Genomic DNA, 114081 nt, shown 5'->3' on the forward strand with positions numbered 1-114081 from the left:
ACAGGTGGTCACGGTTCGCCGCCCGTACGACGGTGCCGGCCGCCTGCAGCAGCTCGGCCTTGGTCCCCTGGGCGACGATCCGGCCGTTGCCGATCACGACCAGGTCGTCGGCGATGACCTCGATCTCGTGCAGGAGGTGCGAGGACAGCAGGACGGTCGCGCCGCGGTCGGCGTACCCCCGGAGCAGGTCGCGCATCCACCGGATGCCGGCCGGGTCGAGGCCGTTGGCGGGCTCGTCGAGGATCAGCACCTCCGGCTCGCCGAGCAGCGCCGTGGCGATGCCGAGCCGCTGCCGCATGCCGAGGGAGTAGTGCCGGACGCGCCGGCCGGCCTCCTCGGGCGTCAGGCTGACGAGGTCGAGGATCTCGTCGACCCGGCTGGTCGGCAGGCCCATGGTGCGGGCGGCGACCGTGAGGATCTCCCGGCCGGTGCGGCCGGCGTGCTGCGCCGAGGCGTCGAGCAGCACGCCGACCTCGAGGCCGGGGTTGGGCAGGTCGGCGAAGCGCCGACCGCAGACCGTGGCGGTTCCCGAGGTGGCGGGCGTGAGCCCGACCAGGACGCGCATCGTCGTGGACTTGCCGGCACCGTTGGGGCCGAGGAACCCGGTGACGCGGCCCGGACGGGCCGTGAACGTCACGTCGTCGACGGCCGTGAAGCTGCCGTAGGTCCGGGTGAGGGAGTCGATGGAGATCATGTCGAGAAGACTCGCCCTCACCGTGCCGATCGCACATCGGGGAAGCCGCTGAACCCGACCCCGGTCGCACCCCCGAGACGCCCTCGGGGTCGACCCCGATCCGGCGACCACCGCCCCGGCCGGGCTTCTTGGCATGATGCCTCCGTGTCCATGCCCTCCCGCCTCGGTCGCTACGCCGTGCGCCGGCGCATCGGAGCGGGCGGCTTCGCCACGGTCTGGCTCGCCTACGACGAGCAGCTCGACTCCCCGGTGGCGATCAAGGTGCTCGCGGACAACTGGACCGAGGACCACCACGTGCGCGGCCGCTTCCTCGAGGAGGGCCGCTACCTGCGCAAGGTCGAGTCGCCCCACGTCGTGTCCGTCTACGACGCCGGCGAGCTCGAGGACGGCCGCCCCTACCTCGTGATGTCGTACGCCGACCAGGGCACCCTCGCGGACCGGCTCGACGTCGAGGGGCTCACCCCCGAGCAGGCGCTCGAGGTGATCCGCCAGGTCGGCGCCGGCCTCCAGGCCCTGCACGAGCGCAACATCCTGCACCGCGACGTCAAGCCGGCCAACGTCCTCTTCCGCACCGTCGAGGCCGGGTCCGGCACCGAGGTCCGGGCGATGATGGGCGACCTCGGGCTCGGCAAGGCGCTCGACATGTCCTCGCGGCTCACGATGATCGCCGGCACGCCGTCCTTCGTCGCGCCCGAGCAGGCGCAGGGCGAGAGCCTCGACGCCCGCGCCGACCAGTACTCCCTCGCCGCGCTCACCCACCTGCTCCTCGCCGGCCGGGCGCCCTACTCCCACGCGACGCTGGCCGCGGCCGCCGAGCCCGGCCCGCCCCCGTCGCTCTCGACGCCGGAGCGGCCCTTCCCGGCCGAGGTCGACGCCGTCGTACGCCGTGGCCTGGCCCCCGACCGCGAGGACCGTTGGCCCGACGTCCGGTCCTACGTCGAGGCGCTGACCGCCGCGCTCGGCCGGGAGGCCGCGGGCACGGCGCCGGCCCCGTGGCTGCCCGTCGACCCCGCGCTGACCCAGCCCGGTGCCCGGCCCTCGCCGCGCCCGGTCGCCGGCACGGTCCTGCCCGAGCCGCAGCCACCCGCGGAGCCCCGGCGCCGCGGCCGCACGGTCGCCGCGGCGCTCGTCGGCGCCGTCGCGCTGGCGGCCGGCGCCGCCGGTGGGTACGCCGCGGAGCAGCGTCGGGCCGACCGCGACGTGACGCTGGGCGACGACGGCGGCTCGCTGTTCGTGACCGTCCCGTCGACCTGGCACCGGGCGGTCGCCGACACCGGGTGGCGCTCGCCCCTCGACAAGACCCGGTACGCCGCCCTCTCGGTCGGGACGAGCCCCGACTGGACCGCCACGGCGTCGACCGCGCAGGGCGTCTTCCTCGGGATCCTCGCCGGCACCGAGCTGCCGAGCCAGGTGCCGCAGCATCCCGAGTGCCGGACCGCCCAGTCGCCGTACACCGACGAGGGCGATCTGGGCTCCTCGGTGACCGTCGTCTACACCGACTGCCCCGGCGGGGTCACCGTCGAGCGGGTCGTGCAGGTCGCGGACAACCGGCTGCTGTGGATCCAGGTGCGCAGCGCGACCCGGGCGACTGCCAACGCCGTGCTCGACTCCGTCGAGACCCGCGGCATCTGACGCCCGCTACTGCACGGGCGAGATGCTCCTGGACACCGTCGCCAGCAGGTCGTCGAGACCGGCCCGGTCGACGGACCGACCGACGACGGACATCTCGAACTTCGCCTCGGTCTCGCCGGGGATCGAGAACCACATGAACGTGTTGAAGCGCTGCGTGTTGCGGACGGCGTCGCGGTAGCTGAAGGACAGCAGGTCGGTCGTCTGGCCGATGATCTCGACGTCCTGGTAGCCGGCCTGCATCGCGGCCAGCTTCTGCGCGACCATCTGCTCCCGGGTCTTGTGCTCGCTGGCGATCTTGACGCGCAGGCTGTAGCCGCCGATCTCGGGCTCGCCGCGCGGCCGCCACCGGTACTCGTTGTCGTACTCCTCCGTGCGCACCCAGCCGCGCGGCGCCCGGTAGGTCCACTGGAAGCCCGGGCTGCCGATGACGTGCCGCTTGTAGGTCAGGCTCGGCAGCAGCGGCGGGTAGGGGATGTCGGCGGCAAACGGCCGCACCGGGTCGACCGGCAGCGAGGGGCTGCTCGCGGGCACCGGGCCGGCGTCGCGGAAGGTCACCGCCGTCGGCTCGCGGTGCTCTGCCCAGGCGTAGCCGCCGCCCACCCCGAGCAGGGCGAGGAGCAGCACCACCCCGAGTCCCCGTGCGCCCATGGCCGTCACCCTAAGGTCTGGCCCCTCCGTGAGTTGCGTCACCGCCCGCCGAGAGGATTGGGTGGCGCCATGACAACGTCGTCGGACCTCTTCGCCCAGCACCGTGACCGCCTCGACGCCGCCGTGGCGGCCTGCGCCACCCGTGGCTACTTCTCCGCCTTCGACGAGTCCCCCTCGCCGCGCGTGTACGGCGAGAACGCCGCCGCCGACGGTGTCGCGGCGTGGAAGTCCTGGCTCGACGGCGCCTTCCCGCTGAGCACGCCGGGCGCGGAGGGCACTGTGGCGACCGAGCGCTCGCCGTACGGCTTCGACCTGGGTGTCACCTACCCCCGCGTGACCCCGGCCGGCGTCGACGCGCTGCTGGTCGCCGCCGAGGCGGGCAAGAAGGCCTGGCGCGACGCCGGCCCCGAGGCCCGCACCGGGGTCTGCCTGGAGATCCTGGCGCGCCTGCACGGCCGGATCTTCGAGCTGGCCAACGCCGTCCAGCACACCAGCGGCCAGGCCTTCGTGATGGCCTTCCAGGCCGGCGGCGCGCACGCGCTCGACCGCGCGCTCGAGGCGATCGCCTACGCCTGGACCGAGATGACCCGCACCCCCGCCACCGCGCTGTGGGAGAAGCCCGGCCGTGGCGAGCCGCTGCGGATGGAGAAGACCTTCACCGTGGTGCCGCGCGGCGTCGCGCTGGTCATCGGCTGCAACACCTTCCCGACGTGGAACTCGTGGCCCGGCCTGTTCGCCTCGCTGGTCACCGGCAACCCGGTCGTCGTGAAGCCGCACGCCTCGGCCGTGCTGCCGCTCGCGATCACGGTGCAGGCCTGCCAGGAGGTGCTGGCGGAGGCCGGCTTCGACCCCAACCTGGTGACGCTGGCCGCCGAGGACCCCGCCGACAAGCTCGCGGCCGTCCTCGCCGTGCGGCCCGAGGTCAAGCTGATCGACTTCACCGGCGGCAACGCCTTCGGCGACTGGCTCGAGGCCAATGCCCGCCAGGCCACGGTCTTCACCGAGAAGGCCGGCGTCAACACCGTCGTCATCGACTCCACGTCCGACTTCCGGGCGATGTGCCAGAACCTCGCGTTCTCGTTCTCCCTCTACTCCGGCCAGATGTGCACGGCCCCGCAGAACGTCTACCTCCCCGAGTCCGGCATCGCGACCGACGACGGCGTGAAGACGCCCGCCGAGGTCGGCGCCGGCATCGAGGCGGCCCTCGGCAAGCTGCTCGGCGACGACGCCCGGGCGGTCGAGCTGCTCGGCGGCGTGGTCAACGCCGGCGTGCTCGAGCGGCTCGAGCAGGTGGGCGCCCGCGGCGACGTGCTGGTCGCCTCGCGCACGGTCACCCACCCGGCGTACGCCGACGCGACGGTGCGCACCCCCACGCTCGTGCAGCTGTCGGCCAAGGATGCGGACGTCTACGAGTCCGAGTGCTTCGGCCCGGTGGCCTACCTGATCACCACGTCCTCCACCGAGGAGTCGATCGACCTCTTCCGCGACACCGTGCAGCGCCACGGCGCGATGACGGCGGCGGTCTACGCGACCTCCGAGCCGGTCATCGCATCGATGCGCGACGCGGCCCTCGACGCGGGGGTGGCCCTCTCGGAGAACCTCCTCGGCGGCGTCTTCGTCAACCAGTCCGCGGCCTACTCCGACTTCCACGGCACCGGCGCCAACCCGGCGGCCAACGCGTCCTACACCGACGGCGCGTACGTCGCCTCCCGCTTCCGGGTGGTGCAGTCCCGCCGCCACGTCTGACGGACGATGAGTATTTCTCCTCGGGCGGGTCTGTCGTATCCGTAGCCCCGTGTTCGTGGAGGGGGTGAGACCCCGACACCGAGGAGACCTGCGATGACCGACCTGAAGAGCCGCTGGCTGGCGCTCTACGTGCTCTGCCTGGGCGACCTGATGATCGTGCTGGACTCCAGCATCGTCAACGTCGCGCTGCCCTCCATCCAGACCGACCTCGGCTTCTCGCCGTCGGCGCTGGCGTGGGTGGTCAACGCCTACCTGCTGACCTTCGGCGGCTTCCTGCTGCTGTCGGGCCGGCTGGGCGACCTGTTCGGCAACAAGAGGGTCTTCACCCTCGGCGTCGTGTCGTTCACGGTCGCCTCGATCGCTTGCGGCCTCGCGCCGTCGTCGGGGCTGCTGGTCGCCGGCCGGGCGATCCAGGGGCTCGGCGGCGCCGCGGTGTCCGCGGTCGCGCTGAGCCTGATCATGGGCCTGTTCTCCGACCCGGGCGAGCGGGCCAAGGCAATGGGCTTCTTCGGGTTCGTGATGTCGGGCGGCGGCGCGGTCGGCGTGCTGCTGGGCGGCGTGCTCACCGGCCTCTTCTCGTGGCACTGGATCTTCCTGGTCAACGTCCCGGTCGGCGTCGCGGTCTGGTTCGCCGCCCAGCGGGTGCTGCCCGGCGACGACGTCGCCGAGGGCCAGGGCCGGCTCGACGTGGCCGGTGCCGTGCTGGTGACGGCCGCGCTGATGCTGTCGGTCTACGGCATCGTCGGCGGCAACGAGGCCGGCTGGACCTCCGGCCGCACGCTCGGGGTGCTCGGCGCCAGCGCCGCCCTGCTCGCCGCGTTCGTCGGGTGGGAGGCGCGCGCCGCGAGCCCGCTCGTCCCGCTGCGGCTGTTCGCGCTCCGCAACGTCTCGATCTCCCAGGTCGTCGGCGTGCTCTGGGCGGCCGCGATGTTCGCGTGGTTCTTCCTCGCGGCCCTCTACCTCCAGCGCGTGCTGGGCTACGAAGCCCTCGAGGTCGGCCTGGCCTTCCTGCCGACCAGCGTGGTGATGGCGTTCTGCTCGCTCAAGGTCTCCGACCGCGCCGTCATGCGGTTCGGCATCCGCCGCCCGCTCACCGTCGGCCTCGGCCTGGCCGCCGCCAGCCTCGCGCTGTTCTCCCGGGCGCCCGTCGACGGCTCGTACGCCGTGGACGTGCTGCCCTCGATGATCCTGCTCGGCATCGGCGCCGGCATCGCCTTCAACCCGGTGCTCCTGGCCGCGATGGGTGACGTCGAGCCGCATGAGTCCGGCCTGGCGTCGGGGGTCGTCAACACCAGCTTCATGATGGGCGGCGCGCTCGGCCTCGCGATCCTGGTGAGCCTCTCCGACCACCGCACGGGCTCGCTGCTGGCCGGTGGGGCGGACCCGGTCGAGGCGCTCAACGGCGGCTACCACTGGGCGTTCGCGGCCGGTGCCGTCTTCGCGCTGCTGGCCGCCGCGATCGGCGGCGGGCTGCTGCGGCCGCGCCCGATGCAGATGCCCCACGAGGTGGAGACCGTCCCCGCTCACGAGGACCCCCTCCCCGACCCGGTCTGACCTCTCGCCGGGCGTTAGCGTGCGGGACGTGACGATGATCCGGAACGCCCGCCTCGTCCCGCTCGCGCCGGGAGAGGTCGCCCCCGACCAGCCCCTCGACGTCCTCGTCGAGGGCGGCTCGGTGACCGCCGTCGGGACCGCGCTCGACAGACCTGCCGGCGTCGAGGAGATCGACGCCGCCGGCCGCTGGATCGCTCCCGGCCTCTGGGACCAGCACGTCCACCTCGCCCAGTGGACCCTGGCCTCGCAGCGGCTCGACCTGGCCTTCGCGCGCTCGCCCGAGGACGCCACCCGGATGGTCGCCGAGCGGGTCGCTGAGTACCCCGAGCTCCCCGTCATCGGCTGGGGCCACCGCAGCGGCGGTTGGGAGCGCGACGTCACCGTCTCCGAGCTCGACGCGGTCTCCGGCGACACCCCCGTCGTGCTGATCAGCGGCGACGGCCACCACGCCTGGCTCAACACGATCGCGCTGATGCACCTGGCGATGCCGGTGCGCGACAGCGTGGTCCGGGAGGCCGAGTGGTTCGCGGCGTACGCCCGTCTGTCCACGCTCGTCGGCGACGACGGCACCTCGCCCGAGGCCTACCGCCGCACGCTCGACCACGCCGCGACGATGGGCGTCGTCGGCATCGTCGACTTCGAGTTCAGCGGTGGCGTGCCGGAGTGGCAGCACCGCTGGGCCAACGGCTGCGACCTGCTGAGCATCCGGATGGCGACCTACGCCGACACCCTCGAGGACATCATCGGGCGGGGCCTGCGCACCGGCGACGCGCTGCCCGGCTGCGACGACCGGCTCACCATGGGGCCGCTCAAGATCATCAGCGACGGCTCCCTCAACACCCGCACGGCGTGGTGCTGTCAGCCCTACGCCGACGCCCACCGCCTGGAGTACCCCTGCGGCCAGCCCAACCTGTCGGGCGCCGAGCTGCGGACTCTGCTCGCCCGCGCGCACGCGTCGGGCCTCGAGATCGCCACCCACGCGATCGGTGACGCGGCTGTCGCCGAGGCGCTCGCGTCGTATGCCGACACGGGTGCCCGTGGCTCCATCGAGCACGCCCAGCTCGTCGGCCGCGACGACGTGCGCGAGATGGCTCGGCTCGGCATCCGCGCCAGCATCCAGCCCGCCCACCTGCTCGATGACCGCGACCTCACCGAGAAGATCTGGGGCGACCGGTCGGCGCGCTCGTTCGCCTTCCGCTGGATGCTCGACGACGGGGTGGAGCTCGCGATGGGCTCCGACGCGCCCGTCTCGCCGCTCGACCCGTGGCTGGCCGTCTCCTCGGCCGTCCACCGCAGCGCCGACGAGCGCGTCGCCTGGCACCCCGAGCACGCCCTCACCCCCCGCGAGGCCCTGGCCGCCTCGGTCGACGGCCAGCCCATGGTCCGCGTCGGCTCCCGCGGTGACCTGGTCCTCCTCGACGCCGACCCGCTGGCCGACCTCGGTGACTCGGCGAAGACCGGCGCCGCCCTCCGTGACATGTCCGTCGCCCTCACCCTCGTCGCCGGCGCGACGGTCCACTCCGCCCTCTAGCGCGAGAGGGCACTCAGGGGCAGTCTCATCGCGCCGAGCGGGCACTCAGGGGCAGTCTCATCGCGCCGAGAGGGCACTCAGGGGCAGTCTCATCGCGCCGAGAGGGCACTGAGAGTGCCCCCAACTGCCCTCTCGCGCCGTTGGGAGTGCCCCCAACTGCCCTCTCGCGCCGTTGGGAGTGCCCCCAACTGCCCTCTCGCGCTACTTGAGCGCTGCCAGCACCAGCTCGGCGGCCTTCTGCTGCTCGGCCTCGAACGGGTGGAAGGCCAGGGCGGCCTGCGGATCCGTCTGCGCACCGTTGATCCAGGGATCCTTCGCGCAGATGTCGTGGCCGGCGGTGGCGGCGAACAGGTCGACGTACTCCGCGTCACCGGCGGCCGCGGTGGCCTTCCTGATCGTGGTGACGAGGTCCTCGAGGACGCCGCGCGCGTAGGCCACGTCGCCGTCGGCGAGCGGCAGCAGGTCGGGGCAGGTGCCGTGGGCCGGCAGGATCTGCGGGTAGCCGACGACCAGCACCTTCGCCTGGGGCGAGCGGTCGTGGATGCCCTTGACGATCGCGGTCACGTGCCCGCCGATCTGCTGCACGGCCGCGCGCAGCTGGTCCTTCCCGCCTGCGGTGAGCTTGTCCCGGCACGGTGAGCCGTGCGGGTCCTTGCTGGTGACCTGGGAGCACGCGCCCACCATCGTGGCGAACAGGTTGGCGTCGTTGCCGCCGATGCCGATCGTCACGAGGTCGGTGTCCTCGGTCAGGGCGTCGAACTGCGCCGGCACCAGCCCGGTGTTGGTCTTCTGCACGCCGATCATCGACTCGCTCGACGCCCCGCTGCAGCTCACGTCCGTGAGTGAGGTGCCCGGGAGGGCCGCAGCGACCAGCGCCGGGTAGTTGTTGGTCGAGCGCAGGCAGCCGTTGGAGGTGTCGGTGTCCGGCACGAGCGGCGCGGCCGTGTAGGAGTCGCCGAGGGCGACGTACGTCGGGAACTGCGCGTCGACCTGCGTGGTGACCGAGGCGCTGGGCGTGGCCGAGGTCGAGTCGGCGGAGGGCGATCCGGTGGTGGCGTCCGACGAGCAGCCGGCCAGGGCGAGGGTCGCGAGCGCGGCCACGAGGACGGTGCGGAGGGGGGACGTCATGTCCAGCACGCTACGGCCCACGACCATGCCGGACCGCCACGCCCCGCCTCCCGTGTGACCGAGACGTCGTTCGTGGGGTACGACTGTGCTGTGACCGACCACCACCTGCCCCCCGACGCCCCGCCTCCGGGCGACTCCGAGCTCAGGAGCGACGAGGCGGTGGACGAGGCCATGCCCACCGAGCCGGGGCAGAAGAAGGATTCGACCTTCACGGTCCTGGTCGCGCTGGTCGCCAACGGACTGCTGGCCCTGGCCAAGACGGTCGCGGCCTTCCTCACCGGCTCGGCGTCGATGGGGGCGGAGGCCGCGCACTCGTGGGCCGACACCGGCAACGAGGTCTTCCTGCTGATCGCCGAGAAGCGCGGCGAGCGGCCCCGCGACGACAAGCACCCGCGCGGCTACGGCCGGGCGACCTACGTGTGGTCGCTGGTCGCGGCGTTCGGGCTGTTCTCGGCCGGCGCGGTCGTCTCGATCTGGCACGGCGTGAGCGAGCTGTTCGCCGAGCCGAGCGAGGTGAGCTACACCGTCAACTACGTCGTCCTGGGGCTCGCATTCCTGCTCGAGGGCTCGTCGTTCATCCAGGCCAGCCGCCAGCTCAAGGGCGAGGCCAGCAGCTGGGGGCTGCACCCGCTCAGCTACATCGACCGGACCTCCAACCCCACCCTGCGGGCGGTCTTCTTCGAGGACTTCGCAGCCCTGCTCGGGCTGGTCCTGGCCGGTGCCGGCATCGCGCTGCACCAGCTGACCGGCCAGGCGGCGTACGACGCGGTGGGCTCGATCGCGGTCGGCCTGCTGCTGGCGTTCGTGGCGGTCTACCTGATGCGCCGCAACATGCAGTACCTCCTCGGCCAGACCCTCGGCTCGGAGATGTGGTCGCGGGTCCTCGCGGCCCTGCTGGCCCACGACGCGATCGAGCGGATCACCTACCTGCACGTGGAGTACGTCGGTCCCCAGAAGGTGTTCGTCGTGGCGGCCGTCGACCTTACCGGCGACGACCGCGAGCCCACGCTCGCGCAGCGGCTCCGGCAGGTCGAGCTCGACATCGAGCGCAACGACCTGATCGAGGACGCCGTGCTGACCCTCTCGCTCCCCGAGGACCCCTCGCTCAGCCCTGACCCGCCGCCGGCCGGCTGACCCGGTCCGCACCGAGCACCAGCACGAGCTGCAGCACGGTGTCCGGGTCGTCGAGGCGGTCGCCGTACAGGTCGCGGAGCTGGCCCATGCGGTAGCGGACCGTCTGCGCGTGCACGAACAGCTCCTCGGCGACCTCCTCCCGGCGACCCTGGTGCAGCAGCCAGGACCGCAGGGTGTCCGCGAGCTTCTCGGCCGTGCCGGGGCGCAGCCCCTCGAGGGGGGCCAGCACCTGGGCACGGAGGTCGGCGAGCGCGGCCGGGTCGGCACCGAGCACGAGCCGGGGGAGGTGAGCCTCGGTGTCGTCGGGGAGCCCGAGCGCGTGCGCACGCAGCGCCCGGTCGTACGACGCCCGCACCTCCAGCCAGGGCCGGGGAGGACCCGCGATGCCGCCGCGGCCCCGCAGCGTGCGCAGCAGCACGCCCCGCGCGCGGCCGTGCGCGTCGGGGACCAGCAGCAGCGCGAGCTCCTCGAGCCCGGGCAGGTCGCCGGCCCGCAGGGTCGCGGGGGAGAGGGAGGCGAGGACCGAGCGGACCTGCGACTCCGGCAGCAGCACCGCGGTCAGCGTGGTCGGTGGGACCCAGTCGGCGCGCTCGGCGGCGTCGACCACGGTCTCGGTGGCGGAGTCGTTCAGCAGGTGGTGGGCGACCCGCTCGAGCAGCCGCTGCCGCACCCGGCCCGTGGTCGCGAGCTCGTCGGTGTGCCCGGCGACGCTGGCCGCGGACAGCTCGTCGATGTAGGCGAAGACCAGCTCGGCGAAGTCGACCAGCGTCTCCGGCTGGACCCCGTTGGCCACCGCCGCCGTCGACATCTCGCGCCACGACACCCGGGCGCCGATCCGGTAGGCCGCCAGCAGCGCCTCGGTCGTCCGGCCGCTGCGGGCCTCGCCCCGGCCGAGCTGGTAGGCGCCCTCGACGGCCGGCGCGGCCGGCGTGCGGGGGTCCGAGCCGCGGCGGCCCGAGGCCAACGAGAGGAAGCCGCCGAGCGCGAGCTGCACCGCGTTCCGGATGTTCTCGCCCATCGGCCCGGACAGGGCACCCTCGTAGCTGGGGACCTCCTCGATGATGGCCGCGACGGTGGCCTCGGCGACCGCCGGCAGGCGGGAGCGCATGTCGGCCACCGCCTCGGGGGACAGGGTCAGCCCGTGACCGGCGGTGCGGCGGGGAGTCGCTCGGGGCATTTTTGTCTCCTGCGAACAAATGTGACGCGGACTTTCACGTTCCTCGCACATGAGTTTACGCCCGAGGTGCAGGAGACTGATCCCATGAGCACCGTTCTCCCCCGCGCCGCGGCTCCCGTCCCGTTCGGACGCAGCCTGCGCGACGGCGTACGCCGGCTCGCCGAGGCCGCGGTGACCCCGCTCGAGCTCGGCGACGTGCTGGACGTCTTCCACCCGCTCCGCAAGGGCGCCGACCTGCGCGGCCGGATCGTGTCCGTGACCGCCGAGACCGCCGACGCCGCCACCCTGGTGATCAAGCCGGGCAAGGACTGGGCCGGCCACGTGCCCGGCCAGTACGTCCGCATCGGCATCGACGTTGACGGCGTCCGCCTCTGGCGCACCTACTCGCTGACCCACGGCCCCCGTGCCGACCGCTGCATCAGCATCACGGTCAAGGGCATCCCCGACGGCGTGGTCTCCAACCACCTCGTGCGGAAGGTCCGCCCCGGCCAGATGATCCAGCTGGGCCAGGCTGCCGGCGACTTCGTGCTCGCCGACCCGATGCCCGCCAAGCTCCTGATGGTCACCGCGGGATCGGGCATCACCCCGGTCATCGGCATGCTGCGCGGCCTCTTCGCCCGCTCCGAGCGGATCACTGCCGACATCGTGGTCCTGCACTCCGCGCTCTCGCGGGCCGAGGTGATCTTCGGCGACGAGCTCCGCCAGTACGCCGCCGAGGGCCGCCTGCGCCTCGTCGAGCTGCACACCGACACCCACGGGATGCTCGACGTCGACGACCTCGACACGATCGTCCCCGACCTCGCCGAGCGGGTGACCTACGCCTGCGGCCCGGTCGGGTTGCTCGACGCGCTCGAGGCGCACCACGAGCCCAAGGGCCTGCCGCTGCACATCGAGCGCTTCCGGGCGCCGATGGTCGCCAACGCCAACGATGGGCAGAGCGGCGGCACGCTCTCGTTCACGAAGTCCGGCACCGTCGTCGAGGCCGACGGCGCCACCCCGATCCTCGACGCGGCCGAGTCGGCCGGCGTCCTGATGCCCAGCGGTTGCCGGATGGGCGTCTGCTTCGGCTGCGTCCTGCCGCTCCGCGAGGGCGCCGTACGCGACCTGCGCAACGGCCAGCTCACGATCGCCGCCCCGGGCGACGGCGTGATCATCCAGACCTGCATCAGCGCGGCCGCCGGCCCCTGCCACATCGACAACTGACTCCTCGACCCCCCCCGAGAGGAACCACCATGACCGCCCTGCAGAAGAAGTCCGACAACCCGATCGCCCACCTCACCCCCGAGGACATCGAGCAGCTCGGCGTCGAGCTCGACGCGATCCGCCAGGACGTGCTCGACGCGCGCGGCGCCAGCGACGCGGCGTACATCCGCAAGGTGATCAGCGTCCAGCGCAAGCTGGAGCTCGGCAGCCGCGCCGTCCTCCTGGCGAGCGTCTTCCCGCCGGCCTGGGTCGTCGGCACCGCCGGCCTCTCGGTCGCGAAGATCCTCGAGAACATGGAGATCGGCCACAACATCCTCCACGGCCAGTGGGACTGGATGCGCGACCCCAAGATCCACTCCACGACGTGGGAGTGGGACATGGCGACGCCGGCCAAGCAGTGGCAGCACTCGCACAACGAGCTGCACCACACCTACACGAACGTCATCGGCAAGGACAACGACCTCGGCTACGGCATCATGCGCGTCGACGAGGACCAGCCCTGGCACCCGTTCTTCCTCGTCCAGCCGTTCTGGAACTTCGTCAACGCCTGCTTCTTCGAGTACGGCATCGCGGCCTACGACCTCGAGCTCGGCGCCAACATCAAGCGCAAGAAGACCAAGGACCCCGAGTTCAAGGCCCGGGTCAGCCAGGTGCTGAGGAAGATCCGCAACCAGGCGACCAAGGACTACGTCGTCCACCCGGCGCTGTCGTTGCCGACCGGCTCGTTCCTGCCCACCCTGGCCGCCAACTTCACCGCCAACGTGGTCCGCAACCTGTGGAGCCACTCGATCATCATGTGCGGCCACTTCCCCGAGGGCGTCGAGACGTTCGAGAAGCGCTCGATCGAGGGCGAGACCCGCGGCGAGTGGTACGTCCGCCAGATGCTCGGCTCGGCCAACATCTCCGGCTCCAAGGCCATGCACCTCATGAGCGGCAACCTGTCCCACCAGATCGAGCACCACCTGTTCCCGGACCTGCCGTCCAACCGGTACGCCGAGATCGCGCCGAAGGTGAAGGACCTCTTCGACAAGTACGGCCTGAACTACCACGCCGCGCCGTTCCCGAAGCAGGTCGCGTCCGCCTGGCACAAGGTGATCCGCCTGTCGCTGCCCAACGGCTGGCTGGCCACGACCAACGCCAAGAACGTCGTGCCGCAGACCAAGCTGCTCTACAAGATGACCACCGGTGGCGCCAAGGTCCGTCGGGCCGCGCAGGCCCGCCTCAACCAGCAGGCGCGCCGGGCCGCGGAGGCCAAGGCCGCCTGACACCCTGCGTTTGGAGGAGCCATCGACTGGGCACGAACTGTCCTGCGACTGCTCGCTCGGACTCCGACCGGCAGCGCACGACCCATCAACCCAACGGACGGAGTCTCACCATGCTGTGGACCATCTTGATCGTGCTGGCCATCATCGCCCTCGTGCTCTTCATCCTCGGCCGCGTCCGGCGCTGACCTCTGGCCTGCCGGGATAGTCCCCAACGCAGTTGTCGTGGAATGACCCCGCGGACAGCAATTGCGTTGGGGACTATCCCGACGAGTCCGGGTCGATGAGGGCGTCCGGGTCGAGCCGCGGCGGCACGGCGGCGAGCGCCGCCTGCACCAGTGCGACGCGGGCCCGCAGCAGCACCGCCCGGCGTACGCGCCCCAGGTCGTCGGTCGCCACCGACTCGACCGTGGCCAGCACCTCCCGGTCTGTGTACGACGGCCGCGTGCCGGGAGCGACCTTCACGTCGGGGAGCGCGACCAGCACCGGGAGCACCTGGTCGCCCAGCCCGCTCAGCAGCTGGTAGCGCTGGGCGCGGTCCATCGACTCCCACAGCTCGTCGACGTCCCGCTTGCCGCGGCGCACGTCCCGCCGGGTTGCGAGGACCGACTTCGCCGCGCCGGCCATCGCCTGGGTCATCTCGTTCTCGGTGAAGCGCACGCGCCCAGCATCCCAGCCGCTCAGCCGAGGGCGGCGGACACCACCTCGCGGGCCTCGGCCTGCACCTCGGCGAGGTGGTCGGCCCCGCGGAACGACTCGGCGTAGATCTTGTAGACGTCCTCGGTGCCCGACGGCCGGGCGGCGAACCACGCCGACTCCGTGGTCACCTTGAGGCCGCCGATCTTCGCGCCGTTGCCGGGCGCCTCGGTGAGCTTGGCGGTGATCTCCTCGCCGGCCAGCGACGTAGCGGTCACGTCGGAGGGCGACAGCGCGCCGAGCTTGGCCTTCTGCTCCCGGTTGGCGGGTGCGTCGATGCGGGCGTACGCCGGGTCGCCGTGCTCGGCGACCAGGTCGGCGTAGTGCTGCGAGGGGGACTTGCCCGTGGTGGCGAGTATCTCCGAGGCCAGCAACGCCAGGATGATCCCGTCCTTGTCGGTGGTCCAGGTCGAGCCGTCGCGGCGCAGGAAGGAGGCGCCCGCCGACTCCTCGCCCCCGAAGCCGAACGAGCCGTCGATCAGGCCGGGCACGAACCACTTGAAGCCGACCGGCACCTCCACCAGCGGCTTGCCGAGCCCGGCCGCGACCCGGTCGATCATCGAGGACGACACCAGCGTCTTGCCGATCCGCGCCGTGTCCGGCCAGTCGGGGCGGGCACCGCCGAAGAGGTAGCCGATCGCGACGGCGAGGAAGTGGTTGGGGTTCATCAGCCCGGCGTCCGGGGTGACGATGCCGTGGCGGTCGGAGTCGGCGTCGTTGCCGGTCGCGATGTCGTACTCGTCCTTGCGCCGGATCAGCGAGGCCATGGCGCTGGGCGAGGAGCAGTCCATCCGGATCTTGCCGTCCCAGTCGAGCGTCATGAAGCGCCACGTCGGGTCGACCAGCGGGTTGACCACGGTCAGGTCGAGGCCGTGCCGCTCGGCGATCTCGCCCCAGTAGTCCACCGCCGCGCCACCGAGGGGGTCGGCGCCGATCCGGACGCCGGCGTTCTTGATCGCCCCGATGTCGAGCACGTTCGGCAGGTCGTCGACGTACGTCCCCAGGAAGTCGTACGGCGCCGCCGCGGCCCGGGCGCGCCCGAACGGGATCCGGCGCACCCCGGCCAGCCCGCCGGCGATCAGCTCGTTGGCGCGCCGGGCGATCACCGACGTCGCGTCGGTGTCGGCGGGGCCGCCGTGCGGCGGGTTGTACTTGAAGCCGCCGTCGGTCGGCGGGTTGTGCGAGGGGGTGACGACGATGCCGTCGGCGAGCCCGGTGGTCCGGCCGGCGTTGGCGCGCAGGATGGCGTGGGAGACAGCCGGAGTCGGCGTCCAGCCGTCGCGGTCGTCGACGAGCACGGTCACGTCGTTGGCGGCCAGGACCTCCAGGGCGGTCGCCCACGCGGGCTCCGACAGCCCGTGGGTGTCGCGGCCGATGAACAGCGGGCCGTCGTACCCCTGCTCGCGCCGGTAGTCGCAGATCGCCTGCGTGGTGGCGAGGATGTGCGTCTCGTTGAAGGACGTCTTCAGCGACGTGCCACGGTGCCCGCTGGTGCCGAAGGCGACCTGCTGGTCGACGTCCTCGGGGTCGGGCACGCCGGTGTAGTAGGCCGTCACCAGGTGCGCGACGTCGACGAGGTCGGAGGGTTCGGCGAGCTGTCCAGCGCGTGAGTCGGCCATGGCCGACATCATGCCGCGAACCGGGGGCCACGTCTCCGCGACGGTGAGTGGAACCTGTGACGCGGTCGACAGGCGCTCGGGCGGGCTTCCCGACGTACAGTGGAAAGACCCCCGGAACCCCCTGACGCGGATCAGTCCGTGTCGTTCCGGGGCGATCGCCCCCCATCACCCGACCCGGTCCCGGTCGGCAGGAGACACCTCCACGATGCCTGCTTCCGCCATGCCTGACACCCTCGAACGTCCCACCGCCCCGCACGCCGAGCCCGCGGGCCACCACCGCCCGCGCCTGGGCGCCGTGATCAAGCGGGTCTCCCTGAGCCTGCTCATCGCCTGTGTGATCCCGGCCGCACTGTTCTACGCGGTGTTCGCGACCTTCGGCGTGTGGACCGCGATCATCGTCTCGCTGCTGTGGTCCTACGGCGCCATCGCGTGGCGCAAGCTCACCGGGCGGCGGACCTCCGGGCTGCTGTTCCTGACCGCGGCCCTGATCACCAGCCGCACGGTGATCAGCCTGATGGCGCACAGCACCTTCTTCTACTTCCTCCAGCCGATCATCAGCGACGGCGTCGTCGCCACGGCGTTCCTGCTCTCCCTGGTCACGGCCCGCCCGATGGTCGCGCGGCTCGCCGGCGATTTCTACCCGCTGGACCACGAGCTGTCGATGCGCCCGCGCATCCAGCGACTGTTCCGGGACCTGACCCTCCTGTGGGCGCTGCTCGCGCTGGGCAAGGCGCTGATGACGCTGTGGCTGCTGCAGTCGCAGTCGCTGGAGACCTTCATCCTGGTCAAGAGCGTCACGGTGCTCCTGATCAACATGTCCGCCGCCGCCGCGACCATCGCGCTGGCCGTGGTGGTCGCCCGCAAGGAGGGCCTGCTCGGCCACCACGCCGAGCCCGCGCTGGCCCGCGCCTGAGCCGTACCTGAGGCCCGCCGGGGCACAATGCGGGCGTGACCGGCACCGCGCACTACCTCGCGTTCGGCGCCGGGCTGGCCGCGATGACGGCCCTCACCCTCGGCATCGGCCGGTGGGCGCGCACCGGGCTGGGCTGGTTCCCCCTGTGGGCGCTGCTGCGCGCCGTGGTCCAGCTCACCGTGATCGCCCTGCTGCTGCGCGGGATCCTCGCGGTGCCGTGGACGGTCGCCGGCTTCGTGGTCCTGATGCTCAGCACCGCCTCGTGGACCTCGATGGGGCGGCTCCGCGAGCTGCACCGCGGTCGTCGTACGGCGGTCGCGGGCGTGCTCACCGGAGCGCTGCTCACCCTCGTCACGATCTTCGCCCTGCACCTCGTCGACCTCGAGGTGCGCTACGTCGTGGCCGTCGGCGGCATCATCATCGGCAACTCCATGAGCGCGGCCACCCTGGCGGGCCGCAACTTCCTGCGCGGCTCCCGCGCCCGCAAGGACGAGATCGAGGCCTGGCTCTCGCTGGGGGCGACCCCCAGCCGGGCGCACGAGGAGATCGGTCAGGAGGCGGTCCGCGAGTCGCTGCTCCCGACCCTCGACCAGACCAAGTCCACCGGCCTGGTCACCCTGCCCGGCGCCTTCGTCGGCGCCCTCTTCGGCGGCGCCAGCCCCGCGGAGGCGGCGCAGTTCCAGCTCGTCGTGCTGGCCGGCATCGCGCTGACGATGACCGTCACGGGCGTCGTCGTGACCCGCCTGGCCGGCCGCACGCCGTACGTCCCTCTCGTCGTCGACGGCCGCACCGCGTGAGCCCCGCCACGCGTCACCGTCGGTTCACCTGAGCCACCCCGCTCCGTCACCGCGCCTCGCTTGGGTCGGGGCCATGACACCTCGGATCATCAGCGCCAGCCTCGTCGCCCTCGTCGGCGCGACCCTGCCCTTCGTCGGCACCTCGACCGCCACGGCGACCGACAAGCCGCCGGTCCAGCAGGTCGCGACGCCCCAGGTCATCGGCCACCGCGGCGCGCCCGGCTACCGCCCCGAGCACACCCTCGCCGGCTACCGCCTCGCGATCTCGATGGGCGCCGACTACATCGAGCCCGACCTCGTCTCGACCAAGGACGGCGTCCTCGTCGCCCGCCACGAGAACGACATCACCGGCACCACCGACGTCGCGGACCACCCGGAGTTCGCCGACCGCAAGACGACCAAGACGATCGACGGCCAGAAGATCACCGGCTGGTTCACCGAGGACTTCACCTTCGCCGAGCTCGAGACGCTGCGCGCCAAGGAGCGGCTGCCGCAGGTGCGGCCGGCCAACACGGCCTACGACGGCCTCTACAAGATCCCGTCCTTCGCGCAGGTGCTGCGCCTCGTCCGTGCCGAGGAGCGCAAGACCGGCCGCACGATCGGCGTGGCGCCCGAGACCAAGCACCCGACGTACTTCGACTCGATCGGCCTCTCGCCCGAGGAGCCGATGGTGCGGACGCTGACGAAGTTCGGCTACGACAGCCCGCGCGACAAGGTGCTGATCCAGTCCTTCGAGATCGGCAACCTCCAGCAGCTCGACCACATGACCGACCTGCCGCTCGAGCAGCTCATCGACTCCTCCGGCGCACCGGCGGACAAGGTCGCCGCGGGCGACCCCACGACGTACGCCGACATGACGACGCCCGAGGGCATGCGCAGGATCGCGCGGTACGCCGACTGGGCCGGCCCGAGCAAGGACCTGGTCCTGCCGCGGGACCCGGCCACCGGCGCTACGACGACGCCGAGCGACCTGGTCGACAACGCCCACCGGGCGGGCCTGCACGTGGTGATCTACACGCTGCGCGAGGAGAACCAGTTCATGGCCACCAACTTCCGCCGCGGCACCGACCCCAACGCCCACGGTGACATGCACGCCGAGATCGCGGCGTTCCTCGACGCCGGGGTCGACGCGCTGTTCTCCGATTTCCCCGACGACGCGGTCGCAGCCCGCAACGACTGGCTCCAGAACTGACCCGCACACCCCATCGGGTCGTGCTGCCCACGGAGCGCCCGGGCGCACTCTGGGCAGCACGACCCAGCGGGAGCAGGGAAAAGTAGGCTGGCCCCATGGCTTCCCTCGTCACGTGCACGGTCCAGGACGGCATCGCGCGGGTCACGCTCGACCGACCCGACAAGCTCAACGCCCTCACCCTGCAGACGCTCGACGAGCTGGTGGCCACCGCCCACCGGCTGCGCCGGGACCGGACGCTGCGGGCGGTGGTCATCGACGGAGCGGGTGACGCGTTCTGCGCCGGCCTCGACTTCGGGTCGGTCCTGCGGCAGCCCGCCAAGATCCTGACCAGCTTCGTCCCGCGGCCGTGGCGCGGCACCAACACCTTCCAGGAGGCCTGCTGGGCCTGGCGCCGGATCCCGGTGCCGGTGATCGCGGCCGTCCACGGGCACTGCCTCGGCGGCGGCCTGCAGATCGCCCTGGCCGCGGACTTCCGGTTCGCCACGCCCGACTCGCAGTGGTCGGTGCTCGAGGGCAAGTGGGGGATCATCCCCGACATGACGGGCATCCGGACGCTCGCCGAGCTGGTCGGCATCGACACCGCCAAGAGGCTGACCATGACCGCCGAGGTCGTCTCCGGCAAGGAGGCCGAGGCCCTGGGCCTGGTCACCGGCGTCGACGCCGACCCGGTCGCCGCCGCCCTCGAGCTGGCCGAGCGCCTCAAGGTCCGCTCGCCCGACCAGCTCGCCGCGGCCAAGCGCCTCTTCAACGCCACCTGGACCTCCGGCCCGCGCCGCACGTTCGCGCGCGAGCGCATCGAGCAGGCCTGGCTGCTGGGGATCCGCAACACCAAGGTCGCCCGCGAGGCGGCCGCTGCGAAGGTCACGCCGCAGTTCGGTCCGCGCTCGCGGTGACGTGAGGTTCCAGCGCACGGCGGCGCTCGTCGTCGCCCTCCTGCTGTACGTCGCCCTCGGGCCGTGGGTCGTCCTGGCCGCCGCGGGCGCCCTGGCGGTGCCGCGCGTCCGCGACTGGCTGCGCCCGACGTGGCGGGTCGTCGCCGGCTGGGCGGCCGGCGTGCTCGTGGTCGCCGGGCTGGTCCTCGTGATCCCGGACGGCTGGCTGCCGATCCCGCCCGGCCCCGGTGCGCTCGTCACGCCGCGCTACCTCGGCCGGCCCGCGGCGGCCCACCCGATCCGGATGGACGTGCCGCAGCACCCCGGGCTGTCCCGCAACGGCACCAGCTCCATGCACGACGACGCGTGGGCCAGCGACACCTACCCGTGGAGCGGGCCGCTGGGGGAGTCGCCGGACGTCGACACCGCGTGGTTCGGCCTCCAGGAGTGCGCGACCCTGGCGTTCGACTCCCACGGCCGGCTCGTCGGGCTCTGCGGCGACCGCCGCGGCCCGACGCTCGAGGTGATCGACCAGGGCTCGCTGCACCCGCTGGCCACCAAGCGGCTGCCCGACCGTCCCGACGGGCACGGCACGCCCCCGTGGGAGGACCTCTGCGGCGCCGCCTACTTCTACCTCGACGACGGCGACCGCGCGGTCGTGGGCACCACCGACCGGCACGTCCTGGTCGTGAGCACCGACGACGCCGAGGGCAACGCCGACCTGACGACCCGGGCCAGCCACGACCTGTCCGGGGAGATCCCCGAGGACGACTGCCTGGTCGCGCTCGTCCCCGACTGGCAGGGCCGCATCTGGTGGGCCACCCGCGGTGGCCGGGTCGGCACCGTGGACACCTCGGGTCGCGTCCGCGCGGTCGACCTCGGCGAGCAGGTCGCCAACTCGATGGCGGTGGACCGCACCGGCGTCTACGTCGTCACGACCGAGGCGGTCCACAAGCTGCGGGCCGATGCCGCCGGCGGCCCGGCCGAGGTGTGGCGATCGACGTACGACCGGGGGAGCGGGCGGAAGTCCGGCCAGCTCAGCCAGGGCTCGGGCACCACCCCGACGATCCTGCCGGGCAACCTGGTCGCCACCACGGACAACGCCGACCCGCGGATGCACGTGGAGTTCCGCGACACCAGGACCGGCCGGCTGGTGTGCAGCCAGGAGGTGTTCGGCGACGACGAGAGCGCCACCGAGAACTCCCTGGTCTCCGTCGGCACCGGCGTCATCGTGGAGAACAACCACGGCTACAACAGCCCGCTCAGCACGATCCTGGGCCGCACCACCGATGCGGGCCTGGCCCGTGTCGACGTCCACGACGGCACCTGCTCGGTGCGCTGGACCTCCGACCTGGCCGCCCCGACGTCGGTCCCCAAGGTCTCGCTGGCCAACGGGCTGCTCTACGCCTACACCAAGCCGCACAGCTGGTGGGGCGCCAACGCCTGGTACGTCACCGCCCTCGACGTCCGCACCGGCCGTCGCGTCTTCGCGGTCCGCACCGGCCTCGGCACGCTCTTCAACAACCACTACTCCGCGATCACCATCGCCCCGGACGGGTCGCTCTACGTCGCCACGCTCGCGGGCCTGGTCCGCGTCCGCGACCGGGGAGTCGGGGACTAGGGGTAGGCGATCCCCGTCGTCTGCTCGCTGATCTCCCACAGCCGCCGCTGCGCGGACTCGTCGTGCGACAGCTTGTTGCTGGTCACCACGATCGGCGCGCCGCGCTGCTCGGCGAGACCGCCCGGCCCGCAGTACGTCGATCCCGGCAGGTCGGCCGTGGCCGCCATCAGGGTCGGCCAGGCGCCCATGTGGGCGGGCTGCGCCACGGCCCGGACCGCGGCGTCGAGGATCGAGGCCAGACCGCCGGACGAGCGGCCGTACTGCCCGTTGGCCGCGAGGTGGGTCGCGGCGAAGCCCGGGTGCGCGGCCAGCGCCTTGACCGGCAGCCTGGCGTGGCGGGCCCGCCGGTCCAGCTCGTAGGTGAAGAGCAGGTTGGCCAGCTTGGACTGCCCGTAGACCGGCCACCGGGAGTAGCGCCGGTCCCGGTCGCGGGGATCGTGCAGGGGCGCGTGGCGGGCCACGCGGTGCATGAGCGAGGAGACCGTGACGACGGTGGCGGCCTCGCTGGCGACCAGCTGCGGCATGAGCAGCCCGGTCAGCAGGAACGGGCCGAAGTGGTTGGTCGCCATCTGGAGCTCGAGCCCGTCGGCGGTCCGCTGGTGGGAGGTGCCCATGACGCCGGCGTTGTTGACCAGGACGTCGATCGGGCCGAGCGCGGCCGCCTCGTCCGCGGCCCGGCGCACCGAGCCGAGGTCGGAGAGGTCGACGACCAGCGTCTCCGGCTCGGCCGTGCCGTCCTCCGCACGGATCGCCGCAGCGGTCTCGTCGAGCCGGGCCCGCGTGCGTCCGGCGAGCACGACCCGCGCCCCGCGCCGGGCCAGCTCCAGGGCCGTGACGTGGCCGAGCCCGCCGACGGTGGTCCCGGTGACGACGACGGTGCGGCCCGTCTGGTCGGGGATGTCGACGGGGTGCCAGGCAGTCGCGGTCACGGGGTGATCGCCAGCTTCTCCAGGACGGCCTTGCCCAGGGCCGCGTCCCCCTCGACGGTGACCGCCCCCGCTTCCGGGGTACGTCGACCGCCGGCCAGCACGATCCACGCCTCGCGGTCCATCGCGAGCCGGACGGTCGGGTCGGCCGGGAGCTCGGCCATCTGCTGCCCGCGGCCGTTCTCGTCGACCACGACGGCGGCCGGGGCGCTGCCGGTGACCTCGAGCACCGCGGTCGTGCCGGCGGGGGCGCCGACGCGCTTGGCGAGCACGACGCCCAGGCTCTCCATCAGGTAGTCGGCCGTGTGCTGCGCCGCCGGCGTGTCCAGCCCGCCGGGCAGGCCGACCGCGCGGCGTACGTCCTGCTCGTGCATCCACACGTCGAGCGGGCGGTTGCGCAGGAGCCGGCTCCAGTCCCAGTCGATGCCGCCGAAGATCGTGGCCGGCTTCGCCGTGCCGTCGGTGGGCGGGTCGGCGAGCAGCGTCGTGTGCCGGGCGGTGGTGACCGAGCGGATCTCGTTGATCAGGTCGTCGGGGCTCCGGTCGCGTCGCGCGACCACGCCCTGCTCGGTGTAGAGCCCCATCAGGCTGGTGACATGGGCCGGCTCGCCGACCTCCACGGTCTCCTCGGGGGCGCCCGCGAGGATCGCCTCGAGGTGGGCGATGTGGGCCGCCACGGCCTGGACGTCCCAGCCCGCCAGGTCCGTCGGCGTCGACCACTGCTCGGCCGGCACCTGCTCCAGGACCGCCGTGAAGTCGTTGACCGCCTGCCACCAGACGTCGATGTAGCCGCTGAGCACCCGCTGATCCGTCATGCGCAGCACCCTAGGTGCACGCCGATCGGCGTCAGTCGGAGGTCTGCGTCTTGAACAGCACGGCCAGCACGGCCACGTCGTCGGTGGGCCTGGCCCCCACCAGCTCGCCCAGCAGCGCGTCGAGGAACTTGGACGGCGGCAGGCCGTGGTGCTGGCCCGCGACCCGGCGCAGGCGGTCGAGCCCGGCAGTGAGGTCCTCGCCCCGGCGCTCGACGAGACCGTCGGTGTAGAGCAGGAGCGTCGATCCCGCCTCGATGACCGTCCGGTGGTCGGTGCGGCGGATGTCGGGGGCGATGCCGATCATCAGGTCGGCCTCGAGGTCGGCGTCGAGGAGCTCGGTCGAACCGTCGGCGGTGATGAGCAGCGGCGGCGGGTGCCCGGCGTTGGTCCACGACAGCACCCAGAGGTCTGGTGCGGCGCCCGGCTGGATGCGCGCCTTGACCAGGCTCGCCATCCCGTCGACGTCGAGGTCGCGCATCGCCTGGTCGAGGCGCTCGACGTTGCGCGCAGGGGAGTTGTCGCCGGCCCAGGCGATGGTGCGCAGCATCGTCCGCAGCTGGCCCATCACGGCCGCGGCGTCCATGTCGTGCCCCACGACGTCGCCGATCATCAGGCTGGTGGCGCCGCCGTGCATGAGCACGGCGTCGTACCAGTCGCCGCCCACCTGGTCCCGGGTCGCGGCCGGCCGGTAGCGCGCGGCCATGTCGAGGTCGTCCTGCTCGGGCAGCCGCGGCAGCAGCGAGCTCTGCAGGATGACCAGCGCGTCGAGCCGGTCCTGGTAGAGCAGCGCCCGCTCCACCGCCTGGGCGGTGTACGCCGTGAGGGCGGCGATCGTGACGCGGTCCTCCTCCGACATCTCCCGCTCGTCGGGCCACACCAGCACCAGCACGCCGTAGACGTGACCGCGGACGCCGAGCGGCAGGAACGCCCGGGCTTCGCCGAGCTGACCGGGGTTGACCAGGTGGGGGTAGTCGGCGTTCTGGTCGGCCCGGGACCGGTAGAAGATCGGGGCGTCGTGGACGAGAGCGGCGCCGGCCGGGTTGCCGTCGTCGATGGCCAGGGCGCCGAAGGTCGCGGCGGCCGTCCATTCCGCGTCGGGGTTGGTGATGAAGGTCAGGCCGCCGGCGGACTCCTGCTCGGTCAGCGGCAGGTCCGCGGCGTGCCGCTGCTTCAGCGGGTCGTGGCGCAGCCAGATGCCGCCCTTGAGGCACCCGAGGATGTCCACCGCGATCTCCTCCATCGCCGTGGCGACGTCCTCGAGGGTCGCGGTCGTGGAGAGCCCCTCGCTGAGCGCGAGCAGGACGCGGCTGCGGTCGGTGAGGCCGTGCGCGTGCCACGCCCGCTCGGCGGCGTCGAGGCGGAGCGCCCGCTCGGACAGCTCGGTCGAGCAGGCCGAGGCCATGTCCTCGAGCAGCTCGAGGTCCTGGTCGGTCCACTCGTGCGGACTCGTGTCGAGGGCGCACAGCGAGCCGATGACGGTGCCGTGCTGGTCCTTGATGGGGAAGCCGGCGTAGGCCACCACCCCGAAGTCGACGATCGCCGGGTTGTCCTTGAGCCGGTCGTCCTCGCGGAGGTCGCGCACGATCAGGGGCGACTCGTCGGAGACGACGTACTGGCAGAAGGAGTGCGACAGCGGCGTCTCCCGGGTCGACGCGACCGGCTCGTCGAGGCCGGCCGCGCCGACGAAGACCTGACGGCTCTCCTCGATCAGCGTCACCAGCGCGACGGGGGTGTCGAGGGCGTTGCGCACCATCCGGGCATAGCGGTCGAACGAGGTGTCCACCTCGGCCGTCTGCTGCCTTGCCATCTGCGCCGCCCCTCCGGTTGCATGTCCCGTGTCTCGGGGCGCATTCCTTCCGTGAAATCTATCGCGGGTCCGCCCTGCGAGAGACGCTTACCCTCGATCGCGGCCGGTTCGCGACAATGACCCCATGCGTGTACGTGCCCCCGAGCTCGTCGGCCGAGGCTGGCTCAACACCGACGGCCCGATCTCCCTCCGCGACCTGCGGGGGCGGTTCGTCCTTCTCGACTTCTGGACGTTCTGCTGCATCAACTGCCTGCACGTCCTTGACGAGCTGCGCCCCGTCGAGGAGAAGTACGCCGACGAGCTCGTCGTGATCGGCGTGCACTCGCCGAAGTTCGTGCACGAGGCCGACCCGGACGCGCTCGCCGCGGCGGTCGAGCGCTACTCCGTGCACCACCCCGTCCTCGACGACCCGGAGCTGGTGACCTGGCAGGCCTACACCGCCCGCGCCTGGCCGACCCTCGTGCTGGTCGACCCGGAGGGCTACGTCGTGGGGCAGTACGCCGGGGAGGGGCACGCCCACGCCGTCGACGCCCTCCTGGCCGAGCTCGTCGAGGACCACCGAGCCCGCGGCACGCTCCAGCCGGGCGACTCGCCGTACGTCGCCCCGGTCGTGGAGCCGACCGACCTCCGCTTCCCTGCGAAGGCCGTGCCGCTGCCCGACGGTCGCGTGCTCGTCGCCGACGCCGGGCACGACGAGGTCGTCGAGCTGTCGGCCGCAGGGGACGTGGTGCGTCGCTTCGACGGGTTCCGCGAGCCCAACGGGCTGTGCCTGCTGCCCGACCACGTGGCCGGCGAGGTCGGCTACGACGTCGTGGTGGCCGACACCGTCCACCACCAGCTCCGGGGGATCGCCCTGGGGTCGGGCGAGGTGCGGGTCCTCGCCGGCGACGGCGCCCAGTGGATGCAGGGCGACGGCACCGACCGGCTGTCCTCCCCGTGGGACGTGGCCTGGTGGGGCGACCGGGTCTGGGTCGCGATGGCCGGCATCCACCAGCTCTGGACGTTCGACCCGCTGACCGGCAGCACCGAGGTCGCCGCCGGGACCACCAACGAGGGGCTCCTCGACGGGCCGCCGGCCGAGGCGTGGTTCGCCCAGACCAGCGGCCTCGCCGCGGCCGGTGACCGGCTGTGGCTCGCCGACAGCGAGACGTCCAGCCTGCGCTGGGTCGACGTGGACGGCGTCCACTCGGCCGTCGGCTCCGGCCTCTTCGACTTCGGCTTCCGCGACGGCCCGGCCGACCAGGCGCTGCTCCAGCACCCGCTCGGCGTGACCGTCCTGCCCGACGGCAGCGTCGCCGTCTGCGACACCTACAACGGTGCGGTCCGCCGTTTCGACCCGGCGACCGGCGCGATGTCGACCCTGGCCACCGACCTCACCGAGCCCAGCGGGGCGTACGTCGCGGGCGAGCACCTCGTCGTCGTGGAGTCCGGCGCACACCGGCTCACCCGGATCGCGCTCGGCGCCGCCGCCACGACCACCGACGGCTTCGCCCACACCACGCAGCGCCCGGTCACCGCCGTGGCCGCCGGCCTCCAGCTCGTCGTGGCTTTCGAGCCGCCGCCCGGCCAGAAGGTCGACGACCGCTTCGGCCCGCCCTCGCAGCTGCTCGTCTCGGCCACCCCCGCGGCTCTCGTCCGCGAGGGCGAGGGCCGCGGCACCGACCTGTTCCGGACGCTCGTGCTCGACCCGGCCGTGGGGGAGGGGGTGCTCCACATCGCCGCCCGTGCGGCGTCCTGCGACATCGACGGCGGCGAGGGTGCCGCGTGCCGGATGCACCAGCAGGACTGGGGCGTGCCGGTCCGGATCGAGGCCGACGGCAGCACCGTCCTCGCCCTGCCGCTCGGCGGGGCGAGCTGACCGGCACGATCGACAGGACACGATTAACGGATGGGGCCTCCGGTTCCCTAGACTGGGCGCAGCCAGTGGCCCGCTTCTCGACAGGGCCGCTCATCTCCAAGTAACCCGGTGTGGTGCGCGTTTCGAGTCGCGCAGAGACCAATGGATCGGGTGCCTTGAGACCGCGTCTCGCCAGGCTCACCGGATCCGCACCCGTGGTTCCGCGCAGTGACGCATCCTGCATCCGGAAAGTTCACGCATGTCCGCGCCTGCCCTCGAGCAGACCCCCGTCGCCCCCGCCCCCAGCACCGCCCCCACCAGCACCGTCTTCAGCAACCTCCCCGAGGAAGTCGTCGTCGCGCTGGCCAAGCAGGGCATCACCACCCCCACCCCCGTCCAGGCCGCCGTCCTCCCCGACGCGATGGCCGGCCACGACGTGCTCGGCCGCGCCCAGACCGGCTCGGGCAAGACGCTGGCCTTCGGCCTGCCGATCCTGGCCCGCCTCGCCGGCGAGCGCAGCCGCCCGAACCACCCCCGCGCCGTCGTCATCGTGCCGACCCGCGAGCTCGCCCAGCAGGTGGCCCGCTCCCTGCAGCCGCTGGCCGACGCGCTCAAGCTGCGGATGACCAACGTCTACGGCGGGACGCCGTACGACCGCCAGGTCCGCGCCCTGCGCAACCGCGCCGACCTCGTCGTCGCCACCCCGGGCCGCCTCGCCGACCTGATCGAGCAGGGCCACTGCCAGCTCGCCGACATCCAGGTCACCGTCCTCGACGAGGCCGACCACCTCTGCGACCTCGGCTTCTTCCCGGCCGTCGACGCCCTGCTCGGCCAGACCCCCGCGGGCAGCCAGCGGATGCTCCTCAGCGCCACGCTCGACGGTGACGTCGACCGCCTGGTCCGCAAGCACCTGCGCAACCCCCGCACCCACCAGCTCGACCCCAACGCCGGTGCGGTCACCACCATGACCCACCACACGCTGGTCGTCGGCGGCTTCCGCGAGAAGGTCGACGCCGTCCAGCGCCTGATCACCGCCAACGGCCGCACGATCATCTTCACGCGCACCCGCGACGGTGCCGTCGAGCTCGCCGAGGCGCTCGGCCAGACCGGCGTCGACGCCGTCGACCTGCACGGCAACCTGAGCCAGCGGGTCCGCGAGCGCAACCTCGCCCGCTTCTCCAAGGGCCAGGCCCAGGCTGTCGTCGCCACCGACGTCGCCGCCCGCGGCATCCACGTCGACAACGTCGACCTCGTCGTGCACTTCGACTCCGCGAGCGACCCCAAGGCCTACCTGCACCGCTCGGGCCGTACGGCGCGCGCGGGCAACGACGGCTGCGTCGTCACGATCACCACCCCGAAGTTCGTCAACGAGGTCGTGCGCCTGCAGCACAACGCCGGCGTCGAGGTGCTGCACCACGACATCCGCACCGCCCCGCGCGTGCTGACCGCCGAGGCCCTCGCCGAGAGCGGCGGCCCGGCCCCGGCCCGCTCCTCCGCGCCGTCCGGCGGGGCCCGCAAGCCCTACCGCGGCCAGGGTGGCGGCCCGTCCCGCGGCGGCCAGTCCCAGGGCGGCCCGCGCCGTGGCGGTCAGGGCGGCGGCGACCGTCGTCAGGGCGGCCGCCCCGACGGCAACGCCCGCTGGGGTCGCTGACCCGAGCAGCACTCAGCCGAGCGCGAGCCCGGCCGCGATGGCGAGCATGGTGAGTCCGATCAGGACGTCGAGCACCTGCCACGCCCGCGGCCGGGCCAGCACCCGGCTCGCGAGCCGGGCCCCGTGGCCCAGGCCCGCGAACCACGCCGTGCTGGCCACGCACGCGCCGACCGCGAACCACCACCTGCCGGAGTGGCCGTGCTGGTTCGCGATCGACCCGAGCAGCAGCACGGTGTCGAGGTAGACGTGCGGGTTCAGCCAGGTGAGCGCCACCGCGCGCCCGAGCGCACCCCGGCGGGTCAGGCCGTTGCCGCCCGCCGCTGCCAGCGCCCCGGGCCGTAGTGCCCGGCGCAGCGACGAGACGCCGTACCACCCGAGGAACGCGACGCCCAGCCAGCGCACGACCTCCAGCGCCCAGGGCGCGGCCTCCACGACCGTCCCGATCCCGGCGACGCCGGCGACGATCAGGACGACGTCGGAGAGCGTGCACACGAGCACGACGATCCCGACGTGCGAGCGCGCCAGGCCCTGCCGCAGCACGAACGCGTTCTGCGCGCCGATCGCAACGATCAGGGAGAGGCCGGTGGCCAGGCCGGCCGCGGCGGAGTCGAGCACGGGAGCACGCTAGTCCCGCGTCGAAATGCGGAACGCCCCGCCCGCAGCATGCGGACGGGGCGGTTCGGGGATCGCTCACACCTCGGTGCGGCGCTCCTCCACGTGGGTGGTGCGCGAGCGCTGCTGGTTGATCACGAGCGTCAGCACGAGGGCCAGGACGCCGCAGACGACGCAGATCCAGCCGACCGTGTCCGTGGCGACGTTGGCGTCGACCGCGTCCGGGAGGTCGACCGAGCCGGTGACCAGGATGAGTCCGAGGACGAGGAGGACGATGCCTGCTCCGATACCCATGGGTGCTCCTTCGGTTGCGAATAGGGGGCGGTACGGCGACGGGGGAGGCGCCGCACCGCCTGTCGAAGGGATACCCGGTGGGGACCCGGGGAAAACGTGACAGGAGCCACCCCGGTCGGACCGGCGTGGCTCCCGTCGTCGTGGGATCAGCGAGCAGACGTCAGAACGCGTCCTCGTCGAGGTCCATCAGCGAGAGGTCGGTCGCCTCGGCGATGGCCAGCTCGGCGGTGATCTTCGGCAGGTTGTGCGCGGCGAAGAACTGCGCGGCCGCGACCTTGCCCTCGTAGAAGGCCTTGTCCTTGCCCGGCTCCCCGCCCAGCTTCTCGAGCGCGACCTCGGCCTGGCGCAGCAGCAGCCAGCCGCAGACGACGTCGCCGAGCACCATCAGCAGGCGGCTGGTGTTCAGGCCCACCTTGTAGATGTTGCGCAGGTCGCCGCCCTCGGCCGACGCGTCGGCCGACATCAGGTCGTTGATCATGTGGCCGACCAGCGCGTTGGCGTCCTCGAGCGCCTTGGCGAGCAGACCGCGCTCGACCTTGAGGCGACCGTTGCCGGCCTCGCTGGCGATGAAGGACTCGATCTCCTTCGCGATGTGGCCCAGCGCCTTGCCCTGGTCCTTGACGATCTTGCGGAAGAAGAAGTCCTGGCCCTGGATCGCGGTCGTGCCCTCGTAGAGGGTGTCGATCTTGGCGTCGCGGACGTACTGCTCGAGGGGGTACTCCTGCAGGAAGCCGGAGCCGCCGAAGGTCTGCAGCGACTCGGTGCCGAGCAGCACCCACGACCGCTCCGAGCCGTAGCCCTTGACGATCGGGAGCAGCAGGTCGTTGACCGCGTTGGCGAGCTCGTCGACCTCGCCGGCGTGCTCGGCCAGCATGACCTTGTCCTGCCACGACGCGGTGTAGAGCACCAGGGCGCGCATGGCCTCGGCGAACGACTTCTGCGTCATCAGGGAGCGACGCACGTCGGGGTGGTGCGTGATCGTGACGCGCGGCGCAGTCTTGTCGGCGGACTGCGCCAGGTCGGCACCCTGCTGGCGGGTCTTGGCGAACTCCAGCGCGTTGAGGTAGCCGGTCGAGAGGGTCGCGATGGCCTTGGTGCCGACCATCATGCGGGCGTTCTCGATGACCTGGAACATCTGCGCGATGCCGTTGTGCACCTCGCCCAGCAGCCAGCCCTTGGCCGGCTCGCCGCCGCCGACGGCGGAGTCGCCGAAGGTGACCTCGCACGTGTTGGACACCTTGATGCCCATCTTGTGCTCGACGTTGGTGACGTAGACGCCGTTGCGCTCGCCGGTCAGCTCGCCGGTCTCGTGGTCGAAGTGGATCTTCGGCACGAGGAACAGGCTCAGGCCCTTGGTGCCGGGGCCGCCCACGCCCTCGACGCCCACGGGGCGCGCGAGGACGAGGTGCATGATGTTCTCGCTCATGTCGTGCTCACCCGAGGTGATGAAGCGCTTGACGCCCTCGATGTTCCACGAGCCGTCGTCGTTGGGGGTGGCCTTGGTGCGGCCGGCGCCCACGTCGGAGCCGGCGTCGGGCTCGGTCAGCACCATCGTGGCGCCCCACTGGCGGTCCACCATGTGCTGGGCGATGAGCTTGTCGCGCTCGTTGCCGTTGCGGTAGACGACGTTGGCGAACGCGGGGCCCGCGGCGTACATCCAGATGGGGGCGTTGGAGCCCAGCACGAGCTCGCCCATGGCCCAGACGAGCGAGGAGGGGGCCGCCTGGCCGCCGATCTCCTCGAAGACCTGAAGGCGCCACCACTCGGCGTCCATCCAGGCCTTGTAGGACTTCTTGAACGAGTCACCGATGGGAGCGGTGTTGGTCTGCGGGTCGAAGACCGGCGGGTTGCGGTCGCTGTCCTCGTAGGACTCCGCCAGGTCCTCGCGGGCGAGGCGGTCGACCTCGCTGAGGATCGATCGCGCGGTGTCGCTGTCGACCTCGGCGAACGGACCCGTGCCCAGGACCTCGTCCCGACCGAGCACCTCGAAGAGGTTGAACTCGATGTCGCGCAGGTTGCTCTTGTAGTGGCTCACTGATCCACCTTTTCCGTGGGGGGGACGCGGTCAAACTCGGTGTACTACTGACCGGTAACAAAATAGTAGGAGGGCATCCCGGGCCGTGCAAGGCGCGGTGACGTGGATTACCCGGCATTTGCCCGATCGTGACCTCGGACCCACTACGCCCTTGTGGGCCTGGGGATTGCGTCCTAAAATGTCTAGTAAGTCAGTCACATTAAGGATTGAGGTGAGGCGGCATGCGCAAGCTGCTGGTCCTCGCGCTCGTCGGCCTGCTTGCGCAGCTGGTCGACGGCTCCCTCGGCATGGGGTACGGCGTCACCTCCTCGACGCTGCTCCTTGCCGGGGGGCTCGGTCCGGCCGCCGCCTCCGCGGCCGTGCACCTCTCCGAGATCGGGACGTCCCTGGTCTCCGGCGCCTCCCACCACGCCTTCGGCAACGTCGACTGGCGCACGGTCGGGATCCTCGCCCTGCCCGGCTTCGTCGGCGCCTTCCTCGGTGCGACGCTGCTGGTGCGCCTCGACGCTGCGGCCGCCGTGCCGGTGGTGGCGGCGCTCCTCCTCGCGCTGGGCGCCTACGTGACCTGGCGCTTCCTGGCCGCGCCCCGGCGCCTGCGGTTCAACCCGCGGCCCGAGGCCTGGTTCCTGGCCCCGATGGGGCTGTTCGCCGGTGCCCTCGACGCGATCGGCGGTGGCGGCTGGGGGCCGGTCGGCACCACCTCCCTGCTCTCCTCGGGACGGCTCGAGCCCCGCAAGGTGGTCGGCTCGGTCGACACCGCGGAGTTCGTCGTCTCGATCGGGGGGTCGCTCGGCTTCCTGCTCGGGCTGGGCAGTGCCGGTGTCAGCTGGGCATTCGCGGGCGCGCTGCTCGTCGGTGGCGTGGTGGCGGCTCCGCTGGCGGCGCTCGTCGTACGCCACCTCCGCCCGCGCATCCTCGGTGTCGCCGCCGGCGGGGTCATCGTGCTGACCAACCTCAAGACCCTCGCCGACTCCCTCGGCGCCTCGGGGATCACCGTGGCGTTGCTGGCGTCGGTCGTCTTCACGCTGTGGGTGCTGTGGATCGCCTGGGCCGTCAAGCTTGAGCAGGCCGTCGACGCCGACGCCACCCGCTACCTCCCGCGTGGGACTCCGGTCGTGAGCCGGCACTGAACCGGCGTTGGTCGACTGCCTGAGTCGACAAATCTGACACACTGCTCCCATGCGAGTTTCCGCCAAGTCCGACTACGCCCTGCGTGCCCTGATCGAGATGGCGACGCGAGTGGACGGGCGGGCGGTCAGCGCCGAGGAGCTCGGCCGGCTCCAGGAGATCCCGCACGGCTTCCTCCAGGCGATCCTCGCTGACCTGCGCCGCGCCGGCATCGTGATGTCGCAGCGCGGTCAGTCGGGCGGCTGGCGCATGGGCCGGGGCCCCGAGACGGTGTCGGTCGCCGACGTGATCCGCGCCGTCGACGGCCCGCTGGTCTCCGTCTACGGCCTGCGCCCCGAGGCGGTCAGCTACAACGAGTCCGCCGAGGTGCTCCAGCACGTCTGGATCGCCGCGCGACGCTCGCTGCGCGACGTCTTCGAGCAGGTCTCGATCCAGCAGCTCGCCGACGGCAAGCTGCCCAAGGCGGTCACGTCGCGGACCGCCGACGAGGACGCCTGGCAGCCGCACTGACGGCTCCCCGTCGCGGCGGGGTCACTCCGCGAGCGGCCCGAGGGTCGCGTCGGCGAGCCGGCGCTTGAGCTTGCGCTTCTTCTTCTCGAGCTTGGCGTTGCGCTCCTCGAGGTCCGCGGCGTGCTCGCGCAGCCGGGCCACCTCGACGAGCACGTCGGCCAGGGCGTCGGTCGTGCGGGCGAGCCGCTCCTCGACCGGGTGGTGGTCGGGGACCTGGGCGTCGTCGGCGGGGCGCTCGGGGAGCAGGTCCGAGGTCGCGCCGAGGACGTCGTACCCGCCGTCGGCGATCTGCTTGGTCCAGCGCTCGGCCACCTCGAGGAGGTCGTCGTAGAGGTCGGCCGGGACTGACGCCCGCACCGGCGTCACGGCCTCGCGGGGCAGGAACTCGCTGACCATGGCCCGGTCGCGGGCGCCGAGCCGGCCGTCGATCGCGTCGTTGACCTCCCGCAGCACCGAGGTGCCGGCGCCGTCGAGGGTGATCGAGGGTCCGCTCGCGACGAGGGGCAGGGCGGCGGCGTCGAAGCCCGCGAGCTCGCCGACGGCCCGCCAGATGGCCGGGCGCGGGTCGGCGGTGTCGGCGGGGAGGGGTACGACGTGGACGTGGCGCGGGTCGCGGACTGCGGCACCCCAGCGCTCGAGGACCTCGTCGAGGGCCTGCGCCGCCCAGAACTGCTGGGCCTGCTCGTGCTCGCGGGTCGGGTCCATGATCCGGCGGCGGAACCGGCCGAAGCTGGCCGCGCTGCCGGTGTCGACCGTGTCGGCCCAGCCGGTCACGACCTGGGTCGCGGGGTCCTGGGCCGTCACGACGACGTGCACCTCGAGGCCCGCCAGGCCGTCGAGGAGGAGGGCGATCTGGGGAGTCGTGCAGGCCGCGAGGAGGTCGTGGCTGACCACGACGGCGCCCTTCTCCTTGAACGCCCGGCGGCAGATGCCCGCCCAGACGCCCTCGACGTCGCGGCGGCGGTAGCCCCACACCTTGTGGTCGCGGCGCATCTCGAGGGCGGCCCGGAACATCTCGTGGGTGGACCTGGAGGGGGTGCACACACCCTGCTCGCGGAGCTCGTCGGCGTGGTGGGCCAGCTCGGCGCCCAGGAAGGCGCCGCCGGTGCCGGGGAGACCGATGTGGACGAAGGCCTTGCGTCGTGCCATGGCACGAGCGTGACACCCGCAGGCGTGCGCCGGGTGAACGCCGCGTGACCGCTCGTGGGCTCCCGGGGTGAGCCCCGCCACTAGAACGTGTTCCAGTTTGCGGCGTACGATGCCGCCCATGACGACGTCCGACGCCATCACCTGGAACGCCCCCGACGGCGACCACCCCGCCCGGCGCGCCTCGCAGCGCTCCTACGCCGCGGTCGCCCGGGGAGACCTGGCCGCGTGGCTGACGGTCTATGCCGAGGACGCGGTGCTCGAGGACCCGGTCGGCCCGTCGATGTTCGACCCGGAGGGCAAGGGCCACCACGGGCACGAGGGGATCACGGCGTTCTGGAACGCCGCCATCGCCCCGGTCGGGACCTTCCACTTCACGATCCACGACTCCCACGCCAACGGCGACACCTGCGCCAACGTCGGCACCATCACCACGACCTTCCCCGACGGCGGCCGCGTGGACACCGACCTGGTCATGGTCTACACCGTCCACGACGACGGCCGGGTCGCCTCGATGCGGGCGTTCTGGGAGCCCGAGCGCGCGATGGCGACCTACCGGAAGGAGTAGTCGTGTGACACTCCAGTGGTGCAGAGCGTCGTAGGGGTGACGCCATCACAGGAGTGACAAGTTGAGTACAGGACATCTCGGGGAATTCGAGGAGTTCGCGCGAGCGCGGACCCCTCAGCTCCACCGCAGCGCGTGGCTGCTGTGTGGGGACCGGCACCTGGCCGAGGACCTCGTGCAGGAGACGCTGGCGAAGGTCTACGTCCGGTGGCACCGCAAGCTCGGTGCGCGGATCGACAACCCCGCGGCGTACGCCCAGACCACGCTCGTGCGGACCTTCCTGAGCGCGCGGCGACGCCGGAGCAGCGGTGAGCTGCCCTGGGCCGAGCTGCCCGAGCACGCGGGTCCTGACGAGTCCGCCGACAGCGACCTCCGGCTCGCCCTCCAGCGTGCGCTGGCCGGGTTGGCCCCGCTGGACCGTGCGGTGCTGGTGCTGCGCTACCTCGAGGACCTCAGTGTCGGCGAGGTCGCGGAGCGGCTCGGGGTCTCCCCGGGCGCGGTGCGCAACCGCAGCATGCGGGCGCTGGAGCGAGTCCGTCCTCTGCTCGACGAGTCACTCTCCGTCACCCGGAAGGACCCAGCATGACTGACCAGAATCCCCGAGACCTCTTCGACCGAGCGACGAACGGGCTGACGTCCGACGTCGACCGGCTCGTCTCCGGAGGCATCGCCCGAGGCCGGCGCGCGCAGCGCCGTCGACGGGCGGGTTCGATGCTCGCCGCGGTGGCCGTGTTCGGCGTCGTCGGCGCCGCGGCGAGCTTCATCCCCCACGCGACCGGCCGCGACGGCACACCGGTCGCCAGCGACCCGACCGTGAGCCCGTCGGCGTCGCCGACGGCCCCCAGCCCGACGACGTCACCGACCGCATCGCCGACGGGGACGGCCAGCTCGTCGCCCGCGGACCCGACGGTGTCGGACCCGCCGCCGTTCGTCGCCGACCACGTCACCGTGACGCCCGAGCAGGTGCCCGTCCTGGTCGAGGAGCAGCTCGGCCGGCAGGGAGCCGGCCCGATCCGGACCGGCCCGTCCTATGGCTCGGCCGGCAGTGCCGACCGGCTCATCGCCCACTTCTCCTGGCAGGGCACGCTCGCGTCCGTGGTCATCGAGCGCTTCCCCGGCGACGGACAGGCGGCCTGCCAGCAGAGCGTCGGCCCGACCGGCGGCACGTGCAGCACCGACGAGGCCGGTCACCCGATGCTGCTCTGGGGGCCCACCCTCGGCGACGGCGTGGAGGCCCAGGGCGCGACGGTGTGGCGTGACGGGTTCGAGGTGGCAGCTCTGTCCTACAACGCGGCCGACGGGAAGAACTCCCCGCCGCTCTTCACCCACCCGCCGCTGACGATGGACGAGCTGACGCTGCTCGCCACGGCCGACGCCTGGTTCAGCTGAGGGCTCTCACTCGACGGCGTGCTCTGCGACCCACTCGACGAGGGGGCGCAGGGTGCGCCAGTCCTCCCGGACCCGGTCGGCGACGGCCGGGTCGTCGAGGTTCTCGAAGCCGTAGGGGCGGCCGACGAAGAGCTGCTTGCGGCGCAGAAGGTCGATGCGCGGGTGGTCGGCGTCGTAGCCGCGGGGTGCGGTCTTGAGCTGCTCACCGCCGACCTCCCAGCCGTCGGCGGCGTACCGGGCGACGAGCCTCTCGAGGACGGGTCCGGACTTGTCGTCGGCCATCGCCTCACGGATGGCGGCCAGGCGCGGGCCGGAGGCCTCGTAGAAGCCGGCGCCGACGCGCAGGCCGCGGGCCGACAGCTCGACGTACCAGCCGGTCGCCGGGCCGGCGCCGACGAACGCGCCCTGGGCGGTCTTGTAGGGCGTCTTGTCCTTGGCGAAGCGGACGTCGCGGAAGGGGCGGAACACCTTCGCGGGACCGAACTCCGGCTCGAGGGCGGCGCAGAGGGCGGTCATCGGCGCCTTCACCGACTCGGCGTAGACGTGCTTGTGCTTCTCCCAGAACGACTTGGTGTTGTCGACCTCGAGGTCGTCGTAGAAGTCGAGTGCGGCGGTGGGGAAGCCCTCGAAGGGGGCCGGCTCGGCAGTCACGCGGCCAGCCTACGGCGGGCGTCGCGTCGAGGTCCGTGCAGGACAGCGGCGGGAGCGAGCCGGGGCGAGGCGATGGCGTACCGCTGCGCCGCCACCGCCTCGCGTCCGGTCGCCGGGTCCCCACGTCCCGACACTGGTGGAACGGTCGAGTCGCGGGGACGTGACGGCGTTGCGGCCAGAAATACGGGGAGATTTCGTCGGCCGCCCGACGAACCTCGCTCAGCCCAGCGGGGTGCTGACCTGCTCGTCGCCGCCCTGGGCGAGCGAGGTGACGGTCATCGTGTCGCCGCCGCAGCGGGGCTCCGCGACGAACGCCTGGCCGCCCTTCGACTCGTAGACCACGTCGAGGCCGGCACCCGGCGTCCAGCGCATGAGCCGGGCGGGGTCGCCGTCCTGCTGCGGGTCGCGGGCGAAGTACGCCGATCCCGCGCACCACACGAGGCTGCCGGACGTGCCCGGTCCGAGGTCGTAGTACTCGTCGCCGGACCGCGCGAAGAAGCGGGCGGTCTCGACGTTGTTCTCCTTGGGCACCACCGACCAGACGGCGCCGTCGTCGGTGACCAGGCCGTCCCAGCCGTGGCAGTCCTCGACGCCCTCGAACGGCGTGGTGGTCGTGCCGTCCAGCGCCACCACGGTCCGGCAGGACGGGTGGCTGTCGTCGAAGGTGAGCAGCGAGTCGCCGGCGGGGGTGATCCGGGCGCCGTTGAAGCCGTGCCGCTTCGGGGCGCACCAGCCGAGCGTGGACTTGCGGGTGGCCAGGTCGACCGACGCGACGCAGTAGCTCTGGCCGTGCACGGTCGCGTGCAGCACGTGCCCTTCGCCCATCGTCCAGGTGCCGCCGACCGTGGTCGGGACGTGGGAGTCGCCGTCGATGGAGAAGGTCTTGCCGGTCGCAAGGTCGGTGACCGTCGCCCGGCTCGGCGCGGTCTCCTTCGTGTCCTCGAACACGACGACCGCCCACTGGTCGTCCAGGAAGGCGTCGGTGACCCGCTCGCCGCTGCTGCCCGAGCCGGACGCCGAGCTCGGGCCCTGCAGATCGGCCTGGCTGCCGGACTTGTTGACGGTCAGCGTCCAGTCGCCGTTGGTGGTGACGGTGGCCTCGGTGGAGCCGCCGACCGGGCTCCAGTCGAGCAGGTCACGGTCGGCCACGACCAGCGCCGGCTCGTCGGCCGTCCCGCCGGCGGGCAGGGCGGGGGTCGCGGGCGGGGTGCCGGGCGAGGTGGACGGGCTGCTCGACGGGCTGCCGCTCGAGGCGGTCGCGTCGGGCTTGCCGGCGAGCGGCTTCTTGTCGTCGGCGGTGCAGCCGGCCAGGGCCAGGGTCGCGGCGAGCAGGGCGGCGGTGGCGGCGTACCGGCGCACGTCAGACCCCGATGTTGTGCTGGAAGTGGGCCTTGTTGGCGCGGTAGCTCTTGTACGCCGTCCGCCACTGGACGCGGTTGATGTAGGGCTCGGAGGGGTCGAAGCGCTGCTGGTTCCACGGCTCGAAGTAGCTGATCAGCGTGGGCTTGTCGCCCTTCTTGTCATAGCCGCGGCCCACCTGGAAGTGCCCGGAGGCGTCGTCGTCGAGGTAGGGGTAGTACTTCTTCAGCAGGATCGGGTGGAGCACGAGCGGGGCGTGGTAGTCGACGATGTGGCGCATGGTCAACAGCATCCACTGGTTGAAGGTCCAGTCGCCGATGTCGAGCACGACGTAGGGGCCGGCGTGGTCCTTGCGGTCCCAGCCGGTGCTGTTGTTGACCACGCGGACCATGTCGCTGATGGCGGTGCCGCCGCTGGTGGTGTTGAGCTGGTCGGCCCAGTAGGCCTGGCCCTTGTCGACGCCCTTCCAGCCCCAGGTGATCATCTGCATCGACGTCGGGCCGCACCAGTAGGTGCGGGTCTGCTCGGCCGTCTGCTTGGTGTCGAGGATGACCCGGCGCGCGGGGTAGTCCTTCTGGGTCTTGGGCTGCGGCTTCGAGGGGCTGGGGCTCGCGGTGGGGCTCGGTGACTTGCTCGGGCTGGGCGAGGACGACGCGCCCTTCGCCGCGACCGGCGCGTCGGCGCGGGCCTCGGGGTGCTGGGCCAGGAAGCCGGCGGGCAGCGGGACGCCCTCGATCTCGTGGCGGAGCAACCACACCTTGGCCACTGAACGGGCGGCCTGGGTGAGCTCCTGCCGCTCGGCGACGGCCCGCGCGGACGGCGACAGCGCCGCGGCCCGGTCCAGGGTGGCCAGCACGTCCAGGTCGCCGGTGGTGGAGCCCCCGGCGGGCCGGGCGGCGATGGTGCGGGCCGCGACGGCCATCCGGGCCTGCACGGTGGCCGGGCTGCTCTCGGTCCAGCCCGAGTGCAGGCAGTAGGTCTGGCCCTGGAAGTCGGCGCAGCGCACCAGCCCGCGCACGAGTGCGTCGGTGGTGGTCTTGCCGGTGATGCGGCCCAGGGTCCGGCCCTGGGCGACGACGCGGTCCACCTCGGCGCGCAGGTCCGCGGTCAGCGGGCCGTAGCCGGTCGCCTCGCCCGGCAGGGCGGCGTACTGCTGCTTCCCGGAGGGGCGCAGCGCGCCCTCGTCACCCCCGCCGCGCGGGATGAAGGGGGTGGCGGCGAGCAGGACGGCGAACGCGCCGATCGCGATCGTGCGGGGGCGGGGCATGGCGACGAACCTCGAGACCGGGGAAGGGGAGGGAGCCTCCCCACTGTCCCCGCTGACCTCACGAGTAGTCAAGCGCAACACCAGTCACAGGCGTGGGGGGCTGGAATGAGCGAAGCCGCGGACCCATCGGGCTCGCGGCTTCGGTGCGGAGCGGATGACGAGACTCGAACTCGCGACATCGACGTTCGGGGGAGCGTCGCGCTCTGGAGCGCGACATTGGTGGGGGGAGGGACTGGAGCGGATGACGAGACTCGAACTCGCGACATCGACGTTCGGGGGAGCGTCGCGCTCTGGAGCGCGACATTGGTGGGGGGAGGGACTGGAGCGGATGACGAGACTCGAACTCGCGACATCGACCTTGGGAAGGTCGCGCTCTACCAACTGAGCTACATCCGCACGCCGGTCGGGACCGGCGGGAGGATGCTACCCCACCTGAGGCGCGTCTCAGTCGAGGGTGGGACGGCCCAGGACGGGGTAGCGCGGGCTGACCCGGTCGCCCGAGGAGCGCCCGGTGAGGCGGCGGTGCACCCAGGGTGCGGCCGACTCGCGGACCCAGGTCACGTGCTCGCGCAGCTGCTCGCCGCGGGGCGGTACGACGACCTCCGCGAGCGGGTGCGCCTCGAGGGCGTGCTCGAGGCCGAGGACGTCGAGCACCTCCGTCGCCATCCGCTGGTGGCCGGCCGGGCCCATGTGCATGCGGTCGGCGTCCCAGTAGCGCCAGTCGCGGTACTCGCGCAGCCGCCAGAAGTCGACGATGTCGGCGCCGTGCCGGTCGGCGGCGGCGCGGACGAGCTCGTTGTAGAGCGCGAACCGGCCGCGCATCGGCCGGTAGATCGCCGAGCCGCCCGGGTCGAAGGCGGTCCACACGAGCACCCGCGCGCCGGTCGCGGCCAGCCGGCCGAGGGCGACGTCGTAGCGGTCGACCAGCCCGTCGATGTCGACCCGCGGCCGGAGGATGTCGTTGGCGCCGGCGTAGATCGTGACCAGGTCCGGCTCGAGGGCGAGGGCCGGCTCGAGCTGCTCGGCCAGGATCCCGTCCAGCTTGCGGCCCCGGATCGCGAGGTTGGCGTAGCCGAAGTCGTCCGTCCGTCCGGCGAGCACCTCGGCCACCCGGTCGGCCCAGCCACGCAGGCCGTTGGGCCGCGTCGGGTCGGGGTCACCGACGCCCTCGGTGAAGGAGTCGCCGAGGGCGACGTAGCGGTGAAACGAGGGAGCGGTCGACATGCTGTTCATTCTCGGGTCTCGGCGGGCTCGGGCACCGAGGGGGTCGGCTAGGGTGCGACCGTGCTGCTGTCAGACCGCGACATCCTGGCCCAGATCGACGCCGGACGGATCGCGATGGACCCGTGGGAACCCGACATGCTGCAGCCGTCGTCGATCGACGTCCGGCTCGACCGGTTCTTCCGCGTCTTCGAGAACCACCGCTACCCGCACATCGACCCCGCGGTCGACCAGTCCGACCTGACGCGCGAGGTCGAGCCGGAGGGTGACGAGCCGTTCATCCTGCACCCGGGCGAGTTCGTGCTGGGATCGACGTACGAGGTCGTGACGCTGCCCGCCGACATCGCCGCCCGGGTCGAGGGCAAGTCGTCACTGGGGCGCCTCGGCCTGCTCACCCACGCCACCGCCGGCTTCGTGGACCCCGGCTTCTCCGGCCACGTGACGCTCGAGCTGGCCAACGTGGCGACGCTGCCGATCAAGCTCTACCCGGGGATGAAGATCGGCCAGTTCTGCTTCTTCCAGCTCACCTCGCCGAGCGAGCACCCCTACGGCTCGGCGAAGTACGGCTCGCGCTACCAGGGCCAGCGTGGCCCGACGCCGTCGCGCTCGTTCCAGAACTTCCACCGCACCACCATCTGACGCCAACGGGTCGTGCTGCTGACGGTGCGCCCTGGCGCACTCCCAGCAGCACGACCCGGTGGCGGGGGTGCGGTGTTCAGTTGTCGATGCGGTCGGCGAACCGGCGCAGCCGCTGGGCGACCTTGTGGCGCGGGGCGACGGACGGGACGCGCGGGCCCGCGGCGCGGGCGACCCGCTCGGCGATCTGGTGGCGAGCCTCGGTCTCGATGAGGAGGTGGGTGTCGTTCATGGCGGTCTCCTGGGTTCACTGGGTGGTGGTGGGCGTGGACGGGTGGGTCAGACCTCGGTCAGGACGATGTCGCCGCTGACGGTCTTGGCGCGGACCTCGACGTGGTCGGCGCCCTCGGCGGGCTCCCCGGCCCCGCGCAGGTTGCTGCGGATCGACCCCGAGATGGTGGAGATGTCGGTCCAGACGGGGACGCCGGCCGGGATGCCGACGTGGACGTCGCTGGAGGCGCCCTTGGCGGTGAAGCGGCCCCGGTGGGCGGTGCCGACCAGGAGGTCGCCGCTGCCGCTGGTGAGGGTGACGTCGTCCTGGGCGTCGACGATCTTGAGGTCGCCGGACCCGGTCTTCACGACGGCCGGGCCGTTGGCGGTGCCGATCTCGACGTCGCCGGAGCCGGTCGATACCGACACGGCGGACGTGGCGTGGCCGACGCTGATCTCGCCGGAGCCGCTCTTGGCCCGCAGCTCGCCGAGCGCCTCGGAGACACGGACGTCGCCGGAGCCGGTCTCGACCGTGGCGGGGCCACCGAGGGTGTCGAGCTGCACCTCGCCGGAGCCGCTCTTGACCCGGGCGGTGCCGACCCGGCCCTCGACGGTGATGTCCGCGCTCCCGGTCTTGACGGCCAGGTCGCTGTCGGTGGGCAGCGTGACGCGTACGTCGATCCGGGCGTCGCCGCTCAGGAAGCCGGTGCGCTGGTGCGGGGCGACGACGCTGATCTCGTCGCCGTCCTGACGGACCTCGACGGAGTCGGCGTCGCGTCCGGTGACGGAGACGAGGGTCTCGGTGGTGTCGGTCGCGGTGATCGTCACGGTGCCCTTGCCGACCTCGACGTACAGGGCGGTGGGGCGGAGGGTCTCGAAGTGGTGCTCGGGCATGTCTGCTCCTGGGTGTGCTCGTCCGCGGGACCAGCCTGGAGGCTGGTCCCCAGTGGGGGCTTGAGTGGGTTTGCTGGGGTGGTCCGGGCTCAGATCCAGCCGGTCATGCGGCGGTTGCCGCGGTTCTTGCCGGAGAACGGGTCGTTGCCGCCGCCGAAGAACGGGATGCTCGAGAGGTCGATGTCGACGTTGATCGCGCCCTCGCGGGTGGCGGCCCGGACGACGTTGACCAGCCAGGTGTTGAGGGAGTGGCCGGACCGGGCCGCGAGCTCCTCCGCCTTGGTCTTGACCGACTCGGGCATCCGGAGGGTGATCCGGGCGACGCCGCCCTCCTCCTCCATCTCCTCGGCGGAGGGGGGCGCCGGCGGGGCCGGCGGGGCGGGGGTGGCCAGCGGCGCGCTCTGCACGACGAAGTCGAGCTCCCGGCCGTTGAGCCGCACGTCGACGCCGCCGCTCGGCATCTCGGCCGTGATCTCGGCCGCCGCCTGGGAGACGGCCTCCATCAGGGCCAGCCGGGCCGACGGGTCGAGGGCGAAGGTGAGGCGCTCGGCGGCCTGGCGGGTCTCCGGGCCGGCGGCCTCTGCGGCGGCGACGAGGTCCCGGCGGAGGCTGTCGATGTACGGCGTGATGTCCATGTGCATCATCCTGACATCATTGTGGTGTCACGTCAAGCATTTCTGACGTCAACTTTGACGTCACGTGCTGGCGGGGTGACGTCACCGCCGGGGCGGGTCTACGGTGGGCAGGCTGTCACCACGGATTCTGGAAGGGCCGCACATGGCTTTCTCGGGCATCACGGCACTCGCGAGCGACACGCTCATCGATGCGAGTCCCGTCGACTACCTCATCGTCTTCATCTACTTCGCGTTCGTGCTCGCCATCGGCTGGATGGCCAGTCGCCGCGTCTCGGACTCCCTCGACTTCTTCCTGTCGGGGCGCTCGCTGCCCGCCTGGGTGACCGGCCTGGCCTTCATCTCCGCCAACCTCGGCGCGGTCGAGATCATGGGCATGTCGGCCAACGGCGCGGAGTTCGGCCTGCCCACGGTCCACTACTTCTGGATCGGCGCGATCCCGGCGATGCTGTTCCTCGGCGTCGTGATGATGCCGTTCTACTACGGCTCGAAGGTCCGGTCGGTGCCGGAGTTCATGCTCCGCCGGTTCGGCCCGGGTGCCCACCTGGTCAACTCGATCTCGTTCGCCGTGGCGCAGCTGCTGATCGCGGGCGTGAACCTCTACCTGCTCGGCAGCATCGTGCACGCCCTGCTCGGCTGGCCGCTCCCGGTCGCCCTGCTGGTCGCGGCGCTGATCGTGCTCTCCTACATCACCCTCGGCGGCCTCAAGGCCGCGATCTACAACGAGGTGCTCCAGTTCTTCGTCATCGTCGCCTCGCTGGCGCCGCTGACGTTCATCGGCCTGCACAAGGTCGGCGGCTGGAGCGGGCTCATGGACAAGGTGGCCCCCGAGAAGGGTGGCGCCACCGTCGACCAGCAGCTCAACTCCTGGCCCGGCCAGGCCCTGTCCGGCTTCGACTCCCCGGTCATCTCGGTGATCGGCATCGTCTTCGGCCTGGGCTTCGTGCTGTCCTTCGGCTACTGGACGACCAACTTCGTCGAGGTCCAGCGCGCGATGGCCTCCGACTCGATCTCCTCGGCCCGCAAGACCCCGGTGATCGGCGCCTTCCCGAAGATGTTCGTCCCGTTCATCACGATCGTGCCCGGCATGATCGCGGCCGTCCTGGTCTCGGAGATGGCCAAGCTCAAGGCCGGCGGCACGGTCCCCGGCGGGTCCTCCGGGGACGGCGTCACCTACAACGACGCGCTGCTCTTCCTGATGCGCGACGTGCTGCCCAACGGTCTCCTCGGCCTGGCGATCACCGGCCTGCTGGCGGCCTTCATGGCCGGCATGGCGGCCAACATCTCGGCGTTCAACACGGTCTTCAGCTACGACCTGTGGGGCGACTACGTCGTCAAGGGCCGCGAGGACGGCTACTACCTGCGGATCGGTCGCTACGCGACCGTGGCGGCGACGGTGGTCGCGATCTTCACGGCCTCGCTGGCCGCGAGCTTCTCCAACATCATGACCTACCTCCAGACGCTGTTCGGGTTCTTCAACGCCCCGCTCTTCGCGACGTTCATCCTCGGCATGTTCTGGAAGCGGATGACCTCCACGGCCGGCTGGGTCGGGCTCGTGTCCGGCACGCTGTCGGCGGTGGCGATCGCCTTCCTGTCCGAGGACGCCTTCGGGTCGGCGTCGACCGGCGTGATCCCCGTGAGCGGCCAGGGCGCGGCGTTCCTCGCCGCCTCGACCGCCTTCGTCGTCGACGTGGCGCTCAGCATCGCGGTCTCGATGGTGACCCAGCCCAAGCCCGCCTCCGAGCTGGTCGGCCTGGTCTACTCCGAGACCCCGGTCGAGCAGCGCACGGACGAGCACGAGGCGTCGTACCCGTGGTTCCGTCGCACCGTCCCGCTCGCCGGCCTCGCCCTCGGCATGGTCATCGTCCTGAACGCCCTGTTCTGAAGGAGGCTCTCCCATGGCTAGTGACAAGAAGACCGCGGGCGCGCTCGACGTCCGCAACATCATCGGCTCGCTGCTCACGATCTACGGCGTGATCCTGCTCGGCATGGGCATCTTCGGCGACACCGAGACCGACAAGACCGGCGGCATCAACGCCAACCTCTGGGCCGGGCTGATCCTGCTCGCGACCGGCGTGGGCTTCCTGGCGTGGGCGCGGCTCAAGCCGGTCGTCGTGCCCGACCAGGTGGAGCACGACGACACGGCTCCCCACATGGGCGGCTGACGGCGCTCGTCAGGGGTGGGCGACGTCCCGCGCGCCCTGCGGCGCCGGGCTGCGTACGACGACCGCGTCGATCGCGCCCCCGCGCGTGTAGAGGTCGACGGAGAACGGGCAGCCCCCGGCCTCGGTCGCCATCACCAGGGCGAGCTCGAGTGCGGGTCGTCGGCCCACCACCTCCGGCCGTCGCACCCCGCACGCATTCGCCGGCGGGACGCCGGTCGTCACGGTGAGCTGGGGCACGGCGTAGCCGCGGCCGTCCAGCTCCACCCGTCGGGTCGCGGCCGTGACCCGGTCGAGGACGGCTGCCCACACGGGCCGGCGGAACAGGACCTCCTGGTCGCGCAGACGCGTGACCGGCGCGCCGTCGAGGAAGACGCGGACCGTCGGGGCGAAGCCCGGCTGGGCGGTGGCCCGTCCGGCGGCGAAGTCGAGGAACTCCCAGGCCCGGGTGCGCTCGCCGAAGTGGACCTCGCACGCGGGGCCCGAGGGGGACGCGGTCAACAGGGTCACCACGTCGTCGCGCTCGACGACGGTGCCGGTCGTCGGGTCGGTGCCGAGGACCCGGTCGGCCGGCTCGCAGGCGGGGGAGTCGGCGAGCCGCACCCTGAGCCCCCGTGCCTCGAGCATCGACTCCGCCTCGTCGGTCGACAGGGCGAACACCGAGGGGACCTGGTCGGCGCCCAGCTTCTCCGGCGGGTCGGGCGGCAGTGACCTGGCCGGGGCACCGTCCGGCTGGAGCAGCGCCGTGAGCCCGGCTACCACCGCGAGTGCAGCCGCCGCGACGACCACGCCGCGGAGACGTCGCGCCGGCGCGGCGGCCACGGGTCGTGGGGGGTCGACCGCGATGGTCTCGCCGGCGAGGCCGAGCACCTGGGCGGCCTCGTCGCTGTCGGCCGCGGGCAGGGCGCCCAGGACGCCGCGGGCCAGGCCCGGCACCTCGCGAGAGCGCACGGACAGCGCGGCCGCAGCGTCACGCGCCCGGAGCCGCGCGAAGTAGAGGAGGACCGCTGCGTCGCGCAGACCGGCCGGGAGTGCGGCCACCGCCTCGCGTGCCGCGAGCGACTCGTCCGAGACGATCCGGTAGGCGTCGAGGGTGTCCACGACCGCGGCGTCGCCCGGGTCGACCTCCCGGTCGGCGCGGACCCGGCCGACGAGGGCCTGCAGCACCACCGGGTCGGGGTCGTCGAGACGCGCGACCTGGCGGGCGCTGTGGTCGAGGGCGTCGGCCACGAGGGCGTGCGCGCGGGCGTTGGAGCGGCCCATCAGCACGGCGGTGCGCACGAGCATCGCGTGCCGAGCGTCGACGTACGTCTGGACGTCCATGGCCCTCCTGTCGCCGCCACGCTATGCCTGCCCCGGATATGCAGCGTGGCGGATCCGGCGCACCAGGTGCGCCGGATCCGCCACGGTGACGGTCCTGCGGCTCTCAGAGGTCGAAGAGCGATCCGGCCTCGTCGATGGCCACGTCGGTCTTCGGCTGGTGGGCCTCACCGCTGCTGGCCGGCTTCGGCTTCTCCGGCTCGGCCTCGGGCTCCACTGCTGCTTCGGGCTCGGGCTCCGGCTCCGCGGATGCCTCGGGCTCCGGCTCGGGCTCGGGCTCGGCGTCCTCGCTCGCGCCGCTGGCGGCGGCGGTCGCGGCGGCGCTGATCGCGGCGCCGGGGCTGAGGTCGCCCTCGGGCTCGGGCTCCTCGGTTGCCTCCGGCTCCGGCTCCGGCTCGGGCTCCGCAGCGGCCTCCGGCTCGGGCTGGGCCTCGACGGGCTCGGCCCTGGTCGGGGCGGCGGCGGGCTCGGGCGCCTCGATGTCGAACAGCGAACCGCCCTCGGGGATCTCGCTGGACGGCGTCGCGGCCGGCGCGGCGGGCGCGGCGGGAGCCTTCGGCTCCTCCGTCGCCGCGGGCTCCGGCTCGGGCTCGGGCTCCGGCTCGGGCTCCTCCGTCGCCTCGGGCTCCGGCTCGGGCTCCGGTTCGGCCTTCGCCTCGGGCTCCGGCTCGGGCTCCGGTTCGGCCTTCGCCTCGGTCGGCTCCGGCTTCGCAGGCGCCGGCGCGGGCTCGGGGGCCTCGAGGTCGAACAGCGAGCCACCCTCCGGGATCTCGGTCGCGGGTGCGGCGGCCGGGGTGCTGGACGTGGCGGCAGGCTCCGGCTCCTCGCTCACCTCGGGCTCGGGCTCGGCGGCTGCCTCAGCCTCGGCTTCAGGCTCAGGCTCGGGCTCTGCCTCGGCCTCCGGCGCGGCCTTGGCCTCGCTCGCGGCCGGCTCCTCGGCGGGGGCGTCGAGGTCGAAGAGCGACCCGGAGCCCAGGGCCGCCTCGGCGGCCGGCTTCGCCTTCGGTGCAGCCTCGGTCTCCGCAGCCTCGGTCTCGGCAGCCGCGGGCTCCGGGGTCGCGGGCTCGGCCTCCGGGGTCTCGGGGGCGTCCGGGGTGTCGAGGTCGAACAGCGAGCCGCCGGACGATGCGGGCTTGGCCGCCTTCGCCTCCTCCGTGACGGGCTTCTCCGCATCGGCGGTGGCCGGCTTGTCCTCGGCCGGCGCCTCCGTGGCGTCCTCGGCGGGGGTGTCGAAGAGCGACGAGCCGCCGCTGGCCTTGGCCGCGGGTCCCGCGTCCGCGGTCTCGGTGACGGTCTCCTCGGTCTGGGTCGCGTCGCCTGCCTCGGGCTCGGCCTTCTTCGCGGCCGGGGCCGGGGCCTCGCCGGGCTTGGCCTTGGTGGCGACCTCGCCCTTGACCGAGGCGAGCAGCATCTGCGCGACGTCGAGGACCTCGACCTCCTCGCGGGCCTCGCCCTTGGCCTGCTGGGCGGTCAGGCCGTCGGAGAGCATCACGCGGCAGAACGGGCAGCCCACGGCGATCTGGTCGGCGCCGGTGCCGACGGCCTCGACGGTGCGGTTGACGTTGATCCGCTCGCCGATGTTCTCCTCCATCCACATGCGGGCACCACCGGCGCCGCAGCAGAAGGACTTCTCGGAGTTGCGCTCCATCTCGACGAACTCGGCGCCGGGCAGGACCTGGAGCAGCTCGCGCGGCGGGGTGTAGACGCCGTTGTGGCGGCCGATGTAGCAGGGGTCGTGGTAGGTGATCGAGCGCTTGTGGGCGCCCTCACCGCTGGTGACCGGGGTCAGCTTGCCCTCGCGCACGAGCCGGTTGAGCAGCTGCGTGTGGTGCACGACCTCGAGCTCGACCCCGAACTCCTTGTACTCGTTCTTGAGCGTGTTGAAGCAGTGGGCGCAGGTCGAGACGACCTTCTTGACCTTGTACTCCTTGAACGTCTCGACGTTCTGCTGGGCCAGGCCCTGGAAGACGAACTCGTTGCCGGCGCGGCGGGCCGGGTCGCCGGTGCAGGTCTCGCCGTTGCCCAGGACGCCGAAGGAGACGCCTGCGATGTCGAGCAGCTCGGCCACCGCGCGCGTGGTCTTCTTCGCCCGGTCCTCGTAGGCGCCGGCGCAGCCGACCCAGAACAGCCAGTCGACCTCGTCCAGCGACTCGATGGTCTCGCCGACGACCTTCACCTCGAAGTCGAGGCCCTTGGCCCAGTCCATGCGCGCCGAGGGCGACATGTTCCACGGGTTGCCCTTGTTCTCCAGGCCCTTGAAGAGGCCGTTGAGCTCGGCGGGGAAGTTGGACTCGACCAGGATCGCGTAGCGGCGCATGTCGACGATGTGGTCGACGTGCTCGATGTCGACGGGGCACTGCTGGACGCAGGCGCCGCACGAGGTGCAGGACCACAGCACGTCGGGGTCGATCACGCCGTACATCGACTCGTCACCGATGAGCGGCCGCTCGACCTCCTGGGTCAGGGTGTCGTTGCCCTCGAGGAGCGCGGGGCGCGCGTCCTCGTCGGCCTGGAGGTACGGCGCCTTCGCGTAGGCGTGGTCGCGCAGCGCGGTGATGAGGAGCTTGGGGGAGAGCGGCTTCTCGGTGTTCCAGGCCGGGCACTGCGACTGGCAGCGGCCGCACTCGGTGCACGAGGTGAAGTCGAGGATGCCCTTCCAGCTGAAGTCCTCGACGGAGCCGACGCCGAGCACGGAGTCCTCGTCGAGATCGTCGATGTCGTCGAGGGTGATCGCCTTGCCGGCCGAGGTCAGCGGCTTGAGGCCACCCAGCGCGGTGGTCGCGCCGTCGGTGTCGCGGCCCGCGGACTCGCGCTTGAACCAGATGTTGAAGAAGGCCAGGAAGCGGTGCCAGGCGACACCCATCGTGAGGTTGACCGAGATCGTGATCATCCAGATGAAGGAGATGAGGATCTTCAGCATCGACACGAAGTAGATCGCGTTCTTCAGCGAGCCCTCGGACATGCCGGAGAACGCCTCGCCCAGCCAGAACGTCAGCGGGTAGTGGAACGCCGTCGAGTCGCTCTCGAGGGCGTACTCCAGGCCGCGCAGGGTGACGATGCAGAGGCCGACACCGAGGATGACCGACTCGACGAAGTAGGCCTGCCACATGGTCGAGCCGTAGAACCGGCCGTCGGTGCCGCGGGTGCGCTCCTTGGGCCGGGAGACGCGGTAGCCGATGAACGCGCAGATCGCCACGATCATCACGAGCGTCACGAACTCGGTGAGCCACTCCCAGAGGAAGAAGTGGCCGATCAGCGGCAGCGCGAACTCGGCGTGGAAGAGCTGGCCGAAGGCCGTGACCAGGGTGAAGAACAGCAGCCCGAAGCCGATGAAGATGAACCAGTGGCCCGCGCCGACCCAGTGCCACTGGAGCATCCGGGTGTGGAGCAACGACTCCTTCAGCAAGGTCACGGTGCGCTTGCCGGGGTTGTCGCTGCGCGAGGCCGGCTGCCCGACCTTGATGACCCCGATCATCGAGCGGATCGCCCGCACGAAGAAGACGATGCCGACGACGGCGATCGCGAGGGAGACGACAATGGCGAAGATCTGCATGGGACTACTGCTCCTCGTCGGGGCGGGCACGCCGGTCCGGCACGCGTGTCGCGAGCCTAGGGCTGCCACAGGTTCTGCGTCAGCGGTGGACCTCTGTGAGACAGATCCTACCGGCAGGTAACTTCGCGTGGCACGCCGCGTTCGTCACCCGGGAACGCCGACGGCGGCCGGTCCCCGAGGACCGGCCGCCGTCAGCGGTGCTGGGGTGGATCAGTTGACCGAGACCGCCGACCAGGCAGCCTTGACCGCCGCGACCTGGGTCGAGGTGGCGCCGTACAGGTCGGTGGCCGCGTTGACGTTCGCGACGCGGGCACCGGCGTAGTTGGTGCTCGAGGTCATGTAGACCGTCAGGGCGCGGTACCAGATCTTGGCGGCGGCGTCGCGGCCGATGCCGGTGATCGTGGAGCCGTTGCACGTCGGGCTGTTGTAGGCGATGCCGTTGATCGTCTTCGCGCCGCTGCCCTCGGACAGCAGGTAGAAGTAGTGGTTGGCGGGACCCGAGGAGTAGTGCACGTCGACGCGCTTGGTCGCGGTGCTCCAGCAGTCCTGGCTGCCACCGTCCATCGACGGCTTGTCCATCCGGCGGATGTAGTTGGTCGCCGGGTTGTAGGCGCGGTAGATCTGCTCGCCGATGACGTAGTCGGGGGTGTCCCCGGCCATGTTGGCGTACCACTCGACCATCGTGCCGAAGATGTCGGAGTTGGCCTCGTTCAGGCCGCCCGACTCACCGCGGTAGGTCAGGCCGGCGGTGCGGCTGGTGACGCCGTGGCTCATCTCGTGGCCGGCCACGTCCAGCGCGACCAGCGGGTAGGTGGTGGCGTCGCCGTCGCCGTAGCGCATGCAGAAGCACGAGTCGCTCCACGACGCGTTGACGTAGGCGCCGTCGTGGACGAAGGAGCGTGCGCCCTTGCCGTCGTTGGCGATGCCGTTCCGGCCGTACGTGTTCTTGTAGAAGTCCCACGTCTTCGCGATGCCGTAGTGCGCGTCCACGCCGGCGGTCTGGGCGTTGCTCGTGGAGCCGTTGCCCCACACGTTGTCGGCGTCGGTGAACAGCGGGGTGCTGGTGCCGTAGGGGCCGTTGTACGTCGCGTTGCCGCCGCGGCTGGCGTCGACCATCGTGTACTGGCCGCCCGTGAGGGTCGTCTCCAGCGGAACGGTGCCGGTGAAGAGGCCGGTGCCGGTGCCGGTGTCCTCGAGGACCGAGGGCCAGCTCGCCAGGACGCCGCCCTTGCGGGCGTCGACGAAGACGTACTCGCCGGCGGGGGAGCCGTCGGCGTTGCGGCCGGTGACGTCGACGCGCCAGGCCAGCGCCGGGGCGCGGTGCGCCGCGAGGACGACCAGCTCCGGGCTGGACTTGCGGCCGGCGAAGTCGACCGCGTGGGCCGCCTTCGTCGCGGCGCGCTGGGCCGAGACGGTCGGCGTGGTCGCGAGGTGGAGCCCCTGCGTGAGCTTCGAGCCGCTGACCGACTCGAAGCGGCCGCCCTGCGCCTGGTGGACGACGAAGTCGCCGCCGACGACCTCCAGGCCGCGGAAGGTGCGGGTGAAGCGGACGTGGCTGCCGCCGTCCTTGTCGAGGACGGTGTCCTTGACCCGGAGGTCCTGGCCGCGGCCGACGCCGGCGTGCTGCTCGGCGTTGCTGCGGGCCGAGGCGATGCTGTCGCCGCGGACGTCGTGGGTGGTGTCGGCTGCCTGAGAATTGCCTGCCGTCGCGACCAGGGCTGCGGAGACGCAGCCGAGGGCGAGGGCAGAAGCCAGCGTGGGCTTCATGCACGAGCTCCCTGGGGGTGTGGTGGGGGCGCCGGAGATGTTGCGGTCCGACTGGGGGGTGAGCGGATTCCATCCGGACCTCACCCCCGCCACAAGAGGAACTGGCGTGCAGAAACGTGCAGTGCACAAAGGTGAGGCAGGCGGACCCCTCCGCTCTCACCCGATGGGGTGTGGTCAGCCCACCCGCCGCAACGCGGTCACCTCACCCGCCCGGTCGAACGTCACCTGCATGCGTACGTCGTCGTCCTGGCCGGTCCGGGCGCAGAACGTGTAGTGGTCGCCGAGCCGGGTGTAGGGCTGGCCGACGGTCTCCATGACGGCCCGGGTCGACATGCCGTCGTGGATGCGGCCCTCGACGACGCGCACCGGCTGCCGCAGCTCGGGGTTGCGGCAGGAGTCCGGGGCGATGCCCGTGGCCCGCTCCCACATCTGCAGGTAGGCCTCGGCGCCGCGGGACATGTCCTCGAGGATGGCCGCGCCGTCACCCGGCTTGCTGGTGCCGGCGACCTTGGTCAGGTCCTGGATCCAGTCGGGGTAGAGGCCGTACTGCGCGACGCCGTCGGCGTTGATGTCGTAGACCCGCTTGCCGGCGTGCTGCTGCCGGACGGTCACGCCGCCCATGCCGGTGAAGGGGTAGGTGACCGGGTCGGCGACGTCGGTGCCGCGCGGGTCGCCCTGTGCGCCGAGGCCGTTCATGTCCGCGCCGTAGCCGATGCCCCAGTAGTAGCGGTGGTCCGCCCAGCCGACGTGCTCGCGCCACTTGGCCACGAAGCCGGTGGAGTCGCCGGCGTACGGCGTGATGAAGCCGCCCGCCCTGTAGATCCGCGGGTAGGCGTCCGGGGTGGACCAGGAGTGCGACGACACGATGCCGGGGTACTTCATGGCCTCGATCTCGTCGAGCGCCGAGTTGCGGGCCTTCACGCTCATGTGGTCGGGGTCGAAGATCATGTGGCGCTGGGCGAGGGCCTTGATGGTGTGCTCGCCGAGCGTGGTCAGGCCGCGGCTGTTGCAGTGGTCCGGCGGCGGGTAGATCGGCAGCGCGCCCAGGTTGAGCGACCCGAACAGCTCGCCCACGGCTCCGAACAGCGCGTCCTGCTGGCCGGCCGAGATGTCCGGCGCGGCGACCTGGTTGTGGTCGTGGGCCTCGGGGTCGGCGGGCTCGCAGTGCTGCATGTCCCAGTAGGAGCCGGTCTCCATGAAGTTGGCGGAGTTCACGACCGCGCCGACCTCGCCGTTGTCGCCGGCGATGCCGGACAGCGCGTTGTCGAACTTGTTGACCAGCTCCATCTGGCGCACGCCCATCGCGCGGACCTGGTCGAGCTGCTTGTCGATCGAGGCGATGTCGCAGGCCGGGACGTCGCCACCGGGCAGGTGCTTGTAGGTGCAGCCGAACGGGCGGCTCGTCTCGATGCCCATGATCACCGCCATCTTCCCGGCGTTGATGACCTTGCGGGCCTGGAAGGGGTTGGTGACGATCCGGTAGAAGCCCTTGCCGGGGCCACCGAACTGGGCGTCGATGTAGTCCTGCATCTTGTACATGTCCTTCGCCTGGAGGCGGATGGAGTCCATGTCGTCGCAGGAGTTGTGCTTGATCGGGTAGATCTGGCACAGCTGGTTGTTCTCGACCAGCAGGTTGACGAAGATGCGCTGGCCGCCGCGCCACGAGCGCTCCAGCCAGCGGTAGTAGGTGCCCTCGTGGGTCAGCGACTCCGGCGCCGGCCAGTCCTTGAACGTCGGCCAGCCGACCGGGTCGTGGCTGGGGCGGCCGGACAGGGCCGCCTCGAGCACCGAGCCGTAGCCGCCGGTGTAGGTGTGGTCCGGGCAGTCGACCAGGGCGTACGGCGCGCCGTACTTGTCCCAGGGCTTGCCGCAGTGGACGTCGCCGCCGAGGAACTCGAAGGCCATGCCGTGGGTGTGCGCGTCGACGTACCCCCGCACCTCCTGGTACGGCGTGACGCCCGCGGTCGGGTCGCCGTCGATGTCGATCTGGGCCTCGGGGTAGGCCGTGCAGCCGGTGGTGCGGGTCAGCAGGAAGTCGGACGTGCCGCCCTGCTTCAGCGCGGTCTTGCCGCTGGTGAAGGTGATCCGGTCACCGTGCTGGACGGCCTTCCACTCGGTGTCCGTGCTGGGCGCGTCGGCCTTGCCGCCGGCGGCGCTGACGAACTTCCGGGCCTTGTCGTAGAGGAGGTAGGTGCCGAGCTTCGTCGGCTTGAAGAAGAGCGGCTCGCTGTCGGGGGTGAGGCTGTAGCAGCCGTTGGCCATCGCGTAGCGCGTCTCCGGGTGGAGGGCGCGCGGCGCCATGACCGGCGTGGTCGTCAGCCGCGGGTCGGCGGTCTGCCGCTCGGCCGCGACGTAGGCCGCGTTGGCCTTCTTCTCCGCGGCGGTCGTCGGGTCCTGGGTCTCCGGACCCGTGTCGCTCGCCCGGGAGAGGGAGTTCTTGGTGGCGGGATCGTTGTGGTTGTGCGGCGCGGCCCCCGGCGGGTCGGTGTGCGGCAGCGCCTCGAGCACGGCCGCCTTGGTCGCGTCGTACTTCGCGAGGAGGGTCCCGCCGCGGCTCCCGTAGGAGGGGATCGCGACGGCCGACGCCACCAGGACGGCGGCGAGGGTGCCCGACCAGACGAGTCGGCGCACGGGCCGTCGATCGGGGTGCTGGGGGGAGTTTCGGCGCACGGTGGTTCCTTCCCGCTGAGCTGCGTGGACCGTTCAACGAGCGGGGGACCGCGACGTCACCCTCGCGAAGGTGGCACGCGTCGCAGGCGCTGTCTAGGTTGCTCCGGTGACGTCCCGCGAGCACGCCCTCGAGTCCGCACGCCGCCTGGTCGCCGAGCGCTTCCCCGACGCGACCGCGGCCTGGTTGTCCGGCAGCGTCGTGCTGGGCGGCGCGACGTCGACGTCGGACCTGGACATCACCGTCCTGCAGGCGTCGGGCGGTGCCCACCGCGAGTCCCTGCAGTACGACGGGTGGCCGGTCGAGCTGTTCGTGCACACCGCCGACTCGGTCCGGCACTACGTCGCCAAGGACCGCGACCGGCGCCGGCCGACCATGGCGCGGCTCGTCTCCGGCGGCGAGATGCTCCTGGACGTCGACGGGTCGGGGGCGGCCCTGGTCGCGGAGTGCACCGCCGCGGTCGCGGCCGGGCCGCCCGCGCTGGAGGGGTCCGCGCTCGAGCTGGCGCGCTATGGGCTCACCGACCTGCTCGACGACCTCGTCGGCGGCGGCCCGCCCGCGATCATGGCCGCGGTGGCGGTGGAGGTGTGGCGCGAGGCGACCGAGCTGCTGCTGGCGGTCGAGGGCCGTTGGTCGGGCACCGGCAAGTGGCTGGTCCGCGAGCTCGAGGCGCACGATGCCGTCGCGGGATCGACGTACGCCCCGCGGCTGCTGGCCGCACTGCGGGCGGCACTGGACGGCGACCCGGGTCCGCTGGTCGTCGTGGCCGACGAGGTCCTCGACCTGGCCGGCGGACGCCTGTGGGCGGGCTTCCGGCTCGGCGGTGACGCGCCGGTCAGTCCGGCGTCCCCCCGATCCGGCGGGTGAGGCCGGCGGCCGTGCGCCGCACGTGCTCGACGATCCGGGCCGGCTCGGGGTCGGTGATGGCGTCGACGGGGTAGGTCACCGCGACCCCGGCGACGGGATGCCCGTTGTGGTCGAGCACCGCTGCGGCGACGCTGGCGAGACCCGGCGTGACCTCGCCGTCCTCGGTCGCGTAGCCGCGCTGCCGGGTCTCCGACAGCAGCGTGCGCAGGCCGCTGAGCGTGCGGGGGCCGAGCCCGTGCCGGTCCACGAAGTCCCGCGGCGAGGAGTAGAGAGCCCGCACCTGCGGGGCGGGCAGCGCGGCCAGGATCGCCCGGCCGCTGGCCGTGAGCTGGGCCGGCAGCCGGACCCCCACGTCGGTGACGAGCGGCGGCCGTCCGGGCGCCCGCTCCTCCAGGACGTAGAGGACGTCGCGACCGTGCAGCACCGCGAGGTGCGCGGACTGGTGGACCCGGTCGACGAGGTCGGCGAGCGGCCGGCGGGCGATCCGCTGGAGCGGCTCCTGCCGGGCGTAGCCGCTCCCCACCTCGAAGGCCGCGAGCCCGAGGCCGTAGCGGTGCTCCTCGACCAGGTGCACGACGAAGCCCTCCTCCACCATGGCGCGCAGCAGGTGGTACGCCGTGGAGCGCGGCAGGTCGCAGGCCCGCATGATCCGGTCCAGCGGCACCGGGTCGGGCTGGCTGGCCAGGAACCGGAGGACCCGCAGGGTGCGGGTCGCGGCGGGCACCTGGCTCATGGGCCCGAGGCTAGTGCCCGCGCCGTGCCCTCCGGGTCGGTCCGCGCCGAGCGTCCTAGGGTGGGGTCGTGTACTTCGAGAACGTCGTCTTCGACGCCACCGATCCGCAGACCACCGGCCGGGCCTGGGAGGCCGAGCTCGGCACCGAGACGCTGACCGACGAGGAGGCCGGGTTCGAGACTCGCCTCGCGGTGCCCGGCGGACCCGAGCTGGACCTGTGCTTCCAGCGGGTGCCGGACGAGCCGACCGGGACCCCGCGGCTCCACCTCGACGTCCGGGACGGGGAGCTCACGGCGCTGCGGCTGGAGTCTGCCGACCCCGCGCGGGACCTGGCCTTCTGGGAGTGGCTGACCAGCTGGACGCCGGTCGCGGGCAGCGACGTGCACGGTCTCCGGCACCCGTCCGGCCGCGGGCCGGTGCTCGCGCTGGTGCCGGAGGAGCAGCCGAAGACGGACGCCAAGAACCCGACCCACCTCGACCTCCGGCTGGAGTCGGACGACGACGCCGAGGCGGTCGCGAGCGGGATCGAGGACCGGGGCGGGCGCGAGCTCCACTTCGCGTGGGGAGACCTGCCGTGGCGCCACTTCGCCGATCCGTCCGGCAACGAGTTCTGCGTGCTGGCTGCCCGGAAGGGCTAGCGGGCGACTAGCTGGTGGCGCCCGGCCGGTAGTCGTCGGCGCGGTGGTCGACGTCGGGGTCGACGCGGTCGGCGGTGCGGAGGGTGTCCTCCTGGCGCGCCTCCTCCACGTGCCGGCCCAGGCGGGCCTCGGCAGCGGCCTTCTCGGCGCGCTCGGCCTCGGCGCGGGCGAGCTCGGCACGCGCCTCGGCCTCCTGCGCCTGCTGCTCCGACTCGGCGACGGCGGTGCCGTGGGTCGCGACCGCTTCGATGCGGAGCTGCTCGGCGGCGGCGCGGTCCTGCTCGGCCCGGCGGTTGCGGTTCATGACCGCGACGGCCGCCAGGGCGATGCCCAGCACGACGACGAGCAGGACGACGATGATGACGGTGGTGGTCGACATGCCTGCGTCGTACCCGATCCCGGCCGGCTCACGCCTCAGGAGAGCTCGCGCTCGGCCGCGACCGGCACCAGCGGCAGCGCCGCGAGCGCGAAGAGGGCGCCCAGCGCGAAGGTGGCGGGGTAGCCGAACGCCGCGACGGCCAACCCCGCCAGCGGGGGTACGGCGCTCGCCGCGAGGAACTGCGCGGTGTTCTGGATGCCCAGCGCCCGGCCCGACCAGAACGGGCCGGCCCGCTCCGCGACCGCGGTGAAGGCGAGCCCGTTGTCGGCCACGGTGAGGACGGTCGCCAGCACCATCAGGGCGACCGCGACGGCCCAGCCGGCCCCGGCCGCCAGGCCCAGCAGCGCCATCGTCGCGCCGGCCGCGGCGGCGACCCAGCGCAGCGGGCGCATCCGGCTGCCGACCACGTCGGAGAGGTGGCCGGCCGCGATCCGGCCGACGGCCCCGGCCAGCTGGGAGGCGGCCACGACCGAGCCGGCCCCGGCAGCCGACCAGTGCCGGTCCTGCACCAGCCAGACCAGCGCGAACGTCCACACCAGGAACTGCGGGACCACGAGCAGGACCGAGACGCCGTGGATGCGGGCGAGGTAGCCGTCGCGACGGTAGGGGTTGGGAGCGATGCCGGCAGCGACCTCGGGCCGCGGCGGGTCCACCACGACCAGGGCCACGACCACCGTGGCCAGGCCGCACGCGACGGTCGGCACCCACAGGGCCGCCTGGACGCCGTGGCGGTCGGCGACCACCGCCATCGACAGCGCGGCCACGCCGACGCCGACCGGCTGGGCCATCTGTCGCACGCCCATCGCGAGACCGCGCCGCCCGGCGGGGAACCAGCCGACCACGACCCGGCCGCTGGCCGCGTTGGTGCTCGCCGCGCTCGCACCGGCGAGCAGGAGGGTGAGCACCAGCAGCGGCAGCCGGTCGGTGAGCGTGCTGGCCACGCCGGCGAGGGTGGTCAGCGCGAGGCCGGAGACGAGCACGAAGCGCTCGCCCCGCAGGTCGGACACGAGCCCCCACGCCACCAGCGCCAGCATCACGCCGACCGTCGGCGCCGCCGCCACGAGTCCGGCCTCGGCCAGGCTCAGGCCGAGCCGGGCGTGCAGCACCGGGATCAGGAAGGCGGGGCCGTGCACCATCACCGCGGCCGCCGCCTGGGCGAGCGTGCTCGCGCCGAGCATCGACCAGCGCCGCGCGGTCCCGATGTCCGGCGCCCGACGCGCCACGGTGTCCCTCGTGGTGGTCATGCCGCCCAGTCAACGCCGCGGCGATCGACGTACGGCGCCGCGTCTTGCCTGATGGCCCGTGAGATGGGCCATCAGGCAGGAGGGGTCAGCGGCCGCTGGGCTTGATCTTGAGCTGGGCCTGGCCGAGGTTGATCACGGCGCCGGACCCGTCCAGCAGCGTGATCCGCACGGCGGTGACGGAGAGCCCGTTGGGCTTCATCTCCGACAGGGAGCGCTCGATCTTCGCGACGCCGGGGATGGTGAGGACGCCGGTGTCGGGGAAGCTCTGCGGGTCGCCGTTGGAGGTGATGCTGCCGACCGTCGTGCCCGCCAGCGTGCGGATCAGGCGACCGCCCGCGAGCCGGTCGACGTTGACCCGGCCGACGATGCCGGTGATGACGAGCTGGCCGTCGCCGAGGTTGAACGAGGCGACGCGGCCCGAGGCGAAGCCGGTCGTCTTGTCGGCCGTCTGCTTGCCCATCACCTTGGTGCTGAGGCCCTGGACGGCGATGTTGCCGCCGAGGTCGAGGCTGGCGATCGACTTGCTCCGGGCGTCGCCGCCGGTGCCCTGGCAGGGGACGTACTGGAGCGGGGTCGGGCCGCTGCGGACGTTGTCGGCCACGCCGGTGGCCCGGGTGGCGTTGGCGTTGCCCTTGAAGATGCCGTGGATGACCCCGTCGTAGAGGTGTGCGGCGCTGTGCGCGATGCGGACGCGCGTGTCGGAGACCAGGAGGTGCACGTCGGCGGCGTTGGCCGTCGCGTGCGCGGCGTGGTCGGTGGCCGACTCGTGGGAGGTGCCGACCGCGACGGTCGCGACGCCGGGGATCGTGAGCGGCTGGCCGGGGGTGGGGACCGGGAAGGACTGCGCCGGCAGGCCCGGGCTGACCAGCGAGACGCCACCGATGGCGGTCGAGGTGATGGTGTGGAAGCCGGTCGCGTCGTGCACGGCGGAGGACTTCGAGTGGATCGCGGTGAGCACGAGCTTGCCCGCGCCCGTCTGGGCAAGGGTCACCCGGGCCACGTCGTGCACGGTGCTGGAGGACACGCGCGCGCCGTCCTGACCGGTGGCGGTCCACGCGTGGGTCTTGACGCCCTCGGCGAGCCCGGCGCCCGGCAGGGTCACCGAGGCCTCGTAGTTGCGGTGGTCACGTCCGGCCTCGTTGGTGCAGCTGATGACGTCGTACCCGGTGGTGTCGGAGCTCGCGGGCACCTGGCCACCCTGGACGCGGGTGCCGAAGCCGGAGGTCTTCATCGCGAACGCCGTGGGCGTCCGCGCGGCCTGGTTGGCGCCGTCGGCGGCCTGGGCGTCCAGGCTCGGCGAGGCGACGAGGCCCGCGGACAGCAGGGCGACGAGGGACGGCAGGACGAGTCGTGTGCGCATGTGGTGATTTCTCCCGGGGTGGGCCGTGGGCCCGTGGTGTGGCATGGCATGACGGCGACGTTGGTGTCGCGCTCCCACGAGGACAACGCCTGCGCGCACCGCGGGTGACGGGTGACCGTGGTCACCCGCCACCCCCGGGGGAGGCTGACCGAGCGTGTCGGTCAGTTGCCGCTGTCGAGGATCTCGAGCCGTGCGAGGCCGAGGTTCAAGACAGCGCCGGTGCCGTCGAGCAGGGTGATCCGCAGCGAGATCACGGACATGCCGTTCGGCGTCTTCTTCACGATGTTGCGCTCCAGGCGCGCCACACCGGGGATCTCCAGCACGTCGGTGTCGGGGAACGTCTGCGGCTCACCGTTGGCGATGATCGTGCCGATGGTGGTGCCGTCGATGGAGCGGATCACCTTGTCACCGACGCGCTTGACGTTGACCCGGCCGACGATGGCCTTGACGAGCAGGTCGCTCCCGATGGCGATCCGGGAGATGGAGCCCTGCTCGAACCCGCTCGCGGTGGTGGCGTTCTGCGTGCCCCACTCGCGGCTGGCCGCGTTGCGGATCTCGATGTCGGACCGCGGGCTCGAGTGTGCGATCGACTTGCGGCGCAGGTCGCCTCCGGTGCCCTGGCAGGGCATGAGGAGGTACGACGTCCTCCCGGTCGTCACGTTGTCGTCCAGGCCGCGGTTGCGGCTGCTGGAGGAGTAGCCGCGGAAGAGGCCGGAGCGCACGCCCTCCCCGATCTGGGCCGCGGAGTGCGCGATCCGGAAGCGCGAGCCGGTGGCCAGCACCGTGATGTCGACGGCGTTGGCCGAGGCCTTGGCTCCGTCTCCGTCGTGCAGCTCGCGGGCGTCGCCGATCGCGATGGTGGCCAGGCCCGGCACCGTGACCGGCTGGTCCGGCGTCGGGAGGTCGAGCACCTGCGGCTCGCCGCCCGGCGGCGTGAACGTCAGCGAGCCGACGTGGGTGACGGTGGTGGAGTGGTAGCCGCTGCCGTCGTGGAAGGCGCGAGAGTCGGACCTCACGGCGTGCAGCTCGAGGGCGCCTGCCGAGGGGTCCCCGATGGTGAGCTGCTCGATGCTGTTGCGCGAGTTCGACGCCACGGTGCCGCCGGACGTGGTCGTCCAGACGGTGGTGGTGATGTTGTGCATGGTGCCCAGCCCGGGCACGGTCGTGTCCTCGAGGTGGTTCTCGCGGTTGAGTCCGGCCCTGTTGTTGCAGCCGATCACCTGGTAGGCGGTGGTGTCGGTCCCGGCGGGGACGTCGCCGCCCTCGCCCCGGCTCCCGAACCCCGATCCGCCGAGGGCGAACTGCGTCGGAGTCTTCTCCGAGGCTGCCATCCCCTGGGCGGTGGTGGTGCCCAAGGTGACGGCGCCTGCCGTCATGAGGGCAAGGACGGATCCTGCGATGAGTGGTGTGCGCATGCGTGTGCTCTCCCCGTGTGAGCAGCCCGAGACGGTTCAGCGCCCGGGCCTGTTGGCGTTCGCGACCCTGGTCGCCCCCCGTACTGCCTCCAGGCCTTCACCTGTCTTTTACCCATCGTGTGAGCCGGAACACGTCCCGGAAGGTAAAGAAAACGGCGGGGTCGCGCGGCGACGAGTCTGGGATCCGAGACGGGTGCGCCGTGTCCCGCTCTGGTGGGCGACCGGTCCCGGGCGTTGGATGGGGGCATGTCCGTTCCTGATCTGCGCACCCGCCCCGTGGCCGTCGGCGTCGGCCCCGTGTCCCTCGACGACGTCGTCGCCGTCGCCCGCGGCGGCGCTCCCGTCGAGCTGACCGAGGAGGCGTTGACCGCCCTGGCCCGGGCACGCGAGGTGGTCGAGGTGCTCGCGTCGGCCGCCACCCCGGCGTACGGCATCTCGACGGGGTTCGGCGCCCTCGCGACCCGGCACATCCCGACCGAGATGCGCGCCCAGCTGCAGAAGTCGCTGGTGCGCTCGCACGCCGCCGGCTCCGGCCCCGAGGTCGAGCGCGAGGTGACGCGCGGGCTGATGCTGCTGCGTCTCTCCACCCTGGCCACCGGCCACACCGGCGTCCGGGTCGAGACCGCGCAGCTGCTCGCCGGCCTGTTGTCGGCCGGGATCACCCCGGTCGTGCGTGAGTACGGCTCGCTGGGCTGCTCGGGCGACCTCGCGCCGCTGTCCCACTGCGCGCTGGCGCTGATGGGGGAGGGCGACGTCCGCGACGCCGACGGTGTCCTGATGCCCGCGGCCGACGCGCTGGCCGCCGCCGGGCTCACCCCGGTCGAGCTCGAGGCCAAGGAGGGCCTCGCCCTCATCAACGGCACCGACGGGATGCTCGGGATGCTCGTCATGGCGATCCACGACCTGCGGATGCTGCTGCGCACGGCCGACGTCTCGGCGGCCATGTCGGTCGAGGGCCAGCTCGGCACCGACCGGGTCTTCGCGCCCGAGCTGCAGGCGATCCGGCCGCACCCCGGCCAGGCGCTCTCGGCGGCCAACCTGACCCGCGTCCTCGCCGACTCCGGCGTCGTCGCCTCCCACCGCGGCCCTGACTGCAACCGCGTCCAGGACGCCTACTCGCTGCGCTGCTCGCCGCAGGTGCACGGCGCCGCCCGCGACACCGTCGAGTACGCCGCGCAGGTGGCCGGCCGCGAGCTGGCGAGCGCCGTCGACAACCCGGTGGTCCTCGCAGAGGAGGGACGGGTCGAGTCCAACGGCAACTTCCACGGCGCCCCGGTCGCCTACGTCCTGGACTTCCTCGCCATCGTCGCCGCCGACGTCGCCTCGATCAGCGAGCGACGTACCGACCGGTTCCTGGACAAGGCCCGCAACCACGGGCTGCCGCCGTTCCTCGCCGACGACCCGGGCGTCGACAGTGGCCACATGATCGCGCAGTACACCCAGGCCGCGATCGTCTCCGAGCTCAAGCGCCTCGCCGTCCCGGCCTCGGTCGACTCGATTCCCTCCAGTGCGATGCAGGAGGACCACGTCTCGATGGGCTGGTCGGCCGCGCGCAAGCTGCGCCGCTCCGTCGACGGCCTGACTCGCGTGGTCGCGATCGAGGTGCTGACCGCTGCCCGCGCCCTCGACCTGCGCGCTCCGCTGGAGCCGTCGCCGGCCACCGCCGCCGTCGTACGCCTCCTGCGGGAGTCGGGCATCCAGGGCCCCGGCCCCGACCGCCACCTCTCGCCCGAGATCGAGGCGGCGGTCGAGCTGGTCCGCTCCGGCGCCGTCCTGCGCGCCGTCGAGGACGTCCTGGGGGAGCTGGCCTGACCCGCGCCGGGGTGATCAGGGCAGCGCCTGGATCACCGCCTGCGCCGTGCGGTGCGCGATCTCGTAGCCGTCCCGCACCGCCTTGCGGAAGTGCAGACCGCCCCACACCCGGGCGTTCTCGGCGTCCCGCTCGATGGACGTGAGGTCGGTGTAGAACTTGTGCGCCGGGGTGTTGACCGAGATCAGCTCCAGCGGCGTGTTCTCCCCGAACGTCTGCCGGATCACCTCGACGGCCGGACCGGTGAGGCAGGCGTGGCCGCTGACGTAGTCGGAGTAGTTCGGGTTCGCGATGAACGGCGTCCACCCGGTCTCGGTCGAGGTGGCCGGGTTGCCGTCCGACTCGGCGCCCGCCACGGCCTGGCTGGGCCGCCAGAACCCGACGTCACGCTTGAGCTGCCAGCAGCGGATGGCCGCGTCGGTCATCGCTGCGTGGATCCGCCCGAAGAGTCGGGCGGTGTCGATCAGGCTCTCCGGGTGCGCGGTCAGGCGCCGGATCAGTGCGTCACCGACCATGGTCGCGGAGTTGGAGTTGTAGAACGTCGCCATCGCGGCCTCGTCCGGGTGGGTGAGCGCCCCGGCGGTGCTGCCGATGGTCTTGACCTCGTTGAAGTCGGTCGCGTAGGCCGCGCTGGTCAGCGGGTCCGGCCGCCCGGACCAGGCGATCGGCGCGTCGAGGACCAGCGGGCGCAGGGAGCCCAGCCAGGCGGCGAGCATGTCGGTGGCGCCCGGGTTGGGTCCCCAGACCCCGATGCCGGGGGTGAGCGTGTAGTGGATCGAGGCGTCGAGGTAGTGGTCGCCCACCCGGCTCGCGATCATGTCCGCCGCCGCGCGCCCGCCGATCCGGACGCCCTTCGACTGCTCGTGCCCGTCGGGGACCAGGGCCAGGCTGGCGCTCAGGTCGGCGTCCAGCTTGGCGCCCGCGGTCGGGTAGTAGTGGAGCAGCACGTCGTGGGCGGCGGTCGCCACTGCGGCCGTCTCCGAGCTCGTCTGGCGCTGCTCGGACCTGCGGGCCGCGTCGTACATCGCGACGGAGGTGAATCCGAGCACGGGCACGCCGACCGGGATCGGGGTGGCGCCGTCGGTGTAGACGGTCCGGAAGGAGATCCGCTCCCAGTCGAGCACCACCTGGGCGCTCTCGGCCCCCGAGGGGGCGGCGCGGTCGCCGGCGGCGCCGGACGGGGCGGTGAATGGCGTGGCGGCGAGCGGGGCGACCGCGAGGACGGCGGCCGAGAGCAGGGCGCAGGCACGTGGAGCGAGCATGGGGGGACCTCCGTTGGTCGGTGTTCACGACGTACCTCTTGGGTAGCGCCGCGGGAGGTCCGCGACCATTCGCGTTCAGGCGAATCTTTCGACGTCCGCGGAGTGGTCCTCCAGGTGGGCGTCCGGCCAGGCGGTGAGCGCCGTGGCCGCGGCGAGCCGGTTGCCGACGCCGAGCTTGCGGTAGGCGTGCTCGAGGTGCTTGCGGACGGTGCAGGTCGCGACGCCCATGCGGTCGGCGATCTCGGGGTTGGACAGGCCGGCGGCGACCAGGGCCAGGGCGTGCCGTTCGCGGGCCGTGAGGTGGTCGGGGAGGGCCACGGTGGTGTCGCGCACCAGGCGCTGGACGGTCGGCGCGATCATCGCGAGCAGCGTGACGTCCCGGATGGTGAACGCCCGACGCTCGCGGGTCCAGCCACAGCTGGGCGACGCGGTCCCGGCTCTTGCGGAACCCGTGGTTGAGGCTGTCGACCAGGCCCTCCGCGCGCAGCTTGTCGGTGCTGCCGGCGACCCGCGTCCACTGCACGATCCCGAGCGCGAGCACGCCGTCGCAGCCCGGGTCGTCCAGCGCCGGGTGGCCACGTGGCAGGGCCACCGCGTCGATGACGCGGCCGTCCGGCTCGAACAGGGCCAGGCCGATCGCGTCGCAGGGGATGAGGCGGGCAAGGTGCTCGAGCACGTCGGTGCCGGGCAGCGGCCGCCCCTGGACCGGCTCGGCCGCGAGGAGGTAACGCAGCGCGGCCTGGTCCGATGCGGAGAGCAGCAGGTCGGGCATGACGCCTCCCGGATGGCCTGGACCTCCAACCTAGCGACGCGCCCGGGTGGGTCGGTATGACCCGTTGGAGTCGTTTGCAGGGGATTGGCAGGTCTGGGATCCGAGACTCAGGTGCCGCGCAGGTGCTGGTGGCGCTGCGGCGGGCGGAGTTGGATGAGGCCATGACCATCTCGAACCCGCGCCTGCCGATCCACGCCGCCACCGGCACCGAGCTGACCGCGAAGTCGTGGCAGACCGAGGCGCCGCTGCGGATGCTGATGAACAACCTCGACCCGGAGAACGCCGAGCGCCCCGAGGACCTCGTCGTCTACGGCGGCACCGGCAAGGCGGCCCGCAGCTGGGAGGCGTACGACGCGCTCGTCCGCACCCTGCGCGACCTCGAGGACGACGAGACGATGCTCGTGCAGTCCGGCAAGCCGGTCGGCGTGATGCGCACCCACCCGTGGGCACCCCGCGTGCTGATCGCCAACTCCAACCTGGTCGGCGACTGGGCCAACTGGGAGGAGTTCCGCCGGCTCGAGGACCTCGGGCTGACGATGTACGGCCAGATGACCGCAGGGTCCTGGATCTACATCGGCACCCAGGGGATCCTCCAGGGCACGTTCGAGACGTTCGCGGCCGTCGCCGACAAGAGGTTCTCCGGGACCCTGGCCGGCACCATCACCGTCACCGCCGGCCTCGGCGGCATGGGCGGTGCCCAGCCGCTGGCGGTCACCATGAACGACGGCGTCGTCATCTGCATCGAGTGCGACCAGTCCCGGATCACCCGCCGCATCGAGCACCGCTACCTCGACGTCCAGGCGTCCTCGCTCGAGGAGGCCGTGGAGATGGCGGTGGCCGCGCGCGACGAGCGGCGTCCGCTGTCCATCGGCGTGCTCGGCAACGCCGCGGCGATGCTCCCCGAGCTGCTCGAGTCGGACGCGCCGATCGACATCGTCACCGACCAGACCTCCGCCCACGACCCGCTGTTCTACCTGCCGGTCGGCACCGCCTTCGAGGACTGGGAGCGCGAGCGCACCGAGGACCCGGCCGGCTTCACCAAGCGCGCGCAGGAGTCGATGGCCGCCCACGTCCGGGCGATGGTGGAGTTCCAGGACAAGGGCGCCGAGGTCTTCGACTACGGCAACTCGATCCGCGACGAGGCCCGCAAGGGTGGCTACGACCGGGCCTTCGAGTTCCCCGGCTTCGTGCCGGCCTACATCCGGCCGCTCTTCTGCGAGGGCAAGGGCCCTTTCCGCTGGGCCGCGCTGTCCGGCGACCCGGCCGACATCGCCGCCACGGACAAGGCGATCCTCGAGCTCTTCCCCGAGAACGAGCGGCTGCGCACGTGGATCACCATGGCCGGCGAGCGCGTGCACTTCCAGGGCCTCCCGGCCCGCATCTGCTGGCTGGGGTACGGCGAGCGCCACCTCGCCGGCCTGAAGTTCAACGAGATGGTCGCCTCGGGCGAGCTCAAGGCGCCGGTCGTGATCGGCCGCGACCACCTCGACTGCGGCTCGGTCGCCTCGCCCTACCGGGAGACCGAGGCGATGCTCGACGGCTCCGACGCGATCGCTGACTGGGCCCTGCTCAACGCCCTGGTCAACACCGCCTCGGGCGCGACGTGGGTCTCGATCCACCACGGCGGCGGCGTCGGCATGGGGCGCTCCATCCACGCCGGCCAGGTCTGCGTCGCCGACGGGACGGCACTGGCCGCCGAGAAGATCGAGCGGGTGCTCACCAACGACCCGGGCATGGGCGTGATCCGCCACGTCGACGCCGGCTACGAGCGGGCCGCCGAGGTGGCCGCGGAGCGCGGCGTGCGCATCCCCATGTCCGAGCGCTGAGTGGGACGGAACCCTAGGGTGGTCACGTGACCACCCAGCCGGCCCGTTCTCGGGTCCCACTGCCCGGCATCAGCTCGCGCGCGTGGGAGCACCCCGCCGACCGCGGCGCCCTCGTGGCGCTGCGCAAGCTGAAGGGCTTCGACACCGTCCTCAAGGCGATGTCGGGGCTCTTCAACGAGCGCGCGGTCCGGCTGGTGTTCCTCGGGTCGGCGATCCGGGTCGACGACCGCCAGTTCCCCACGCTCCACCGGCTCCTCGGCGAGGTGGCGCAGACGCTCGACGCCGCCGAGCTGCCGGAGCTCTACGTCTCGGCCAACCCTGTGCCGCAGGCCATGACGATCGGCATGAACAAGCCGTTCATCGTGGTCACCTCCGGCATGGTCGAGCTGCTCGACGACGAGGAGATGCGCTTCGTCCTGGGCCACGAGCTCGGCCACGCGGTGAGCGGGCACGCGGTCTACCAGACGCTGCTGCAGCGGCTGATCCAGCTGAGCGGGGTGCTGTCGTCGGTGCCGTTGGGCGGGCTCGGCGTGCGCGCCATCATGGCTGCGCTCTACGAGTGGTCGCGCAAGGCGGAGCTGTCCGCCGACCGGGCCGGACTGCTCGCCACCCAGGACCCGGCGACGGCGTTCCGGGTGCACATGAAGCTCGCCAGCGGCGGCCACCTCGACGACCTCGACGCGACGTCGTTCTTCGCGCAGGGCACGGAGTACGAGGAGTCCGACCTGCGCGACTCGGTGCTCAAGCTGCTGCTCATCGAGAACCGCACCCACCCCTTCGCGGTGGTGCGTGCCAGCGAGCTGCGCCGGTGGGTCGACGCGGGGGAGTACACCCGCTTCCTCGGCGGCGCCTACCCGCGTCGCGACACCGACGACGCCGCCACGGTCAGCGAGGCGGCGTCGGCCGCGGCCCGGAGCTACGGCGAGACGTTCAAGCAGACCCAGGACGCGTTGGGCCGGATGGTGCACGACGCCGCGGGCTGGCTCGGCAGCGCCAAGATGTGGCTCGACGAGACGCTCCGCCGCGACGACGACTGAGCGTCCCCGCGGGGTCAGGCGGCGCGGGAAACCCGATGGTCGCGCGCCCGCCCGGTGGTCCAGAATCTCCCCGTGACGGATGGTGCGGTTGAGGCGGACGAGATCAGACCCCCCGCGGCGGTGCCGCCCCGACTGACCCGGCGCGGCATCCCCACGGACCCGAACCTGCGGGTCCTCGCGCTCGGCACCTTCGTCAACCGGGCCGGCACCGGGGCCTCGACCACGACGTTCGCGCTGTTCTTCACCCAGAAGGTCGGGCTGTCCGCGACCGACATCGGCCTGGTGCTCTCGGTCGCCTCGGTGCTGGCGATGCTCGCCCAGGTGCCGCTCGGCCATCTCGGCGACACCCGTGGCCCGCGCGAGACCATGCGGGCGCTGACGATCGCGGCGGGCACGGTTCTGATGGGACTCCTGGTCGCCCGCTCGCTCTGGGCCGTGATGGCCGTGATGGCGCTGTCGACGGTGCTCTTCTCCGGCAACGCCGCGGTGCGCAACGGCTACATCGCCCGGGTGGCGACCGGGGGGCGCGGGGTGATGTTCAAGGCCTACCTGCGGGCGGTCACCAACGTCGCGATGAGCCTGGGGGCCGCGCTCGGCGGACTCGCGCTGCTCGTCGACGAGACGTGGGCCTACCTGGCCGTCTTCGCCCTCGACGGGGTCTCCGGCATCCTGACGGGCCTGCTCTGCTCGCGGCTGCCGCACCTGGCCCCGGCGCCGGCACGGGCTGCCGGCGAGCCGCGGTTGGCGGTCCTGCGGGACCGCCCGTTCGTGGTCGTGACGCTGCTCAACGGCGTGGTCGCCATGCACTTCGTGGTGATGACGCTGGCCATCCCGCTGTGGATCGCGGCCCACACGCAGGCGCCGACCTCGATGGTCGCCGTCCTGCTCGTGCTCAACACGGTCGTCGTGGCGCTCTTCCAGGTCCGCCTCTCGCGCGGCCGGGACGACGTGATGGCGTCGGCGCGGGCGATGGTCGTCGGGTGCGCGTGGATCGCGGTCGGCTTCGTGGTCATCTCCTTCAGCAGCGACACGTCGGCGGTCGTCGCCGTCGTGCTGCTCGTCCTCGGCGCCGCCGTGCACGTGGTCGGCGAGATGATCTCCAGCGGTGGCCAGTGGGGGATCTCCATGGGGCTGGCGCCCGAGCAGCGCCAGGGCCAGTACCAGGGCTTCGCCGGGCTCGGCTTCTCCCTGTCCAACGTCGTCGCCCCGACCCTGATCACGCTGCTCTGCATCGAGTGGGGGCGTCCCGGCTGGTGGGTCCTGGGGGGACTCGTGCTCGGGGCCGGCGCGCTGCTGGTGCCGGTCAGCCGATGGGCCCTGAGGACCCGCTGAGGTGGCCCCGGACATGCAACGACCCCCGGCCCAGGAGGGCCGGGGGTCAGAGCTTGTCGCCGCTGCGGGTCAGTAGTACCTGCGGCGCGTGCCGCCGATCGGAACGAAGTTCAGGATCAGGCCCACGACGATGAGGATCAGACCGATCGTCGTCAGGACGGGGATTGCGGCCACGAGGCCGATGATGAGCAGGATCAGGCCGAGTACAACCATGATGTGTTCTCCCTCCGGGGAATAGGTAGTCGTCCTATACCCGGAGCGCGGCAGTTCACTCCCGGGCGAACGCGAATCGGGGCGTGGCGCAGGTCACGCCCCGCTCACTCCCCGCTCACACGCCGAGCGCGGTGATCGCCTCGTGGATCGAGAGCGTCCGCTCGGCGGACTCGACGTGGAGGTTCTCCACCATCTTGCCGTTGTAGGTCACGACGCCGGACCCCTTGCCTTCCTCCCACGCCGCGAGGATCCCGCGGGCGTCCTCGACGGCCGACTCGCTCGGCGCGAACGCCGTGTTGGCGCCCTCGACCTGGCCGGGGTGGATCAGGGTCTTGCCGTCGAAGCCCATCTCGCGGCCCTGCTGGCACTCGGCGAGGAAGCCGTCGATGTTCTTCACGTCGTTGTAGACGCCGTCGAGGATCGCGACGCCGGCGGCGCGCGCGGCCAGCAGCGAGAGCGAGAGCGAGGTCAGGAGCGGTGCGCGGCCCGGGACGTGCTCGGCGTACAGCTCCTTGACGAGGTCGTTGGTGCCCATGACCAGGACCGCGAGCCGGTCGGAGGCCGCCGCGATCTCGCGGACGTTGAACACCGCCTCGGGCGTCTCGACCATCGCCCACAGGCGGGTGTGATCGGGGGCGCCGGCCTTCTCCAGCGCGGCGACCAGGGCGCGGACCTCGTCGGCGCTGTTGACCTTGGGGACCACCACGCCCGCCGGGCCGGCCTGGGCGGCGGCGACGATGTCGTCGTCGTGCCACTGGGTGCCGATGCCGTTGACGCGGATGGTGACCGTACGGCGGCCGTACTCGCCCGACGCGGCGGCCGCGGCGGCGGCCTCACGGGCGGCGGGCTTGGCGTCGGGGGCCACGGCGTCCTCGAGGTCGAGGATCAGGCCGTCGCAGGCGATCGCCTTGGCCTTCTCCAGCGCCCGCTCGTTGGAGCTCGGCATGTAGAGGACCGAGCGCAGGGGGGTGAAGTCACTCATGCGGGCACCTCGATCGCGTCGTACTGCTTCTTCAGCTCGGGGTCGATCGCGGCGAGCTCCTCGGCCAGCCGCACCATCACCAGGCACTGCTTGAGGGAGGCGTCGTCCTCCATCTTGCCGTCGAGCATCACCGCGCCGGTGCCGTCACCCATGGCCGCGACCACGCGGCGGGCGTGCTTGATGTCCTCGACGCTGGGGCTGAAGACCCGGTTGGCGATGGCGATCTGCTTGGGGTGCAGGCTCCACGTGCCGACGCAGCCGAGCAGGAAGGCGTTGCGGAACTGGTCCTCGCACGCGACCTCGTCGGCGATGTCGCCGAAGGGGCCGTAGTAGGGGTAGATGCCGTGCATCGCGCAGGCGTCGACCATCCGGGCGATCGTGTAGTGCCAGAGGTCCTGCTGGTAGGTCGCGCGCTCGCCGACCTCGATGCCGTCGGAGGACTTGGTCGGGTCCTGGCGGACGAGGTAGCCGGGGTGGCCGCCGCCGACGCGGGTGGTCTTCATGCGGCGGTCCGCCGCGAGGTCGGCCGGGCCGAGGGAGAGGCCCTGCATGCGCGGGCTGGCGCCGCAGATCTCCTCGACGTTGGCCACGCCGCGGGCGGTCTCGAGGATCGCGTGCACGAGGATCGGCCGGTCCAGTCCGGCCTTGGCCTCGAGCTGGGCGAGCAGCCGGTCGACGTAGTGGATGTCCTCGGCGCCCTGCACCTTCGGCACCATGATCACGTCGAGCTTGTCGCCGATGGCCGGCACGAGCGTGGTCAGGTCGTCGAGGACCCAGGGGCTGTCGAGGGCGTTGATCCGGGTCCAGAGCTGGGTGGGCCCGAAGTCGGTGCCCTGGGCGATCTTCACCAGGCCCTCGCGGGCGGCGACCTTGTTGTCGGCCTTGACGGCGTCCTCGAGGTTGCCGAGCAGGACGTCGACGGTGCCGACCATGGCCGGGATCTTGGCGGCCATCTTCTCGTTGCTCGGGTCGAAGAAGTGGATCGCCCGGCTGGGGCGGGCCGGGACCTCGGTCAGGGGGGTCGGGGCCCCCACGGCGAGGGGGCGGAAGAAGTCCTTGGCGCTACGGCTGCTGCTGGGCATGGGCGGAAACTAGCAGCGGGTGGCTACTCGCCGGTATGACCGATCTGACAGTGGATCCCCATCAGCGCGGGCGGCGGAACCAGCAACGCTTCGGCGACTCCGCCACGGGCGCCGGGGTCGGTGCGGGCGTCGCGCGGTGCGCCGCGAGCCTCGCCGTACGGCGTTGGCGCCAGCCCGCAACGGTGGAGTCGACGTCGCGCGGCATCGTGATCAGCGGCGGCCCCTCGGGCGGTCGGTAGCGGGCGGCGATCACCCGGGCGTTGAACTCCTCGACCTCGCGCCGCACCTCGGCCTCGACGTTGAGGCGGTCGAGCAGGGCGTCGAGCTCGGCGTCGTCCTTGCGGAGCTGGAGCGAGGCCGGCAGCACCGCGATGTGCTCGCGCTCGACCAGCTTCTTCAGCCACCAGTCCGGGTCGTGGGTCGGGCCGAGGTCCGTGATCGGCTTGCCGGCACCGGGCAGGTTGTCGAACTCGCCCTTGGCCATCGCGACCCGGATCTGCTGGTCGACCCAGCTGGCCTGGTTGTGCATCCGGGCCGCGGCCGCGCTGCGGCCGGTGCGCTCGTCCTTCTCGGGGAGAGGGTCGGTCTGGCGGTCGGGCTGGTCGGTCACTGGGTCACCTCCGTGCGGCCAGATTACCCGGCGGGGGTGGGGCCCCCAGGGTCCTCCGGGTCCTCGGCGGCCTCGCGCGGCATCACGAGCAGGGCCGCGGCGGCGAGCAGGGCGGCGACCGCGCAGACCGTCCAGACGGTGAGGTAGCCCTGCAGCGGGGCGTGGCCCTCGGTCGGGTCGTCGAGCGATCCGGTCGAGGCCAGGGCGATCGCGAACACCGAGGAGGCGATGGCGCCGCCGACGGTCTTGGTCGCGTTGGTCATGCCGGTGGCGAAGCCGGTGCGGTCGGCGGGTGCGGCGGCAGCTGCGGCCGCGGGGAGGGCCGCGACCAGGGCGCCGGACCCGAGGCCGGCGACGGCCATGTTGAGCAGGGCCTGGCCGGTGCTCTCGTGGAAGGGCAGCCACAGCGCGTAGCCGGCGGCGACCAGGACCGCCGAGAGCACCAGCGCGTTGCGGGCGCCGAACCAGCGCGAGGTCAGCGGCAGCGTGAAGGCGCCGATCGCAAGCGTGATGACGTAGACGCCGATCAGGGTGGAGACGAAGCCGGCGTCCGCGCCGAGGCCGTAGCCCGCGACGTCGGGGTCGGTGCGGGCGAAGGTCGACAGCGGGATCTGGGCCCCCAGCACGGACATGCCGAACAGGAACGCGGTCAGCTGCACCGGCCACTGGCGCGGCTGGGCGAACAGCCGGACGTCCACGATGGGGTCGGGGTGGGCGGCCTCGAAACGGACGAACGGCACCATCGTGGCGATCCCGGCGGCGACGAGGACCCACGCGAGGAGGCTGCCGGGACCGTCGAGGCGTACGGCGATCAGGCCCGCCATCACGAGTCCGAGGGCGAGCGTGACCAGGCCCAGGCCGCGGTAGTCGATGCCCCCGCGCCCGACGCCCTGCACGTCCTCGATCCCGACCAGCACGACGAAGAAGCAGGCGGTCACGGCGACGGCCGGGAGCATCAGGACCAGGCCCATCGACGTCGACTCGACGAGCGCCCCGCTGGTGAGCGCGCCGATGATCACCGACAGCTCGAGGGCGCCGACGAGGATCGCGGCCGCTCGCCGGGTCAGGAGCGCCTGGCGGCCGGTGCCGGCCGTCCGGCGGTGGATGATCGCGACCTCCATGGGCAACCACACGACGTACGCACCCTGGAGGGCGAAGCCGACCAGGAACGTCGTGAAGGAGGGGGCGAACGCGAGGATCCAGGAGCCGAGGGCGGTGACGGCGCTGGAGAGCAGCAGCACCTTCTTGTGCCCGACGAGGTCGCCCAGGCGCGCCAGGAACGGCACCACGAGCGCCGAGACGATGAGCTGCGCCGCCTCGAACCAGTTGACGTCGGCGTCGCGCATGTCGAGGTGGTGCGCGACGTCCTTCCAGATGGGCGTGTAGTAGCCCTGCAGGATGCCGCTGGCGATCTCGACGCAGACCAGGAAGCCGACGATGGCGACGAGGCTGTGGGTCCCCTCGGCCGGCCGTCGGTCGAGCCGGTGGACGCTCATCGGGGGATCCTCTCGATCAGGAGCTGGTACCAGGCGACGCCGTCGAGGAACGCCTCGACGTCGAGGTGCTCGTCGTAGGAGTGGATGGACTCGCGCTGGGCCTTGGTCATCCGGAAGGGCGCGAAGCGGTAGACGCGCTCGCAGATCTCGGTGAAGTGGCGCGAGTCGGTGGCGGCCATCATCACGTAGGGGGCGGCGAAGGCGTCGGGGAAGAGCTCGCCGATGGTCTCCTCGAGCAGCGCGAACGCGTCGTCCATCGGGGAGACCGGGCTCGGCTCGTTCTGCTCGACCACGTCGATGTGGACGTCGTCGTCGGAGATCGCGCGGCGCACGTGGTCCAGGACGCCCGCGACGGTGTCGCCGACCATGACCCGGATGTTGACGCCGGCCTTGGCGGTGCTGGCGATGACGTTGAGCGCAGGGCTGCCCGACAGCGTCGTGATCGCGAACGTCGTCCGCGTCATCGCCGCGGACTCGGGACCCGCGGCGACCAGCGCCCGGGTGAGGACCGGGCGGAGACGTCCGGCGTTGGCCATCAGGGGGCGCAGCGCCACGGAGGCGTGCGGGGCCATCCGGCGCAGCAGCTCCACGGTCGCGTCGGGGGTGCTGGCGGGCATGGGAGCCCGCTCGAGCCGGAGGATCGCGCGGGCCAGGCGGGCGGTCGGCCCCATCCGGGCCGGCGTCGACGCGTGGCCGCCACGGCCCTCGACGCGCAGCTCGATGCTGGTGGTGCCCTTCTCGGTCACCCCGATGACGCCGATCGGCGCGGCCACGCCGGGGAAGGCCTCGTGGGCGACAGCGCCGCCCTCGTCGAGCACGAACCAGGGGCGTACGCCGGCCGCCCGCAGGTGGGCGACGGCCTCGGGCGCCGCCGTGCCGGAGACCTCCTCGTCGCAGCCGAACGAGAGCCACACGTCCTGCGCGGGGGTGAAGCCCTGCTCGAGCAGCACCTCGACGGCCTCGGCGATGCCGACCAGCGAGCCCTTGTCGTCGAGGGTCCCGCGGCCCCAGATCGCGCCGCCGACCAGGGTTGCGCCGAAGGGCGGGTGCTGCCAGGGAGCGTCCTCGTCGACGGGCACGACGTCGAGGTGGGCCATCAGCACGACGGGCCGGCTGTCGTCGGCCCCGCGCCAGCGGAAGAGCAGTCCGTGGGTGCCGACGCGGGTCAGCTCGGTCTCGGCGTGCAGCCGCGGGAACTGCTTCCGGAGCTCGACGAGGAACTCGTCGAACTGCGCGGTGTCCACGGCCGCGGGGTCGCGGTGGGAGACCGTCGGGATCCGGACGAGGGCCTGCAGCTTGGCGATCGCGCGGGCGTGCTCGGGCCCGCCCTCCCTCGTGGACATGCGGTGAAACCTAGCCGGGTCGTGCTGCTCAGGGAGCGCTATCGCGCACTCTCATCAGCACGACCGGGCCGACGTGTCTCGGATGTGAGACTGGGCTGGCGTGGTGGTCGTTGACCCCGGTGCCGGGGCCCGGTGGACTGGCGGGGTGCCCCCGTCATCCGCCCCAGCTGCCGCGGTGGACGACGTCCTCGAGCGGCTTGCGTCGGCGTCGCGACGGCGAACCAGCGGCGCCGGTGTCCTCGACGCGATGCCCGAGGGTGATGACGCCGACGGGGTCGAAGGTGTCCGGGATGCCGAACGTTGCTCGCACCTGCGGTTCCTTGTCGGGCGGGATTCCGAAGAAGCAGGACCCGAGCCCCTCGTCGACCGCGGTCTGCAGGATGAGCAGACTCGCCATCGCCGCGTCCATGTGCCAGAACGGCACCGGCCAGCGGGCCTCGTCGCGGTCGGCCCAGCCCTTGTCCGTCTCCGCGTAGCGGGCGAGGTAGGCGGCCTTGCTCGAGCACGGCACCACCACGACGGGCGCCCGCATCATGCCGGCGAGCCAGCTGTCGGGCTGGTCCACGTCGTCGGACGTGGCGACCCAGAAGCGTCGTACGTCGTCGGGGGTGTCCAGCACGAGGAATCCCCAGCCCTGGCTGAAGCCCGCGCTCGGGGCGCGCGTGGCGTTGTCGAGCGCACGGTCGACGACCGCCGGGTCCACCGGGGTCTCGGCGTAGTTGCGGATCATCTTGCGGCGTCGGACGACGTCCTGGAACTCCATGGAGGCAAGCGTGCCTGACGACTTCGAGCGGATGTGGGCCGACCTCGGCCCGGTCGGGCGCTCGGCCACCTCGGGCGGCTACTTCCGCCAGCCCTGGACGTCGGCGGAGGTGGAGCTGCGGTCGTGGTTCGTGGCGCAGTGCGTCGCGCGCGGCCTGCGGGTCGAGGCCGACGGGCTCGGCAACGTGGTCGGCTGGTGGGAGCATCCCGGGGCGTCGGGCCCGGCGGTGCTCACCGGGTCGCACCTCGACTCGGTGCTGGACGGGGGCGCGTACGACGGCCCGCTCGGCGTCGTCTCGGCGCTCGCGGCCGTGGACGCCTTGCGGGACAGGGGATTCGTGCCCGCGCGGCCGATCGGCGTCTCGGTGTTCGCGGAGGAGGAGGGCTCGCGGTTCGGGTTGGCCTGCCTCGGGTCGCGGCTGGTCGCGGGGGCGCTGCCATGGTCGACCGCGCGCGAGCTGCGCGACCGCGACGGGGTGTTCCTCGGCGACGCGCTCGCAGCGGAGGGCCTGGACGGGACGCCGCTGTCGCTGGCGTCGGTCGGCACCTTCGTCGAGCTGCACGTGGAGCAGGGCCGCGACCTCGTCGACCGGGGGGCCGCGGTCGGCGTCGCCAGCGAGATCTGGCCGCACGGGCGCTACCGCTTCGACTTCACCGGGGCCGCCAACCATGCCGGCACGACCCGGATGGAGGACCGCGCCGACCCGATGCTCACCTACGCGATGACGGCGCTCGCCGCCAACAAGCAGGCGCGGCTGGCCGGGCAGCGCGCCACGTTCGGGCGCATCGACGTGGCCCCCAACGGCACCAACGCGATCCCGTCGCGGGTGACCGCGTGGCTCGACGCGCGGTGCTCGACCGATGACGGGCTGGCCTCGCTGGTGGAGGCGATCTCGGCGCAGGCCTCCGACCGGGCCTCTCGGGACGGCACCGCCCTGACCGTCACCGCCGAGTCGGTGTCGTCGTCGGTGGCCTTCTCCCCGGGGCTGGCCGCCTCGATCGCGGCCGACCACGAGGGCGGCGACTGGCCGGTCATCCCGACCCAGGCCGGCCACGACGCCGGCACCCTCTCGGCCGCGGGGATCCCCACCGCGATGCTCTTCGTGCGCAACCCGACCGGCATCTCGCACTCGCCCGCGGAGCACGCCTCGATGCCGGACTGCCTGGTGGGCGTCTCGGCGCTCGCGGACACGCTGGAGAGGCTGGCCGGGTCGTGACGGCGGCGTCGTACCTCCTGGAGCGGGCGTGGGTCGACGGGGCCGTCCACGACGACGTGCTGGTCGAGGTCGAGGACGGACGGTTCACTTCCGTCACACTCCCCGGGCACTCCCGTACGTTCCCGAGGGTTGCAACCCTCCAGAACGTCCGGGATCGCCGGTCCACCGGTGATTCCGCCCCGACCGCGACCCGCATCCCCGGCCTGACGATCCCCGGCCTGGCCAACTGCCACAGCCATGCCTTCCACCGGGCGCTGCGCGGGCGGACCCAGCGGGAGCGGGGGACGTTCTGGACCTGGCGCGACCAGATGTACGCCGTGGCCGGGAGGCTGGACCCCGACACCTACTTCGCGTTGGCGCGAGCGACCTACCGCGAGATGGCGGCGGCGGGGATCACGGCCGTGGGGGAGTTCCACTACCTGCACCACCAGCCCGGCGGCACGCCCTACGCCGACCCGAACGCGATGGGGCTGGCCCTGGTCGAGGCGGCGCGCGAGGCCGGGATCCGGATCGCGCTGCTCGACACGGTCTACCTCAGCTCGGGCTTCGGGAAGCCGGTCGAAACCGCGCAATTGCGCTACGACGACGGTGACGCGGCCGCCTGGGGGGCCAGAACCCAGCAACTGCTGGGAAACGTGCAGCGCGACGGCGTCGTCGTCGGCGCGGCCGTGCACAGCGTGCGGGCCGTCCCGCGCGACCAGCTGGCGACGGTCAGGGAGGCGGTCGACGGCACGATGCCCCTCCACGTCCACCTCTCCGAGCAGGTGGCCGAGAACGACGGCTGCCTCGCGGCGTACGGCGTCACCCCGACCCGGCTGCTCCACGACGCCGGCCTGCTGACGCCCGCGACGACCGCCGTGCACGCGACACACCTCACCGACGACGACATCCGGCTCCTCGGCGAGACCGGCACCTACGCCGACTTCTGCCCCACCACCGAGCGCGACCTCGGCGACGGCATCGGCCCGAGCCGCAGGCTCCACGAGGCCGGCAGCCGGCTGACGCTGGGCAGCGACAGCCACGCGGTCATCGACCTGTTCGAGGAGATGCGGGCGGTCGAGCTCGACGAGCGGCTGGCCACCCGGCAGCGCGGCCACTGGACCGCCGCCGAGCTGCTGACCGCAGCCACGACGACCGGCCACGAGAGCCTCGGCTTCGCCGACGCCGGCGCCATCGCGGTCGGCAACCGGGCCGACCTCGTCACCCTCGACCCCGCCACCCCACGCACCGCCGGGACCGGTGGCGACGAGAACACCGCGGTCTTCGCAGCGACCGCCGAGGACGTCACCCAGGTGATGGTCGACGGGCGGGTCGTGGTGCGGCAGGGTGACCGCGCCGACATCGGGCGCGAGCTGGCGGCCGCCATCGACACGATCTGGAAGGGCACAGCGTGAGCAGCACCCTCATCACCGGCATCGCCGAGCTGGTCACCAACGACCCCGACGCCGACGACCTCCTCGGGGCGATCGCCGACGCCGCCCTCGTCGTCGAGGGGGCGAAGGTCGCCTGGGTCGGCCGGGCGATCGATGCCCCCGAGGCCGACGAGCGCCTCGACGTCGGCGGCCGCGCGGTGCTGCCCGGCTTCGTGGACTCCCACTCCCACCTGGTCTTCGCGGGCGACCGGGCCGCCGAGTTCGCGGCCCGGATGGCAGGCGAGAGCTACGCCGCCGGCGGGATCCGTACGACGGTCGCGGCGACCCGGGCCGCCACCGACGAGCAGCTCACCAGCCACGTGGCCCGGCTGGTCGCCGAGATGCGCCGCCAGGGGACGACCACGGTGGAGATCAAGAGCGGCTACGGCCTCTCCACCCACGACGAGGCGCGCAGCCTGGCCGTGGCCCGGCAGTTCACCGAGGAGACCACGTTCCTCGGCGCCCACGTCGTGCCGGCCGACCACGCCGACGACCCGGCGGCGTACGTCGACCTCGTGACCGGACCGATGCTCGACGCGGCGGCGCCGTACGCCCGCTGGATCGACGTGTTCTGCGAGCGAGGCGCGTTCGACGGCGACCAGGCCCGCACGGTCCTCGCCGCCGGCGCGGCGAAGGGGCTGCGCGGCCGGCTGCACGCCAACCAGCTGGGCCCCGGCCCCGGCGTCCGGCTCGCCGCCGAGCTCGGGCTCACCGCCGTCGACCACTGCACCTACCTCGAGGACGCCGATGTCGACGCGCTGCGCGACAGCGGCACGATCGCGACGCTGCTGCCCGGCGTGGAGTTCTCGACCCGGCAGCCCTACCCCGACGCCCGCCGCCTCCTCGACGCCGGCGTGCGGGTCGCGATCGCCAGCGACTGCAACCCCGGGTCGTGCTTCACCAGCTCGCTGCCGCTGTGCGTCGCGCTGGCCGTCCGGGAGATGGGGATGACCCCCGCCGAGGCGGTCCACGCGGCGACCGCGACGGGAGCGCGCGCCCTCGACCGCGACGACGTCGGCGCGCTCACCGTCGGCAAGCGGGCCGACCTGATGGTGCTCGACGCCCCCAGCCACGTGCACCTGGCCTACCGCCCCGGCGTGCCCCTCGTGCAGCAGGTCTGGCAGGGCGGTCGGCCGGTCTGAGCCGCCCTAAGGCACCCCCGCCGGACGGCCACCTCAGATAGGGAGGTTGTCCGATGTGGGCGCCTACCTCAGGGAGCGAACCTCGTCTCACCGACCCGAGATGAGGAGCACCAGATGTACGACCACACCAACCAGATCCTGAAGTCCGAGATCGACTACCGCGCGATGCGGATCCGGTCCGGGCTCAAGGGGCGCCGCACCAGGCTTCCCCGCGTACGTCGATCCGTGGTGGACAGCGACATCGTCCGCTGACGGGCCCGCGAAAAGATGGGCACCGCACCGGACGTTCACGAGATCATGGGCGACGTGGCAGGACACACGAGCAAGACCCTGGTGGGACGAGACGCCGAGCTGACGGAGATCGCTTCGTTGCTCGGCGTCCGTCGCATCCCCGGGGACCGGTCCTCGAGCGACCGCGAGGCCACCAACGTGCTGCTGTCCGGTGACGCCGGCGTCGGCAAGACCCGCCTGCTGACCGAGCTGCGCGACGTGGCCTTCACCGAGGGCTGGCAGGTCTTCGCCGGCCACTGCCTCGACTTCGGCGACAGCGCCCTGCCCTACCTGCCCTTCTCCGAGGTGCTCGGCCGGATGGCCACCGACCTGCCCGCAGTCGTCGACGCCGTCGCCGGCCAGCACCCCGCCCTGGCCCGCCTCCAGCCCGGCCGTCGCGTGATGAACGCCGACGCCGACCGCGAGACGGGCGCCCTGGACCGCACCGACCTGTTCGAGGCCGTCCACGCCCTGCTCGAGGCCGCCGCCGAGGCCGCGCCGCTGCTCCTGGTCATCGAGGACGCCCACTGGGCCGACCAGTCGACGCGCGACATGCTCAGCTTCCTCTTCTCCCGTCCCTTCGCCGGCCCGGTCGCGATCGTCGCGTCCTACCGCTCCGACGACCTTCACCGCCGCCACCCGCTCCGCACCCAGGTCGCGGAGTGGTCGCGGATCCGCGGGGTCGAGCGGATCCAGCTGGCCCCGCTCTCCGCCGGCGACGTGCGCACCCTCATCGCCGAGCTCGACGCCGGCCCCATCTCCGAGGACCAGGTCGCCGGCATCGTGGACCGCGCCGAGGGCAACGCGTTCTTTGTCGAGGAGCTCGTGGGCGCTGCCTCCGGCCCGGGCCGCTGGGTGCCCGCCGACCTCGCCGACGTGCTGCTCGTCCGCCTCGACCGTCTCGACGACACCGCGCGCCAGGTCGTCCGCGCGGCCAGCGTCGCCGGCCGCAAGGTCAGCCACGAGATGCTGGCCGCCGCCTCCCTGCTTGACGACACCGCTCTCGACGAGGGCCTGCGCCGCGCGGTCGAGATGAACGTCCTGGTCGCCGGCGCCGGCACCTACACCTTCCGGCACGCCCTGCTCGGCGAGGCGGTGTACGACGACCTGCTGCCGGGCGAGCGGGTCCGCCTCCACGCGGCGTACTGCGCGGCGCTGAGCGACGGCCGGGCCCGGGGCACCGCGGCCGAGCTGGCCCGGCACGCCCGGCTGGCCATGGACCTCGACACCGCCCTGGACGCCAGCATCCGGGCCGGCAACGAGGCGACCGCGATCGGCGGCCCGGACGAGGCCGCCCAGCACTACCAACAGGCCCTGGAGCTGCTCGCCGACCCGCGCCGCCGGGCCGACCTCGACGTCGACGTGTCCAAGCTGACCGTCAGCGCGGCCGAGGCCCTGATGGCCAGCGGTCATCCGATCCGCGCCGCGGCGCTGGTGGCCGAGCAGCTGACCTGCCTGCCGGCGGACGCCTCGCCGGCCTGGCGGGCGCGGATGCTGGCCGTCCGCGCGGCGGCCCTGGTGATCATCGAGACCGACGAGGACGCGGCCGCCGTGTCCGCCCGGGCACTCGAGCTGGTGCCGGACGACGCCCCGATGCTGCGCGCCCGGGTGCTGACCACCCATGCCCGGGTGCTCGCCGCGTTGGGCCGCTTCGAGGAGGCCCAGGCGGTCGGCATCGACGCCCTCGCCCTGGCCGAGAAGCTCAACATGTCCGAGCTGGCCTCCGACGCGATCACCACTCTGTCCGGCCTCAAGAAGGCCGGCCCCAAGGAGGGGCTGCGGGCCGCCCTGACCGACGCGATCCTGCGCGCCCAGGAGTCCGGCGCGATCCACGCCGAGCTCCGCGGCCGGTTCTTCCTGGCCCGCTCCTACCAGGACTGGGCGGAGTTCGAGGAGACCGAGCGCTGGTTCCGCAGCGCGATCGAGCGCGGCCAGGCGGCCGGGCTGGCGTGGGCGCCGTACGCCTTCGAGTCGCGGTGGCAGCTCGCCTGGGTGCTGATGGTCAGCGGCCGCTGGGACGAGGCGCTGGAGCTCTGCGGGATCGACGGCCAGTCCGCGCCCCCGATCCCGAAGGCGCTGCTCGACAGCGTCCGGCTCAACATCCAGCACGGCCGCGGGCTCGACGTCGCGGCCGAGACCCTCGCGCTGCGCCGGCACTGGCACAAGGAGGGCGGGATCGCCATCCACGCCAGCACCGTCGAGCTGCTGGACGCCGGGCGCCGCGCGGACGCGGCCGGCGCGGTGGCGTCGTACGAGCACGCCGTCGACGTGCTCGGCCGGATCTGGCACGAGTGGTTCCCGGCCCGGGTGCGGCTCGCCGCGGTCACGATCGGGGCGATCGCCCAGGCCGTCCCGACCCTCGCGGCCGGCGAGCGCGCGACGTTCCAGGAGCGTGCCGAGCGGCTGCACGCCGAGGGCCACACCGTGCTCGAGCGCTACACCGACCCGTCAGGCTTCTGGGGGCCCGAGGGACGAGCCTGGGTGAAGCGCCTCGACGCCGAGGTGCTGCGGCTGCGCTGGCTGACGGGCATCGACGCGCCACCCCTCGACGCCCTCGTGCGCGCCTGGGAGGAGACCGTGGTGCTGTTCGCCGACTTCGGCGACGTCTTCGAGCTGGCCCGCACGCGCACCGTGCTCGCCGGCATCCTGCGGGCGTCCGGCGACGCCACCCGGGCCCGGGAGGTCGGCGACCTGGCGCGCGCCGCAGCCCACCAGCTCGGTGCCCAGCCGCTGCTCGACGAGCTCCGCGCCCTCGGCAGCACCCCCGCCCGGGGCGACGCCGCCCCCGACGCGCTCACGCCCCGCGAGACCGAGATCCTGGCTCTCGTGGCGGAGGGTCGCTCCAACGGCGAGATCGGCAAGCAGCTGTTCATCAGCGCCAAGACCGTCTCGGTCCACGTCTCCAACATCCTCGGCAAGCTCGGGGCGGCCGGCCGCACCGAGGCCGCCGCGATCGGGCGCCGGAGGGGTCTGGTCGAATAGCCGGGTGACCCCCGAGACCTACCGCTGCTCGGCCGCCAGCGCCCTCGACGCGGAGCCGATGGCCGGCACGGCGCCGGAGGACACGGCCTGGCTCCTCGTCGAGTACGCCGGCTCCTGGGGCCGCAACGCCGTGGCCGACAGCCGTCTCCCCGACGGGGTCCGCGAGGTCCTCGAGGGGGCCGTCGGTGTCCGGGTCCAGCTGATCCGCCGGCACGGCGGCTGGGCCGGACCGGGGGTGCACGTCTTCGCCGCCCGGCTCGGCGCGACCGGCCGCGTCTGGGGCACCGTCCTCGAGCGGGTGGACCAGGTCACCGACCTCGACCTGGGCGCGCTGGCGCGGGGCGGGGACCCGGGCCTGCCGGCCCACGAGGGGCCGCTCTGGCTGCTGTGCACCAACGGCCGCCGGGACCGCTGCTGCGCCGAGATCGGCCGCCCGGTCGCGGCCGCCCTGGCCGAGCGCTGGCCCGCCGCGACCTGGGAGACGACCCACCTCGGCGGCCACCGGTTCTCCGGCACCCTCCTGGCGCTGCCCAGCGGGGTGACCCTCGGCCGCCTCGACCCGGACACGGCCGTCGAGGCCTGCGCCGAGATCGCCGCGGGTGGCTTTCCCACGGCCAACGCGCGCGGACGCGCCGGACTGCCCGCTGCGGCGCAGGTCGCCGAGCTCCACGTCCGGACCGCACTCGGCCTCGATGGTCTCCACGACCTCGACGACGTGTCGGTCGGACTCGGGACGGGAGAGACCGTCTCCCTCACCGTGGCCGGCCGCGAGCACCGCCTCACGGTCGCCTCCACGCCCGGCGAGCCGCGTCGGCAGAGCTGCGCCGACCTGAAGCTCAAGGGCGCCCCCGTGCACACGGTCACGGGGTGGGACCGGCCCTGACCGACCTGTCCAGTCAGGTGGTGGGCGTCACCGTGTGGACGAATCCGCAGGCGGGTAGAAGTCCGTCCGTGATCGACCCCGCGACCACGACCCCCCTGGAGTCCAACACCAGCGGCGACGGCTGGCACCTGCCCACCCGCCGTTGGTCAGTGCGCCGCCGGACCGCGCGCCTCTACGACGACGGGCAGGGCGCCGGCCTCCTCCTCCCCGTCTCGGGCGTGCGCGCCGGATCCGGCCGAGGGATCCTGCTGCGCCCCGACGGGGTGGTCGTGCGGACCAGCGACGCCCCGGTCCACCTCACCTGGCAGCACGTCTTCGACTTCCGCCCGCACTGGAGCCGCGGTGTGCCCCGGTTCCCGACCGGGCGGGACGTCGTGCACAACTGGCTCACCGTCGACCTCGGTGGGAGTCACGACGATTCCCCCCGGGTCGACGCGACCAGCCTGGCCCTGGACCCGTGGCTCGCGCTCCGGGTGCTGCGCCACTACCTCGACCACCCGCCGCGGCGCGTCGAGCTCGCGACCGAGGCGGCCCTCACCCGTGTCGCGACGCTGGGCGGCTCAGTCCGTCCAGCCGAGCAGACCTGAGACCTCCCGGCACAACCCCATCGGGTCGAAGGGCTTGGGGATCACCCCGGCCACCGTCAGGTCGTCCCACATCCGGTGGTCGCCCACCTGCACCTTGGCGGTCAGGAAGATCACCGGGATCTGGCGGGTGGTCGCGCCGTCGCGCAGGTGACGGAAGGTCGTGGGCCCGTCCATCTCCGGCATCATCACGTCGAGCAGGACGGCGTCGGGCTGGTGCCGGTCGGCCAGCACGAGCGCCTCGGCGCCCCCGGACGCGGCGATCACCCGCCAGCCGCCGACGACCTCGAGGGCCAGTTGCGTGATCTCCCGGATCGAGTCGTCGTCGTCCACCACCAGCACCGTGCGCACCATCACCGAGCCTTCCCCGAGAGTGTGGGCGCCATGCTAGGCCGTCGGTCGGGAGGACCGTCGCGCCGCGGCCCCGGGTTCGGCCCCCGACCGTCGGGGCGAGGGGAGGGTGAACGTCAGCACGGCGCCGCGGCCGGGCGCGTTCGCCGCCCAGATCCGCCCGCCGTGCCCCTCCACGATGCCGCGGCTGATCGCGAGCCCCAGTCCGGTGCCGCCCTTCTGGCGGGCGTCGGAGGAGTCGACCTGCTCGAAGGGCTCGAAGATGCTCTCCAGCTTCTCGGCCGGGATCCCGCGCCCCTGGTCGCGGACCGTGAAGACGACCTCGCCGCCCTGCTCCCGCGCCTCGAGGTGGACCACGCCGCCGGGCTCGGAGTAGGTGATGGCGTTGCCGAGCAGGTTGGTGAGGGTCTGGATGATCCGGTCCTCGTCGGCGAGCACCCGCCCGCTCGTGTCGCCGACCTCGATCCGGACCCGCATCTGGGTGGCCAGGCCCTCGATCTGGTGCGCGGCCGTCGCGACGAGGTCGGCGGCCTCGAGGACGGCCACGGTCATCGGCCGGGTCCCGGACTCGATGCGCTCGATGTCGAGCAGGTCGTTGATCAGGCGGGTGAGCCGCTCGCTGCTCTGCAGGGCGATGGTGACCAGGGGCCCGGCCCGCTCCGGGAGCTCGCCCAGGCTTCCGCCGGCGAGGAGTCCGAGGGAGCCCCGGATCGAGGTCAGCGGGGTGCGCAGCTCGTGGCTGACCACCGAGAGGAACTCGTTCTTCATCCGTTCGACCTCGCGGCGCTGGGTGACGTCCCGGAAGACGACGACGGCTCCCCGGACGGTGTCGTCGTCCAGCAGCGGCGAGGCGGTGATCTCGACCGCGAAGGTCTGGCCGTCGGCGCGGAGGTAGACGTCCTCCTCGGGCTGCGCGACGGTCCCGCTGCGGATCGCCTGGCTGATGTAGCAGCCGTCGGAGGGGTACGGCGTGCCGTCGACGGCCGGCGCGTGGAAGTGGTCGTGGGCGACCTTGCCGAGGAGGTCGTCGGGCGAGTGGCCCAGGAGCGCCGCACCGGCCGGGTTGACGAAGGTGACGCGGCCCGCGGGGTCGACGCCGTAGATGCCGTCGCCCACCGAGGTCAGCAGCACCTCGTTCTGCCGGGCCAGGCGCCTCAGGTCGGCGGTCTGCGCGCGCACCCGACGCTCGAGGTCGACGCGGAGGGCGGCGTTGTCGGCGGCGAGGAGGGTCTGCCGCGCAGCGGCCGCCAGGAAGAGGGCGATCCACAGCACGGCCTCCGTCGCGCGCAGGTGGTCCCCCCGGACCGAGACCTGGATGACGCCCGCGACGAAGAGCACGGCGAAGACCAGCACGGTCGCCCGGGCGTCCGAGCCGGGTCCGTTGGCCCCGGGCGAGGCGGCGTCGGCGTGCTCGCTGGGGTACCAGGCGGCGAGGGAGATGACGAGGTAGCCGCCGATCCACAGCAGGTCGACGTAGCTGCCCCACTCGAAGGTGCCCTTCGCCGCGAGCACGGCGAACGCCAGGTCGGCGACGGTGTAGAGGAGGAACCCGGCGGCGACCATCGCCAGGGCCGGGCGGTCCGCGCCCCGGGTGCGGAGGACCAGCAGCATGGCCACCGTGGCCAGCACGATGTCGAGGACCGGGAAGAGCAGGTCGCTCCAGCGCTGGGACGGCGAGCTGGCGGTCGCCTCGAGGAGCTCGGAGTAGACGAGGACCGAGCAGATGACCAGCACCGCACCCGCGGCGATCGCGCCGTCCAGGAACATGACGAGGGCGTCGGCACCGCGACGACGGACGCTGGGGAACATGAGCAGCCCGGCGATCGAGAGGGCCAGGGCCAGGGCGATCCCGGCGTTGCTCACCGCGCTCGGCGAGGTGACCACGTCGGCACCCACGACGGTCGCCCACAGGTTGGCGGCCACCGCCGTGCACCCGGCCGACATCAGGAGGAGCCAGGAACGACGGCGACGTCCGGCCGTCTGTGCGGCCCGGGCGCCGCAGCTGACGGCTCCCAGGACCCCGGCCAGCAGGAGACCGGCCCCGCTGGCGGCCTGACGGGTGGCCAGCGAGAAGCCCGGCTGGAGCAGGAAGGCGAAGAGGGCCACCAGGGCCAGGGCGCTCGGGGCGGCGACGGCGAACCGGCGCCGCTGCGTGGCAAGCGTGGCGGGGCTCCCCATGCCGGGACGCTAGCAGCGGACGCCGGTCGCGGTGGGCACTTCGGGACGACGTTCCGCCACCACTTGACGTACTCGTAGTATGTGACGGTGACCACGGTCGAGCGCGATGTCCATGACCTCACCGAGCAGCGCTTCACCCGGATGCGCCCGTTCGGGGGTGACGCGCCGCCGCCGATCGACACGAGCGGGCTGCCGCCGGGCCCGCGCTGGCCGGTCTTCCTGCAGAGCGCGGGGCTGCTGCGCTTCCGGCACCGCTTCGTGCCCTACCTCCACCGCAGGTACGGCGACGTCTTCACCGTGCGGATCATCCCCGGCGGCCGGCCGCTGGTCCTGTTCACGCGGCCCGAGCACGCCAAGGAGATCTTCGCGGGCGACCCGGAGGTCTTCCACGCCGGCAAGGGCAACGCGATCCTGGGCCCGATCATGGGGGAGCACTCGCTGCTCCTCCAGGACTCCGGTGAGCACAAGCGGGCGCGCAAGCTGCTGATGCCGGCCTTCAACGGCCACGCCCTGCGCGGCTACGAGGCCCTCGTGACCGAGGTCGCCGCGGCGGAGGCCGCCCACTGGACGCGGGGCGCCGAGCTCCGGGCGCTGGACCGGATGAACGCCGTCACCCTCGAGGTGATCCTCCGGGTCGTCTTCGGGGTCACCGACGAGACCCGGCTCGCCGAGCTGCGCCCCCGGGTCAACAAGACCGTCGACATCAGCCCCGCGATCCTGCTCGGCTGGGGCTACCCCGCCCTGCAGAAGTTCGGTCCGTGGAAGAAGACCGTGCAGAACCAGCACGAGCTCGACCAGCTGATCTACCGCGAGATCCGCGAGCGCCGGGCGGCTCCCGACCTGGCCGAGCGCACCGACGTCCTCTCGCGGCTGATCCTGATCGAGGACGGCGGCGACGCGCTCACCGACACCGAGCTCCGCGACCAGCTCGTGACCCTGCTGCTCGCGGGCCACGAGACCACCGCCACCGCGCTGGCCTGGGCCCTCCACGAGATCGGCCGCTCCCCGGAGCAGCTCGCCCGCGCCCGGACGGCCGCGCTCGAGGGCGACGACGCCTGGCTCGACGCGGTGATGAAGGAGTCGATGCGGCTGCACCCGGTCATCCCGATGGTCGTGCGGACCCTGATGAAGCCCGCGACCGTCGGCGGCATCGACCTGCCGGCCGGCACCACGATCGGGCCGTCGATCCTGGTCGCCCACAGCCGGCCGGAGAACCACCCCGACCCGGACCGCTTCGACCCCGAGCGCTTCCTGGGCCACAACCCGCCCACCAACACCTGGATCCCGTTCGGTGGCGGCGTACGTCGCTGCATCGGCGCAGGCTTCTCGCTGATGGAGGGCGTCGCCGTGCTCCGCGAGGTGCTGCGCGCCTGGGACGTGACCGCGGTCGGGGAGGACGAGCCGAAGGTCCGCAACATCACCAGCGTCCCGAGGAACGGGGCGCGGATCCGGGTGACCGCTCGCGCCTGACCCGGAAATCGCGTGCACCCGGTGGCCCCGGGTGCCACGCTTGCTGGTCGTGACCTGGCGTGACCGCTTCCGGGCGATGCGGATGGACGTGACCCCCCTGCGGGAGTCGCGCGACTTCCGGCTCCTCTTCCTGGCCGGCACCGTCTTCTACCTCGGCGGCATGGTCACCTACGTCGCGATCCCCTACCAGATCTACACGCTCACCGGCTCCAACTTCGCGGTCGGTGCGATCGGCCTGGTCGAGCTGGTGCCGCTCGTCGTCTTCGGCCTGTACGGCGGTGCGCTGGCCGACCACGTCGACCGCCGCAGGCTGCTGATCTGGACGGGGGTCGCCCAGGCCGGGTTCACCGTCGTGCTGGCCGTCAACGCGTTCGGCGACGACCCCCACGTGCCGCTGATCTTCGTGGTGGCCGGCCTGCTGGCCTCGAGCTCGGCCATGCAGCGGCCCTCCCGCGAGGCGCTCATGCCACGCACGGTCCGCCACGACCAGATCACCGCCGCCAACAACCTGACCAGCCTCGGCATGCAGATCGGCGTGCTGGTCGGGCCGGCGATCGGCGGCCTGCTGGTGGCCTACGTCGGCATCGGCTGGTGCTACACCGTCGACATCGCGGGGCTCGGCGTCGCGACCCTGATGTTCGTCCTGATGCGGCCCTACCCGCACCGCGCCGAGACCACGCCGCCCAGCCTGGCCGGCATCCGCGACGGACTGCGCTACGCCCTCGGCCGCCGCGACCTGCTCGGCACCTACCTCGTCGACATCGCGGCCATGCTGCTCGCCCTGCCGGTGGTGCTCTTCCCGGCCCTGGCCAAGGAGGTCTTCGCGCGTCCCGAGCTCCTCGGCCTGCTCTACTCCGCCGAGACCGTCGGTGCCCTCGTGGCGACCGCCCTCAGCGGCTGGACCACGCGGGTGCACCTCCACGGCCGGGCGATCGTGATCGCCGCCGCGGCGTACGGCGCGTGTGTCGGGCTGGCGGGCCTGATGCCGAGCATCTGGCTGGTGATGCTGTTCCTGGCGTTGTCCGGCGCGGCCGACATGGTCTCGGCGACGTTCCGCGGCACGGTGTGGAACCAGACGATCCCCGAGACGATGCGGGGCCGACTCGCGGGCATCGAGATGCTGTCCTACTCGATCGGCCCGCTGGGCGGGCAGGTCCGGGCCGGCGCGGTGGCCGACCTGTGGAGCGTCCGCGGCTCGATCGCCAGCGGTGGCTTCGCCTGCATCGCCGGCGTCGGGCTCACGGCCCTCGCGCTGCGCGACTTCTGGACCTACGACGCGAGGACCGACGAGCACGCGGTCGCCGAGAGGGCGGCCCGCGCGCTCGCCGGTGAGCAGGTCGAGCTGGGGTGAGGGTTCAGCGCAGGTGCGCCAGTTTCCACATCCCCATCGCGGCGTGCGGCATGCCGTTCTCGTCGCTCGGCCAGAAGCACATCGTGAGGTACTTGCCGCGCGGCACGTCGTAGCTCCAGGCCACCGTGTGGCCGGCGCCGATCACGAGCGTCCCGCCATGTCCGGGCAGGGCCCACGACGGGTCGCCGTTGGCGCCACTGGCGAAGTAGCGGCGCACCTTCGCGGCCGTCGTGGATTCCTTGACCTGCGCGAGCTCCACGAAGTGCGGCTCGTCGGTCTTGTTGGTCGAGCGCATCCAGCCCGAGTGGTGCATCCGCCTCGGCTCGCTGAAGTCGTGCTCGCCGACCATGTTGATCGGCCCGTGCGACACCGGCATCCAGCGCTGCTGGACCTTCCCGGTGACCCGCAGCGTCCGCCAGGTGCCCCGGTCGAGGTTGACCAGGTAGTACTGGCCGGCGTCGAGGCGTGTCGCGAACGACGGGGCCTCGCCCTTCTCGACGAAGGTCCCGCCGTAGAACTCCACGTTGCGGTCGATCCGCCGGATCTTCTTGAGGTTGCCGTTGAAGATGCCGCCGAAGTCGCCCTGCAGCTCCTTGAGGGAGTAGCCGTCGTGCAGGCGCAGCAGCTCGACGCTGCCGCTTCCGGCCGACCTGATGTCGAAGATGGTCGCGCCCGGGCGGAAGCCGGTCAGGCTGCGGCGGATGGACCCGTCCTCGGCGACCGTGATCGTGACCCGGACGGGCGGTGCCTGGGTGGCGCCGGCGGGGCGCTGGATGGCAGGAGCGCCGGCCGGCGTGGCCGCGGCGCCCGTGGGGGCCAGCGTGGCGCCGGCCAGGGCGGTGGAGGCGAGTGTCGCCACCGCCACGAAGCGTGAGAGCAGGTGCATGGGTTTCCTCCGTTTCGGGGTTCCGAGCGAGCCCCAAGGGAGTGAATGCCCGGCGCAGTCGCGACCGTGGCCGAATGCCGCGAAATGACTCAGCCGGGCCCGCCCGAACGGCGGTTGGGTGCCGGGGTCCGGGTCACCCGAAGGCAGCGCGTACGTCGCCCTCGGTGAGGCCGTAGTCGGCCAGGTCGTAGCGGTGCGCGGGCCGGCGCCCGCCGCGCCGCGACTCTGCGTCGATCTGCTCGACCGCTGCGGCCGCGGCCCTTGTCCAGTCCAGCCCGAAGGCGTCGTAGATCCCGCGTGTGGTGCCGACCGGGTCCTGGACGAACGCCCCGTAGTCCACGTCGACGAACTGCGCCGGGTCGTGGTGGGTGCGGGCCTCCTCGAAGGAGCGCCACGAGCGGGCGAGCATGGCGAGCTGGGTCCGGCCGATCGTCTCGCCGACGAAGGTGGTCGAGTGCCCCGCGGTGGCCTCGGCCGACAGCGAGCACGCCGAGGCGATCGAGGTGACCGGGTCGCGGTGGGTGTGCACGACCAGCGCGTCGGGGTAGACCGCCATGAGGGCGTCGAGGGCGGCCAGGTGGGAGGGGTTCTTCAGGACCCAGCGCTTCTCCGGGTCGTTGAGCCCGATCAGCTGGAGGTTGGCCCGGTGGCGGGCGTAGGCGTCGGTCCAGTCCTGCTCCGCCAGCCACGCGGAGTAGCGCGGCACGTGGGCCAGCGACTCGTAGCTGATCGACTTGCCGGTCTGGCGCAGCAGCCGCCAGCACTCCTCCACGGACGTGGCGTCCATGTAGTGGATCCCCATGAACTCGGGGTTCTCGACGTGGTGCTCGCTGAACGCCGCCTGCATGGCGGTGAAGACCGGGTCCTGCTCCCAGCTCTCGCGCGGCGGCCGGGGCTGGGGGAACTCGGTGAGCCACAGCTCCAGGCCCTGGTGGGCCGGGTCGGCGTTGAGGAGCCGGTGCAGCGCGGTCGTGCCGGTGCGGGGCAGGCCGACCACGAAGATCGGTCGCTCGACCGGCACGTCGGCGTGCTCGGGGTGCTCGCCGAACCGGAGCTGGGTGAGCAGCCGCCCGACCAGCGCGCTCTTGACCTGGCCGCGCTGGAAGTAGTTGCCCACGCCCGTCAGCCCCGCCTCCGGGGAGTTGAGGTCCTCGACGAGGATCCGCAGACCCTCCTCGTGCGCGGTGCCGCCGAAGTCCTCGAGCCCCGTGGTGCGCACGGCCGCGGCCGCGATGTCGTCGTACGAGCCGACGTCGTCCCGGACCCGGCTCATCGGGAGTGGAACTCCCCGCAGTCGACGGTCAGCACCTGCCCCGTCACCGCGCTCGCGAGGTCGCTGGCGAGGAAGAGCGTCGCCCGCGCGACCTCGTCGGGCGTGGCCAGCCGCTTCAGGTCCGTGGGCTGGGCCTTCTGCCGGTAGATCTCCTCGTGGGTGACGCCCTGCTCGGAGGCCAGCCAGTCGAAGTAGGCCTTGTTGACGTCCTCGTAGATGTAGGACGGCGCGACGCTGTTGACCCGGATGCCACGCGGGCCGAGCTCGGTCGCCAGCGACGAGGACAGGTGCGCCAGCGCCCCCTTGCTGAGCTTGTAGCCGGCGTACTCCGGCTGCGAGGAGTACATGACACAGGAGTTCAGCATGATGACCGACCCCTGCGACTCCGCCAGGGCGTCGGCGAAGAGCGCCGAGAGCCGCAGCGGGGCGAAGACGTTGGTCTCGTTGGCCGCGCGCAGGCCGTCGAGGTCGAGCGTCGTGAGCGGGTCCATCGGCGGGATCCCGAAGGCGTTGTTGATCAGGCAGTCGACGCGGCCGAACTCGTCCAGCGCGGCCCGCACCAGCGCGGCCCGCTGGTCCTCGTCGGTGATGTCGGTCGGGACGACGAGGGCGCGGCGGCCGTGCGAGCGCACCACCTCGGCCATCTTCTGCAGGCGGCGCTCGGTGCGGCTGACCAGGACCAGGTCGGCCCCCATCCTCGCGGCCTCCTCGCCGAGCGCGCGGCCCAGCCCCGGGCCGACACCGGACAGCACGACGACCTTGTCCTCGAGCAGCTTCGGTGATCGAGCAGGGCGCGCAGCGCCCGTGTCGAGATTCACGAGATCATCCTTCGGGCGATGCCGACCTGGCGGTCGGCGATGCGGGCGGCATAGTCGGACGGAGTGATCAAGGCCTCCGCGTGGAACGGCAGGCGGGACGGCAGGTCGGCGAACGGCACGACCTCGACGGTGGGTCCGTCGGTCTCCGGCAGCGGTGCGGGGAGCCGCTGCCAGCGCAGCATCATCACGCCGCGCGGGTGCCCGGTGGTCTCCAGCCAGTTGGCCAGGCCCGGGTCGCGCTCGGTGACGACGTACCGGAGCATCCCGTCGGGGTCGACGCGCGACTGGGCACGGGTGAGCGAGGTCTGGTGGTGCTCGTAGTCGGTCGAGATGTACCAGGCCGAGCCGATCTGGATGGCCTGGTACGCACAGGCGGCCACCGGGACCGTCACGATCATCGCCTCGTCGTCGGCCAGCGCGTAGTGGCCGATCGAGGAGAGCTGGGAGGCCAGGCCGCCGGGGGTCGAGGCGGGCGCGGTCAGGGTGTTGACCGGCTCCTTGTAGGTGAACCACTCCGGGAAGGCGAACCACGTCCGGATCCGGCCGGTGAGCATCTTGGCCGCGACGCCGAAGCGCTTCTCCACCCGCTCGGGGGTCAGCGGCCCGCGTGCCTGCCCGGCCGTGTCGAGCCGCTGGATCCGCAGGGTGCCGCGCTCCTCGGCGTTCCAGTCGTCGTAGACCTCGCGGACGATCAGCGTGCTGCCCCGCGACAGCCCGAGCTCGGGCCCGAAGCGCCACTCGAACGTGCCGTCCGCGGCCACGTCGAGCTCGCGGTCGTCGAACGCGACGACGGTGTTCGGCGCCCCCGCGTCGGAGTAGGTCCCGTCCATGACCTGGAAGGACAGGTCGGCGGTGGTGCCGCGCCGGCCGGAGACGACGTACGACGCCCCGTCGGTGAGGTGGGCGTTGAAGTAGATCGCGTCGGGGTTGTCCAGGCCCTGCCGGGCGTACTGGTGCGTCGGGTTGATCAGCACGGGGTGCTCGAGGTCGTAGTCGAAGGCCATCTGCAGCGACGACCGGATCGAGCCCGCGAGGTAGTCGAGGCCCTCCGCGAGGTCCTGCTCGGAGATCTCGAACGGCGGGTTGCGGATCAGCTCCTCGGCCTCGGCGACCGCCTTCTGGAAGGCCTCCGTGGTCACGTGCCGACCTTGGCGATGACGTTCTCGGCGTAGCGCTCGAGGTGCTCGATCTTCTTCTCCAGCGGCTCGGTGTCGGGGCCCTTGATGTAGGGCACCCGGAAGCCGACGATGCAGTCGGTGACGCCCTTGTCCTCGAGCCGCTTGATCCCGTCGGGGTCGTAGGCGTCGTAGGAGATGACGTGCACCTCGAAGTCGTCGCGCTCGTCGCCCTCCGCCTTGCGGATCTCGGCCAGGCGGGCTAGCAGCCGGTCGAGCTCCTCGCCGTCACCGCCGGCGTGCATCCAGCCGTCGCCCTTCACGACGGCGCGGCGCAGGGCCGCGTCGGCGTGGCCGCCCACCAGCAACGGGATCCGCTCGGTCGGCGCCGGGCACTGCTTGAGCGGCGGGAAGTCGTAGAAGTCGCCCCGGTAGCCGAAGAACTCGCCGCTCGTCAGCCCGCGCAGGACATCCATGCACTCGTCCATCCGCTTGCCGCGGCGCTCCCACGGCACGCCGAGGGCCTCGAAGTCCTCGGGCCAGGGGGACAGGCCGACGCCGAGCCCGAGGCGGTTGCCGGACAGGTGCGCCAGCGAGGACGCCTGCTTGGCGACCAGCACCGGCGGGCGCACGGGCAGCTTGAGGACGAAGGGCGTGAGCCGCAGGGTGCTGGTCAGCGCGAACAGGTGCGCGCAGAGCACCATCGTCTCGATGAACTCCTTGTCCTCGAGGAACTCCCGGTCGCCGGTGTCGGTGTAGGGGTAGGTCGAGTCCGACTCCTCCGGGTAGATCAGGCTGTCGGCCACCGTCATGCTCGTGTAGCCCGCGGCCTCGGCGGCCTGGGCGAGCGGTCCGTAGAAGGACGCCCGGGTCATCGCCTCGGCGTAGGTGAATCGCATCGCTCTCGCTCCTTCGGTTCCTGAGGAGGTCGCGCAGCGACCGTCTCGAAGGATAGAACGTGTTCCAGTTTTCTGGAAGGGTGGTGTCATGGACGTCCAGCAGCTCTCCGACCGGCTCGAGATCGCCGACGTGCTGGTCCGGTACACGCGGGCGATCGACACGGGTGACTGGGACCGCCTCGACGCGGTCTTCACCCCGGACGCGCAGATCGACTACACGCAGTCCGGCGGGATCGAGGGCGGCTACGCCACGGTCAAGCCGTGGCTGGCCGAGCACCTGCCGATCTTCCCGCGGCGGATGCACACGCTGGGGCAGGTCGAGGTCCGGTACGACGGAGGTGGTGCGGGTGGCGACGCGGCCGACGTGGCGGCGTACTTCCACAACCCGATGATGATGCCGGCAGGCGACGGGGCGGAGGTGCTGGTCGAGTTCGGTGGGATCTACCACCACCGGATGGTCCGCACCGCCGACGGCTGGCGCAGCGAGCGGCTCGTGGAGGAGCTGGTGTGGAAGCGGGGCCTGTGAGGGGAGGCGTCGCGAGCGTCACGCGGCACCCCGTTTGGCCGTCCCCCACCCGTCGCACACAATGGGGGGCGTGTCCGACCACGACTCCCCGACCCGCTCCGAGCACCCGGTCGTCTCCGGCCTGCTGGCCCTCGTCGGCGTCGGCCTGGCCGTCGGCCTGTTCCTGGGCCTGACCGTGCTGGTCGGCACCCACGTCCTCGGGCTGGGCGACAGCTCCGCGACGTCGGCCTCGACGGGCGGCCAGTCGATGTACCTCCCCAAGCCGGAGAAGACCCAGCGCGCGTCCGGCCCGCTCATCACGCTCGGCTCGGACGCCTCGCAGGCGCCGTCGGAGACCGCGTCGGCCCAGCCCACCGAGCAGCCCTCGAAGACCAAGGCCCCGAAGAAGCAGATCTCGCTCTCGGCCGGCCAGACGGCCGTCGCCCCGATGGAGCAGATCGACCTGACCGGCGTCTACCCCGGCGGCGAGGGCGCGATCCTGCAGGTGCAGCGCTTCACGACCGGCTCGTGGCAGGACTTCCCGGTGACCGTCTCGGTCAGCGACGAGACGTTCTCGACCTACGTCCAGACCAGCCAGGGCGGGGTCAACCGGTTCCGCGTCGTCGACACCGACACCGGCCTGGAGTCCAACGAGATCCGGGTGACCGTCGGCTGACCGACACGGCACTCGGGGGCACTCCCCAGACGCCGAGAGGGCACTTCGCGGCAGTGTGACTGCCGGGAAGTGCCCTCTCGCTGTGCTGTGAGTGCCGGGGAGTGCCGCCTCAGCTGGGGACGTAGTCGAACACGTCCGGGTTGGGGCCGATCCGGCCGTCCTCGCCCTCGTCGAGCGCGCTGATCGCGGCGACCTCGTCGACGCTGAGGGTGAAGTCGAAGACGTCGAAGTTCTCGCGCATCCGCTCCTCGCGCATCGACTTGGGGAAGACGATGTCGCCGCGCTCGAGGTGCCAGCGCAGCGTGACCTGCGACGGCGTCTTGCCGTGCGCGGCCGCGATCTTGCCGATCACCTCGTCGTCGAGGACCTTGCCCTGCGCGATCGGGGACCAGGCCTCGACCTCGACGCCGTGGCGGATCGAGGCGGCCCGGGCGGCCTCGTTGGTGAAGTAGGGGTGCACCTCGATCTGGTTCACCGCCGGCACGACGCCGGTCTCCTCGATGATCCGGTCCAGGTGGGCCGGCTGGAAGTTCGAGACGCCGATCGAGGTGGCGCGGCCGTCGGCCACGAACTCGGCGAGGGTGCGCCAGGTCGAGACGAAGTCGCCGTCGTACAGCGTGGGCAGCGGCCAGTGGATGAGGAAGAGGTCCACGCGGTCCAGGCCCAGCTTGGTCAGTGACTCCTCGAAGGAGCGTCGGGCGTCGTCGGGGCGGTGGAAGCCGTTGTTGAGCTTGGTGGTCACGTAGAGCTCGTCGCGGGCGATGCCGGAGGCGGCGATGGCCTCCCCGACGCCCTGCTCGTTCTGGTACATCTGCGCGGTGTCGATGTGGCGGTAGCCCACCTCGAGCGCGGTCGTCACCGTCTTCGCGGTCTCCTCCGGCGGCACCTGGAAGACCCCGAAGCCGAGCTGGGGGATGGTGGTCTGGTCGTTGAGGGTGATCGTGGAAACGGTCATGCCGGGCATGACAACCCATCGCCGCCGAGTATTCCGGATTCCCCCTCCGGGTCGTGATGCTCACAGTGCGCCCCGCCGCACGCTGGGCAGCACGACCCGAAGATTCTCCTCGCCGGCGGGAACACCGGCGGGCAACCCTGCGTTGGACCCCATGAACAGAGTTGAGTTGATCCGACTCAACTTGTTTGCCAGACTCGCCGGCGAGGCGCAGGATGGCCCCACTGACACATCACGCTCTACCCCGGAGGTAACTCACCATGGCACGTGCGGTCGGCATCGACCTGGGCACGACGAACTCCGTCGTCGCCGTCCTCGAGGGTGGCGAACCCACCGTCATCGCAAACGCAGAAGGCGCCCGCACCACCCCGTCCGTGGTCGCGTTCGCCAAGTCCGGCGAGGTGCTCGTCGGTGAGGTCGCCAAGCGGCAGGCCGTCACCAACGTCGACCGGACCATCCGCTCGGTCAAGCGCCACATGGGCACCGACTGGAAGACCAAGATCGACGACAAGGACTTCACGCCGCAGCAGATCAGCGCGTTCGTCCTCCAGAAGCTCAAGCGCGACGCCGAGGCCTACCTCGGCGAGACCGTCACCGACGCCGTGATCACGGTCCCGGCGTACTTCTCCGACGCGCAGCGCCAGGCCACCAAGGAGGCCGGCGAGATCGCGGGCCTCAACGTCTCCCGCATCGTCAACGAGCCGACCGCGGCCGCGCTGGCCTACGGCCTCGACAAGGGCGACGACCAGACGATCCTGGTCTTCGACCTCGGTGGCGGCACGTTCGACGTGTCCCTGCTCGAGATCGGCGAGGGTGTCGTCGAGGTCAAGGCGACCTCGGGTGACAACCACCTCGGTGGTGACGACTGGGACGCTCGCGTCGTCGAGTGGATGGTCAAGAAGTTCAAGGACAACAACGGTGTCGACCTCGGGGCCGACAAGATCGCCAAGCAGCGCCTCCAGGAGGCCGCGGAGAAGGCGAAGATCGAGCTGTCCTCGTCCGCCGAGACCACGATCCACCTGCCCTACATCACCCACGGCGAGTCGGGCCCGCTCCACTTCGAGGAGAAGCTCACCCGCAGCGAGTTCCAGAAGCTCACCGCCGACCTGCTCGACCGCACCAAGGCGCCGTTCCAGAACGTCCTCAAGGACGGTGGCGTCGCCGTCGACAAGATCGACCACGTCGTGCTCGTCGGTGGCTCGACCCGGATGCCCGCCGTCAGCGAGCTCGTCAAGGAGCTGCTCGGCGGCAAGGAGCCCAACAAGGGCGTCAACCCCGACGAGGTCGTGGCCGTCGGCGCCGCGCTCCAGGCCGGCGTGCTCAAGGGCGAGGTCAAGGACGTCCTGCTCCTCGACGTCACCCCGCTGAGCCTCGGCATCGAGACCAAGGGCGGCGTCATGACCACCCTGATCGAGCGCAACACCACGATCCCGACCAAGCGCTCGGAGATCTTCACGACCGCCGACGACAACCAGCCGTCGGTGGAGATCAAGGTCGCCCAGGGCGAGCGCCAGATGTGGGCCCAGAACCAGCCCCTCGGCAACTTCGAGCTCACCGGCCTCCCGCCGGCGCCCCGCGGCATCCCGAAGATCGAGGTCACCTTCGACATCGACGCCAACGGCATCGTCCACGTGTCCGCCAAGGACCAGGGCTCCGGCAAGGAGCAGTCGATGACGATCTCCGGCGGCTCGGCGCTGGGCAAGGACGAGATCGACCGCATGGTGCGCGAGGCCGAGCAGTACGCCGAGGAGGACGCCAAGCGTCGCAGCGCCGTCGAGGCCCGCAACCAGGCCGACTCGCTGGTCTACTCGACCGAGAAGTTCCTCGAGGAGAACTCCGAGAAGATCCCGGAGGACGTCCAGACCGAGGTCAAGGCCGACGTCGAGGCGCTCAAGACCATCCTCGAGAACGCCGAGGCCTCCGCCGAGGAGATCACCGCCGGCGTGACCAAGCTCGGCGAGTCCAGCCAGAAGATGGGTGCCGCGATGTACGCCGCCGCGGAGGCCGACCAGGCCGCCGCCGGTGGGGCCACCGGTGCGACGGGCGAGGCCGACGACGACGTCGTCGACGCCGAGATCGTCGACGAGGGCCCCGCGGACGAGGGTGACGCCAAGTGACCCCTCCTCCTGACGGAGAGGCCACCGAGCAGCGAGACGTGACCACGGAGGGGGAGCCGACCCGGTCGGCTCCCCACCCGGGGTCCTTCGGCGACGCTGCCGCCGAGATGGCCAACGAGACCGAGGTCGAGACGCCGCGCAACGGTGACTCGGCCCGCAACTCCGACATGGTCGAGGAGGGTTCTCCGATCGACGCGACGACCGACACCGACGGGCTGACCGAGCACGACGAGCTGTCCGCGGCCCGCACGGCCCTCGCCGAGCGGACCGCCGACCTGCAGCGCCTGCAGGCCGAGTACCTCAACTACAAGCGACGCGTGGACCGCGACCGCGAGCTGATCCGTGAGAACAGCACGTACGCCGCGCTCGCGCCGATCACCGAGGTGCTCGACACGATCGACCGGGCGCGTGAGCACGCCCCGCTCGAGAACGGCCTCAAGACGGTGGCCGACCAGCTGGAGCGGATCGTGGCCGGCCTGGGGCTGGCCAAGTTCGGCGCGCCGGGCGATGCCTTCGACCCGACGATCCACGAGGCGTTGTCCCACATCGGTGAGGATGCCGACGTGGAGGTGACCACCTGCAAGGTGATCGCCAAGGCCGGCTACCGGATCGGCGACCGCGTGGTCCGCGCGGCCCAGGTCCTGGTGGTCGACCCGCCGAGCGGCCCGACCGCCTGACGGGCGCATGGGCACCGGAGTGTGTGAGCTGGACATGAGGGGAACCGAGAGGGGGATGACCGCGTGAGCGCGACCGACGGCATGCGTGCCGACTGGGCCAACAAGGACTTCTACGCCGTGCTCGGCGTCGCGAAGGATGCGTCGGCCGAGGACATCAAGAAGGCCTACCGCCGGCTCGCGCGGGCCAACCATCCCGACTCCCACCCCGACGACCCGGCCAAGCACGAGACCTTCAAGAAGGTCGCGGAGGCCTACGACGTCGTCGGGGACCCCGAGAAGCGCAAGAAGTACGACGAGATGCGCTCGCTCTACGGCAGCGGTGCGCGGGGTGGGTTCCCCGGCGGCTTCGGCGGCGGCGGGGCCGGAGGCTTCGACCTCAACGACCTGCTGCGCGACCGCGCCGGCGGTGGCGGCGGCTTCGGCGACATGTTCGGCGACCTGTTCGGTGGCGGCGGTCGACGTACGCACCAGCCGCGGCCGCAGAAGGGTGCCGACGTCGAGACGACGGCCACGATCAGCTTCACCGACGCACTCGAGGGCGTCACGATCTCGCTGCGCCTCACCTCCGACGCGCCCTGCCCGGACTGCGCCGGCACCGGCGGCAAGCCCGGCACGAAGCCGCACATCTGCCCCGAGTGCGAGGGGGCCGGCTTCGTGGTCGCCTCGGTCGGCGGCGCGTTCTCGATGAACGAGACCTGCCCCGCCTGCGGTGGCCGTCAGCTCGTCTACGACGAGGCGTGCCCGACCTGTCACGGCTCCGGCCGCGGGATGTCGGCGCGCTCGATCCAGGCCCGGATCCCCGCGGGGGTCAAGGACGGCCAGCGGATCCGGCTGCGCGGCAAGGGCGCCGCCGGCGAGAGCGGCGGCCCGGCAGGGGACCTCTACGTCACCGTCAAGGTCGCCCCGCACCGGCTGTTCGGGCGCAAGGCCGACAACCTCACGCTCGAGGTGCCGGTGTCCTTCGACGAGGCGGCGCTCGGCGCCGACATCAAGATCCCGACGCTGTCGGGTGCCCCGGTCACGCTGAAGATCCCGGCCGGCACGCCCAACGGACGCACCTTCCGCGTCCGCGGCAAGGGTGCGCCGAAGCCCGACGGCACGCGCGGTGACCTGCTGGCCACCGTCGAGGTCGTCGTGCCCGCGGTCCTGGACGAGGCGGCGCGGGAGGCGATCGAGGCCTACCGGGCCGCGACCGCCGGCAAGCCGCTGCGGGCCGGGATGTTCGAGGGCAGCTGACCGTGGCCGCCCGTGAGCCGTTCGGCAACCCCGGACCCGACGCTGCCGTCTACGTCATCAGCGTCGCGGCCGAGCTCACCGGCCTGCACCCGCAGACGCTGCGGACCTATGAGCGGCTCGGCCTGATCACCCCCGGACGCACCGGGGGTGGCGGCCGTCGCTACTCCCACCGCGACGTCGAGCTGCTCCGCGAGATCGCCGACCTCACCTCGGTCGGCATCGGCATCGAGGGCGTCCGCCGCATCCTCGACCTGACCGACCGGGCCGCCGCGCTGGCCGCCCGCAACGAGGAGCTGGTCGCCGAGCTGGAGGCAACCAGGGCGGCCCTGGCCCAGGCGCTCGCCGCCCGCCGTGACGGCACCCCGCTGCCGCCCAACAAGCTCCCCGTCCTGCGCCGGCCCTCGCCCGGCCAGTCGATGGTCGTGTGGCGGCGTACGCCCTGAGCAGCCACTGTGACGGAGTCCGCTTGACAAAGCCTGTCGCTTTGTAAGGCGCCCCGGCTACTCTCGACCGACCTGTCACGAGGCGGGACCGGACCCGAGCGAGGGGGTGAGGACGACGTACGCCGCGATCATCGCGTGGCTGCAGGACTGGCTGCGCGACATCAACTGGGTGCACTTCGCGACCATCCCCGTCTTCACCGGTGTGATCGGCTGGCTGATCAACTGGTCGGGGCTGGTCATGCTGTTCAGCCCGGTGCGGTTCCACGGCGTCCGGATCCCCGGGATGCGCGAGCTCGCAAGCGTCCTGCCGCGCAAGATCCAGGAGGTGCCGGGCGTCCTGCAGGGCGGCATCGGCTGGCAGGGGATCATCCCGGCGCGCGCCGCCAAGATGGGCAGCATCGCCGTCGACAAGGCGATCGCCAAGCTCGGGACGCCGGCGGAGTTCTACCAGCAGCTCGAGCCCGACCGGATCGCCGAGCACATCGTCACGGTGTTCCGGCCCGAGATCCCCGAGCTGGTCGACCAGGTGATGGTGCGTGAGCACCCGCGCCTGTGGCGGGACCTGCCGCGGCCGGTGCGGGAGGCGGTCGTCGACCGGGTCCAGGCCCAGCTGCCGTCGGTGGTCGGCCGGGTCACGACCGAGATCGGCGTCCACATCGACCAGCTGCTCGACCCCAAGATCATGGTGATCGACCACTTCCAGAAGAACCCCGCCCTCGTGGTGCGGATCTTCCGCGACTTCGGCCAGCGCGAGCTCAACCTGATGGTGGCCTTCGGGTTCGTCTTCGGCTTCCTGCTCGGCATCCCGGTCGCGGTCGTGGACAGCATCTTCGGCCTGTGGTGGCTGCTGCCGCTGCTCGGCGTCGTGGTCGGCTGGGTCACCAACGCTCTCGGCATGTGGCTGATCTTCGAGCCGCCCGAGCCGCGGACCTACTTCGGGATCCGGCACCAGGGCCTGTTCCTGCGCCGCCAGGACCAGGCGGCGGAGGTCTACGCGCGGATCATCGCCGAGGACGTCATCACGCTCGAGCGGATCGGCGACTTCCTGCTCGACGGTCCCCGCGGCGACCGCACCCGTCAGATGCTGGCGACCGCGCTGCGGCCCGCGATCGACCAGGCCGCCGGCCCCGCGCGGGCGGCGGTCCGGGTCGCGATGGGCCCCCGGCGCTTCGACACGATCCGGGACTCGGTGGCCCGCGAGGCGGTCGGGCGCACCCTCACGCCGTTCAAGGACCCGGCCTTCTCCCAGCGGCAGGCGGAGAAGATCAGGGTGCTCATCGCCCGCCGCACCAAGGAGCTGCCGCCGCGCGACTTCGTGGAGATGATGCGCGCGGCGATCAAGGAGGACGAGTGGATGCTCTACGCCCACGGCGCCGTCATGGGCCTGGCGGGGGGCTTCCTCCACCTCGCGATTTTCGGAGTGAGCTGATGGCCGTGGAACCCCTCGACCCCTACGACCCCCCTGATGACCGGGCCCCCGAGATCGAGCACGACAAGCCCCGGCGTACGCCGCAGGGCGGGCCGCACCTGCCCGACTCGATCGCGCCGGCCGTCGAGGCGCTGCCCGGCCTGGCGCGGGTGGCCGCCTCGGCCTGGTGGCACACCACCGAGTGGGGCGTGAAGACGTCCGCGAAGGCCGGGCTCCGGCTGGCGCGGGCGGTCACCGACCCCGCCGAGGCGAGCGCCATCGCGCGTGACGCCACCGAGGCAGCCTCGGTCATCGGCGGCCTGGCGCGCTCGGTCTCCTCCGGGATGCCGCTCGGCAAGGCGCTGGTGACCGCGGGGGAGTGGCTGGCCGAGCCGCCCGACGAGGTCGTCCCCTCGACCGCGTCGGCGAGCGGGCACGCCGCCGAGCCGCGCCCGACCGGCCCCTCCCTGCGCGAGCGCGGGGCCGAGCTGCTCGAGCGCTCCCGCGACGTGTGGAACACCGACCAGGCGCACCCCGCCCACGAGCGGATCCTCGACGAGCTCGCACCGGACGAGGCCCGGATCCTGCTGCTCCTGCTCGAGGGCGGCCCGCAGCCGAGCGTCGACGTCCGCACGGGTGGCCCGATCGGGATGGTCTCCAGCCAGCTGATCGCGCCCGGCCTGAGCATGATCGGCGCCCGGGCCGGATGCCGCTACCTCGACCAGGTGCCGTCCTACCTCAACAACCTGTTCCGGCTCGGCCTGGTGTGGTTCAGCCGCGAGGCGCTGCGCGACCCGATGCCCTACCAGGTGGTCGAGGCGCAGCCTGACGTGCTGGCGGCCGTGCACTCGGTGAAGTTCGCCAAAGTGGTGCGACGCAGCATCCACCTCACGCCCTTCGGTGAGGACTTCTGCCGCAAGGTGCTGGTCGACGAGCAGGTCGCCACGGAGACCTTCCCCGAGCACGCTACGCCGCCCGCCCCCGAGTCGGGAGAGCCCCCACAGGAGCCCTGACCGCCCCGCTCAGCAGGCGTTCAGCGTGATCGTGAACGTCGAGCCGTGGGGGTCTCCGGGCGTGTAGGTGACCGAGCCGCTCTGCGCCTCCGCGAGCGTGCGGACGACGTAGAGCCCCAGGCCGGTCCCCTTGGCGACGGTGTCGTTGGCGCGGGCGTACTCGCGGAAGAGGTGCTCCCGGAACTCCGGCGGCACGCCCTCGCCCTCGTCGACCACGTCGATGCTGAGCCGGGATCCGGCCGGCCGCACGCGCACGGTGTACGGCGCCTGGCCGTACTTGTGGGCGTTGGCCAGCAGGTTGCTGAGCATCTGCTCGAGCCGCAGCGGGTCGGCCCGGACCGCCCGCTCGTCCTCGATGACGACCTTGACGTCGTAGCGGTCGGTCACGACCCCCTCGATCACGGCCGACAGGTCGACCGGCTGCATGTCGATGCGCAGCGTCCCGCGCTGGATCTGGGCCGCGGTGAGCAGGTCGGCGGTGATGCTGTCGAGCATCCGGGCCTGCCGGGCGACCGAGGCCATCAGCCGGTTGCGCTGCTCCTCGTCCATGTCGGCCGCGGACCAGCCGAGCGTCTCGGCGATGCCGTTGATGACCGCGACCGGGCCGCGGATCTCGTGGGCGGTGGTGGCGATCGCGCGGCGCAGCAGGCCGACGTCGTCGGCGGTGGAGTCGAGGTAGACCAGCACCGACCAGCCGGTCCGGCGCAGGGTCGCGCGGACGTTGCCGCCGACCAGCTCGACCTCGAAGGACGCGTCGGAGTCGAGGCGGTGGTAGGACACGAGCGCGGCGAGCGCCGGGGAGGCGAGCCCGAGCGGGGTGCCGGCGGTGGACGCGTGGCCGAGCAGTCGCTGGGCCATCGCGTTGGCGTAGACGATGCGGAACAGCGGCTCGTCGGCCAGCTCGATGATGCCGTAGGGCGCCATGCCGAGCGCCTCCCACGAGGAGACGCGGGACGCGATCGAGGCCGGCGAGGACTCCACGCGATCGTCGGAGCGGACGTGCGGGATCGTGTGGCCGGAGCCGGATCCACCGCCCGACCCGCCGCCGGTCGGGGAGGGTCGGCTCGGTGCGTGCTCGGCCACGGCCGTGGTCGCCGTGCTGGTCGGGTCGGTCTGCTCCACGCTGTCCTCCTGGTCAGCCGGCGGCGGGGGAGGTACGACGGAGAGCGGCCGGGGTGCCCGGGGGACTCCTGACGTCACGTCTCGCACGTAGTCGAGGATCGAGTTCAGGGACGCGCCCTTCTGGACGTATCCGTCTGCTCCGGCCGCGACCGCGCGGGCGGACATCTGGGTCGCGCCGAAGCCCGACAGCACGATGATCTTGGCGGTGGGCAGCAGTCGACGCATCGTGGGCAACGCCTCGAGGCCGTCCATGACGGGCATCGCGAGGTCCAGCAGGACGACGTCGGGGCGCAGGTCGCGCACCACGTCGATCCCCTCCTGGCCGTCGCCGGCCTCGGCCACGACGTCGAAGCCGCCGCGGGTCAGCGCCAGACGCAGCAGCTCGCGCAGGTCGGCGGTGTCGTCGACGATGACGACGCGCTGGGGCTGGACTCTCGCAGCGGCACTCATTCCGTGGACCTCTCGTGGGTGTGGGCGGCGAGGACCTCGGCGGCAACCGCGGCCTGCGGGTCGGCGGACTCCATGATCCGGTGGACGGCGGCGGGCGAGCTGCGCAGCAGCTCGATCGCGAAGTGCTCGCTGCCGAGCAGGTTGGTGATGATCCGGCTCGCCGAGTCGATGGAGCTGGTCAAGGCGGCGTCGGCCTTGGCCGGCTGGTCGAGGTCGAGGGCCATCTTGGCCACCACGAGCCCCTGGAGGACCGAGTCGTTGAGCTCGAGGGCCTGCTGCTCCCGGGCCCGGAGGTCCTCGAAGAGCTGGGCGCCCTGCATCAGGGAGGAGTAGTTGCGGCGCAGCGTCCAGTAGTAGACGGCCACGGCCGCGCCGACGGCGTCCCAGATCGTCAGCGGCCAGCCCCACGCGACGCGCATGGCCAGGCCCTCGTCGTCGGAGAGCCCCAGGGAGGGCAGCAGCATGTGCACGGCGTGCGAGCCGTGGTGGACGGCGCAGGTGAAGAAGATCGCGGCGGTGGCGGCGCCGAGCGGGTTCGTGCGCAACTGGTGGCTGCGGGCCAGCGGGACGACGATCGCCAGGGAGATGAGCAGGTAGGCGACCATGATCACCGCGTTGCACACCAGGCCGATCTGCCACGACATCGGCTACTCCTTCCCCGGGCCGGTCACGCGCCGGCACCGCTGATCGTCAGGAGCCCGAGCGCGACCACGGACAGGGCGAAGAAGCCGTGGGCGACGGGGTGCCACCCCGACCAGCCGCCGACCCGGGACCGCACGCGGTCTTCGTGGAGCAGCTGGAAGCAGACGCCGGCCACGACGAGCTCCCAGGCGCAGGCGGCGAGGTCCCAGGGGCCGGCCTCCTCGGGACCGGGGATCAGGCCCCACGGCAGCCCGGTCGTGCGGGTGGCGGTCCAGAGCGTGAGCAGGGCGAGGTTGCCGGCGAGGCCGACCGCCAGCAGCGGCCGGCTGCTGCCACGCAGCAGCAGCCCGGCCCAGACCAGCTGGGCGAGCGCGGCGACGGCGAAGAAGACCCCCAGCAGGGTGCCCTCCCGGAAGTGCCCGGGGCACACCGCGGCGTGGACGCCGGCGGACGCGGCGCTGCTGACCACGCCCAGCGGCAGGAGGACGTACGACGCGTCCCCGGCGGCCGACGCCGGGAGGCGTGGCGGCGCGGGGACCGGGGCGGGGACGGGGGCGGGAGCCGGCGCGACCGAGGTCACCGGCGCCGCGGCGAAGCGGTGGGCGAGCAGCTCGTCGCGCAGCCGGCGGATCCGGCGTTCGTGCTCGTCGTGCGGTGCACCGGCACGGCGGCGCGAGGCCAGCGTGGGCGGCGCGAGCAGCACGGTGAGGCCCACGAGTCCCCCCGCGACCAGCGCGTAGTGGATGCCGTGTGCGAGTGTGCCCGCGCTGTCTGCGGCCGACAAGGCGATCATCTGTTGTCTCCCACCCACCCCTGCCCCCAGCCGAGGTGCCCCACTGGGCAATGTAGGGCCTGGGCCAGCGTGCTGCTCGCGGATCGCGGAAATCCTCGGGTGGTCATTTTGACGTTTCGTTGCCGCAGCCAAGAGACCCAAAGTTGAGTGGAACAGACTCAACTTCTGGTGCGTTGATCCCCATGACGAGCACACTGGGTGCCGTCGAGCCACCCGTCACAGGAGAACACCGAGATGAGTCAGTTCGGGGCCGAGAAGTTCACGACCCGCAGTCGCGAGGCGATCGAGGCTGCCCAGCTCTCCGCCACCACGGCCGGCAACACCACCACCGAGCCCATCCACCTCCTCGTCGCCCTCCTCCGCCAGGAGGACGGCACCTCGCGCACGCTGGTCACCAAGGCCGGCGTCGAGGCGGCCGCCCTGGCCGCCCGCGCCGAGGCCGTCATGGCCGCCCTGCCGAAGGCCAGCGGCGCCACCGTCCAGCAGCCGGCCGCCTCGGCGGCGCTCACCCGCGTCCTCGCCGCCGCGCTCGACCTTGCGGGCGGCATGAAGGACGAGTACGTCGCCACCGAGCACCTCCTCATCGCGATCGCCGGCACCGAGAGCAGCGCCCAGAAGGTGCTCACCGACGCGGGGCTGACTGCCGACGGGCTGCGGGAGGGGCTGACCGCGGTGCGCGGCAACCGCCGCGTCACCAGCCAGGACGCGGAGTCGACGTACGAAGCCCTGGAGAAGTACTCCGTCGACCTCACCCGCTCGGCCGAGGAGGGCCGCCTCGACCCGGTCATCGGCCGGGACGCCGAGATCCGCCGCGTCGTGCAGGTCCTGTCCCGCCGCACCAAGAACAACCCCGTGCTCATCGGCGAGCCCGGCGTCGGCAAGACCGCCGTCGTCGAGGGCCTCGCCCAGCGCGTCGTCGCCGGCGACGTGCCCGACTCGCTCAAGGGGCGTCGCGTCCTCAGCCTCGACCTGGCCGCGATGGTGGCCGGCGCGAAGTACCGCGGCGAGTTCGAGGAGCGCCTCAAGGCCGTCCTCGAGGAGATCAAGGACGCGGGCGGCCAGATCATCACCTTCATCGACGAGCTGCACACCGTCGTCGGCGCGGGCGCCGGCGGCGACTCGGCGATGGACGCCGGCAACATGCTCAAGCCGATGCTGGCCCGCGGCGAGCTGCACATGATCGGCGCGACCACGCTCGACGAGTACCGCGAGCGCATCGAGAAGGACCCCGCCCTCGAGCGCCGCTTCCAGCAGGTCTTCGTCGGCGAGCCCAGCGTCGAGGACACCATCCAGATCCTGCGCGGCATCCAGGAGAAGTACGAGGCGCACCACGGCGTCCGGATCACCGACGCCGCCCTGGTGGCCGCCGCGACCCTGTCCGACCGCTACATCACCGGCCGCCAGCTGCCGGACAAGGCCATCGACCTCATCGACGAGGCCGCGTCCCGCCTGCGCATGGAGATCGAGTCCTCGCCGGAGGAGATCGACCAGCTCCGGCGCGCGGTCGAGCGGCTGAAGATGGAGGAGTTCGCCCTCGACAAGGAGACCGACCCGGCCTCCCGGGAGCGGCTCGCCGCGCTGCGTGCCGACCTCGCCGACCGCGAGGAGGAGCTGCGCGGGCTCGAGGCCCGCTGGGAGCACGAGAAGGCCACCCTCGAGGGCGAGGGCGAGCTGCGACGCCGCCTCGACTCCGTCAAGGTCGCCGCCGACAAGCTGATGCGCGAGGGCAAGCTCGACGAGGCGAGCGAGCTGCTCTACGGCCAGATCCCCGAGCTCGAGAAGAAGCTCGCCGGCGTCGAGGCGGCCGAGCGCAGCGAGGTCGAGCCGCTCGTGGGCGAGGAGGTCGGGGCCGAACAGGTCGCCGAGGTCGTCGAGGCCTGGACCGGCATCCCGACCGGCCGGATGCTCGAGGGCGAGACCGCCAAGCTGCTGCGCATGGAGGAGGTCATCGGGGAGCGCCTCGTCGGGCAGGAGCAGGCCGTGCGGGCCGTCTCCGACGCCGTACGTCGCTCCCGCGCCGGCATCTCCGACCCGCACCGGCCGACCGGCTCGTTCCTGTTCCTCGGCCCGACCGGCACGGGCAAGACCGAGCTCGCCAAGTCGCTGGCCGACTTCCTGTTCGACGACGAGCGGGCGATCGTGCGCATCGACATGAGCGAGTACTCCGAGAAGCACTCCGTCGCGCGCCTCGTCGGTGCGCCTCCCGGCTACGTCGGCTACGACGAGGGCGGCCAGCTGACCGAGGCGGTGCGCCGGCGTCCCTACGCCGTGGTGCTGCTCGACGAGGTCGAGAAGGCACACCCCGAGGTCTTCGACATCCTGCTGCAGGTGCTCGACGACGGCCGGCTCACCGACGGGCAGGGCCGCACGGTCGACTTCCGCAACACGCTGCTGATCCTGACCAGCAACCTGGGCTCGGCGTACCTCGTCGACCCGACGCTGGACGGTGAGAAGAAGCGCGAGTCGGTGCTGGCCACCGTGCGGGCGTCGTTCAAGCCGGAGTTCCTCAACCGGCTCGACGAGATCGTGCTGTTCGCGGCGCTCGGCAAGGACGAGCTCGCCCACATCGTCGACCTGCAGCTCGCGCTGCTGGAGAAGCGGCTGGCGGTCCGCCGGATCACCATCGAGGTGACCGAGGCCGCCCGGGGCTGGCTCGCCGAGACCGGCTACGACCCGGCCTACGGCGCCCGTCCACTGCGCCGCCTCATCCAGACCGCCATCGGCGACCCGCTCGCGCGGCTGCTGATCGCGGGGGAGGTGACCGACGGCGGCCGCGTCGTGGTCGACCGGGCCGGCGACGGGCTGGGGCTGGTGGCCGGCTGAGCCGGCCGGCGCCGGGCACTAGGGTGGGCGGCGTGGCACTGATCGTGGCGGCGGACGACGATCCCGACCTGCTGATGCTGGTCCGGATGCGCCTCGCCGCGCTCGGCCACGAGGTGCTCGAGGCCCACGACGGGGCCGAGGCCCTCGAGCTGTGCCGGTCCCGGCGCCCCGACCTGGCGGTCCTCGACATCACCATGCCGCGCCTCACGGGCCTGGAGGTGCTGCGCACGATCCGCGCCACCCCGGAGATGCACACGATGCCGGTCATCCTGCTCACGGCGCTGGCGTCCGACGACGCCGTCGCCGAGGGGATCCGGGCCGGCGCGAGCGCCTACATGACCAAGCCCTTCCGGCTGCTCGACCTCGGCAACCGGGTCGCGGAGCTGGTCGGCGACTGAGCCCCGCGTCACTCTCGGTCACTCTCGCCCGGGCTGGCGATGCGACGGCCACCACCCGTTTGGTGGAATGGCAGGCATGAGCTCCTCCCACCGCCCCCGCCAGGTCACCTTCGCGGCGGGGCTGATCATGACCGGGTCGGTGCTCGTGGTGCTGACCGCCTGGGAGCGGATCTCCGGCCTGCACACCCTGGAGACCCAGGACGCGGTCGAGAAGTTCCTGTCCACGCCGCCCGGCGACTCGCTCGGCCTGGGCGTCGAGGGCGTGCTCGCGATCCTCCGCGTCACCGGGATGATCGCGGCCGCCTGCGCCACCGCCACCGCGATCCTCGGCTACCAGGTCCTCCAGCGCAGCCGGAGCGCTCGGGTGGGCCTGTCGATCCTGGCCCTGCCGGTCTTCGTGACCGGACTCCTCACCGGCGGGCTGATGTCCTCGATGGTCGCGGCGGCCTCCGTCATGCTCTGGCTGCCGCCGGCGCGCGACTGGTTCAACGGCCGCGAGGGGATGAAGCGGCTCACCGGCGAGGGGCTCCCACCGGGGCAGTTGCCACCGGGGCAGGTCCCGCCTGCGCCGCCGCTGCCGCCCACGACGTACGCCGATCCTCCGGGGCAGCCGCGCGCGATGCACGGCTTCGGTGAGCCGGCGGGTCCGGCCGGCGTCGAACAGCCCCTGCTGCCCGCGCCCCCCACCGGCGTGGCTTCGCGGCCCTCGGCCGTGATGTGGGCCTGCCTGCTCGCCTGGGTCTGCTCGGGCCTGGCGATCGCGCTGATGGCGACGAGCGCGGCGATCCTGGCCGTCAGTCCCGGCATCGTCTTCGACGAGCTGCACCGGCAGAACCCCGACCTCGCCGGCCAGGGAGTCTCCGACGACGCGCTGCGCATCGCGACCTTCGTGATGGTGGGCCTGGCGATCATCTGGTGCCTGCTCGCGATCGTCCTGGGCGTCCTGGTCTGGCGCCGGGTGGCCTGGGCCCGCCGTGGGCTGGCCGTGTCGGCCTCGGCGGCGGCGGTCATGCTGCTGGTGGCCACGCTCGGCCAGCCGGTGCTGGTCCTGCCGCTCGCGGCGGCGGTGGTGACCCTGGCGCTGCTGGTCCGACCCGACGTGAAGGCGTGGTTCGCGGCGACGTCTACGCAGTGAGGTCGGCGGCGGCCAGCCGCCGCAGCCCCTCCTCGATGATCGACGGCTCCTTGCAGAACGCCCAGCGCACGAGGTGCCGCCCGGCCTCCACGTCGTCGTGGAAGACCTGGCTCGGGATCGCCACGACGCCGGCCCGCTCGGGCAGGGCGAGGCAGAACGCCAGTCCGTCCTCCCAGCCCAGCGCGGAGATGTCGGTCGTCGCGAAGTAGGTCCCCTCGGGCACCCGGACCTCGAGCCCCACGTCGGCGAGCCCCGCGCAGAGCAGGTCGCGTCGGCCCTGCAGGTCCCGGGCGAGCTGGGCGGGCCAGTCCGGGGCCTCGTCGAGCGCGTGCGCCACGGCGGGCTGGAGCGGCGACCCGGACGTGAACGTCAGCCACTGCTTGGCCGCCAGCACGGCGCCCACGAGCTCGGCGGGCCCGGTCGCCCAGCCGACCTTCCAGCCGGTGAACGAGTAGGACTTGCCGGCGCTCGACAGGGTCAGGGTGCGCTCGAACATCCCGGGCAGCGTCGCCAGCGGCACGTGCTCGTGACGGCCGCTCCCGTCGCTGTAGACGAGGTGCTCGTAGACCTCGTCGGTGATCACGGTCAGGTCGTGCTCGAGCGCGACGGCGGCGATGGCGCCCAGCTCCTCGCGGGTCAGCACCGTGCCGGTCGGGTTGTGCGGGGAGTTCACCAGCAGGAAGCGGGTCCGGTCGGTGACGGCCGCCCGCAGCTCGTCGGGGTCGAGACGGAAGTCCGGGGCTCGCAGGGTCACCGGACGGCGTACGCCTCCGGCCATCTGGATCATCGCGACGTAGGAGTCGTAGTAGGGCTCCAGCACGACCACCTCGTCACCGGGGTTCACCAGCCCGAGCAGCGCCGCGGCGATCCCCTCGGTCGCCCCGGTGGTCACCACGACCTGGGAGTCGGGGTCGAGCTCGATGCCGTAGTGGCGCTGCTGGTGCCGGGCGACGGCCTGGCGCAGGGCGGGTACGCCGATCCCCGGTGCGTACTGGTTCTGCCCCGACTCCAGCGCCGCCACCGCGCGGGCGATCACCTCGGGCGGTCCGTCCACGTCGGGGAAGCCCTGGCCGAGGTTCACCGCCTGGGTGCGCACCGCGAGCGCCGACATCTGGCTGAAGATCGTGGGCGGGATGTCCTGCAGGCGAGAGGCGAGCATGACCCCGAGGGTAGCCATGGGACAGGATGGGGCGCGTGACCGCTGACGAGACCCTCGCCGCCGACATCGACGCCTGCTGCCGCCTCACCGGGGAGTTCACGCTCCGCTCCGGTCAGGTCGCCTCGGAGTACTTCGACAAGTACCTCTTCGAGTCCGACCCCGCCCTGCTCGCCCGCGTGGCCCGGCAGATGGTCGACCTGCTGCCCGCCGACACCGACCTGCTCGGCGGCCTCGAGCTCGGCGGCATCCCGATCGCGACGATGGTCAGCAGCCTGACCGGGACCCCGGCGCTCTTCGTGCGCAAGAAGGCCAAGGAGTACGGCACCTGCAAGCTCGCCGAGGGTCCGGACGTCGCCGGCCGCCGGGTGACGATCATCGAGGACGTCATCACCACCGGCGGCGCCGTACGCGACGCGACGCGGGCGCTGCGCGAGGCGGGCGCGATCGTCGAGGTCGTGGTGTGCGCGATCGACCGCAGCCCGGCGGGGGAGAACCCCCTCGCCGACGTGGGCCTGGAGGTCCGCCCGGTGCTCACCAAGGAGCAGCTGGACGCAGCGCGGGGCTGAGCCGCGGAGGGTCAGCCCTCGGCGGAGGTCTGCACGCCCTCGGCGTCCTCGTCGTCCTCGTCGCTGCCGCGGTGCCGCCAGGCCTCCCAGGCCAGCGGGACGAGAGTGAAGACGAGGATGGCGATCATCGCGTAGTCGATGTTGTTGCCCAGGGCAGGGAAGGTCGCGCCCAGGAAGTAGCCCATGCAGATGATGCTGACCACCCACGCAAGTGCGCCGACGCCGCTCCAGGTGAAGAACCGGCGGCGCTCCATCTGCGTCACGCCGGCCACCACGGTGATGTAGGTGCGCACGAACGGCACGAAGCGGCCGATGACCAGGGCCTTGCTGCCGTGCCGGTCGAAGAACGCGTCGGTCTTGTCGAGGTACTTCCGCTTGAGGATCCGGCCGTTGCGCTCGTAGAGCGGTGGCCCGATCCGGCGGCCGATCTCATAGCCGACGACGTTGCCCAGGAACGCGACAGCGGCGAGCAGGATCGTGGCGATGACCAGCTCGACGAACGGGGTGCCGATGCCGAGCACGTCGATCTTCTCGCCGGCGATGAAGAGGCCGAGTGCGAAGAGCAGGGTGTCACCGGGGAGGAACGGGAAGAAGAGCCCGCACTCGACGAAGATGATGCCGAGGCTGATCCAGATGAAGGCCCCGCCGAACTGCTGGAGGAGCCACTCGGGGTCCATCCAGGAGATGCCGAGGAGCAAGGGATGGAGGAGGAGGGCCAGCGTCACCCCCGTAGCGTATCGGCACCCGCCTGAAGCCAACCTGCCAAGCGGTCCGTAGCCTGACGCGCGTGCAGGACCAGGAGCCCAACGCGCCGTACGACCCGATGCCGCACGGTCCGGCCGAGGTCGGCGTCGGGCCGTGGGAGGGTCCGCTTCCGGAGGGGGAGCAGTACGACGCCCAGCTGCTCGCCGAGGGCGACCGGCGCAACGTGGTCGACCGCTACCGCTACTGGTCGATGGAGGCGATCGTCGCCGACCTCGACACCCGCCGCCACGACTTCCACGTGGCGATCGAGAACTGGCAGCACGACTTCAACATCGGCACGATCGTGCGGTCGGCCAACGCCTTCCTGGCTGCCGAGGTGCACATCGTGGGCAACCGCCGGTGGAACCGGCGCGGCGCGATGGTCACCGACCGCTACCAGCACGTCCGGCACCACGCGACGGCCGCGGACCTGGCCGCCTACCTCCACGCCGCCGGCGTGGCGCTGCTCGGCATCGACAACCTCCCGGGCTCCCTGCACCTCGAGACGATGACGGTGCCCCGCCGGGTCTGCTTCCTGTTCGGCCAGGAGGGCCCGGGCCTGTCCGAGGGCGCGCGCGAGGTCTGCGACGGGACGTTCTCGATCGCGCAGTTCGGCTCGACGCGGTCGATCAACGCCTCGGCCGCGGCCGCGATCGCGATGCACACCTGGGTGCGGGAGTACGCCGACCTCGGCGGCGAGGCCGGCGACTCCCGCGGAGTCTGGCGGGGCTGACCCCGTCAGCCGGTCGGGGCG

General features: G+C 72.4%; 103 protein-coding genes and 1 tRNA gene (2 of these 104 cut by a window edge). 51 read left to right on the plus strand and 53 right to left on the minus strand.

Going from position 1 to position 114081, the window contains the following annotated elements; all coding sequences use genetic code 11:
* Positions 1 to 694, minus strand: the 5' portion of a protein-coding gene (locus FB382_RS20870; RefSeq protein WP_182541882.1) for an ABC transporter ATP-binding protein. Its footprint begins 218 nt before the window's first position; the window shows 694 of its 912 coding nt (coding positions 1-694); its start codon is at positions 692 to 694; the stop codon falls past the left edge of the window.
* A gap of 150 nt (positions 695 to 844) precedes the next feature.
* On the opposite strand from FB382_RS20870, the gene FB382_RS20875 reads away from it, so the two are divergent.
* Complete coding sequence (locus FB382_RS20875) at positions 845 to 2326, plus strand: serine/threonine-protein kinase (RefSeq protein WP_220481981.1); 1482 nt, start codon at positions 845 to 847, stop codon at positions 2324 to 2326.
* 6 nt (positions 2327 to 2332) lie between these two features.
* Here the strand turns inward: FB382_RS20875 and FB382_RS20880 are convergent, their stop codons facing one another.
* The gene (locus FB382_RS20880) at positions 2333 to 2974 is read right to left on the minus strand and encodes a hypothetical protein (protein WP_182541884.1); all 642 of its coding nucleotides are present in this window, start codon (positions 2972 to 2974) and stop codon (positions 2333 to 2335) included.
* A gap of 69 nt (positions 2975 to 3043) precedes the next feature.
* On the opposite strand from FB382_RS20880, the gene paaN reads away from it, so the two are divergent.
* The 3 genes from paaN (at position 3044) to FB382_RS20895 (ending at position 7805) form a co-directional block, all read left to right on the plus strand.
* The gene (gene paaN, locus FB382_RS20885) at positions 3044 to 4720 is read left to right on the plus strand and encodes a phenylacetic acid degradation protein PaaN (RefSeq protein WP_182541885.1); all 1677 of its coding nucleotides are present in this window, start codon (positions 3044 to 3046) and stop codon (positions 4718 to 4720) included.
* A gap of 93 nt (positions 4721 to 4813) precedes the next feature.
* Complete coding sequence (locus FB382_RS20890) at positions 4814 to 6274, plus strand: DHA2 family efflux MFS transporter permease subunit (protein WP_182541886.1); 1461 nt, start codon at positions 4814 to 4816, stop codon at positions 6272 to 6274.
* 34 nt (positions 6275 to 6308) lie between these two features.
* Positions 6309 to 7805 carry an amidohydrolase gene (locus FB382_RS20895; RefSeq protein ID WP_182542018.1) on the plus strand — a complete coding sequence of 499 codons (1497 nt, stop codon included), beginning with the start codon at positions 6309 to 6311 and terminating at the stop codon, positions 7803 to 7805.
* Positions 7806 to 8006: 201 nt separating this feature from the next.
* Here the strand turns inward: FB382_RS20895 and FB382_RS20900 are convergent, their stop codons facing one another.
* Positions 8007 to 8933 carry an SGNH/GDSL hydrolase family protein gene (locus FB382_RS20900; protein WP_182541887.1) on the minus strand — a complete coding sequence of 309 codons (927 nt, stop codon included), beginning with the start codon at positions 8931 to 8933 and terminating at the stop codon, positions 8007 to 8009.
* A gap of 90 nt (positions 8934 to 9023) precedes the next feature.
* Here FB382_RS20900 and FB382_RS20905 point away from each other — a divergent pair, with 90 nt between their 5' ends.
* Positions 9024 to 10067 carry a cation diffusion facilitator family transporter gene (locus FB382_RS20905; RefSeq protein WP_343055710.1) on the plus strand — a complete coding sequence of 348 codons (1044 nt, stop codon included), beginning with the start codon at positions 9024 to 9026 and terminating at the stop codon, positions 10065 to 10067.
* Here FB382_RS20905 and FB382_RS20910 read toward each other — a convergent pair.
* Entirely contained in the window at positions 10039 to 11244 is a 1206-nt protein-coding gene (locus tag FB382_RS20910) for a PucR family transcriptional regulator (protein WP_182541888.1), read from the minus strand. The two genes, FB382_RS20905 and FB382_RS20910, sit on opposite strands and share 29 nt — an antisense overlap.
* Before the next feature lie 84 nt (positions 11245 to 11328).
* Here FB382_RS20910 and FB382_RS20915 point away from each other — a divergent pair, with 84 nt between their 5' ends.
* Together FB382_RS20915 and FB382_RS20920 are read left to right on the plus strand one after the other, a co-directional pair.
* Positions 11329 to 12447, plus strand: coding sequence for a ferredoxin reductase (locus FB382_RS20915; protein WP_182541889.1), 1119 nt, complete (start codon positions 11329 to 11331; stop codon positions 12445 to 12447).
* 29 nt (positions 12448 to 12476) lie between these two features.
* The gene (locus tag FB382_RS20920; RefSeq protein WP_182541890.1) at positions 12477 to 13712 is read left to right on the plus strand and encodes a fatty acid desaturase family protein; all 1236 of its coding nucleotides are present in this window, start codon (positions 12477 to 12479) and stop codon (positions 13710 to 13712) included.
* Positions 13713 to 13970: 258 nt separating this feature from the next.
* Here FB382_RS20920 and FB382_RS20925 read toward each other — a convergent pair whose 3' ends face one another.
* Positions 13971 to 14369, minus strand: coding sequence for a hypothetical protein (locus FB382_RS20925; protein ID WP_182541891.1), 399 nt, complete (start codon positions 14367 to 14369; stop codon positions 13971 to 13973).
* A 20-nt stretch (positions 14370 to 14389) separates the two neighbouring features.
* A complete protein-coding gene (gene pgm / locus FB382_RS20930) occupies positions 14390 to 16024 on the minus strand; it encodes a phosphoglucomutase (alpha-D-glucose-1,6-bisphosphate-dependent) (RefSeq protein WP_182541892.1) in 1635 nt (544 codons plus the stop codon).
* Between the two features lie 220 nt (positions 16025 to 16244).
* Here pgm and FB382_RS20935 point away from each other — a divergent pair, with 220 nt between their 5' ends.
* The 5 genes from FB382_RS20935 (at position 16245) to FB382_RS20955 (ending at position 21419) form a co-directional block, all read left to right on the plus strand.
* Entirely contained in the window at positions 16245 to 16937 is a 693-nt protein-coding gene (locus FB382_RS20935; RefSeq protein ID WP_182541893.1) for a VC0807 family protein, read from the plus strand.
* Between the two features lie 35 nt (positions 16938 to 16972).
* Complete coding sequence (locus tag FB382_RS20940) at positions 16973 to 17734, plus strand: ABC transporter permease (protein ID WP_343055711.1); 762 nt, start codon at positions 16973 to 16975, stop codon at positions 17732 to 17734.
* Positions 17735 to 17807: 73 nt separating this feature from the next.
* Positions 17808 to 18926, plus strand: a complete 1119-nt coding sequence (locus FB382_RS20945; protein ID WP_182541894.1) for a glycerophosphodiester phosphodiesterase — start codon at positions 17808 to 17810, stop codon at positions 18924 to 18926.
* Between the two features lie 95 nt (positions 18927 to 19021).
* Positions 19022 to 19819: a crotonase/enoyl-CoA hydratase family protein gene (locus FB382_RS20950; RefSeq protein WP_182541895.1), complete on the plus strand. Its 798-nt coding sequence runs from the start codon at positions 19022 to 19024 to the stop codon at positions 19817 to 19819.
* Between the two features lies 1 nt (position 19820).
* A complete protein-coding gene (locus FB382_RS20955) occupies positions 19821 to 21419 on the plus strand; it encodes a hypothetical protein (protein WP_182541896.1) in 1599 nt (532 codons plus the stop codon).
* Here FB382_RS20955 and FB382_RS20960 read toward each other — a convergent pair.
* The 3 genes from FB382_RS20960 to FB382_RS20970 are packed head-to-tail and all read right to left on the minus strand — an operon-like array spanning position 21416 to position 24967.
* A complete protein-coding gene (locus tag FB382_RS20960; RefSeq protein WP_182541897.1) occupies positions 21416 to 22348 on the minus strand; it encodes an oxidoreductase in 933 nt (310 codons plus the stop codon). The two genes, FB382_RS20955 and FB382_RS20960, sit on opposite strands and share 4 nt — an antisense overlap.
* Positions 22345 to 23160: a maleylpyruvate isomerase family mycothiol-dependent enzyme gene (locus FB382_RS20965; RefSeq protein ID WP_182541898.1), complete on the minus strand. Its 816-nt coding sequence runs from the start codon at positions 23158 to 23160 to the stop codon at positions 22345 to 22347. Before FB382_RS20965 ends, FB382_RS20960 begins: the two co-directional genes overlap by 4 nt.
* Positions 23161 to 23191: 31 nt before the next feature.
* Positions 23192 to 24967 carry a SpoIIE family protein phosphatase gene (locus FB382_RS20970; RefSeq protein WP_182541899.1) on the minus strand — a complete coding sequence of 592 codons (1776 nt, stop codon included), beginning with the start codon at positions 24965 to 24967 and terminating at the stop codon, positions 23192 to 23194.
* A 124-nt stretch (positions 24968 to 25091) separates the two neighbouring features.
* Between FB382_RS20970 and FB382_RS20975 the strand changes: the two genes are divergently transcribed.
* A complete protein-coding gene (locus FB382_RS20975) occupies positions 25092 to 26825 on the plus strand; it encodes an NHL domain-containing thioredoxin family protein (RefSeq protein ID WP_182541900.1) in 1734 nt (577 codons plus the stop codon).
* A 238-nt stretch (positions 26826 to 27063) separates the two neighbouring features.
* The gene (locus tag FB382_RS20980; RefSeq protein ID WP_182541901.1) at positions 27064 to 28455 is read left to right on the plus strand and encodes a DEAD/DEAH box helicase; all 1392 of its coding nucleotides are present in this window, start codon (positions 27064 to 27066) and stop codon (positions 28453 to 28455) included.
* Positions 28456 to 28467: 12 nt separating this feature from the next.
* Here FB382_RS20980 and FB382_RS20985 read toward each other — a convergent pair whose 3' ends face one another.
* The 3 genes from FB382_RS20985 to FB382_RS20995 all read right to left on the minus strand — a co-directional run bounded on the left by FB382_RS20985 (position 28468) and on the right by FB382_RS20995 (position 31396).
* The gene (locus FB382_RS20985; protein WP_182541902.1) at positions 28468 to 29070 is read right to left on the minus strand and encodes a LysE family transporter; all 603 of its coding nucleotides are present in this window, start codon (positions 29068 to 29070) and stop codon (positions 28468 to 28470) included.
* A gap of 75 nt (positions 29071 to 29145) precedes the next feature.
* Positions 29146 to 29361, minus strand: a complete 216-nt coding sequence (locus FB382_RS20990; RefSeq protein ID WP_182541903.1) for a DUF6458 family protein — start codon at positions 29359 to 29361, stop codon at positions 29146 to 29148.
* A gap of 160 nt (positions 29362 to 29521) precedes the next feature.
* The gene (locus FB382_RS20995) at positions 29522 to 31396 is read right to left on the minus strand and encodes an acyl-CoA dehydrogenase (protein ID WP_125037291.1); all 1875 of its coding nucleotides are present in this window, start codon (positions 31394 to 31396) and stop codon (positions 29522 to 29524) included.
* 221 nt (positions 31397 to 31617) lie between these two features.
* On the opposite strand from FB382_RS20995, the gene FB382_RS21000 reads away from it, so the two are divergent.
* Complete coding sequence (locus tag FB382_RS21000; RefSeq protein WP_182541904.1) at positions 31618 to 32526, plus strand: sulfite exporter TauE/SafE family protein; 909 nt, start codon at positions 31618 to 31620, stop codon at positions 32524 to 32526.
* 49 nt (positions 32527 to 32575) lie between these two features.
* Positions 32576 to 33034, plus strand: coding sequence for an RrF2 family transcriptional regulator (locus tag FB382_RS21005; RefSeq protein ID WP_125037293.1), 459 nt, complete (start codon positions 32576 to 32578; stop codon positions 33032 to 33034).
* A 21-nt stretch (positions 33035 to 33055) separates the two neighbouring features.
* Here the strand turns inward: FB382_RS21005 and FB382_RS21010 are convergent, their stop codons facing one another.
* Positions 33056 to 34183, minus strand: coding sequence for a hypothetical protein (locus FB382_RS21010; RefSeq protein WP_182541905.1), 1128 nt, complete (start codon positions 34181 to 34183; stop codon positions 33056 to 33058).
* A 118-nt stretch (positions 34184 to 34301) separates the two neighbouring features.
* Here FB382_RS21010 and FB382_RS21015 point away from each other — a divergent pair, with 118 nt between their 5' ends.
* The 3 genes from FB382_RS21015 (at position 34302) to FB382_RS21025 (ending at position 36134) form a co-directional block, all read left to right on the plus strand.
* On the plus strand, positions 34302 to 34748 hold the full coding sequence (locus tag FB382_RS21015) for a nuclear transport factor 2 family protein (protein ID WP_182541906.1): 447 nt from the start codon (positions 34302 to 34304) through the stop codon (positions 34746 to 34748).
* Positions 34749 to 34809: 61 nt separating this feature from the next.
* Positions 34810 to 35331, plus strand: coding sequence for a SigE family RNA polymerase sigma factor (locus tag FB382_RS21020; protein WP_182541907.1), 522 nt, complete (start codon positions 34810 to 34812; stop codon positions 35329 to 35331).
* Entirely contained in the window at positions 35328 to 36134 is an 807-nt protein-coding gene (locus FB382_RS21025) for a hypothetical protein (RefSeq protein ID WP_182541908.1), read from the plus strand. Before FB382_RS21020 ends, FB382_RS21025 begins: the two co-directional genes overlap by 4 nt.
* Before the next feature lie 6 nt (positions 36135 to 36140).
* On the opposite strand, the gene FB382_RS21030 is transcribed toward FB382_RS21025, so the two are convergent.
* The 5 genes from FB382_RS21030 to FB382_RS21050 form a co-directional block, all read right to left on the minus strand.
* Positions 36141 to 36785, minus strand: a complete 645-nt coding sequence (locus FB382_RS21030) for a TIGR02453 family protein (protein ID WP_182541909.1) — start codon at positions 36783 to 36785, stop codon at positions 36141 to 36143.
* A gap of 219 nt (positions 36786 to 37004) precedes the next feature.
* A complete protein-coding gene (locus FB382_RS21035) occupies positions 37005 to 38144 on the minus strand; it encodes a hypothetical protein (protein WP_182541910.1) in 1140 nt (379 codons plus the stop codon).
* Between the two features lies 1 nt (position 38145).
* Positions 38146 to 39411 (minus strand): C39 family peptidase, encoded by a 1266-nt coding sequence (locus FB382_RS21040; RefSeq protein WP_182541911.1) that lies wholly within the window; start codon positions 39409 to 39411, stop codon positions 38146 to 38148.
* A gap of 320 nt (positions 39412 to 39731) precedes the next feature.
* A tRNA-Gly gene (locus FB382_RS21045) sits at positions 39732 to 39807 on the minus strand.
* A 48-nt stretch (positions 39808 to 39855) separates the two neighbouring features.
* Positions 39856 to 40635, minus strand: a complete 780-nt coding sequence (locus tag FB382_RS21050) for an SGNH/GDSL hydrolase family protein (protein WP_182541912.1) — start codon at positions 40633 to 40635, stop codon at positions 39856 to 39858.
* A 60-nt stretch (positions 40636 to 40695) separates the two neighbouring features.
* Between FB382_RS21050 and dcd the strand changes: the two genes are divergently transcribed.
* The gene (gene dcd, locus FB382_RS21055; protein ID WP_182541913.1) at positions 40696 to 41271 is read left to right on the plus strand and encodes a dCTP deaminase; all 576 of its coding nucleotides are present in this window, start codon (positions 40696 to 40698) and stop codon (positions 41269 to 41271) included.
* Between the two features lie 76 nt (positions 41272 to 41347).
* Here the strand turns inward: dcd and FB382_RS21060 are convergent, their stop codons facing one another.
* The 3 genes from FB382_RS21060 to FB382_RS21070 form a co-directional block, all read right to left on the minus strand.
* Positions 41348 to 41500, minus strand: a complete 153-nt coding sequence (locus FB382_RS21060; RefSeq protein ID WP_182541914.1) for a hypothetical protein — start codon at positions 41498 to 41500, stop codon at positions 41348 to 41350.
* A 47-nt stretch (positions 41501 to 41547) separates the two neighbouring features.
* Positions 41548 to 42372 carry a DUF4097 family beta strand repeat-containing protein gene (locus FB382_RS21065; protein ID WP_182541915.1) on the minus strand — a complete coding sequence of 275 codons (825 nt, stop codon included), beginning with the start codon at positions 42370 to 42372 and terminating at the stop codon, positions 41548 to 41550.
* Positions 42373 to 42461: 89 nt separating this feature from the next.
* Positions 42462 to 43007, minus strand: coding sequence for a pilus assembly protein HicB (locus FB382_RS21070; RefSeq protein WP_246378511.1), 546 nt, complete (start codon positions 43005 to 43007; stop codon positions 42462 to 42464).
* A gap of 142 nt (positions 43008 to 43149) precedes the next feature.
* Here FB382_RS21070 and FB382_RS21075 point away from each other — a divergent pair, with 142 nt between their 5' ends.
* Positions 43150 to 44889, plus strand: coding sequence for a sodium:solute symporter family protein (locus tag FB382_RS21075; RefSeq protein WP_182541917.1), 1740 nt, complete (start codon positions 43150 to 43152; stop codon positions 44887 to 44889).
* Between the two features lie 13 nt (positions 44890 to 44902).
* Complete coding sequence (locus tag FB382_RS21080) at positions 44903 to 45169, plus strand: hypothetical protein (protein WP_182541918.1); 267 nt, start codon at positions 44903 to 44905, stop codon at positions 45167 to 45169.
* Positions 45170 to 45178: 9 nt separating this feature from the next.
* Here the strand turns inward: FB382_RS21080 and FB382_RS21085 are convergent, their stop codons facing one another.
* From FB382_RS21085 to FB382_RS21100, 4 genes are all read right to left on the minus strand, one after another.
* Positions 45179 to 46489, minus strand: a complete 1311-nt coding sequence (locus FB382_RS21085) for a PASTA domain-containing protein (protein WP_182541919.1) — start codon at positions 46487 to 46489, stop codon at positions 45179 to 45181.
* Positions 46490 to 46592: 103 nt separating this feature from the next.
* On the minus strand, positions 46593 to 50039 hold the full coding sequence (locus FB382_RS21090; protein ID WP_182541920.1) for a (Fe-S)-binding protein: 3447 nt from the start codon (positions 50037 to 50039) through the stop codon (positions 46593 to 46595).
* A gap of 210 nt (positions 50040 to 50249) precedes the next feature.
* Positions 50250 to 51806 (minus strand): M4 family metallopeptidase, encoded by a 1557-nt coding sequence (locus FB382_RS21095; RefSeq protein WP_182541921.1) that lies wholly within the window; start codon positions 51804 to 51806, stop codon positions 50250 to 50252.
* A 174-nt stretch (positions 51807 to 51980) separates the two neighbouring features.
* A complete protein-coding gene (locus FB382_RS21100) occupies positions 51981 to 54476 on the minus strand; it encodes an amidohydrolase family protein (RefSeq protein ID WP_182541922.1) in 2496 nt (831 codons plus the stop codon).
* A 106-nt stretch (positions 54477 to 54582) separates the two neighbouring features.
* Between FB382_RS21100 and FB382_RS21105 the strand changes: the two genes are divergently transcribed.
* Positions 54583 to 55341 (plus strand): nucleotidyltransferase domain-containing protein, encoded by a 759-nt coding sequence (locus FB382_RS21105; RefSeq protein WP_182541923.1) that lies wholly within the window; start codon positions 54583 to 54585, stop codon positions 55339 to 55341.
* Here FB382_RS21105 and FB382_RS21110 read toward each other — a convergent pair.
* The gene (locus FB382_RS21110; RefSeq protein ID WP_182541924.1) at positions 55310 to 56074 is read right to left on the minus strand and encodes an IclR family transcriptional regulator; all 765 of its coding nucleotides are present in this window, start codon (positions 56072 to 56074) and stop codon (positions 55310 to 55312) included. The two genes, FB382_RS21105 and FB382_RS21110, sit on opposite strands and share 32 nt — an antisense overlap.
* A 68-nt stretch (positions 56075 to 56142) precedes the next feature.
* Between FB382_RS21110 and FB382_RS23025 the strand changes: the two genes are divergently transcribed.
* A complete protein-coding gene (locus FB382_RS23025) occupies positions 56143 to 56712 on the plus strand; it encodes a VOC family protein (RefSeq protein WP_182541925.1) in 570 nt (189 codons plus the stop codon).
* A 7-nt stretch (positions 56713 to 56719) separates the two neighbouring features.
* On the opposite strand, the gene FB382_RS21120 is transcribed toward FB382_RS23025, so the two are convergent.
* The 4 genes from FB382_RS21120 to FB382_RS21135 form a co-directional block, all read right to left on the minus strand.
* Positions 56720 to 57091, minus strand: coding sequence for a hypothetical protein (locus FB382_RS21120; protein WP_182541926.1), 372 nt, complete (start codon positions 57089 to 57091; stop codon positions 56720 to 56722).
* Between the two features lie 35 nt (positions 57092 to 57126).
* Positions 57127 to 58335 (minus strand): MFS transporter, encoded by a 1209-nt coding sequence (locus tag FB382_RS21125; protein WP_182541927.1) that lies wholly within the window; start codon positions 58333 to 58335, stop codon positions 57127 to 57129.
* An 85-nt stretch (positions 58336 to 58420) separates the two neighbouring features.
* Positions 58421 to 59695, minus strand: a complete 1275-nt coding sequence (locus FB382_RS21130; RefSeq protein ID WP_182541928.1) for a choice-of-anchor P family protein — start codon at positions 59693 to 59695, stop codon at positions 58421 to 58423.
* Positions 59696 to 59856: 161 nt separating this feature from the next.
* A complete protein-coding gene (locus tag FB382_RS21135; protein WP_182541929.1) occupies positions 59857 to 61071 on the minus strand; it encodes a choice-of-anchor P family protein in 1215 nt (404 codons plus the stop codon).
* 285 nt (positions 61072 to 61356) lie between these two features.
* Here FB382_RS21135 and hutH point away from each other — a divergent pair, with 285 nt between their 5' ends.
* Positions 61357 to 62922 (plus strand): histidine ammonia-lyase, encoded by a 1566-nt coding sequence (gene hutH, locus FB382_RS21140; RefSeq protein ID WP_182541930.1) that lies wholly within the window; start codon positions 61357 to 61359, stop codon positions 62920 to 62922.
* 15 nt (positions 62923 to 62937) lie between these two features.
* Here the strand turns inward: hutH and FB382_RS21145 are convergent, their stop codons facing one another.
* On the minus strand, positions 62938 to 64182 hold the full coding sequence (locus FB382_RS21145; RefSeq protein ID WP_182541931.1) for a vanadium-dependent haloperoxidase: 1245 nt from the start codon (positions 64180 to 64182) through the stop codon (positions 62938 to 62940).
* A gap of 75 nt (positions 64183 to 64257) precedes the next feature.
* On the minus strand, positions 64258 to 64542 hold the full coding sequence (locus FB382_RS21150) for a helix-turn-helix domain-containing protein (protein WP_182541932.1): 285 nt from the start codon (positions 64540 to 64542) through the stop codon (positions 64258 to 64260).
* 91 nt (positions 64543 to 64633) lie between these two features.
* Between FB382_RS21150 and FB382_RS21155 the strand changes: the two genes are divergently transcribed.
* From FB382_RS21155 to FB382_RS21170, 4 genes are all read left to right on the plus strand, one after another.
* Positions 64634 to 65014: a hypothetical protein gene (locus FB382_RS21155; RefSeq protein WP_182541933.1), complete on the plus strand. Its 381-nt coding sequence runs from the start codon at positions 64634 to 64636 to the stop codon at positions 65012 to 65014.
* A 101-nt stretch (positions 65015 to 65115) separates the two neighbouring features.
* Positions 65116 to 66780 (plus strand): urocanate hydratase, encoded by a 1665-nt coding sequence (gene hutU, locus FB382_RS21160; RefSeq protein WP_182541934.1) that lies wholly within the window; start codon positions 65116 to 65118, stop codon positions 66778 to 66780.
* Between the two features lie 26 nt (positions 66781 to 66806).
* Positions 66807 to 67817, plus strand: a complete 1011-nt coding sequence (locus FB382_RS21165) for a M48 family metallopeptidase (protein ID WP_182541935.1) — start codon at positions 66807 to 66809, stop codon at positions 67815 to 67817.
* 72 nt (positions 67818 to 67889) lie between these two features.
* Complete coding sequence (locus FB382_RS21170; protein ID WP_182541936.1) at positions 67890 to 69149, plus strand: MFS transporter; 1260 nt, start codon at positions 67890 to 67892, stop codon at positions 69147 to 69149.
* 69 nt (positions 69150 to 69218) lie between these two features.
* Here the strand turns inward: FB382_RS21170 and FB382_RS21175 are convergent, their stop codons facing one another.
* The 7 genes from FB382_RS21175 to FB382_RS21205 all read right to left on the minus strand — a co-directional run bounded on the left by FB382_RS21175 (position 69219) and on the right by FB382_RS21205 (position 75638).
* On the minus strand, positions 69219 to 69362 hold the full coding sequence (locus FB382_RS21175; protein ID WP_182541937.1) for a hypothetical protein: 144 nt from the start codon (positions 69360 to 69362) through the stop codon (positions 69219 to 69221).
* A gap of 115 nt (positions 69363 to 69477) precedes the next feature.
* A complete protein-coding gene (locus FB382_RS21180) occupies positions 69478 to 70344 on the minus strand; it encodes an HpcH/HpaI aldolase/citrate lyase family protein (protein ID WP_182541938.1) in 867 nt (288 codons plus the stop codon).
* Positions 70341 to 71426 (minus strand): HpcH/HpaI aldolase/citrate lyase family protein, encoded by a 1086-nt coding sequence (locus FB382_RS21185; protein WP_125037322.1) that lies wholly within the window; start codon positions 71424 to 71426, stop codon positions 70341 to 70343. Before FB382_RS21185 ends, FB382_RS21180 begins: the two co-directional genes overlap by 4 nt.
* Before the next feature lie 61 nt (positions 71427 to 71487).
* On the minus strand, positions 71488 to 72036 hold the full coding sequence (locus FB382_RS21190) for a DnaJ family domain-containing protein (RefSeq protein ID WP_343055712.1): 549 nt from the start codon (positions 72034 to 72036) through the stop codon (positions 71488 to 71490).
* Between the two features lie 23 nt (positions 72037 to 72059).
* Positions 72060 to 73532 (minus strand): MFS transporter, encoded by a 1473-nt coding sequence (locus FB382_RS21195; RefSeq protein ID WP_182541939.1) that lies wholly within the window; start codon positions 73530 to 73532, stop codon positions 72060 to 72062.
* A complete protein-coding gene (locus FB382_RS21200) occupies positions 73529 to 74875 on the minus strand; it encodes a M20/M25/M40 family metallo-hydrolase (protein WP_182541940.1) in 1347 nt (448 codons plus the stop codon). Before FB382_RS21200 ends, FB382_RS21195 begins: the two co-directional genes overlap by 4 nt.
* 154 nt (positions 74876 to 75029) lie before the next feature.
* On the minus strand, positions 75030 to 75638 hold the full coding sequence (locus tag FB382_RS21205; RefSeq protein ID WP_182541941.1) for a nitroreductase family protein: 609 nt from the start codon (positions 75636 to 75638) through the stop codon (positions 75030 to 75032).
* 10 nt (positions 75639 to 75648) lie between these two features.
* On the opposite strand from FB382_RS21205, the gene FB382_RS21210 reads away from it, so the two are divergent.
* The 7 genes from FB382_RS21210 (at position 75649) to FB382_RS21240 (ending at position 84130) form a co-directional block, all read left to right on the plus strand.
* Complete coding sequence (locus tag FB382_RS21210) at positions 75649 to 76854, plus strand: allantoate amidohydrolase (protein WP_343055713.1); 1206 nt, start codon at positions 75649 to 75651, stop codon at positions 76852 to 76854.
* On the plus strand, positions 76851 to 78248 hold the full coding sequence (locus tag FB382_RS21215) for a formimidoylglutamate deiminase (protein WP_182541943.1): 1398 nt from the start codon (positions 76851 to 76853) through the stop codon (positions 78246 to 78248). The genes FB382_RS21210 and FB382_RS21215 overlap by 4 nt, the downstream gene beginning before the upstream one ends.
* On the plus strand, positions 78245 to 79408 hold the full coding sequence (gene hutI, locus FB382_RS21220; protein ID WP_182541944.1) for an imidazolonepropionase: 1164 nt from the start codon (positions 78245 to 78247) through the stop codon (positions 79406 to 79408). The genes FB382_RS21215 and hutI overlap by 4 nt, the downstream gene beginning before the upstream one ends.
* Before the next feature lie 114 nt (positions 79409 to 79522).
* A complete protein-coding gene (locus tag FB382_RS21225) occupies positions 79523 to 79660 on the plus strand; it encodes a hypothetical protein (RefSeq protein WP_182541945.1) in 138 nt (45 codons plus the stop codon).
* Between the two features lie 54 nt (positions 79661 to 79714).
* Positions 79715 to 82660: an AAA family ATPase gene (locus FB382_RS22715; RefSeq protein WP_182541946.1), complete on the plus strand. Its 2946-nt coding sequence runs from the start codon at positions 79715 to 79717 to the stop codon at positions 82658 to 82660.
* Positions 82661 to 82664: 4 nt separating this feature from the next.
* Entirely contained in the window at positions 82665 to 83543 is an 879-nt protein-coding gene (locus tag FB382_RS21235; protein ID WP_182541947.1) for a sucrase ferredoxin, read from the plus strand.
* A gap of 68 nt (positions 83544 to 83611) precedes the next feature.
* Positions 83612 to 84130 (plus strand): hypothetical protein, encoded by a 519-nt coding sequence (locus FB382_RS21240; protein WP_182541948.1) that lies wholly within the window; start codon positions 83612 to 83614, stop codon positions 84128 to 84130.
* Here FB382_RS21240 and FB382_RS21245 read toward each other — a convergent pair.
* Both FB382_RS21245 and FB382_RS21250 read right to left on the minus strand, forming a co-directional pair.
* The gene (locus FB382_RS21245; RefSeq protein ID WP_182541949.1) at positions 84104 to 84481 is read right to left on the minus strand and encodes a response regulator; all 378 of its coding nucleotides are present in this window, start codon (positions 84479 to 84481) and stop codon (positions 84104 to 84106) included. The genes FB382_RS21240 and FB382_RS21245 overlap by 27 nt on opposite strands.
* Positions 84482 to 84514: 33 nt before the next feature.
* Positions 84515 to 86656, minus strand: coding sequence for an ATP-binding protein (locus FB382_RS21250; protein ID WP_182541950.1), 2142 nt, complete (start codon positions 86654 to 86656; stop codon positions 84515 to 84517).
* 87 nt (positions 86657 to 86743) lie between these two features.
* Here FB382_RS21250 and FB382_RS21255 point away from each other — a divergent pair, with 87 nt between their 5' ends.
* Both FB382_RS21255 and FB382_RS21260 read left to right on the plus strand, forming a co-directional pair.
* Entirely contained in the window at positions 86744 to 88126 is a 1383-nt protein-coding gene (locus FB382_RS21255) for a cytochrome P450 (RefSeq protein WP_343055714.1), read from the plus strand.
* Between the two features lie 49 nt (positions 88127 to 88175).
* The gene (locus tag FB382_RS21260) at positions 88176 to 89477 is read left to right on the plus strand and encodes an MFS transporter (RefSeq protein ID WP_343055715.1); all 1302 of its coding nucleotides are present in this window, start codon (positions 88176 to 88178) and stop codon (positions 89475 to 89477) included.
* Positions 89478 to 89481: 4 nt separating this feature from the next.
* Here the strand turns inward: FB382_RS21260 and FB382_RS21265 are convergent, their stop codons facing one another.
* The 5 genes from FB382_RS21265 to FB382_RS21285 form a co-directional block, all read right to left on the minus strand.
* The gene (locus FB382_RS21265) at positions 89482 to 90363 is read right to left on the minus strand and encodes a hypothetical protein (RefSeq protein ID WP_182541951.1); all 882 of its coding nucleotides are present in this window, start codon (positions 90361 to 90363) and stop codon (positions 89482 to 89484) included.
* 133 nt (positions 90364 to 90496) lie between these two features.
* The gene (locus FB382_RS21270; RefSeq protein WP_182541952.1) at positions 90497 to 91636 is read right to left on the minus strand and encodes a sulfotransferase family protein; all 1140 of its coding nucleotides are present in this window, start codon (positions 91634 to 91636) and stop codon (positions 90497 to 90499) included.
* Positions 91633 to 92454, minus strand: coding sequence for an SDR family oxidoreductase (locus FB382_RS21275; RefSeq protein ID WP_343055716.1), 822 nt, complete (start codon positions 92452 to 92454; stop codon positions 91633 to 91635). Before FB382_RS21275 ends, FB382_RS21270 begins: the two co-directional genes overlap by 4 nt.
* Positions 92451 to 93593, minus strand: coding sequence for a hypothetical protein (locus FB382_RS21280; RefSeq protein ID WP_182541953.1), 1143 nt, complete (start codon positions 93591 to 93593; stop codon positions 92451 to 92453). Before FB382_RS21280 ends, FB382_RS21275 begins: the two co-directional genes overlap by 4 nt.
* A complete protein-coding gene (locus FB382_RS21285; RefSeq protein WP_182541954.1) occupies positions 93590 to 94468 on the minus strand; it encodes a TIGR03619 family F420-dependent LLM class oxidoreductase in 879 nt (292 codons plus the stop codon). The genes FB382_RS21280 and FB382_RS21285 overlap by 4 nt, the downstream gene beginning before the upstream one ends.
* Before the next feature lie 88 nt (positions 94469 to 94556).
* On the opposite strand from FB382_RS21285, the gene FB382_RS21290 reads away from it, so the two are divergent.
* Both FB382_RS21290 and FB382_RS21295 read left to right on the plus strand, forming a co-directional pair.
* Positions 94557 to 94994, plus strand: coding sequence for a nuclear transport factor 2 family protein (locus FB382_RS21290; protein ID WP_182541955.1), 438 nt, complete (start codon positions 94557 to 94559; stop codon positions 94992 to 94994).
* Between the two features lie 70 nt (positions 94995 to 95064).
* Complete coding sequence (locus FB382_RS21295) at positions 95065 to 95649, plus strand: hypothetical protein (protein ID WP_182541956.1); 585 nt, start codon at positions 95065 to 95067, stop codon at positions 95647 to 95649.
* Between the two features lie 109 nt (positions 95650 to 95758).
* Here FB382_RS21295 and FB382_RS21300 read toward each other — a convergent pair whose 3' ends face one another.
* Entirely contained in the window at positions 95759 to 96604 is an 846-nt protein-coding gene (locus FB382_RS21300) for an aldo/keto reductase (protein ID WP_182541957.1), read from the minus strand.
* 257 nt (positions 96605 to 96861) lie between these two features.
* Between FB382_RS21300 and dnaK the strand changes: the two genes are divergently transcribed.
* The 6 genes from dnaK (at position 96862) to FB382_RS21910 (ending at position 103495) form a co-directional block, all read left to right on the plus strand.
* Complete coding sequence (gene dnaK / locus FB382_RS21305; protein WP_182541958.1) at positions 96862 to 98718, plus strand: molecular chaperone DnaK; 1857 nt, start codon at positions 96862 to 96864, stop codon at positions 98716 to 98718.
* A gap of 38 nt (positions 98719 to 98756) precedes the next feature.
* Positions 98757 to 99395, plus strand: coding sequence for a nucleotide exchange factor GrpE (gene grpE / locus FB382_RS21310; protein WP_343055717.1), 639 nt, complete (start codon positions 98757 to 98759; stop codon positions 99393 to 99395).
* 81 nt (positions 99396 to 99476) lie between these two features.
* Complete coding sequence (gene dnaJ / locus FB382_RS21315) at positions 99477 to 100631, plus strand: molecular chaperone DnaJ (RefSeq protein ID WP_182542026.1); 1155 nt, start codon at positions 99477 to 99479, stop codon at positions 100629 to 100631.
* Positions 100632 to 100633: 2 nt separating this feature from the next.
* The gene (locus FB382_RS21320; RefSeq protein WP_182541959.1) at positions 100634 to 101074 is read left to right on the plus strand and encodes a heat shock protein transcriptional repressor HspR; all 441 of its coding nucleotides are present in this window, start codon (positions 100634 to 100636) and stop codon (positions 101072 to 101074) included.
* A 106-nt stretch (positions 101075 to 101180) separates the two neighbouring features.
* Complete coding sequence (locus tag FB382_RS21325) at positions 101181 to 102503, plus strand: DUF445 domain-containing protein (RefSeq protein ID WP_182541960.1); 1323 nt, start codon at positions 101181 to 101183, stop codon at positions 102501 to 102503.
* Positions 102503 to 103495, plus strand: a complete 993-nt coding sequence (locus FB382_RS21910; RefSeq protein WP_220481950.1) for an Abi-alpha family protein — start codon at positions 102503 to 102505, stop codon at positions 103493 to 103495. The genes FB382_RS21325 and FB382_RS21910 overlap by 1 nt, the downstream gene beginning before the upstream one ends.
* A 9-nt stretch (positions 103496 to 103504) precedes the next feature.
* Here FB382_RS21910 and FB382_RS21335 read toward each other — a convergent pair whose 3' ends face one another.
* The 3 genes from FB382_RS21335 to FB382_RS21345 are packed head-to-tail and all read right to left on the minus strand — an operon-like array spanning position 103505 to position 106502.
* A complete protein-coding gene (locus FB382_RS21335) occupies positions 103505 to 105067 on the minus strand; it encodes an ATP-binding response regulator (RefSeq protein ID WP_182541961.1) in 1563 nt (520 codons plus the stop codon).
* A complete protein-coding gene (locus FB382_RS21340; RefSeq protein WP_182541962.1) occupies positions 105064 to 105711 on the minus strand; it encodes a hypothetical protein in 648 nt (215 codons plus the stop codon). Before FB382_RS21340 ends, FB382_RS21335 begins: the two co-directional genes overlap by 4 nt.
* A 23-nt stretch (positions 105712 to 105734) precedes the next feature.
* Positions 105735 to 106502 carry a hypothetical protein gene (locus FB382_RS21345; RefSeq protein WP_182541963.1) on the minus strand — a complete coding sequence of 256 codons (768 nt, stop codon included), beginning with the start codon at positions 106500 to 106502 and terminating at the stop codon, positions 105735 to 105737.
* A 234-nt stretch (positions 106503 to 106736) separates the two neighbouring features.
* Here FB382_RS21345 and clpB point away from each other — a divergent pair, with 234 nt between their 5' ends.
* The 3 genes from clpB (at position 106737) to FB382_RS21360 (ending at position 110858) form a co-directional block, all read left to right on the plus strand.
* Positions 106737 to 109325 (plus strand): ATP-dependent chaperone ClpB, encoded by a 2589-nt coding sequence (clpB, locus tag FB382_RS21350; RefSeq protein ID WP_182541964.1) that lies wholly within the window; start codon positions 106737 to 106739, stop codon positions 109323 to 109325.
* Positions 109326 to 109357: 32 nt separating this feature from the next.
* Positions 109358 to 109723 carry a response regulator gene (locus tag FB382_RS21355; protein ID WP_220481951.1) on the plus strand — a complete coding sequence of 122 codons (366 nt, stop codon included), beginning with the start codon at positions 109358 to 109360 and terminating at the stop codon, positions 109721 to 109723.
* Positions 109724 to 109799: 76 nt separating this feature from the next.
* On the plus strand, positions 109800 to 110858 hold the full coding sequence (locus FB382_RS21360) for a hypothetical protein (RefSeq protein ID WP_182541965.1): 1059 nt from the start codon (positions 109800 to 109802) through the stop codon (positions 110856 to 110858).
* On the opposite strand, the gene FB382_RS21365 is transcribed toward FB382_RS21360, so the two are convergent.
* Entirely contained in the window at positions 110848 to 112017 is a 1170-nt protein-coding gene (locus FB382_RS21365) for a pyridoxal phosphate-dependent aminotransferase (RefSeq protein ID WP_182541966.1), read from the minus strand. The genes FB382_RS21360 and FB382_RS21365 overlap by 11 nt on opposite strands.
* Positions 112018 to 112052: 35 nt before the next feature.
* Between FB382_RS21365 and pyrE the strand changes: the two genes are divergently transcribed.
* Positions 112053 to 112583 (plus strand): orotate phosphoribosyltransferase, encoded by a 531-nt coding sequence (gene pyrE / locus FB382_RS21370; protein WP_221767533.1) that lies wholly within the window; start codon positions 112053 to 112055, stop codon positions 112581 to 112583.
* Between the two features lie 11 nt (positions 112584 to 112594).
* Here pyrE and FB382_RS21375 read toward each other — a convergent pair whose 3' ends face one another.
* The gene (locus FB382_RS21375; protein ID WP_343055718.1) at positions 112595 to 113308 is read right to left on the minus strand and encodes a DedA family protein; all 714 of its coding nucleotides are present in this window, start codon (positions 113306 to 113308) and stop codon (positions 112595 to 112597) included.
* A 98-nt stretch (positions 113309 to 113406) separates the two neighbouring features.
* On the opposite strand from FB382_RS21375, the gene FB382_RS21380 reads away from it, so the two are divergent.
* Positions 113407 to 114060, plus strand: a complete 654-nt coding sequence (locus FB382_RS21380; protein WP_182542030.1) for a TrmH family RNA methyltransferase — start codon at positions 113407 to 113409, stop codon at positions 114058 to 114060.
* A 5-nt stretch (positions 114061 to 114065) separates the two neighbouring features.
* Here FB382_RS21380 and FB382_RS21385 read toward each other — a convergent pair whose 3' ends face one another.
* A protein-coding gene (locus tag FB382_RS21385) for a SigE family RNA polymerase sigma factor (protein WP_182541967.1) crosses the window boundary here: on the minus strand, positions 114066 to 114081 show its end. Its footprint extends 479 nt past the window's final position; 16 of the gene's 495 nt are visible here — the last part of the coding sequence; its start codon lies off the right edge, out of view; its stop codon occupies positions 114066 to 114068.

The organism is Nocardioides ginsengisegetis (assembly GCF_014138045.1).
Lineage (GTDB): Bacteria > Actinomycetota > Actinomycetes > Propionibacteriales > Nocardioidaceae > Nocardioides > Nocardioides ginsengisegetis.

Bases quoted from the DNA above. Each gene is read 5' to 3' on its own strand.
- FB382_RS20965 (WP_182541898.1), bottom strand. From the start codon at position 23,160: ATGACGGATCAGCGGGTGCTCAGCGGCTACATCGACGTCTGGTGGCAG.
- FB382_RS21130 (WP_182541928.1), bottom strand. From the start codon at position 59,695: ATGCGCACACGACTCGTCCTGCCGTCCCTCGTCGCCCTGCTGTCCGCG.
- FB382_RS20935 (WP_182541893.1), top strand. From the start codon at position 16,245: ATGCCTGACACCCTCGAACGTCCCACCGCCCCGCACGCCGAGCCCGCG.
- FB382_RS20920 (WP_182541890.1), top strand. From the start codon at position 12,477: ATGACCGCCCTGCAGAAGAAGTCCGACAACCCGATCGCCCACCTCACC.
- FB382_RS21120 (WP_182541926.1), bottom strand. From the start codon at position 57,091: ATGTCGACCACCACCGTCATCATCGTCGTCCTGCTCGTCGTCGTGCTG.
- FB382_RS21070 (WP_246378511.1), bottom strand. From the start codon at position 43,007: ATGGACATCACGCCGTACATCGACAGCCTCCGCCGGGACCTCGTCGCC.
- FB382_RS21205 (WP_182541941.1), bottom strand. From the start codon at position 75,638: ATGGAGTTCCAGGACGTCGTCCGACGCCGCAAGATGATCCGCAACTAC.
- FB382_RS20880 (WP_182541884.1), bottom strand. From the start codon at position 2,974: ATGGGCGCACGGGGACTCGGGGTGGTGCTGCTCCTCGCCCTGCTCGGG.
- dnaK (WP_182541958.1), top strand. From the start codon at position 96,862: ATGGCACGTGCGGTCGGCATCGACCTGGGCACGACGAACTCCGTCGTC.
- FB382_RS21080 (WP_182541918.1), top strand. From the start codon at position 44,903: ATGGCTAGTGACAAGAAGACCGCGGGCGCGCTCGACGTCCGCAACATC.
- FB382_RS21010 (WP_182541905.1), bottom strand. From the start codon at position 34,183: ATGGCACGACGCAAGGCCTTCGTCCACATCGGTCTCCCCGGCACCGGC.
- FB382_RS21025 (WP_182541908.1), top strand. From the start codon at position 35,328: ATGACTGACCAGAATCCCCGAGACCTCTTCGACCGAGCGACGAACGGG.
- FB382_RS21340 (WP_182541962.1), bottom strand. From the start codon at position 105,711: ATGTCGTGGCAGATCGGCCTGGTGTGCAACGCGGTGATCATGGTCGCC.
- FB382_RS21175 (WP_182541937.1), bottom strand. From the start codon at position 69,362: ATGGTTGTACTCGGCCTGATCCTGCTCATCATCGGCCTCGTGGCCGCA.
- FB382_RS21040 (WP_182541911.1), bottom strand. From the start codon at position 39,411: ATGCCCCGCCCCCGCACGATCGCGATCGGCGCGTTCGCCGTCCTGCTC.
- hutU (WP_182541934.1), top strand. From the start codon at position 65,116: ATGACCATCTCGAACCCGCGCCTGCCGATCCACGCCGCCACCGGCACC.
- FB382_RS21270 (WP_182541952.1), bottom strand. From the start codon at position 91,636: ATGAGCCGGGTCCGGGACGACGTCGGCTCGTACGACGACATCGCGGCC.
- FB382_RS21085 (WP_182541919.1), bottom strand. From the start codon at position 46,489: ATGGACGTCCAGACGTACGTCGACGCTCGGCACGCGATGCTCGTGCGC.
- FB382_RS21345 (WP_182541963.1), bottom strand. From the start codon at position 106,502: ATGATCGCCTTGTCGGCCGCAGACAGCGCGGGCACACTCGCACACGGC.
- pgm (WP_182541892.1), bottom strand. From the start codon at position 16,024: ATGGCCGACTCACGCGCTGGACAGCTCGCCGAACCCTCCGACCTCGTC.
- FB382_RS20945 (WP_182541894.1), top strand. From the start codon at position 17,808: ATGACACCTCGGATCATCAGCGCCAGCCTCGTCGCCCTCGTCGGCGCG.
- FB382_RS20990 (WP_182541903.1), bottom strand. From the start codon at position 29,361: ATGGGTATCGGAGCAGGCATCGTCCTCCTCGTCCTCGGACTCATCCTG.
- clpB (WP_182541964.1), top strand. From the start codon at position 106,737: ATGAGTCAGTTCGGGGCCGAGAAGTTCACGACCCGCAGTCGCGAGGCG.
- FB382_RS21380 (WP_182542030.1), top strand. From the start codon at position 113,407: ATGCCGCACGGTCCGGCCGAGGTCGGCGTCGGGCCGTGGGAGGGTCCG.
- FB382_RS21060 (WP_182541914.1), bottom strand. From the start codon at position 41,500: ATGAACGACACCCACCTCCTCATCGAGACCGAGGCTCGCCACCAGATC.
- FB382_RS20910 (WP_182541888.1), bottom strand. From the start codon at position 11,244: ATGCCCCGAGCGACTCCCCGCCGCACCGCCGGTCACGGGCTGACCCTG.
- FB382_RS21065 (WP_182541915.1), bottom strand. From the start codon at position 42,372: ATGCCCGAGCACCACTTCGAGACCCTCCGCCCCACCGCCCTGTACGTC.
- FB382_RS21250 (WP_182541950.1), bottom strand. From the start codon at position 86,656: ATGGGGAGCCCCGCCACGCTTGCCACGCAGCGGCGCCGGTTCGCCGTC.
- paaN (WP_182541885.1), top strand. From the start codon at position 3,044: ATGACAACGTCGTCGGACCTCTTCGCCCAGCACCGTGACCGCCTCGAC.
- FB382_RS20890 (WP_182541886.1), top strand. From the start codon at position 4,814: ATGACCGACCTGAAGAGCCGCTGGCTGGCGCTCTACGTGCTCTGCCTG.
- FB382_RS21245 (WP_182541949.1), bottom strand. From the start codon at position 84,481: ATGGTGCGCACGGTGCTGGTGGTGGACGACGACGACTCGATCCGGGAG.
- FB382_RS21225 (WP_182541945.1), top strand. From the start codon at position 79,523: ATGTACGACCACACCAACCAGATCCTGAAGTCCGAGATCGACTACCGC.
- FB382_RS20875 (WP_220481981.1), top strand. From the start codon at position 845: ATGCCCTCCCGCCTCGGTCGCTACGCCGTGCGCCGGCGCATCGGAGCG.
- FB382_RS21150 (WP_182541932.1), bottom strand. From the start codon at position 64,542: ATGATCGCGCCGACCGTCCAGCGCCTGGTGCGCGACACCACCGTGGCC.
- FB382_RS20895 (WP_182542018.1), top strand. From the start codon at position 6,309: ATGATCCGGAACGCCCGCCTCGTCCCGCTCGCGCCGGGAGAGGTCGCC.
- FB382_RS20975 (WP_182541900.1), top strand. From the start codon at position 25,092: ATGCGTGTACGTGCCCCCGAGCTCGTCGGCCGAGGCTGGCTCAACACC.
- FB382_RS21090 (WP_182541920.1), bottom strand. From the start codon at position 50,039: ATGCAGATCTTCGCCATTGTCGTCTCCCTCGCGATCGCCGTCGTCGGC.
- FB382_RS21075 (WP_182541917.1), top strand. From the start codon at position 43,150: ATGGCTTTCTCGGGCATCACGGCACTCGCGAGCGACACGCTCATCGAT.
- FB382_RS21135 (WP_182541929.1), bottom strand. From the start codon at position 61,071: ATGACGGCAGGCGCCGTCACCTTGGGCACCACCACCGCCCAGGGGATG.
- hutH (WP_182541930.1), top strand. From the start codon at position 61,357: ATGTCCGTTCCTGATCTGCGCACCCGCCCCGTGGCCGTCGGCGTCGGC.
- FB382_RS21300 (WP_182541957.1), bottom strand. From the start codon at position 96,604: ATGACCGTTTCCACGATCACCCTCAACGACCAGACCACCATCCCCCAG.
- FB382_RS21005 (WP_125037293.1), top strand. From the start codon at position 32,576: ATGCGAGTTTCCGCCAAGTCCGACTACGCCCTGCGTGCCCTGATCGAG.
- FB382_RS21125 (WP_182541927.1), bottom strand. From the start codon at position 58,335: ATGACCACCACGAGGGACACCGTGGCGCGTCGGGCGCCGGACATCGGG.
- FB382_RS20900 (WP_182541887.1), bottom strand. From the start codon at position 8,933: ATGACGTCCCCCCTCCGCACCGTCCTCGTGGCCGCGCTCGCGACCCTC.
- FB382_RS21285 (WP_182541954.1), bottom strand. From the start codon at position 94,468: ATGCGATTCACCTACGCCGAGGCGATGACCCGGGCGTCCTTCTACGGA.
- FB382_RS21265 (WP_182541951.1), bottom strand. From the start codon at position 90,363: ATGCACCTGCTCTCACGCTTCGTGGCGGTGGCGACACTCGCCTCCACC.
- dnaJ (WP_182542026.1), top strand. From the start codon at position 99,477: ATGCGTGCCGACTGGGCCAACAAGGACTTCTACGCCGTGCTCGGCGTC.
- FB382_RS21110 (WP_182541924.1), bottom strand. From the start codon at position 56,074: ATGAGCCAGGTGCCCGCCGCGACCCGCACCCTGCGGGTCCTCCGGTTC.
- FB382_RS21095 (WP_182541921.1), bottom strand. From the start codon at position 51,806: ATGAAGCCCACGCTGGCTTCTGCCCTCGCCCTCGGCTGCGTCTCCGCA.
- FB382_RS21335 (WP_182541961.1), bottom strand. From the start codon at position 105,067: ATGAGTGCCGCTGCGAGAGTCCAGCCCCAGCGCGTCGTCATCGTCGAC.
- FB382_RS21000 (WP_182541904.1), top strand. From the start codon at position 31,618: ATGCGCAAGCTGCTGGTCCTCGCGCTCGTCGGCCTGCTTGCGCAGCTG.
- FB382_RS20950 (WP_182541895.1), top strand. From the start codon at position 19,022: ATGGCTTCCCTCGTCACGTGCACGGTCCAGGACGGCATCGCGCGGGTC.
- FB382_RS21015 (WP_182541906.1), top strand. From the start codon at position 34,302: ATGACGACGTCCGACGCCATCACCTGGAACGCCCCCGACGGCGACCAC.
- FB382_RS20915 (WP_182541889.1), top strand. From the start codon at position 11,329: ATGAGCACCGTTCTCCCCCGCGCCGCGGCTCCCGTCCCGTTCGGACGC.
- FB382_RS21145 (WP_182541931.1), bottom strand. From the start codon at position 64,182: ATGCTCGCTCCACGTGCCTGCGCCCTGCTCTCGGCCGCCGTCCTCGCG.
- FB382_RS21290 (WP_182541955.1), top strand. From the start codon at position 94,557: ATGGACGTCCAGCAGCTCTCCGACCGGCTCGAGATCGCCGACGTGCTG.
- FB382_RS21185 (WP_125037322.1), bottom strand. From the start codon at position 71,426: ATGCCCAGCAGCAGCCGTAGCGCCAAGGACTTCTTCCGCCCCCTCGCC.
- FB382_RS20970 (WP_182541899.1), bottom strand. From the start codon at position 24,967: ATGGCAAGGCAGCAGACGGCCGAGGTGGACACCTCGTTCGACCGCTAT.
- FB382_RS21050 (WP_182541912.1), bottom strand. From the start codon at position 40,635: ATGTCGACCGCTCCCTCGTTTCACCGCTACGTCGCCCTCGGCGACTCC.
- FB382_RS21180 (WP_182541938.1), bottom strand. From the start codon at position 70,344: ATGAGTGACTTCACCCCCCTGCGCTCGGTCCTCTACATGCCGAGCTCC.
- FB382_RS21360 (WP_182541965.1), top strand. From the start codon at position 109,800: ATGAGCTCCTCCCACCGCCCCCGCCAGGTCACCTTCGCGGCGGGGCTG.
- FB382_RS21200 (WP_182541940.1), bottom strand. From the start codon at position 74,875: ATGTCCACGAGGGAGGGCGGGCCCGAGCACGCCCGCGCGATCGCCAAG.
- FB382_RS21365 (WP_182541966.1), bottom strand. From the start codon at position 112,017: ATGCTCGCCTCTCGCCTGCAGGACATCCCGCCCACGATCTTCAGCCAG.
- FB382_RS20980 (WP_182541901.1), top strand. From the start codon at position 27,064: ATGTCCGCGCCTGCCCTCGAGCAGACCCCCGTCGCCCCCGCCCCCAGC.
- FB382_RS21910 (WP_220481950.1), top strand. From the start codon at position 102,503: ATGGCCGTGGAACCCCTCGACCCCTACGACCCCCCTGATGACCGGGCC.
- FB382_RS21195 (WP_182541939.1), bottom strand. From the start codon at position 73,532: ATGAGCGTCCACCGGCTCGACCGACGGCCGGCCGAGGGGACCCACAGC.